Genomic DNA, 114,193 nt, shown 5'->3' with positions numbered 1-114,193 from the left:
GGGTCACCCCGTGGCGGCGCAGATGGCCCCATTTGGCGGGGCTCGCGGTCGCGAAGATTTCCGCTCCGGCCCGTTGCGCCACCTGGATCGCCGCCTGCCCGACGCCGCCCGCCGCCGCATGAATCAGCACCCGCTCGCCACGCTTCAGGCCGGCCAGGCGGTCGAGGGCGTAGTGGGCGGTGAGGAAGGCCAGCGGCAAGGTCGCGGCATCGCGGAACGACAGGCTCTCCGGCTTCGGCACCACGAACGCCGCCGGCACCCGCACCCGCCCGGCAAGGCTGCCGACGGTGAGGCCGGCCATGACCGGCATGTTCACGGCGAGACCCTCGACGCCGGGCCCCACGGCGGCGATGACGCCCGAGCATTCCAGCCCATAGGGCATGTTGTCGGCGCTGTCGGGCAGCAGGCCCATGCCGTGGAGCACGTCGCGGAAATTGAGACCGCTCGCCACCACGTCGATGATGACTTCGCCGTCGCCGGGCGGGCGGCCGTCGACTTGCGGGAGTTCAATGGGATGCTCCGGCTCGACCGGGCGATCGGCCACCAGCCGCGCCGCGAAGCACACGCCCCGGCGCAGGGCCAGGTCCTCACCCGGCGGCGCAGCGACGAGGCAGGCGGCGAGATCGGACAGGTCCGCCTCCCCCGCCTCGGGGTCGAGATCGATGCGGGTCTGGCCGAGGTCGGGATATTCCGCCGCCGCCACCCGCGACAGCCCCCACAGGCCTGCCTCTGCCACGCCGGTCACCGGCTCCCCCGCCACGCGCTGGGTGCCGCGCGTCACCACATCCAGCCGCAGCGTGGCGCGCTGGGCCGAGCGGCCCGCCGCCTGGATGAGCCGCAGCAGGCCAAGGTGGGAGGTCGGCACCTCAGCCGCGCCGGGATCGGCCGGCGTGGTAGCGAGGAAAACGAGATGGCAGCGGCCGTCGGGCGCCCTTGCCCGCAGGTCGGAAATCCAGCCGGCGAAGGCATCGGCGCCCGCGTCCCATGGGGGGGGACGATCCGCCACCATCTGCCCGCGCTCCGTCAACGCAGTCGCCAGTTTACGCACCAGCGCGGGATCGTCGCCCAGCAGCGCGAACAGGCGCGGCACGGGGGGAGCGGACAGGTTCCCCCGCTGCCAGCGCAGGCGCAGGAGCTCCGGCTGGGTGGCGAGGCCTTCGTCCTCCACCTCCGCGCCATGGGTGATCCGGGCGAAGGCCACGCCGTCGAGCTGCGCGACCCGCTGCCCGGCTGCGTCGCGCAGCATCAGATCCACGTGGCAAGTCCGCGCGGCGGGATCATCCCTGAGGCGGAGCGTCGAGGTGACGGCACCGCCGGCCGGAGCAAAGACCATCGCCCGTCCGATACCCCTCGGCATCCAGGTCACGCCCGGCCCGAGCTGCGGCAGGATCGCGCTTGAGGCGACGAGGCACGCATCCAGCAGCGCGGGGTGGAGGAGATAGTCGACGGCGCTTCCGCTTTCCTTCGGCAGCTCCGCATGGGCGATGACGCCCTCGGCGACCATTGCGAGGTCCTTGAGGCCGCGAAAGGCCGGACGGTAGTCGAATCCGAACTGGGTCAGCCCGCCATAGACGGCGGCACCCGGCGTGGGGTTGGCGGGAGCGGCGAGGCCGGCGTCCCACGCCGCTTCCGGCTCAGGCGCCAACACGAGCCGTGCGGTCGCATGAAGGGTCCAGCTTCCGTCAACGTCGCGTGCAAAGACTTGCCAGGCCCCGTCCGCGCCGACGACGGCCTGAAGCTCAACCCCGTCCCGGTCCGGCAGCACCAACGGGCGCAGGATCGCCAGATCCTCGATCCCGGTGCCGGCCCCCAGAGCCGCCCGCCCGTTCTGGAGCGCGACCTCGGCGAAGGCAGCCATCGGGAAGGTCGCCCGGCCGCCGAACCGGTGGTCGAGCAAGAAACGGTGGCGCTCGCCGCCGAGGATGAGGGTGAAGCGCACCTCATCGCGTCCGGCGAGGTCGACGCGGCTGCCGGCAAGGCCGCGCGGCCCATTCACCGAGACGGAATCGGGACGCGGGATGAAATAGCTGCCGTGCTCGAACGGATAGGTGGGCAGCGAAAGCCGCCGGCGCGGCGCGTCTACCGCGGCCCAGTCCGGATCGAGCCCCGCCAGATGCGCAGCCGCAAGACGCGAGGCGATGTCCTCCCAGACGGCGCCGGATGGCGCGATGGGGATCACCAACGTGTCCGGCGGTGCCTCCGCCGCCGGCGCTGGTGCGCCCGTCAGCTGGGCCCACCAGTAGGCGGGGCTGGTGACCTCGGCTGCGACTTCGCGGCCGAGCAGGCCCGAGACCAGCGGCACCGTGGGCGGCTTCAGGGCGAGGCCGCGCACGGCGGCGATGAAATCGAGCCGGCCCGCCTCCACGTCCGTGCGCACCAGCGCCGCCTGCCGGGCGCGCAACAGGGCGCCGGAATCCGCCAGCGAGAGGACGCCCGCGAGGCAGGCGGCGACCACCTCGCCGGCGCCCTGCCCGGCAATGCGATCGGGGGCGAGGCCCCAGCTTCGCCACAGGGCAGCCAGCGCATAGGCCATCACGAAGGCCGGCCCATCTTGCGCGGAGGGCAAACCCGCCTCGGCACAGGCCGCGACCGCGGCGGCAAAGGCCGGATCGCTCGCCATCAGGGCGCGTCCGCTATCGGCGGGCAGGTCCGTGCCATCGGCGCAGGTGAACAGCACCTGCGGCCGGCGCGCCGGAGCGACGGCCATGTCCGCCAGGTGATCCAGCCCGACGGCCAGCTCGCCCAGGTCCGCAAACGGCACGGCGGCCCGGACGGGGAAGCGGCCGCGCCCGGCATTCAGGGTCAGGGCCACCGCGCCGGGATCGGCCTCAGGCCGCGCCGCGAGGGCCTGCGCGTGGCGGGCCGCCAGCGCCCGCAGCGCGGTCTCGGTCTTGGCGGACAGGGCGGCGATGTAGCCGGACCGGCGCGGCGCGGGCGCCTCCGCCAGCGCCGGCGCGGCTTCGAGGATCACATGGGCATTGGTGCCGCTCATGCCGAAGGCGCTCACCGCGCCGCGCATCCGGCCATCGGCCGGGAAAGCCGCAGGCGCGGTGGGCACCGCGAGGCCGAGAGCGTCCCACGGCACATAGGGGTTGGGGGCCGAGAAATGCAGGTTGGGCGGCACTTCCCCATGTCGCAGCGCCAGCACCACCTTGAGGAAGCCCGCCACCCCGGCCGCCGCTTCCAGATGGCCGAAATTGGTCTTGGCCGACCCCACCAGCAGCGGCGCGGCGCGCTCCGCCCCGTAGACCGCGCCCAGCGCGCGCAGTTCGATGGGGTCGCCCAGCATGGTGCCGGTGCCGTGGGCTTCCACATAGCCCACCGAGCGGGCGGGGATGCCGGCATCGGCCAGCGCGGCGCGGATCACCGCCTGCTGCGCGGTACCGTTGGGCGCGGAAATGCCGTTGCTGCGCCCATCATGGTTCACCGCCGAGCCCCGGATCACCGCCAGCACCGGATCTCCGTCGCGCGCTGCGTCATCCAGGCGGCGCAGGGCCACCACGCCACAGCCCTCGCCCCGCACGAAACCGTCGGCATCGGCGCTAAAGGTGCGGCAGCGCCCGGTAGGCGAGAGCGCCTTCATCTGGCAGAGGCCCAGCGTGATCTCGCGCGACAGGATGAGATTGACCCCGCCCGCCAGCGCCCGGTCGCATTCCCCCGCGCGCAGGCTGCGGCAGGCGAGATGGATGGCGAGCAGGGACGAGGCGCAGGCCGCATCCAGCGCCATGGCCGGACCATGAAGATCCAGCGCATAGGCGATGCGGCCGGCAGCGAGGCTGCGCATCATGGCAAGGCCCGCATGGCCGTCGATCTGGTCCGCGGCGCGGCGATAGAGCCGCTCCTGGGTGTAATCGTCGGAATAGATGCCCACGAACACGCCGGTGCTCGATCCGGCCAAAGCCTGCGGCGACCAGGCGGCGCGCTCCACAGCCTCCCACGCCACTTCCAGCAGCAGGCGATGCTGCGGGTCCATGGACGCCGCCTCCCGCGGGGAGATGCCGAAGAAGCCGGCGTCGAACCCCGCGATGTCATCAAGGCTGGCCATGTCCCGCGCGTACGCCCGCGCGGCGCCGGGATCGTCCACGTCCCAGCGGTCGGCGGGCACGGGGCGCACCGCGTCTCGCCCTTCGCGCAGCAGGCGCCAGTAGGCGTCCAGATCGTCGGCACCCCCGGGAAAGCGGCAGCCGGCGGCGACAATGGCGATGGGCGCCCCGTGGAAGGAAGGGGAAGCCTCCGGGGGACCATCGCGCGATGTCAGGGGCTCCGCCATGGCCCGGCTATGTGGTCGCAGGGACGGGGCAGCAGGCCGCGTCCGGGGCGGTGGCGGTTCCGCGCAGGCGCGCCAGCAACCCGGCAAGGGTCGATGCCTCCCACACCACGGTCAGGTCCACGGGCCGCCCGAGCGGCGCGGCAAGCTCACGCGCCAGAGCGACACCCAGAACCGAATCCAGCCCGTATTCGGCGAAGGCGCGGTCGCGCTCGATGGCGCCGGGGGACAGGCTGAGATGGCGGCCGAGCCAGTCGCGCACCCAGGCTTCAAGGTCCGAACCCTCCTGATCCGTGCCGCGCACCCGGCGCCCTAGGTCTTGAGCCGCCGGCCGGGCGGCTGCAGCGCGCAACTCGCGCTTCAGGATCTTGCCCGTGGGGTTGCGCGGCAGGACGTCCACGAAGGTGATGGCCGTGGGCACCTTGTAGGCGGCAAGGCTCCGCCGGCAGACCGCCTCCAACTCCTGCGCGCCGATACTGACGCCGGGCTTCAGGACCACATTGGCCCAGACCTCCTCGCCGAGGAACGGGTCGGCGACGCCATAGACTGCCGCCTCGGCCACGGCGGGGTGGGAATACAGCGCATTCTCTACCTCGGCGGGATAGACGTTGCGGCCGCCAATGATGATGAGGTCCGTCAGCCGGTCCTCCACCGAGAGGTAGCCGTCGGCATCCAGACGGCCGATGTCGCCGGTGTGCAGCCACCCCTGACGGATGGCCTTCGCGGTATCCGCCGGCCGGTTCAGGTAGCCCAGCATGACGTTGGGGCCGCGCAGCACGATCTCCCCTGCCTCGCCCTTCGGCAGGTCGCGGCCATCGGCCGGATCGACGATGCGCAGGTCCACCCCGTCGATGGCGGTGCCGACCTTCCCGCGCCGCAGGCTGTGGGCGTGGTTGTAGGTGGCGAAGGGCGAGCACTCGGTCTGGCCGTAGCCCTGGTGGATGGGCAGGCCCATGTGCCGGTGCCAGCGCTCCTCCACCTCCAGTGGCAAAGGCGCTGCGGCGGAAAACCAGTAGCGCACGCGGGGGCCGTCGGCCGCAGTGATGCGGCCTTCCAGAGCAAGGAAAGTAGTGGGGACGCCGAACACCATGGTTACGCCATCCGCGCGCAGCGATTGCAGCACGGCCGCGCGGTCGAACCGCCGCTGGAGCACCACGCAGGCGCCGGCGGCGAGGGCGGGCCAGAGGATGGCGTTCTGGCCGAAGCAATGATGCAGCGGCAGGAACAGCAGCAGACGGTCGGCGCCGGTGACGCCCATGTAGCGCACCTTGGAGCGGGCGGTGAACGCCACGTTGCCGTGGGACAGCATCACCCCCTTGGGGCGGCCCGAGGTGCCGGAGGAATAGACGACGACGGCGGGATGGTTGTCCGCCACATCCTCCACCGCCCACGTCCCGGTGGCGGCGGTGCCGGCATCAAGCACGGGCAGACCGCTGAGGGACAACCGCGCGGCGACATCCCCCTCCGCGACAGCGATCCGGCACGCGCTGTCGGCAAGGATGAAGGCGGTTTCGGCTTCCGCGAGCATGGGGTTGATGCAGACCGCCACGGCCCCCAGGCTCAGCACGCCGAGGTAGCTGGCCACGAAGTCCGGCCCGTTTGGCAGCACCAGCGCCACGAAGTCCCCGCGCCCGATGCCTTCGGCCAGAAGCCGTGCGCGCACGCCGGCAGCCTGGGCCCGGACATGGGCATAGGACTGAGTCGCGCCGTCGAACAACAGGCAGGGCCTGTCGTCGGGCATATGGGCGAAAATGCTGGCGACGTTCAAGAAATCGCCCCCGATCTAGGCTTCCCATCCCAGGAAAATGTGTTTTAACTCAAGTCTTTATCGTCTTGCGGCAACGCTACAAACCGGCCACGCCGACGTCAAGCGACACATCTCATGCGCAGGCCGCATCGCGCCGCGCCCGTTCGATCCTTACCATGCGGCACTCCTGACGAACCGGCTCTGTCCACCCTGCCCGCGCCAGCCTTCATGAGGAGGACGAACGCCGTGGCGCGGGCGCCATCCACACGTCGCCAGGGATCAGGACAGGACTTCCCCATGCGTAATCCGGCACAAAGATTCCAGGGCCCGCAGCAGGGACATGCGATGGTCATTCAAATAAAAATGATCGCCCGCATACATCCTCAGGCTGAACCCGGAGGTCGAGTATCGCGACCAGGCCCGCAAATCCTCTTCATCGATCGAATCCCGCGCACCACCAAAGGCGTGAATGGGGAAATCGAACGCCTGCGCCTCCCGAAAACGGTAGGTTTCAACCGCCTTGAGATCGGCGCGGATCACAGGTAGCAGCAGGTCCAGCAGTTCGCGATCCGCCAGCACCACGTCGGGCGTCCCGTTCAGGGCGCGCAGTTCACCGACCAGCTCGGCGTCGGACAGAACGTGCAACGGCGGACGGGACGGCGGCAAGTGGGGCGCGCGTCGTGCCGAGACGAACAGCGCCGCCGGCATCAAGGCTCCCCGCTCCCTCAGCCGCCGCAAGGCTTCGAAGGCGAGCAGCGCGCCCATGCTGTGGCCGAACACGGCATAGGGCAGATCAAGCCGGCGCACCATCGCATCGGCCAGCCCCTGCGCCATGTCGTCCATGGCCTGGAGCGGCGCCTCGCGGATCCGCCCGCCATGGCCCGGCAGCTGAACCGGCACCACCTCGATGGCGGGATCGATGGCCGCCTGCCACTGCGTATAGGCGCTGGCATTGCCGCCCGCGAAGGGCAGGCAGAACAGGCGCAGGCGACGGCCTCCCCGCGTCGCGCCCCCCAGAAACCAGGGCGAAGGTTCGGCATTCATCTGGCGACAACGCAATGGAGGATGATGGCGGTATAATATTGCAACGCGAGCCCCTGGCATTCCGGACAGTCATCGCAAATCTTGCGGCTTGGACGGCCCTTCGGGGTCACCGTCGTTTTTCCGCAGCTGAACAGATATCCCCGCCATCCGCCACACTGCAACGCAATCTTGGCCCCGGCCGCCCGATGTCGCGTTTTCCCTTTCTGATTTTGAGCGCGATTCGCCGACCAAACTGGTTCAATTTGCCCGGATCGCGCTCTAGTCTCGCGCCCGAGGCCGTGCCGCATCGAGTGATTCAAGCGCATGAACGTTCATCGGACCCCTGTGATCCTCGTCGGTGCGCAGCGCCTTTCGCCGGCTGATGTCTGGGCGGTGGCCCAGGGCACGAGCCGCGTCGCGCTGGATGGCTCCGCTGCATTTCGCCAGCGCATCGAGGCCGGCTCCGGCCTGCTGGGTCAGCGCATCGCCGCGGGCGAGCGGATCTACGGCGTCACCACCGGATTTGGCGAATCGGTGGTCACCGAGGTGCCGGTGCACCTGACCGATGAGCTGTCTGCCAATCTCGTGCGCTTCCACGGCTGCGGCACCGGTGCGCTGTTCTCGCAAACCGAGGCGGCGGCGGTATTGCTGGCGCGCATCGCCTCCCTGTCCGCCGGCTGGTCCGGCGTGCGGTTCGAGGTGATCGAACGCCTCGCGGCGCTGCTGGACCTCCGCATCCTCCCGGCCATCCCGAGCGAAGGCTCGGTGGGGGCGAGCGGCGACCTGACCCCCCTGTCCTATGTGGCAGCCGTGGTCATGGGCGAGCGCGAGGTCTACAGCGGCGGCGAGGTTCTTCCGGCGGCCGAGGCCATGCGGGGGGCGGGCATCACCCCCATCGCTCTGGCGCCCAAGGAAAGCCTCGCCATAATGAACGGCACCAGCGTCTCGGTGGCGCTGACGGCCCTTGCCTTCGAGCGCGCCCGCTGGCTGGCGCGGCTGGCGGCGGCGCTTACCGCGCTCGCCAGCGACGTGACGCGCGGCAACCCCGCCCATTTCGATCCGCGCATCTTCGCAGCCAAGCCCCATCCCGGCCAGATGCTGTGCGCCTCCTGGATCGCCGAGGACATCGAATACCGGCAAGGCACCGTGCACCAGGGCCGGCTGCAGGATCGCTATTCCATCCGCTGCGCCCCCCATGTGGTGGGGGTGCTGATCGACGCGCTGGACTGGATGAAGCCCTGGATCGAGACCGAGCTGAACGGCGCCTCAGACAACCCGCTGATCGACCCGGAGACCGGCGACCCGCTGTTCGGCGGCAACTTCTATGGCGGCCACGCCTGCTTCGTGGCCGATGGCCTGAAGAACGCCACGGCCAACATCGCCGATCTCCTGGACCGCCAGCTCGCGCTTCTCTGCTCCGCCTCGACCAGCAACGGGCTGCCGGAAAACCTGGTGGGCACGGACGGCGACGGGCACCGGGCGCACCACGGCTTCAAGGCCATGCAGATCGCGGCTTCCGCATTGACCGCGGAAGCGTTGAAGGCAACCATGCCGGCCAGCGTCTTCAGCCGCAGCACCGAGAACCACAACCAGGACAAGGTCAGCATGAGCACGATCGCTGCCCGTGACAGCCTGCGCGTGCTGGAGCTGACCGAGACGGTGGCCGCCATCTGCCTGTTGGCGCTGGTGCAGGCGGTGGACCTGCGCCGGGGCGAGGGCTGCCATGTCCGCAGCCGGCTTCTGCGCGACGCGGTGCGAGCCAGGGTGCCCTTCAATGATCGCGACCGGCGCCAGGACGGCGACATCGCCATGGTCAAGGAAATGATCCAGCGGCGCACCCTGCCCCTGGACTTCAACTGATGCCCCAGGCGACGCAGTCCCCGGCGGCGCCCGCCCTGACCGACCAGCAGCGGGCCCGCGCGGTCCGGCGGCTGTTCCTGCGCATCGCGCTTCACATTTTCTTCTGGGACATCGTGATGACGCGCGGGCCGCTGAAGCGGCTTCGCCGCCCGCCCGCTCCGCGCTGGGCCGCCCTCGCCCGGCAATATCGCCGCGAGGCCGAGCGCCTGGGCGGCGTGCTCATCAAGCTCGGCCAGTATGTCAGCGCCCGCGTCGACCTCCTGCCCGAGGAGGTCACCCACGTGATGGCCGACCTGCGCGATGCGGTGCCCCCCGTGCCGGGCCCGCAGATCATCGCGCAGATCGAAGAGGATTTTCTCCTCCCCATCACTGGCCTCTACCGCAGCTTCGATGAGGAGCCCATCGGCGCGGCGTCGCTCGGGCAGGCACACCGGGCGGTATTGCCGGAGGGCCAGCCGGTGGTGGTGAAGGTGCTGCGGCCGGGCATCGATGCCATCGTCGCCAGCGACCTCGAAATCGTCGGCCAGTTCATCCGCCAGCTCAAGCGGCTGGAGAGCATCCGCCGCCGGGTGGACCTCGACCTTCTGGCCAGCGAGTTCACGGCGGTGACCTACCGTGAGCTGGACCTCGTCGCCGAGGCCCGCAATTGCGAACGCTTCGCCCGCGAGTTCGCCCACGAACCCGCCATCCACACGCCCACCATCTACTGGTCCCGCAGCGGCCGGCGCACCCTGACCATGGAGGATGTCTCCTACTTCCCCATACACGACGTGCTGGGCTTCGAGGCCGCCGGTATCGACCGCCGCCGCGTCGCCAGCAAGCTGATGGACTGCTACCTCGACCAGGTATTCCGGCACGGTTTCGTTCACGCCGATCCGCACCCCGGCAATCTGTTCGTGCGGCCGCTGGCGGCGGACGGTGAGAGCGCGGCGAGCTGGCCGCCCTTCAGCCTCGCCTCGGGGCGGGTGCACATTCCGCACGTGGCCAACCGGCCGTTCCAGGTGGTGTTCATCGATTTCGGCATGGCGGTGGAGATCCCCGAGCGGCTGCGCCATTCGCTCACCACCTACGCCACCGGCATGGTGGCCCGCGACGCCTACACCATCGTCCAGTCCTATGTGGAGGGCGACCTGCTCTTGCCCGACACCGACCTCGACGAACTGGAGCGCATGACCGCGGCGCTGATCAACAAGTTTCCCCACGCTCTGGTGGGTCAGGTGCGCAAGAAGGACCTGACGCCGTTCGCCGAGCTGTCGGAGGAATACCAGACCCTGCTCTACAACTCGCCCATGAAGATGAAGGCGGAGCTGTTGTTCGTGTTCCGCGCCATGGGCATCTGCTCGGGGACGGTGGCGGGCATCGATGCCGCCTTCGATCCCGCCGAGCGCTTCATGCCGCTGGCCCAGCGGCTGGTGGCGGACGAGTTGAAGCCGGATTCCGACCGTCTGAAGCGCCTCGTCTCGGCCACCGTCCGGCTGCCCATGCGGCTCGACAATCTGCTCACCACGCTGGAGCGCGGCAAGCTGCGCATCCGCACCGACGGTGCCGACCGCCGCCGCGACGACATCCGCCAGCTCACCCGCGCGGCCAACCGGCTGGGCGTCGCGGTGCTGGCCGGCAGCGCTATGATCTGCGCGGTGCTGCTGGGGCGGCAGGGGGAGATCGTCACCACCCCCACCGGCCTCGCGGTCCTGGCCATCGCCGTGGTGGCGGCCGGGGTGCTGATCAAACAGCGCTCCTAGAGCTTTTTCCGTTCGCCTCAGCTCAAGGGGGCCGCCGTGGGCTCTCGTGTTGATGCGTTTTCTGCGTGCGAACCGGTGTCCACTTCGCTTGAAAACGCTTTGAGGGGCGCCGCAAGGATCTCCCCGACGAAGGCGACGAAGTTCGCCTTGGCGTCGTAGCGGGCCAGATCCTGCTTCAGGCATTGGGCTGCCTCGCGGTATCCCGGCGACGCCAACATGCGCGCCACCGTCTCGCGCACGCGCTCGACGGTCACCTCGTCCTCCCGCAGGTTTTCCGCCGCGCCGGTCTTGGCCACCATGGTGCCGTAGGACAACTGGTCCGTGTTGCTGGCGATGCCGAGGAAGGGCGTTCCAGCCATCAGCGCCTGGCATCCGCTGGAGGCGCCGGCATTGCAGATGACAAGCGCCGCGCGGGCGGCCGCCGCATCCCCCGGCAGGTAATCGGCAACGAAGGCGTTGACAGGTACCTCCAGAACGGCACCGGGATGGGCGGTGGCCGCGATCACCGTGACCGGAAAGTCGGCAAGCCCGGCCAGGATCGCCTCCAGGAGAGCCGGCTCGCCCGAGCTGCCGAGATTGACATAGATGACCGGCTTGTCTCCGGGCACCGCGTCCCACCACGGTGGCGGCGCCATCTGCGGGCTGAAGTCGAGGGGGCCGATATAGCGGTGGTTCGGCGGCAGGGGACGGGTGGGGCTCAGCTCCGGAATGTCGGGATAGACCACATAGTCCCCGGCGCAGAAGGTCTCCCGAAGCCCCGCCCCGATTGGCGCGACCCCGTTGTTGAGGGCGGCAATGTTGATAGGCAGCGCCATCATCATGGAGCCCAGCGGCGTCAGCAGCGACAGCAGCCGGTCCCCGGTGTCGCGGCCCAGCACCTTGTGGAGCGGATGGTCGACCAGGGCGAACGGCTCGTCCGACCACGGGCTCCAGTGGGCGTTGATGATGTTCACATAGGGCACCTTGGTGAGCTGCGCGCTGATGGCGAGGGACTGGCGCATGTCGCCCACCACCAGTTGCGGCTGAACCAGCCGCATCAGGCGCACGTCCTCGCGCACATAGGCGTTGAAGGTCTCGACGCTGAACAGCGGCTGGTTCTGCTTCAAGAGCGCGGTGCTGGTGGCGGGATCGATGGAGGATTTCAGGGCGATGGTGCGGTAGGGGCGCGGGCCGATGAGGGCGTTGAAGCGCGGATCGCACGCCAAGGTCACCCCATAGCCGGCGGCATGGAGCGCATCGGCGAGCAGGGTGGGGCGGACCACATGGGTCAGGGTCACGGCCTCACCCATCAGCAGAATATGCGGCTTCATCTCCCCCTCCCCGCTTCGGAAGCTGTCCGCAGCGCGCGACGCGGCGGCATCCCCCGAACCCACCTTGAGAAAACGACCCAACTGGTGTGACTATAGCCCCCACCCTGGGCCCCGACATCATCGCTGCCGCCGAGATCCTGACAATGGCTGATTTTCTCCTCGTGCACGGCGCCTGGCACGGCGGATGGTGCTGGCGGCGCGTGGTCGCGATCCTTGCCGGCGAGGGCCACCGCGTGTTCGCGCCCTCCCTTACCGGCCTCGGCGACCGTGCCCACCTGCTCTCGCCCGACGTGGGCCTCGCCACCCATGTGGACGACGTGCTGGCGGTGATCGAGGCCGAGGAACTGGCCGACATCGTGCTGTGCGCCCACAGCTATGGCGGCGCGGTGGCGACGCAGGTCGCGGACCGCGTGCCGGAAAAGATCGGCGCCCTCGTCTTTCTCGACGCCCTGCTGCCGCAGGACGGCCGCTCGCTGCTCGATCTCGACAGCCCCGAGCGCCGCGAGGCCATCGTCTCCCGCGTGGTGGAGACGCCGCGCGGCCCGGTGCTGCCCCCCGCCCCCGCCGCCCTCTATGCGCTGGCCGCGCCCGAGGACGTGGCCTGGGTCGACCGGCGCTGCGTGCCCCAGGCGCTGCGCACCTATACCGATCCGGCGGTGCTGACCGGCGCCTGGATGGAGATCAAGGTTCTGGCCTATGCCTGCACCCTGCGCTTCCCCGCGCCCGACTTCCGGGACATCGCGGCGCAGCTCGCCAAGGATCCGCGCTTCACCATCCGGGAGCTGACAAGCGGGCACGATGCCATGATCGATGTTCCACAGGATGTGGCGGACCTGCTCCTCGCCTGCGCCGAGGCGGCGCGTACTGCCGAAGCGACATGCGCCGCGCCCACAGGATCCCGCTCGTGAGCGCACCCGCTCCCCTCCCGGCCGCGAGCGAAGACGCCGCCATCGCGCTACCTCCGGACAAATTCCACCGCGTGCTGGCCGGGCTGCTGCTGGTGCTGGCGCTGAGTTCGCTCGACGCCAACATCGTCGGCCCGGCCCTGCCGCTGATCTCCAGCGAGTTCGGCGCCCTCGACAGCCTGACCTGGGTGCTGACCATCTTCCTCCTCACCAGCACCGCCGCAACGCCGCTCTACGGCAAGCTCAGCGACATGTATGGCCGCCGGCCGCTGCTCACCATCGCGGTGCTGCTGTTCCTCGCCGGCTCGGCCTTCAGCGGCCTCGCCCAGAGCATGAACCAGCTCATCCTCGGCCGCGCCATCCAGGGCGTCGGCGCCGGCGGGCTGATGACGCTCACCCAGATCACCATGTCGGACCTGGTGTCGCCGCGGCGGCGCGGCAGCTACCAGGGGCTGTTCGGCGCGGTGTTCACCATCGCCAGCCTCGCCGGGCCGCCGCTGGGCGGCGTCATCGCCGAATTCTGGTCGTGGCGGTGGATCTTCTACGTGAACCTGCCGCTGGGCGCCGCCGCCCTGACCCTGCTGTGGATGGGCCTGCCGCCGGGCGTCCGCACCACCAGCCACCGCATCGATGTTCTCGGCTTCGTCGTCATCATGGCCGCCACCAGCTGCGTGCTGATGGCGCTGAACCAGGGCAGCCACGGCAGCTGGACCTCCCCCATCGTCATCAGCCTCGCCGTCGCCGCCGTGGTGCTGGCGCTGCTGCTGGGGCCGATCGAAGCGCGGGCGAAAGAGCCCCTCATTCCGCTCGCCATGGTGGGCAACTCAGTCTGGCTGATCGCCACCGGGGTCGCGACGCTCGTCACCATCGCGGTATTCGGCGCCCTCGCCTTCATGCCGCTCTACCTGCAACTCGCCGGCGGGCTCTCGCCCACCGCCTCCGGCATCGCCATGGTGCCCTCCGCGGCCGGGCTGATGCTGTCGCTGCTGTATGGCGGGCGGGCCATCACCCGCACCGGGCGCTACAAGGTGTTCGCGGTCACCGGCGTCGGCGTCGCGACGCTCGCCCTGTTCGCGCTGGCGCTTGCGGCCTATGCCCTGCCCTCCCCCTACCTCCTGGGCGCGCTGCTGTTTCCTCTCGGCGCCGGGCTGGGCCTGCTGATGCCCGGCCTGACGGTGGCCTACCAGAACGCGGTGGCCCACGAGGACATCGGCACCGCCACGTCCACGGCGGGCTTCTTCCGGTCCCTCGGCGGCGCCTTCGGCATCGCGGCGGCCGGCGCCATCCTCGCCATTCAGGCGGGCGGGCTGCTGCCGGCCGGCGGCGGCGCGCAGGACATGGACAATATCGGGCTCGGGCAATTGTCCCAGCTGAGCCCGGCTGCGCAAGCGATGGTGCTTGCCGACTACCAGTGGGCCATGGTCACCATCTTCGCCGCCGCCGGCGTGGTGGCGGCGCTGGCGTTCGCGCTCATCCGGCTGCTGCCGGAGCAGGAATTGTCCGACGTGGCCAACCGGCCCGAGTCCAACGCGCTTGAGTCCAACCCGCTTGGGTCCGACCCGCCTGGGGCAAACCCGCCCGGGACCAAGTCATGACCCGGACGCGCCGGTTCCCGGCGGCGCCGTTTCAATCGGCGCCTGAGCCGCAATCCAGCCGATCTCCTCCAGTTGCGCGATGGCGGCGCCGATATCGGCCTTCTCCGCCATATCCTCCTGCCGCTGGTTGAAGAGTTCGGGCGGGACGGCGGCCTCCGGCTCCAGGTCGGTAGCCAGGAACGGATCGAGGCGCACGAAGCGGTCTTCCAGGATCCGGCTGGCCTGATAGGTGGTGGCCTGCAGATTGGCTTCCATCACCAGCTTGATGAGGGCGAGCGGCCGCTCCAAGTTCAGCAGCCAGCCGCCGTATCCCACGTCGCCACCCGGCAGCGCCATGTAGCTGTTGGCCTGCCCCTGCCCGACCGAAAGGACCATGGTGGTGGCGATGTCGGCGGCCAGGAAATCCATGGCCATGGTGAGGGCGCACATGCTGGGATTGTTGGCATAAAGGCCGCCGTCCACCCGCCCCTGGAACACCGGGTGCAGCACCGGGATGGAACTGGAATGGAGCGCGATGTCGGCCAGCAGCGGCGAAACCGGCAGCTCCTGCACCCCGAGATTGTGATGAAACTCAATGGACCAGTGGTGATATTCCTTCAGTCCCACCTTGTTGTCGACGGCCACCGCCGGCATCAGCAGCCGGCGCCGGACATCGTGCAGGCGCACCTCGCCCAGAAGCTCCCGCAGGTGCTGGTAGAGCTTCTCGTGGGTCAGGAATGCGGACAGGCCGGACATGGCCGCCAATGTGCGCGGGCTGAACGGCCCCGCCCCCTCGAACGGGTGCCAGAGCTGCCAGAATGCGATGGAGCGCTCGACCCCTTCGCGCACCGTGTCGGACACGGCGATGATGGCGCAGGTAACGGCGCCGGCGGAGGTCCCGGCGAAGACATCCACGTCCTCCAGCAATCCGGGCTGCTGGTCCAGCAGCCGCCGCAGCAGGTGGCAGGTGATCAGCGGCCGGGTCCCGCCATCGAGGGAAAGGATCTTGAGAGGCGCCATGGAGCCGAAAAACCCCGTCTGTGCTAACAACCCCCGGAGGCTGGCCTGAACCTGCCGATTCCGTGTCGGTTCACGTTAGCATGTCATGGAGCGGGAGCGATTTGGGATGGGCCGTCCTGCGAGGTGTCATGGCTCCAAGGTGGCGCAAGGTGACAGGGACGAAATGAGGATGGGCTTGCGCAACGGTGTATCGCCACGGCCCACGCCCTCGCTTGGCTTGTATCCGGGTAAGGAGAGCGAGGCCTGATGCTCGACATCAAGCATGCCACCCTCGGCGACATCCTGACCGTGAACCTGACCGGCCAGCTGAACACCCTGGGCTGCGGCCAGCTGGGCGAGGTGCTCGACGGCTGGCTCGCGACCGGCGGAAGCAACACGCTGATCGACTTTGCCGGCGTCACCTACATCAACAGCTCCGGCCTCCGGCTGCTGTGGCGCCACCACAGCCTCGTCACCGGCAAGGATGGGCTGGTGGTATTTTCCTCCGTCCACTACACCATCTTCCAGGTCTTCGACATCAGCGGGTTGGCGCACCTGTTCCAGTTCGCCAACACCTTCGACGAAGCCCTCGGCCGCTTCCAGCCGCCCCGCACGGACGGTTCGGCCGAGACCGCATAAGGTCCGCACCGGGCGTTTCCCTCATCACGCGCTTTTACCGGTCGCGGGGAAATCCCCGACGAACAGCGGCCACCTGCGGCTGGAAAGCCCTGTGCGGAACCCTGCACCGCATCCAAGCAAAACGGAAGAGGTCGCGCAGTCAATTTTATGCGCCGGCAAAGTGACCGCCAACACCTATTCTTCCACCGCCGACAAGCTTCATCTTGGTCCTAGGACCAGTCCTAGGGTCTCAGTCCAACTTTACAAGCTTAACCCTGAATCTCATAGGCTCCGGCCGTGGCTCAGCGCGCATGGCGCCTGCGGACCATTCTTGTCTGCGTAAGCAATGGCCCTGGCCGTTGGTGGCATCTCGCCGTTTCGGTGGAGCCCGGCCCGGCATACAGGATAAGGGGGGGCAGCATGAGCGCGGCATCCATAGACCGGATCATCATCCGGCATCTGTCCGGCTCCAAGGCCAATCAGATCGAGCAGATTCCGGTCCAGGACCTCCAGGAGGTGACCATCGGGCGCGATCCTGCCTCGACCATCGCCTTCGACGCCAAGCGCGACGACGTGGTCAGCCGCCATCACGCCGCCATACGCATCCCGGCCAACGACGACAGCGCGTTCCGGCTGGTGGATCTCAACTCCAGCAACGGCACGCTCCTCAATGGCCAACCGGTGAAGGAGGATGCCGAACTGCTGCCCGAGGACACCATCGAGCTCGGCAAGAACGGGCCGAAATTCGTATTCGACGTGCAGCCCCGTCCGCCGGCCATGAGCGCGCGTACCCGCATCATCAGCGCCGTGGACACCACCGCGACGCGTGTGGTGAACGCCGTCGGCGCCACCGGGCAGATCGACGGCGACAAGACCGGGCAGGTTTCAGCAACCACGGCCTCCATGGCCGAACCGCCCAAGGCCGGGGTCGGCAAGGAAACGGTCATGCGCATGCTCGGCGAGGAGCGGCGCAGCACCAGCCGGGTCTGGGCGGCCTCGCTCGCCGGCGTGGTCGCCTTCGTGGCGCTGGTGGGCGGCGCCTTCTACTGGCGCCACCTCAACGAACTCGGCGAAATTCGCGAGGCCCAGGCCCGCGACAACGCCCGCGTCGCCACCGAGGCCTCTACCAACCTGTCCCAGCAGCTGGGCATGTCGGCGCAGCAGATCGTCAGTCGCTATGGCGATGCGGTGCTGAAGATCTACCTCCAATGGCGCGTCTTCGACCAGGAGACCGGCAAGCCCATCTTCCATAAGACCGTTGTCTACGACGGGCGCACCTATCCCGCCTATGTGCGGCTGCCCGGCGACCTCGGCGTGGTGCGCTGGCTGACGCTGGACGACGAGAACCGCAGCAATCCGAGCATCGGCGAGGCCGGCGAGGGCAGCGGCTTCGTGGTGAGCGAGCAGGGCTTCATCCTCACCAACAAGCACGTGGCCGCCGGCTGGATGGTTCCCTACGACGCCTCCGTCGGCCAGTACGGCATCGTGTTCGACCTCAAGCAGCCGGCCGCCTTCAAGAAGCGCGACAAGGCGACCATGATCAATCTCGAAGGGGCCTCGGACGAAGCCTCCCGGCTGCGGCGCTGGGTGCCGGAGGCGGGGGGCGTGGTGTTCCATCCCAACGTCGCCATCCCCATCGGCTCCATCGACGGCCTCGACAGCTCCATCGCCAAGCGCGTGTTCATCGGCCGCAACGAATATCTGGAGGCCCGCTTCGCCGGCAGCCGGCTGAGCATCAACGCCACACTGGTGCGGCCCTCGTCCGACGCCGACGCCGCGCTCATCAAGATCGATTCCCCCCAGCCCCTGAACAAGATCGACATCTCCGCCAACGATGAGCTTCGCGTCGGCCAGAAGGTGATCGACCTCGGCTATCCGGCGGTGTCGGTGGAGACCTACACCCAGTTCACCACCCGCGAGGCCGGCGGCCCCTCGCGTGTCCATGACGAGCTGGTGCCGCAGCCCAGCGTCAACGAGGGCATCATCTCCGCCCTTGGCAGCGCCTCGCGGCGGGAGGGCGACCAGACTACGCGCTCCAGCGGCGGCGACGTGTTCCAGATGAGCATCAACACCAGCGGCCCCGGCAACAGCGGCGGCCCGGTATTTAATGCCGAGGGCAAGGTGATCGGACTGCACACTTACGGCCGCAAGGTCGGCGATGCGCGGGTAACCCTCGGCGTCCCGATCCGCTACGGCCGCGACCTGCTCCAGCCGCAGCGCGCCGCGCAGTGACGGGAGGCGCGCCATGACTGCCCGCGTCGCCAACGCCCGCGTCGATGCTACCCTTGCCCTGCGCGCGCGCGGCGCCATGCTGACCCATGTGGGCCGGGTGCGCAGCAGCAACGAGGACAGCGTCGTCTTCGTCTCATCCCCGGAGGACGGGCGGCTGGAGGATCGCGGCACGCTGGCGCTGGTGGCCGACGGCATGGGCGGCCACGCCGCGGGCGAGGTGGCGAGCGCGCTCGCGGCCGAAGTGGTGCGGCGCATCTATTGCAGTAGCAGCCTGCCGGTGCCGGAAACCCTGCGCACGGCATTCGAGGCCGCCAATGCGGCGGTGATCCAGCACGCGGACGCCCATCCCGAATGCCGCGGCATGGGCACCACCTGCACCGCCGTGGCCATGGTGGGCGGCAAGCTCTATCTCGCCCATGCGGGGGACAGCCGCGCCTACCTCCTGCGCGGCGAAATACTGACCCAGCTGAGCGAGGACCATTCCCTCAACGCCCAGCTGGTGCGGGAGGGCGTGATGACGCAGGAAGAGGCTGAGACCAGCCCCAACGGCAATGTCATCGTCAAGGCCCTCGGCTCGCGGGCGGAACTCGATCCGGCGGTGTGGAGCGAGGGGCTGCCGCTGGCGGACGGCGACCGGGTGCTGCTGTGCTCGGACGGGCTGTCGAACCTCGTCCCGGATCGCGAGATCGCTGGCGTGCTGCAGCGCCTGCCCCCCACCGATGCCTGCGACGCATTGGTGGAACGGGCGCTCGCAGCAGGGGGCTACGACAACATCTCGGTTGGCGTGTTCGCCATCGAGGTCCCGACGGCGCCAGATCGCGCTGGTTCGGACCGCTCAAGCGCGGCCCGCACCACGCGGCGCATCGTGCCGCAGGAGATTCTGGCGGAAGGCAGCGACGCACGAGGAGCCACGCGGCGCATCAAGCTGTGAGGGCACCATGACCACGGCGACCACCGAACGCATCGGCCATTACGAAATCACAGCGCTGCTCGGATCGGGCGGTAATGGCCGCGTCCATGCCGCCCGCGACACCATGCTGGGCCGCGAGGTGGCCATCAAGTCGCTGCGCCCCGAGCTGATGAACGACGCGAGCTTCCTCGATCGCTTCCGCGCCGAGGCCAGCAGCCTCGCCCGGCTCAACCATCCCAATATCGCGACGCTCTACGCCCTCCAGCCGGAGGGCAGCAACCTCTACATGATCATGGAGCTGGTGCGCGGGCGCACGCTGGAGAGCGTGCTCCAGCAGCGCGGTGGTCCGCTTCCGGTTCAGGAATGCCTCGCCATCGTGGCACAGGTGGCGGACGGCCTCGCCTATGCCCATTCCATGGGCGTGATCCATCGCGACATCAAGCCGTCCAACCTCATGATCACCGACGACGGCCGGGTGAAGATCATGGATTTCGGCATCGCCCGGGTGGCCGGCAGCCAGCGGCTGACACGCGACGGCTCCATCATCGGCACCCTGGCCTATATCGCGCCGGAGCAATTGCGGGGCAGCCCCGGCGACGAGCGCTCCGACCTCTACAGCCTGGCCATCGTGGTCTACGAAATGCTCTCCGGCGCCCCGCCGTTCGCGGCGGACACCGACTACGACCTGATCCAGGCCCATGTGAACACCAAGCCGCAGCGCCTCATCCCCAAGGTCCCCGGCCTGTCGGTGAAGGCCGAAGGCGCCATCCTGCAGGCACTTGCCAAGAAGCCGGAACAGCGCTTCCCCACCGTCCGGGCGTTCAGCGACGCGCTCGGCGCGACCAGCCTGCGCGCCGAGGCCACCGGGGTGATCCAGAACTATACGCGCCTCATCTCCAACACCTCTGGCGGCACCTCGAACACCATCGCGCCCTATCCGCGTCCCACGCCCGGCCCCATCGGCCGCCTGCGGACGGCGCTCGACGCCGCATGGCGGCGCTTCAAGGCCATGCCGATCGAGCTGCGCGGGCTCGCGGTCGGCGGCGTGGCGGCGATCGCGGTGGCGGGCGTGGTGGTGGCGGACAGTTTCCGTGGCCCCACGCCGGTCCCCGCCCCCCGCACCGATACGGCGCGCGTGCCCGCCGAGCGGCGTGGCCCCACCGGCAACGCGGCCACGGGCAACGCGGCGACCGGCGCCACCGCCAGCAATGCCGCGCGGATCGAGAACATGTATTTCGATCGCAACACGCGACCTTCGGCCACCGCTGCGACCACCACCACGGAAGCCAGGGTCGCCACGGCGCCGCCGGCCATGACCTCCGCCGAACTGCGCACCGCCATGAGCGAGGCCATGGAGCGCCGCGACTACGGCCGGGCCTATGAGCTGGCCTCCCGCCTCGCCGAGACCGGCAATGCGGAGGCGCTGTACACCCTCGGCTTCCTGCTGGAGAAGGGCGAGGGCGTCGGCCAGAGCTTCGTTTCCGCCGCCTACAAGTATCGGCAGGCGGCGGAAAAGGACCTGGCGAAAGCCCAATGGCGCCTCGGCAATCTCTACTATACCGGAAAGGGCTTCGGCGCCCCCGACTACAAGGAGGCGCGGGCCTGGTATCTCAAGGCCGCGCAGCAGGGCATCGCGGAAGCGCAATACAATCTCGGCGTGATCTTCGAGAACGGCCAGGGCATCGATCCCGACCGCAATGCCGCCCGGTATTGGTACGATCTCGCCGCGGCCCAGGGCTATGCCCGCGCCCGGCAGGCGCTCGAAGCTTTGGGCGGTCCCGCCAAATGAGCCCGCGAAAGGGAGCCTGCCAAGTGGACGTGCCAAGGGAGGCCGCCAAACGAGCGCGTGTGGCCCATGTCGATGGGCGCGGAAAAGGTCATTCCCCCTGACGCCCAGCAGGCGCGCATTGAGTTCAATAGTCGCCGTCGGTGATCACCTGCCGGCCACCCGTCGCGGCAGCGGCGCCACCCGCGCCGGCAGCGGCCGGGACCCCGCCGCCAGCGATCTGCGGCGGACCAGAGGGAGGCGATCCTCCGCCGGAGGACGCAGGAACCCCGCCGGGGCCCGAAGGAGCCGACGCCGCGCTCGCGCCTCCGCTTGCCGCCGGTTCCGGGGTCCGGGACGCCGGCATCTTGGGATCGCGCGCCCCCGCGTCGGGCTCGCGGGAAGCCGTATCGCTGGGGGCGTCCTGGTCCTTCCTGTTCTTGCGCGAGCCCGAGCCCGATTTCTTCGACACGCTTCCCGATCCGCTGCTCGACCGGCTGCGCCCGGAACTCGATCCCCCCGACGGCGCGCGGCGCGAGGGCGCGGGAATATGCAGCATGCCCGGCACCATCAGCAGCCCGCGCGGAATGCGCAGGGCCTGCGCCTGCTCCGGGACAAGTGCCGCCAAGGCAAGGAGCACACCACCGCTCAGCAGGGCCCGCCGCGAGACCGGCAAGCTCTCGTGAAGCAGTTCTTCTTCAGCGGAAGAAGGCGATTGTGGCGCCGGGCTGGAAGTATGGTCGGTCATGTTCATCCTCGATGCGACCCTGCCTGTGGTGTGCGGCCCTGACTTGAGGAAGAGCACCCGGGAGCCGGCCCATGTATCCGGCTGATGAAAGGGGCGCGTTTGAAAGGGGCGCGTTCGAGATGACAGCCACGAAACCGGTCGCCATCCACTCAGGCTGGCTTCCGCCGACATCGGCGCCGGCGGCGGCGCTTCCTGCACCGTTGGCGCGCATAGAGTAGACCTTGACGCGCCAGCGGCAATCCGACCGATCGTCCTACGACCTGTCCTATGACCTTTCACACGGCCAGAATCGGCCCGTGCTTATGTGAAGTCGTATCTTATTATAATACCTATATTTTCTCGGATGCCTTTGTTCCAAGAACAGGGCTCACCCCGATCCGCCGCGATTATTCGTTGATGGCCCGCAGAGCCGACCCTTTACTTCACAGACGTGTGCTATAAGCGGCGACGTCTCAGCAGATCCGAGGCGACGGTGACGCTCCAGAGGTCGATATTGTCCCTGCCCCCCGGCGCGACACCGCTCCCGAGCGGGAAGCCGGACCTGCGCGAGCGCGCCCTCGAGCCCGTCGCCGCGCACGACCGCGTCCAGTCCGAGCAGCTCAAGGTCCTGTTCCGGAACACACCCGTCGGCGTGCTCGGCGCCATGATCGGCGGCCTCATCCTCGCGTATGTGCTGTTGCTGCACGACGGCGTCTCCTTCGACACCGTGGCCACATGGTCTGCCATACTTGTCGCCGTCGCCCTCAGCCACCTTGTCCTGTGCTGGATCTACTGGCGCGTGGCGCTGCCCGCGCGCCTGCCCATGCTGGCCCTGATCTTCACCGCGATCAGCCTCATGGAAGGCATCACCTGGGGCACGGGATCGGTGCTGCTGGTCTCGCCCAGCCGCATTGAGCTTCAGCTCTGGGTGATGATCGTCACCTCGGCGGTGGCATCGGGCGCCGCCTCGGCGTTCGGCAGCTACCTGCCGGCCTTCTATGCGCTGCTGTTTCCCGCCATGCTGCCCTATCCGGTCTGGGCGGTGCTGCATGGGGGCATCCTCTCCCATGCCCTGATGGTGCTGGATCTGCTCTATGTGGTCGCCATGGCCGCGCTGGGCTGGCGCTCCAACCGGGGCCTGGTGGAGGCCCTGCGCCTCAGGTTCGAGAACATCGACCTGTTGGTGGAGGTCCGGAACGAGAAGGAACGCGCCGAGCAGGCCAGCCGCGACAAGTCGCGCTTTCTCGCGGCAGCAAGCCACGACCTGCGCCAGCCCGTCCACGCGCTCACCATGTTCCTGGGCGCCATGCAGAATTGCAACCTGGACGCGCCGGCCCGCCAGATCCTGGGGCACATCGATGAATCCGTCTCCGCCCTCGACGGCCTCTTCACCTCGCTGCTCGACATCTCGCGCCTCGACGCCGGCGTGGTGCAATCGGATTCCCGCGCCTTCCACATCCAACCGCTGGTGGAGCGGATCGTGCGCGACTACGACGAGGAAGCCGCGCGCAAGGGGATCGCCCTCGTGGTCCAGCCCTGCTCACTGGCGGTGATGGCCGACCCGATCCTGCTGGAGCGCGTGTTGCGCAATCTGGTCTCCAACGCGGTGCGCTACACCGACAGGGGACGCGTGCTCATCGGCTGCCGCAGGGGCAGGCGCCTGTCCATCGAGGTCTGGGACACCGGCAAGGGCATCCCGGGCGAGGAACAGCAGCGGATTTTCCAGGAATACTACCAGCTCGGCAATGCGGAGCGGGACCGGGCCATGGGCCTCGGGCTGGGGCTTGCCATCGTGAAGCGGCTCGCCGAACTCATGGCCTGCCCGCTGGCGCTGCGCTCGCAGCCGGGCAAGGGCTCGGTGTTCGCCATTTCGGTGCCTATCGCGACCAGCGCGCCCGAACAGCCCGCCGCCAGCGCCGGGCCCGCCCGCGGAGCCATGGTTTCGGGCCTGATCCTCGTGGTGGACGACGAGGCCCCCATCCAGTCCGCCATGCAGAGCCTGCTCGCGAGCTGGGGACACGAGGTGATCGTCGCCGAATCCCTGGCGCAGATGCTGGACAAGGTCGCCACCTGCCCGCGCCAGCCGGACCTCATCATCTGCGATTATCGGCTGCGCCAGGGCGAGAACGGCATCGCGACCATCCAGCGGCTGCAGTCCGAATACAACGAGGACATTCCAGCCCTGTTGATCACCGGCGACACCGCGCCGGACCGGCTCAAGGAAGCCCGCGAAAGCGGCTTCCTGCTGCTCCACAAGCCGCTCCACAACAGCAAGCTCCGGGCCGCCATCACCAACCTGCTGGCCCAGGGCGCGCGCACCCCGCCCGTGGAGGAGGAGACCCGGCTCAGATAAGGTTGCCCTGGCGGGCCGCGCTCGCCGCCTGGGTGCGGTTGATCACATGCAGTGACCTGAAGATGCTGGTGATGTGCACCTTCACCGTCTTCTCGGACAGGTCGAGCGTGTTGCCGATCTCCTTGTTGGAGAGGCCGCGCGAGAGCAGCTTCAGCACCTCCAGCTGCCGGGTCGTGAGGTGGGGCGCGGGCTCCTCCGCCGCCTCGCTCGTGGCCACCGGCGCGGTGTCGGGCAAAAGGGTGAAGGGCGGCACATAGACATGGCCCTTCAGCACGAACTCCATGGCGTCCAGCAGGGTCTGGCGGCTGGCCGATTTGGGGACATAGCCGAGGGCGCCCAGCGCCAGCGCCTCCTTCACGTCATGGGCGTTTTCGGACGAGGACAGGACGATCACCGGCAGCGCCGGCCGGCGCCGGCCGAATTCGGGAATGGCGGACATGCCGCCCATGCCGGGCAGGCCGAGGTCCAGCACCACGATGTCGAGGTCCGCGTGCTCGTCCACGATGTCCAGGCCCCGGGCGCAATCGTGGGCTTCCAGCACACACGACCCCGCAAACCCGCTCAGCAGCAGGGCGGCGACGCCCTCCCGCACAACGGAGTGATCGTCAACGATGAGTATTTTCATGGCCGGCAACCACCGAACGCCCCGAACTTCGAGCGGCTGGCGCGAAAATCGCCGGTCCACAATCTATATCTTGACGGCAATGCCCGGCAAGATGGGCCAATGGGCCTAGGACGCCGCCGCAGGAGACGTGGCCATGGGGCTCGGGCGCCCGTCCCTGCAAGCGGTGCCGGCGCTTGCCCCCTCATTCGAAGCGCGTCGTGCGGTGCATCAGCCACAGCCGGCTGCACCCCATCACCGGTACCGGCCTGACCCGAGGCCGACACGACGAAATCCGCTCCCGGGCGCGCTGGCGATCAAGACCCCGCCGGGCGACGCGGGGCCTCATTCCATCCACCGCCGCCGGCGGTTATGGTGCCCCCCGACAGCGGCGGCACACCCGGCGCTCCCACCTTTCGAGGACATCTGCGTGAACAAGCGCGCGCTCGGCACCTCCGGCATCAGCATTGCGCCCCTTGCCCTCGGCGGGAACGTCTTCGGCTGGACCGCGGACGAGGCCACCTCCTTCTCCCTCATCGACGCCTTCGTGGCGCGCGGCTTTTCGCTGATCGACACCGCCGACGTCTATTCCACCTGGGTGCCGGGACACACCGGCGGGGAATCGGAGCGCATCATCGGCGCCTGGCTGAAGCGGGGCGGACGGCGCGAGGCGGTGCATGTTGCCACCAAGGTGGGCATGGACATGAAGGCCGCCGGCAAGGGCCTCTCCAAGGCCCACATCATCGCCGCGGCGGAGGCATCGTTGCGGCGGCTCGGCACCGACTACATCGACCTCTACCAGGCCCATATCGACGACAACACCGTGCCGCTGGACGAGACCATGGAGGCGTTCGCCGGCCTCGTGGAGGCCGGCAAGGTGCGCGCGGTGGGCGCGTCCAACTACACTGCTCCCCGGCTCGCCGAGGCCCTCGCAGCAAGCGACGCCAAGGGCTATCCCCGCTTCAGCGTGCTGCAGCCGCACTACAATCTCGCCAACCGCGCCCTGTTCGAGGGCGCGCTGCAGGAGCTTTGCCTGACGGAAAACATCGGCGTCATTCCCTATTACGCGCTCGCGGCAGGCTTCCTCACCGGCAAATACCGCAAGCCCGACGACCTCGATGGCAAGGCGAGGGCCGGCACCGTGGCCCATTATCTCGATCCACGCGGCCTCGACCTGCTCGCCGAGATGGACAAGATCGCCGCACGCCTCGGCGCGACACCGACGCAGGTGGCCCTCGCCTGGCTCATCGCCCAGCCGGGCGTCACCGCCCCCATCGTCAGCGCCTCCAGCCTCGCCCAGCTCGACGACATCATGGCGGCGCCCGGCCTTTCCCTCGATGCGGCGGCACTGAGCCGGCTGGACCGCGCCAGCATCTGAGGCGCGCGCTCCTGCTCGCCACCGCCATCGCGGTACGCGAACGGCGGGTCAGGATCCTGAAACCATGCCGTCCTCAGTCGCGGTGAGAAGATCAGACATGGCTTCAAAGATAGCTGGAGGGAGGCATGTGGACGCCGGTGATTTTGCGGATCTCGTCGGCGACGCGGGCCTGCCAGTTGCCGCTGTGCAGGAAGCTCACGGTTTCCTGCTGCGCGCCTCCCGGCGCCGGATCTCGCACGCCAAGCTCATCGGTGGAATAGTTGGCCTTGTAGAGCCGGGGCGCGTCAGGCGCGTCGTAGTCGAACCAGATGTTGCACCTGCCGCCGAAGCTCCAGTCGGCCACCAGACCACGCAGGCCCACCCGCAACAGAAGCACGGTGTGGCCCGTGGCGACCTGCTTCCTGCCGCCGTGCGAGAAGCGGCCGAAGCTGGCATTCTCGCCGAAGAGCCGCTTCGCCAGATCAACGCCCAACGGACCGAAGACCACCCACGCCTCGCTCACCAGGCCCGCGTCATAGACCGCTTCCCAGAACCGGCGCCGGGCCGGCCACATGGATCCGAAATCGTGCGCGCCAGCTGCCCGGTCCGCCACGTCGAGGAACTGGCGCAGCGACTGCTCCGTCAGCCAGCGACGGACCATCTCGCCCTCCTCCACCATCCGCGCCCAGGCGGCGGGGCGCAGGCGGGGATCGCCGAACAGCATCAGCAACAGGTCGAGATAGGCATCGCGAACCGCGCGTTCCGGCATGGCGTCCCGGAAGGGGCGAAGCAGAGCCCGGCAGGTCTGGGGTCCAAGTTCTTGAAACACCAGCCGACCGTCTGGCCGCACGGCCACATCCCGCACCAGCTTCAGCCGGTCCATGGCATCGCGCACCTGTCCCGTCTCGATCAGGCCGAGCAGCAGCGCGAGGCAGGCCTTGGCATAGCCGCTGGTCGCGTCGAGGCTGCCGATGCCGCTTTGCTTCAGAACCGCCACGGGGGTCACCCGTCCCGAGAGCGCGGCCTCCGCGACCCGGCGTGGCCCTTCGACCTCATGGAACAGGCCGTAGGTGGCCGCGAGCCGGTCCCACGGGCTGCCCATCAACGACGCGCTGTTGCGTAGCAGCCGGGCGGCCTCCGCCATGCCCGGCTGGCCCGGATCGAAGCTCATCATCCAGGCCGAGGCCAGGCTCCTGAGCGACCGGCGCCGCGGGCTGGCGGCAACCGCGCCCAGCACCGCCGCGAGGCAGGCCGAGTCCTGCGCCAGCGCCGGGCGGGTCTGCCACAGGCACCAGGGCGCGGCCCGCAGATCCGTGCGATCCAGCGGACGGCCGGCGCGACAGGCCGCCGCGATCGCCTCGGCGATCTGGTTGTAGTTCCGTCCCTTGGCCGGTGCGGAAAAGCCGAGCATGTCGACCGGGATCCGCGCGAGCGCCCTGGCGACCGCCGGTTCCCTGGGAAGGAGCGCCGTCGGCGCGGACCTGCGCCCCACCGCGCGCAGTGCGTCCTTAAGGCGGGTGGGGACCTCGTTCACTGCGCGCCCTCGCTCACGGCGCGCCCTTACCCGCCCGCGCGGCGCTGGCGGCGGTGAGGCGATCGATCTGCTGCTTCATCTCGTCGGTGAGCGTGCGGATCTCCTCCAGGCGCCGCCGGTTGTCCACCTCCATCACGAAGCGCAGGTCGATGCGGCGGTTGCGGGCCCAGGCCTCCCGGCTTTCGGTGGGGTCGATCGGGCGGGTCGAGGCATAGCCGGAGACCGACAGGATTTCCTCGCCGCGCAGGTTGCGAAGACCACGCAGGCGCGGCGCTCCCGCGACGATGGCGCGATAGGTGTTCACCGCCCGCTCGGTGGAAAGCTGCCAGTTCGTGCCGTCCTCGCCGGTGCTGTCGGTGTGGCCCTCGATAAAGACCGTCTCCAAGGAGGGACCCGCGCCCGGCTGGCACGCCGTGCCGCCCGCCGCACCTTCGGCCACGTGGCAGGCGGTGTAGGCAGGAAGCACCCGGTCGAGGACCCGGGCGATCTTGTCCACATTGGACCGCGCCCGCCCGGCGAGATCCGACCGGCTCGGCTCGAACCGCACCGCATCCTCGGTCAGGCGGAGCACGCCGTTCTGCTCGTCGATCTGCACGTTGAGGCCTTCCGCGCGGAGCTGGCTCTCGATGTCCTGCAAGAGTTGGCGACGCACCTGCTGGGAGGCATCCACCGTGGCGATGGCCGAGCGCACCTGCCCGCTCATGGCATCGAGCTTGCGGGCCACCTCGCGGGCCACCTCGATGGCATCCTCCTGCACGTCGGTCTTGGAGCGGAAGTCCAGGGCGAACACCATGAGCATGATGATGAAGATGAACAGCACCCCCACCATCATGTCGGTCATGGAGATGAAATAGTTCTCACCTTCCTCGGACCCTGCGTGCTCGGTGTCTTCAGTGATGGCCATGGCGCGCTCCGGTCATTCCGCGGCCTCGACGCGCAGCGCGCGTTTCAGGTCGTCCACCGCCTCCACCATCTCCTCGGTATTGTCCTTCAGGCCGCCGATGCAGCCGGCCAGCGTGTCCACCGCTTCCCTGAAGGTCACGTCCACGTCGCGAACGAAAGTGGCGATCCGGTCCTGCTGCTCGTCGGTTCCGCGCGTCAGGCGCTCGAACGCCTTGCCCAGCGCCTCGTCGACCGCCTCGAAACGGGCCGAATAGCTGCGCCAGACCTGATCGAGGTTGGAGACATGGCCGGTCAGTGCCTGGGCCAGCCGCCGCGCCTCCTCCTGGCTCTTGTCGAGCACCGCCACCGACCGGCCGGCGGCCTCGCCGAGCTTCTCGGTCGCCCCCGCGATGCGCTCGCCCGACTGGGCCAGCGGCACGCTCGCCGCGCGCACATCCTGCGCAGTGCGGCTGAAGGCATCGGCCACCTGGCGCGACTTGTCGGTGGCGTCCATCATCGCCTTGGCCTGCGCCGCCAGCGTCACCTCGCTGGCCCGCATGGCGACGATAAAACGCTCGATCTCGCCGTTGATGCGCGCGAGCGCATCCGCAAGCCCGTCCTGGAGCGCGCGCGCCGCCTGGGCCGAGGCCTGGGCGACGGCATCGGTCGCCTCCGCCTGGGCGGCGGAGACGCGGACCCGGGTCTCATCGAGCTGGCCGGCCATCTTCTCCTGGAAGCCGGACAGGCTCTCGCGAAAGCCGCCCACCTGGGCTTCGAGGCTGCCGAGCACCCGCCCCATGACCTCCTCCAGCCGCGCCGAAGCCCCGCCCGCCGCGGCACCGAGGCCCTCGTCCACCTTGCGATTGGCTTGCTCGAAGGTCTCCCGCATGGCGGTGACAGCATCCATGAGGACCGCACGGCTCTGGTCCGTGCCTTCACCCAGGCGTGCGCCGGCGTCGGTGACGAGGCGGTTGAGGTTTTCGGCTGCTTCCGACATGCGCCGGCCGAAATCCTCGCCGGACCCGGTCAGCCCCTGCTGCACGCCCACCATGGCACCCTGCATGCCCCGGAGCGTCTCGGCGAGCCCGCGCAACTCGGCCCCGGCCCCGTTCTGCACCGAATCGGTGAAGCGCGTCAGCATCTCGGACATGCCGCTCTGGCTGCTGTCGGCGAGCCTATGGACCGCCTGGTCGATGCTGGTGGTCACCGGCGACATGACCTTGTCGAGCGCCGTCTCGAACATGCGGGACATGCCCGGCGTCAGCTCCTGCCCCATGCGCGCGAAGAAGTCGGCGCTGTTGATGGACTTGAGCTGATCGGTCTGTTCGGCGGCGAAATCCCGGCTCTCGGCCGCGATCTGCTGTGCCGACAGATAGCGCACCCGGTCCTCCACCGTCTCGCAGAAGCTGATGAAGAAGCCTTCCATGAGGATGGTATAGATGCGGAACAGCAGCGAGAGCGCGATGGAGGCACCAAGGCCGGCGATGGAGGTGGCAAACTTGAAGGTCGCCACCTGAAGCAGTTCGCGCGTCGCGCCCTGCATTCCGGCGGCATCCGAGCTGTTGACGGCCATGGCCGCCTTGTTGAGCGCCAGCACGAGGCCGGCGAAGGTGAGCAGAAGACCGATGCCGACGAAATAGCCCGGCAGCGCGCCCATCATCTTCAGGCCGAAATATTTCTCCCGCGCCATGCCCAGATTGAAAAAGGCGTGGGCACGGGCGGTGCTGCGGATGATGCGTTCATCCGGCCGATGAACGAGCACGGTGTCGAACTGCTTCCACGCATGACTGATCAGTCGATCGCGCTCCATGAGCGCGCGCGTGGCGTCATAGGTTTTGGCGAAGCCTTCCATGTCCCCCGTGCCCGCGATACGCAATCGCAGGCGCCGCAGCCTCCACCCGATCGGACCCACATGCAGGATGAGGAAAGCGGAGGCGAAGCCAACCGCCGTGGCGAACAGGGCGAAGGCCAGGGCGAAAGCATAGGGCTGGGTGCCGACGGTGGAAAAATCACCGCTGAAGGCGCGCGCCGTCCCGCCCCAGAGCGCGCTCATGTCGACGACAGGAAGGAGCCAGTACAAGACGCCGAAGATGCCGAATACGATTGTCCAAAAAAGAACGCAGCGCCCCAAACCCTTCAAGACCGTCATTCCATCCCCGCTCCCGCCGGTCGCGCTTCCGCGCGCGACGCGGTCCCACCGCGACACTGCCCGGCACAATGGCGTGCGGGACGGCCGGGGAGCAAGTCCCGGATTGTACCTTGGGAAGACCCACCCGGGCGGGTTCAGGACACCCCGCAGGCTGATGCGATTCAGGCGTCCGCCACGCGGTGGGCAGCGCGGTCATGGGCAAAATCAGGCCGGCTGAAGATGCCGTCCCCGCGCCATGACAGGTCGAACCCCGGGATGTTCCGGCAACAACTGGCCGCCGGGCGATCTTGACGATCGTCCGACGGCCCATGGGTCGAGATGCCTTCGTGCGCCCGCTTACTCGGCAGCGCCCACGCCGCTGGCCAGGCCCGCCGGCGCGCGCGACCGGTCCAGAACCGAGACAAGCCAGGCCGTGAAGAAGGCGAGCGGCATGGAGACGATGGTCGGCGGGTCGATGGGGAAGATGGGCGCGGCATTGCCGAGCACCTTCACCCACACCGGCGGGCCGAGGATGGTGAGCGTCACCGCCGCGATGAGGCCGACCATGCCGCCGGTGATGGCGCCCCGCGTCGTCAGCCCGCCCCAGTAGAGGGTCAGCAGCAGCAGCGGCAGGGTCGAGCTGCAGGCGATGGCATAGGCGAGGCTGATCATGTAGGCGACGTTCTGCGTCTGGAACACGATGCCGAGCAGCACCGACAGTACGCCCAGCCCGATCGTCGCGAGGCGGGAGACCCGGATCTCGCTGGCTTCGCTCGCCCGGCCGCGGCGGAAGGTCCGGGCATAGAGATCGTGCGAGACGGACGAGGCGCCGGCGAGGGTCAGGCCCGAGACCACCGCGAGGATGGTGGCGAACGACACCGCCGAAACGAAACCCATCAGCGGGCTGCCGCCCAGGGCGTGGGCGAGGTGGATGGTCGCCATGTTGCCGCCGCCGCGCAGGGCGCCCTTCGCATCCACATAGGTCGGGTCGCCGCCGATGATGGCGAGGGCGCCGAAGCCGAGGATGAAGATGAGGGCAAAAAAGCCGCTCACGCCGAGCGTCCCCCAGAACACGGACACCCGCGCCGCCCTTGTGTCGGGAACGGTGAAGAAGCGCATGAGAACGTGCGGCAGGCCGGCCGTGCCGAGCATCAGGGTGAGACCGAGGGAGATGGTCTGCAGCGGGCTTCCGGAGAACACCTGCGGCAGCATGATCGCCTCGTGGCGGGGATGCACGGCGATGGCACGCGAGATGATGGCGTCATAGCTGAAGCCGAAATGGACCAGCACCGCCAGGGCCATGACGATGCCCGCGCCGATCAGCATGACGGCCTTGATGATCTGCACCCAGGTCGTCGCCATCATGCCGCCGAACACGACGTAGCAGATCATCAGGGCGCCCACGATGATCTGGGCATAGACATAGTCGAGCCCGAACAGGAGCCGGATCAGCTGCCCCGCCCCCACCATCTGCGCGATGAGGTAGAAGACCACGATCACCAGCGTCGCGAAGGCGGTGAACATGCGGATGGGCCGCTCGTCCAGCCGTGTGGCGAGCACGTCGGCAATGGTAAAGCGCCCGAGCTTCCTCAGCCGCTCCGCCACCAGGAACACCACCAGCGGCAGTCCCGTGGAGTAGCCCACGGCGAAGATCAGGCCGTCGAAGCCCGAAGCGTAGACCAGGCCCGCGAGGCCGAGCAGCGCGCCGGCCGAGATGAAATCGCCGGCCAGCGCGATGCCATTCTGGAACCCGGAGATGTGACCGCCGGCCGTGTAGAAGTCGGAGGCTGACCGGGTGCGTTTCGCGGCCCACGCCGTAATCCCCAGCGTGACCAGCACGATGGCGATAAACATGCCGATGGCAGTGGGATTGGCACCGCCGCCCGCCGGCTCGGCCGCCATGGCGGAGGTTCCGGCCATCAGCGCCGGGATGAGAACCCAGAGGGTCTTGGCAAATTTGCCCGCGGTCATGGCATCATTCTCCCCGGCCGGAAGCGGTGCGGTTGGCGATCAGGACGTAGAGGCCTGCGAGCGCGATGGTGGAGAACACCACACACAGGCCGAATACGAGCGCGACGGTCACGGACAGCCCAGGCGCCAGCGCCCGCGTCATCGTTGCCGGGTGGATGATGAAGGTGGCGACGAAAGAGCCGTAGATGAGCGCCTGGAGCGCCGCCAAGGCCCAGCCGAGCCGGGCCGCGGGCAGCGCCGCATCCTGTGCGGACGCGTCGAGGGAGGATGTGTCGATGGAGGACATGAGCTTCAATCCATGATTAAGATCGGAAGAAGGGATTTTGGGGCGGCATTTATTCCGCAGCCGCGGCGTCGGGCTCCGCGGCCCGTCCGGTGATGTGGCCGAAGCCGTCATTGACGCGGCTGCGCTGGTATTTGTTGAGCCAGGTGCTGAACTGGACCGGCAGCAGGTCGTAGGGGCGCTCCTGGCCCAGAACCATGGCCGCGTAGACCGGCCAGTGGGGATTGGCGAGCATGGGACGGCCGAGCATCACCACGTCCACCCGCGCCTCGCGGACGATGGCGTCGGCGAAGTGCGGGTCGGCCAGGTTCCAGTTCGCGGCAGTGAGGATGTCCGCCTCCCTGCGGATGCGCTCGGCGGCCGGCACCATGAAGCCCTCGGCCTCCCACGGCGTCTGGGCCTGGCCCGAATTGCCGCCGAACGACACGTCCACGAGATCGAGGCCCTTCGGCTTCAGCAGGCGGGCCAGCGCCACCGAATCCTCGATGGTCTGGCTGCCCGGCGCAAATTCGGTGACGCCGAAGCGCATGGAGAGCGGCAGCCGCTCCGGCCATTCGGCGCGCACCGCCTCGACCACCTCCACGAGGAAACGACTGCGCCCGGTAAAGTCACCGCCGTATTCATCGGTGCGATGATTGGAGAGCGGCGAGAAGAAGCTCGAGAGCAGGAAGCCGTGCGCGGCGTGGATTTCCAGCCATTCGAAGCCGGCCTCGCGCGCCCGCCGCGCCGCCGCGGCATAGGCGCCGGCCATGGCAGCGATGTCGTCCCGCGTCATTTCCCGCGGCGTGCGATGCATGACGCCGCCAAACGGAAGCGCGGAGGGGCCGATCATCTCCCACGCATCGGGATGATCGGCGGGAAGATGGCCGCCGCCCAGCCACGGCGGCTCCACGCAACCGCGCCGGCCCGAATGGCCGAGCTGGATGCCGGGGACGCAGCCGACCGACCGCACGAACCGCGCGATGCGCGCCAGCGCCTCACCCTGCTCATCGTTCCACAGGCCGGCGCAGGTGGTCGACATGCGGCCTTCCGGCGCCACCGCCACCTGCTCCACCATGACCATGCCGGCGCCGCCCGCCGCCTTGGACCCGAGATGGGCCAAGTGCCAGTCGGTGACGAGACCGTCCGGCGATGAAAACTGCGTCATCGGCGACACCGCTATGCGGTTCCGCAAGGTCACGTCCCGTACTTGCAATTCGCTGAAAAGAGAAGCCATGTCCAACCTCGTCCCACTGGATCGATCTGCGTCACATTCCGAATAATCGTCGTACCAAGACTTTCGTCCCGCCTCGAATGCCTACGACACAGGCAGGAATCCCACGAAATCGGCACGCGTTGCCGGGATTTAAGCCAGCGCTCGGCTTGACCCTCATCCATATTGGACATGAGATGGTGGGGCCTCTTTCACAAACTGGCCGCTGAAGAACAGATTTCGGTCAATCGACGACCAAAGGCTGTATCTGCCGCAGCCGGACGCAGGCGCAGGCGACCGGGAGCCCGAAATGCGCATGCACGACATCGGTTCATGGCCACGCAATGCGACGCTGGCGAGCAGCGACGGTCGCGGGTGGGCCAACATCCAGGCGGCCCTGCTCGCGGTGGATGCGTGGAGCGGCGAACTCGCCCCGATCGGGAATCCGTGCCTGGGCTATTGCGTCAACCAGCCGGCGCGGATCCGCCGCCGGGTCAGTGGCGGCGGCGCCATCGAGACCGCCACGCTGCGGCCCCGGCAGTTCCATCTCATTCCCGCGCTGGAAGCGAGCGAGTGGCATCGTCACGGTCGCTCGGAGATGCTGACCTTGTACCTGCGGCAGGAGATGCTGGACGCGGCCGCGGCCCGGGCGTGCAGCGCGCATGTGGGGCGGGTGGAGCTGGATGTGCCGCTCGGCGTGCACGATCCGCTGCTGGAACAGCTGGCCCTCGCCGTGCTGGATATCCTGCGGCATCCGGAAGACGCCGGATCGCGCTTCTATGCGGATGAACTTGCCCACGCCGCCTATGCCCACGTGGTTCGCGGCTATACGGCGGTGGGGCGCTCCTCGACGTTCGACGGCGAGCGGGACGGCGCCCCGGAGCGGGCGCTACGCCGCGTATGCGAGCTGATCGTCGACCGGATCGCTGAGGAATTGCCCCTCGACGCCCTCGCGCGGGAGGCGGGAGTGTCGCCGCGCTCGCTTTCGCGGGCCTTCAATCGACGCTTCGGCATGAGCGTCCACCAATACATCGTCTCGCGCCGGGTGTTGAAGGCCAAGGATCTGCTGGCCTCGACCGACCTGCCCATCGTTGAGGTGGCGCTGGAAGCGGGATTCTCCAGCCAGAGCCATCTGTCCGCGGTATTCCGCAAGCAGACCGGTGTGACCCCGAGCCTGTTCCGCTCGGCGCGGACCTGAGGCGCGGGGTCACGGCCGCTGAAATGGCCTGGTCCCGATCGTGGACCAGGGTGAAAAGTCACGCCCTCCGAAAGGAGGGCGCGATGGCTCGGATTACCTTCGGGCTGGCGGAGCGAGGTTTGCACAGGTCGCGCGCGAACCTGTTCGGACATGCCCGCAAGCCGATCGACCACGTGCTAAAGCGCGGAGTGGTCCCGCACCGCCTCGGCCAGCGCCGGCTTGAGATCGGCGAAGCGTCGGTCGAGGGCGGTGGGGTCGGAGCGATTGAGGGCGATCATCTGCGCCCGCGCCTCGCCGCCCCGCACCACCTCGAATCCATCCCCTTCGATGGCAGCGACCACCGCGTCCGCAACCGCATCCGCCGGTTCCTTGGTGAAGCCCACCTCGGCGCCGGCCCGGCTGGTGCGCATCATCGGGGTGTCCGTCGCACCGGGATAGATGGTCAGCACACGCACGCCCTCCCCCACCAATTCCCGCCGAAGCGCCTCGTCGAAGCGTGCGAGGCCCGCCTTTGTGGCGGCATAAGTGGCGTAGAACGGCATGCCGATGAGCGCGATGGCCGAGGTAACGTCGGCGATCAGCCCCTCGCCGCTTGCCCGGAGCGCCGGCAGGGCCGCGCGGGTGAGGAGGATGGGGGCGACAAGATCCACCTCCACCATGGCACGGATTTCAGCCTCGCTCGTGTCCTCCAGGCGGCCGGCCCGCACGCCGCCCGCATTGTTGACAAGGATGTCGAGCCCACCCAGGTGAACCAACGCGCCATCGAGGGTGGCCTTCCGCCCGGCCGTCTCGGTCACGTCCGCGCAGATGCCGTGGACATCGCCGCCGTTGGCTTTAAGGCTCGCGACCGCCGCGGCAAGCACATCCTGCCTTCGGCCGGTGATCACCACCCGCGCGCCCTTCTTGAGAAGTGCGACGGTGATGGCGCGGCCGATTCCGCTCGAGCCCCCGGTGACGAGGACCCGCTTTCCTTCGATCTTCATGGCTTCCTCCTTCAGGAGACCGGACGCGACTGCCACCTCACTCCGCGGCTGCGGGCGGATAGTTGGAGGGGAACAGGGCGCGGCGGCTTTCCTCGTCGCCGGACGCCTTGAAGCTGTGGTCCTTGCCCACCGCGCGGGCCCGCGACACCGCCTCGCGCGCATCGATCTGCGCGAACCAGCGCTTCAGGTTGGGGAAACCGGCGAGCGGATCGCTCTCCACCTTCAGCACCCGCGCGGCGCGGTCAAGCCAGCCCCAGGCCGACATGTCGGCGATGGTGTAGGTCTCGCCCACGATGAAGCGGCGGGTGGCAAGATGGTCGTCGAGCACCTTGTAGTGCCGCTCAACCTCGCGCCGGTAGCGGTTCACGGCATAGTCGAGGCCCTGCGGCGCCGCATGCTGGAAATGCACCGCCTGCCCCGAGAACGGGCCAAGCCCAGAGGCGATGAAGAGCAGCCAGGACAACAGATCCGGCCGGTCCTGCGGCGCGCCCAGGAACTGCCCCGTCTTCTCCGCGAGATAGAGCAGGATGGCGGTGGAATCGAACACCCGCGCCTCGCGGCCGCCGGGACCCTCGGTATCGACGATGGCCGGCACCTTGCCGTTGGGATTGATGGCGCGGAACGCCGGCAGATGCTGCTCGCCCTTCGCCGTGTCGACGGGCACCACCTCGTAGGGGAGGCCTGCCTCCTCCAGGAACAGGGCGACCTTGGCGGGATTGGGCGTGGGATGGAAGTAGAAGCGGATCAAGGGATCACCTTTGCCGGGCGGGCCGACCCCTGAGGGCCGACGCGCATTTGCATTTTAGATCGACTGATATAGAATGCACGGCAACGCGGGGACCGCAAGCTTCCTTCTGCGATTTTTGCGCGGTGCGAATGTTCTCGCGCGGCGCCCTGCGCATCAACGAGGCAGACGATGATCGATCTTTATTATTGGCCGACACCGAACGGCCACAAGATCACGCTTTTCCTGGAAGAGGCAGGGCTCGACTATCGGATCGTTCCGGTGGACATCAGCGCGGGCGACCAGTTCAAGCCGGCCTTTCTTGCGATTGCGCCGAACAACCGTATGCCGGCCATCGTCGATCACGCCCCGACTGACAAGGGCGCGCCGATCTCGGTGTTCGAATCCGGTGCCATCCTGCTTTATCTCGCCGAGAAGACGGGGCGTTTCATCCCGTCCGACCTGCGCGGCCGCACCAGCGTGACGGAATGGCTGTTCTGGCAGATGGGCGGGCTTGGCCCCATGGCCGGGCAGAACCACCATTTCAGCCAGTATGCACCGGAGAAGATCCCCTACGCCATCGAGCGCTACGTGAAGGAAACCAACCGCCTCTATGGCGTGCTCGACCGTCGGCTGGCAGCGAATGCCAAGACCGGGAGCGCGTTTGTCGGTGGCGCGGACTATTCCATCGCCGACATGGCCATCTATCCCTGGATCGTGCCCCACCAGCGCCAGAGCCAGGATCTTGCCGATTTCCCCCATCTCAAGCGCTGGTTCGAGGCGGTGGCGGCGCGACCGGCGACCATCGCCGCCTATGCCCGGGCCGAGCCTTATTCCAGCCGGCCGGCGGTGACCGAGGAAGGCAAGAAAATCCTCTTTGGCCAGACCGCTCGCCGCGCCGGGTGACGACAAGGTGGGCGGGCGTTAGGCTCGCCCACCAGTTCCAACCGCAACGAAAGTCCCCTTCACACATGGCACGGCCACGGGCGTTCGACGAAAACGAGGTTCTGGACGCGGCGATCCGCTGCTTCTGGACGCGCGGCTATGAGGCAACCTCGGTGCGCGACCTCGCGTCCAGCATGGGGCTGACCGGCGCCAGCCTGTACAACGCCTTCGGCGACAAGCACGCGCTCTATGAACGCGCGCTGGAGCGCTACGTGGACGAGAGCGTGGCCGACCGCATCCGGCGCCTCGAGGATCCCGCCATCGCCCCGCGTGCGGCCATCGGCGCCTTCTTCGATGAGATCGTGGAACGCTCGCTGAACGATCCGGACATGAAGGGCTGCATGGTGGTCAATGCCGCCGTGGAGCTTGGGCCCCATGATCCCGAGCTGCGGGCCGCCGCAGGCCGCACCCTCGGCGAGATCGAGGCCTTCTTTCGCCGCCGCGTGGCGGCAGGCCAGAAGGACGGCGCCATCAACCCCGACCAGACGGCGGAAGATCTCGCGCGCATGCTTCTCGGCGTGCTGCTGGGCATCCGGGTCCTGTCCCGTATCCGCCCCGAGCGGGCGCTGCTGGAAGGTGTGCTGCGCCCGGCTCTTGCAGCACTGGAGCCGCGCTGAGCTTACCGGGCGTGGGCAGCAGGGCAGGACATCCAGGACCGATCGGGAGGGAGACACGCCTATGATCAAGGCTTTCGTATTCGACGCCTACGGCACGCTCTTCGACGTGCAGTCCGTCGCCGACGTGACGGAACAGGCGTTTCCCGGTCATGGCGAGATCATCACCCAGATCTGGCGTATGAAGCAGCTGGAATACAGCTGGCTGCGCTCGCTCATGGACGACTACCGCGACTTCTGGACGGTGACGCGGGAAGCGCTGACCTACACGCTCGGCGTGCTCGGCCTCTCCCCCACCGCGACCCTCTTCGACGATATCGCCGAAGCCTATAACCGCCTTGCGCCCTATCCGGACGCGGTGGCGGCCCTTGGCGGCCTGTCCGGCGTGCACCGCGCCATCCTGTCTAACGGCAGCCCGCAGATGCTTGATGCGCTGGTGGGCGGCTCTGCCCTGCGCGACCTGATCGAGACCACCATCAGCGTGGACGAAAAACGCGCATTCAAGCCCGATCCGCGTGCCTACGAACTGGTGGAGGAGCGGCTTGGGGTGAAGCCGCACGAGGTGATCTTCGTCTCCTCGAACGGTTTCGACATCGCCGGAGCCAAGCGCTTCGGCTTCCGCGTCGCCCGCATCGCGCGCCTGCCCCAGGCTGCTTTGGCCCAGGAGGTCGCCGAAGAGATGACCGGCGCGCTGCGGCCGGTGACCTTTTACAAGGCGCTGCGGACGCAGGAGGAAGCTCTGGGCTATGCGCCCGATTTCTCGGTCTCCTCGCTCGCCGACCTGTCGCGCCTCGCCGTCGCCGCCTAAGTCCTATTTCGGCAGCGCCTCCAGGAAATCCTCCTGGAACTCCTTCAGTTCCACGGTATTGAGATCGGAAATGGCCCAGTAGGTCAGGCCGGCCTCGGTCCAGTTGAGAAGCGTGTAGCCCTCATGGGCGCGCGCCATGAACGCCCTGTCCAGGTGCGCGTCAGACCCGGCGGGCCAGACGAAGACATTGATGACATGCCCGTTGCGGCGATAGACGATGGCCGCCACCACCCGCCCGCCGATATAGTCGAGCCGCCCGCCCGCCAGCGGAAAGCCGCGCGCCGCGAGATCCACCACCGGGGGCGAGAAGTCGATCTTGCCGCCGAACCAGGGCTTCACCGTGTGCTGGTTCGAGCTCGCCACGTCGGTCAGATGCTCCGCCAGCAGGGAGCGGACATGGCCGGCGACCAGTTCCTCCTCCAGCGAGGACCCACCCCTCGGCGGCGGCACCACCAGGAGGAGCGCCGCTGCGACCACCGCCAGCGAGGGAATGATGCTCCACTGCCGGAGCGCAGGCAGCATGGCGCGCAGCCGGCCGACCAAAGCGGCCATCCCGGAAGGCCGGGCCAAACGCTGGGCCACCGCAGCGCTGCGCTCCCGCGCCAGGACGGCAACCACGCTGTCGCGCAGGACCGGCGGCGCGCGCCAGCGCACGTCGTCCTGGCTCACGACCCGCCGCACCAGCGTCATGCGTTGGAGGGCACCCGCACAGGCGGGACAATCGGCGAGGTGGCGTTCCACGTCCATCACATGGGCGGCATCCAGCTCGCCATCGAGGTAGCCGTTCAGCAGCCCCTCCCATGCGGCGCAGGGCCCGGCTTCCGGAACAGTCGTGCTCATGGGACCGCCTCCCCGTCAGGCGCGGCGCGCGACCAGAGGTCGGCGAACAGCCGGCGCGCGCGGGACAGGCGCGACATCACCGTGCCGACCGGAACCCCCGCCACCTCCGCGATCTCGCGGTAGGACAATTCGTCCAGCTCACGCAGCACCAGCACCTCGCGCAGCGGCTCGGGAAGGTGTTCCAGCAGCGCGCGCACGGCTTCCGCCTCGGTGCGGCGCAGCAGAAGGCTCTCGGGCGTGTCCCCGTCAACAAGGAGACTGGCCGCATCCTCCGGCGCCTCTCCGTCGCCATGCGGCAGGGGGGCGGACTGCGGCGCCCGCCGATGCTGCATCCGCCATGTCGCATGGCAATTGCGCACGATGGCGAGCAGCCACGCCCGCGGGCTCAGGCCGCGGAAGTCGGCGAAGCTGCGATAGGCGCGCAGAAACGCGTCCTGCACGATGTCCTGCGCCGCATCCGGATCCCGGCTCAGATAGCGCGCGAGGTTATAAGCTGCGTCGAGGTGCGGCAGGATCAGCGCGTCGAACCGCGCCGCCGTGGCCCCATCGCGCCCGTGATCGGCGGCAGGCGCAGTGTGCCCATGGCGGGCCGAGAGTTCCGCCATGGGATGCGCCTGACCGGAGCGGATGCGGGCGACGCGGGACACCAGGGCGGCGAGGCTAAGGGCGAAAGCCCGCCATCCGCCGGGCCGGACGAAAAATACGCCCGCCCCTCCCGCCTCCCCGGCCGGACACCACGGCGCGTATCCCGGACCTGTTGCCAGCATCGACCTGCCCCGCTTGCTCAAGCTCTCTCGCAGCGGAACCCCGTGTTCCGCTGCGAGTCTTATTCGTTGAAATCAGCCCGCAGGTTTCACCACCACCTTGCCGGTCATGTGGGGATGCAAAGAACAGAAATACGTGAAGTCGCCGGCCGTGTTGAAGGTGAAGGAGTACTTTCCTTCCGTATCGAGAACCTTGGACCGGAAGGCCTGCTTCTTGTCGACCACCGTGTGCGGAATGTCGTCGTTGTTCACCCAGGTGACGGTGGTACCGGGCGCAACCGTCACCTCGGCGGGGGTGAAGGTGAAATTGTCGATTGAGACCGTCACCTCCTCGCCGGCCGCGGCGGGCCGGCCCGCAAGGCCGAGGGCTAGTGCGAGAAGGGTTGCGGCGAAGAGGGCCGCGGCGGGACTGGACCGCAAGGCGGGGACGCGCATGAAGGACTGACTCACGGAAATCTCCTTTCAGGACAGCGGGAAGGGGCGCAGGTGCGCTCAGCCTTCCAGGGGCTGGTCGATGATGGCGAGGGGCTGCGAGCCCCGGACGAAGTTCACCGTGGCGATGCCTAGGTTCTTGCGCAGCTCGCCTGCCGGCAGCTTCAGCGGGCCGGGGGACGGCGCGCTACCCGGCGCCGGCTGGGGGAAGGCGGTGGAGCGTGCGGTGTGGAAGGTCACGTTGCCCTCCACCTTCTGCATCACCTGGTGGATGTGGCCGTTCAGCACCGTCACCGAGCCGAAGCGCTTGAGATAGGCCAGCGCCTGCAGCCCGTCCGACGTGCCCCATCCCCATTCGGGATAGACGGTCCAGAGCGGGATGTGGGCGAACACCACGATGGGCGTGGAGGACGGCAGCCCCGCCACGTCGCTCTCCAGCCATTCGAGCTGCTCGGTGCCGAGATTGCCGAGGCCGCCGCCCTTCAACTCCACCACGTTCACCAGGGCGATGAAATGCACCCCATCGTGGTCGTAGCTGTACCAGCCAGCGCCCTTGGAGCCCTTGCCGTAGCGCTCCAGATAGGCCTTGCCCTGTCCGTCATCGAGCAGGTCATGCTCGCCCGGCACGTAGAACACCGGGATGCCGGCTTCCTTGATGATCTGGTCGGCGTCGTCGAATTCCTTCTCCCGCGACAGGTGGCTGATGTCGCCGGTGTGGATCATGAAGGCCGGCTTCTCCTTCAGCGTCCTGATGCGTGCCACCGCCTCGCGCAGAGTCGAGAGGGCATCCGGATTGGCCGGCTTGTCGAAGCCCACATGGCTGTCGCTGATCTGGAGGAAGGTGAAGGCTTTGACTGGTTCCGCCGCGAGGGCGGAGCCAAGCCCGAGGCCGCTCGGCAGGCCGCCGGACAAGGTCCACAGGATGCCGGTGCCCGCCCAGGTCATGCATTCCAGGAAGCCGCGGCGGTGGATGCCGTCCGCGTCGGGGGCGGGCGTGGTGGTGTCGGATTTGCTCATGGGTCTCTCCGGATGGGCCGGACACGTCCGGCGCGGGAGAGCGGCGCCCCCGGGGGAGCGGCCGCTTCAGCTGGCGTGGGCGGACCCACACCAGCCAAGACCGCGGAGCATTCGGTTTTATTCGCGCATCCGACGATTTTTCGCCGGAAACTTTCAGGCGGCGAGAGACGGCAGGTTTTCGATGGCTTTCAGTGCGGCATCGAGCGCAGCCGCAGCTGCGCCTTCCTCGCCACTGGTGCCTTCCACGCCCACCACCTCGATGTCGCGAAAGCCAATGAAGCCGAGCACGTGGGTAAGATAGGGCTTGGCATAGTCGAAGGGGGCCAGCGCCCCGCCCGGCTCGTAGCTCCCCGCGCCATAGGCGAGCGCCACATAGGCCGCCTTGCCGGTGACGAGGCCCTGGAAGGTGGTGCCGTCATAGGCGACGGTGCGGTGGATGCGCACCACATGGTCGATCCACGCCTTCAACGTGGAGGGCAGGCCGAAATTATACATTGGCGCGGTGATGAGCAGGGCATCCGCCGCCTCCACCTCGCCGATGAGCCGGTCGGAGAGCACGGTCGCGGCCCGCATCGCATCGGTGACCTGGTCCGCCGGAGTGAAGAAGCCGGCGATGGTGGTGGCCTCGATGTGCGGGACGGGATCGGCCGCGAGGTCCCGCCGGACCACCGCGCCGTCGGGGCTGCCGGCGCGCCAGCGTGCCTCCAGCGCATCGCCGAGCCGCCGCGACCGCGAGCCCTCGATACGTGCGCTGGAATCGATGCGAAGCAATGTCTTCATGCCAAGATACCTCCAAAAGCAGAGGCAAGATGGCGCGCGCCCACGGCGGGGAAAAATGGGGACTGCGACAGTACATTCGTGCATAAGCTGCACGAATGGACACGGCCCAGCTGCGCATTTTTGTCCATGTGGCGAGACGGGGCAGCTTCGCCGCTGCCGCCCGCGACCTCGACATGGACGCTTCCGCCGTCTCCCGTGCCGTGGCGGCGCTGGAGGCGGAGCTTGATGCCCGGCTGATGCACCGGACCACGCGCGCCATGTCGCTCACCGAGGCGGGGCAGGCGTACCTTGCCCGCGTGGAGCCCATCCTCGACGAGCTCGACCGCGCCCGCGACGAGGTGGCGTCCGCACGCGCGGAGCCGGTTGGCACACTCCGGCTGACAGCCTCCGTCGCCTTCGGGGAGGCCTGCCTGATGCCGCTGCTGGCGGAGATGCGCACGCGCTTTCCCCGCCTCAAGCTCGATCTGATCCTCACCGACACCAACCTCGACCTTGCCACCGAGCGGATCGACATGGCGCTCCGGCTGGCGCCGGACGTGCGGGCGGACGTGATTGGCATAAGGCTGTTCGCCACCCGGTACCGGGTGGTGGCGAGCCCGGATTATTGCGCGCGGGAGGGCGCCCCGCGCACCCCGCAGGAGGTCGGGAAGCATTGCGCCATCGTGTTCGGCCTGCCGGACTTCCGCCTGCGCTGGATGTTTCGCCGCGACGGCCAGGTGGAGGAGGTCGCGGTGCGCGGCGATATCGCCATTTCGAGCGGCCTCGCCATCCGCCGCGCGGCCCGCGACGGGCTCGGGCTCGCGCTGCTACCGGACTGGCTGGTGGGGCCGGACCTTGCCACCGGCACGCTCATCGACCTCTTTCCCGACTACGACATCACCGCCACCTCGTTCGATACCGCCGCCTGGCTCATCTATGCCAGCCGGCGCTATACGCCGAAGAAGGTGCGGCTCATGACGAAGTTCCTGCGCGAGCGCCTCGGCAGGCCCGGCTGAGCGCAGACCGTTCAGGCCCGGCCCGAGGAGACCGGCAGGGCGGCGAGCCGTGCCCTCAGGCGGGGCACCACGAAATCCACGAAGGCGCGCAGTTTCGCCGCCTGCAGGCGCACGCCCGGATAGACCACGTGCACGGGCAGCGGCTCTCCCTCGAAAGCCTCCAGCAGGATGCGCAGGCGTCCGTCGGCCACAGCCTCCTCCACCTGATAGGACAGCACGCGGGTGATACCACGCCCCCGCGCCGCGGCCGCGATGGCCGCATCGGCGGTGTTGACGGTGAAGCAGGCCGCCACGCTCACCTGCTTGCGCGCCCCGCCCGAGGGACCGGCAGAAAACGTCCAGACCGCATTCTCGGTGACCTGCGAGAATGAGATGATCCGATGCGTCGACAGGTCCGCCGGGACGGTGGGGGTGCCGCGGGTGGCAAGATAATCCGGGCTCGCGCACACCACGCGCCGGACCTCCCCGACCCGCGTGGCGACCAGGCTCGAATCCGGCAGATGACCAATGCGCACTGCCGCGTCATGGCCTTCGTCGATCAGGTGGACCACCCGGTCCACCAGCAGCAGCCGCGCCTCCAGGGCCGGATAAGCCTCGATGAGATCCTCGATCGCGGGCGCCACGTGCAGGCGGCCGAACATGACCGGCGCGGTGACAGAAAGAACGCCCCGGGGATCGGTGCGCTCACCGGCGGCGAGCAGGTCCGCCTCGGCGAGATCGGCAAGGATGGCCCGGCAGGAGGCAAGATAAAGCTCGCCGGCCTGGGTCAGGTGCAGGGCGCGCGTGGTGCGGTGGAGGAGGCGCGTGCCGAGATGCTCCTCCAATTGAGCCACCGCGCGCGTGATCGCCGCCGGCGAGCGGCCGAGCCGTCGCGCGGCACGGGCAAGGCTGCCTTCGTCGAGGGCCGTGACGAAGGCGGTCATGGCGTCGATCCGGTCCATGCCTTGATTTCACTTTTCGAAATAATGGGTTTCAAACTCTACCCATTCTGATCAACGGCTGGAAGACCTAGCTTTCCACCACGGCGCCCCACGAAGAGCCGGACCCGACGCAGCCGCAGCGGCTTCGTCACCGCCTCAGCCCCCCGCCCGGGGACGCCGAAGGAAGGATCAATCCCATGAGCCGCATTCCCGCCCTCGATCCCGCCACCGCTACCGGCAAGGCCAAGGATCTTCTCGCCGCCGTCGCCGCCAAGTTCGGCTCGACCCCCAACCTGTTCAAGGTTGCGGCCCGCTCGCCGGCGTCCCTCGAAGCCCTCATCGGCCTGTCCGGCGCCCTCGGCGGCGGCGCGCTGCCGGCGAAGATCCGCGAGAGCCTCGCCATTGCCGTGGCCGAGGTAAACGGCTGCGACTATTGCCTCTCCGCCCATTCGCTCATCGGCAAGGGCGCCGGCCTCAGCGACGCCGACATCAGCCAGGCCCGTTCCGGCCGCGCCACCGACGGCAAGGCCGAAGCCGCCCTCGCCTTCGCCCGCGCGGTGGTCGCGAGCCGCGGCAAGGTGAGCGATGGGGACCTCTCCCAGGCCCGCCAGGCCGGGCTCGGCGACGGCGATATCGTGGAGATCGTGGCGCATGTCGCCATGAACATCTTCACCAACTACCTCAACAACGTCGCGGAAACCGAGATCGACTTCCCGGTGGTGCGCTCCGGCGCTCCGCGCGCGGCCTGACATTCCATCGACCGGGACCGTCATGCGGTCCCGGCCTCCCTCTGGAGGACTTGCCATGTCTGATCCGTCAGATCCGCTCAATTCGGCGCCTGCCAGCGACATCGCCTTCACGCCCGCGGTCAAGGCGGCGCAGGCCAAGCGCGGTTCACGCGCCATGTATGCCCGCGTCGAGGCGCGGGGCGGCTTCCGCACCCGGATCACGCCGGATCTCGTCGCCTTTCTCGGCGAGCTGGACACGGCCTATCTCGCCACCGCCAACGCGTCGGGCCAGCCCTATGTCCAGCACCGCGGTGGCCCGAAGGGCTTCATCCGCGTCGTCGACGAAGAGACGCTGGGTTTCGCCGACTACAGCGGCAACCGCCAGTATGTGACGCTGGGAAACGTAAGCGAGAACCCCAAGGCCTTCCTGTTCCTCATGGATTACGCCCATCGCCGCCGCATCAAGATCTGGGGCGAGCTGCGCGCGGTGGAGAACGACCCGGATCTTGTCGCCCGCCTGATGCCGGAAGACTACGGCGCCCTGCCGGAGCGCGCGCTGCTGTTTCGGGTGCGCGCCTGGGACATCAACTGCCCGCAGCATATCCCCCAGAAGATCGACGCGCCCCTCGTCGCCGCAGCGCTGGAGGAGCGCGACGACCGCATCGCCGCTCTGGAGGCGGAGGTGGCAGAGCTGCGCGCGCAACTCGACGCGCGCGGATAGCGCTGGGACGGGCGGCGGCCACGGCTCCTGAAGACTGCTCGTTCACTCCTTCGTGAGGCGTGTAACGCACGGCCCCCGGCGAGCGAACTCCTCACCAACAACACACCAGAGCGGGGGCTTGCGATGACTGAAGGACCGGCCGGTATTTCCCATCCCGACGTGTCCACGTCCGGCGTAATCACGTCCGAGCGACCCACGTCCGGCGTGTCGACGTCCGGCATTGGCTCCTGCGCCATCGCCGTCATGGCAAAGGCCTCGGCGGCGGGGCGGACCAAGACGCGCCTTTGCCCACCGCTTTCGCCCCACGAGGCCGCCGCCTTCAACACCGCCTTCGTGCAGGACATCGTCGGCAACATTTTCGCCGCCGGCGCGCTGTCGCGGATCACGCCCTATGTGGCCTATGGACCGGCGGGCGCGGGGCACTTCTTCGATGCCCTGCTGCCGCCCGGCGTGGGCCGCATCGAGGCCGCGCTGCCCGGCTTCGGCGCCTGCCTGCGAGCCACCATGGGTCACCTCTTCGCTCTCGGGCACCCGGCGGCGGCGGTGCTCAATTCCGACAGCCCCACCCTGCCCCCTGCCCTTCTCGCCGAACTGGCCGACGCACTGGCGCGACCCGGAGAGCGGGCCGTGCTCGGCCCCTCCACCGACGGCGGCTATTACGTGCTGGGCCTCAAGACACCGCGCTGGCGGCTGTTCGAGGACATCGACTGGAGCACCGAGCGGGTCTGCCAGCAGACGCTGGACCGGGCATCCGAAATCGGCCTCGACGTTCACCTGCTGCCACCCTGGTACGACGTGGACGATGCCGCCGCGCTGCGGCTGCTGCATGGAGAGGTCATCCAGGCCGTGCCCTTCGGTACCTCGGGCCTTCAGCGCGGCGCCGCCCGTCATACCGAACGGCTGATGCGCCGCCTGCTCGCCACGCAGGACCTCGCTGAACGCCTCGGCCTGCCCACTGAGCGGCCCGGCGACATCCCGCAACGCCGCGCCTCGTGAGCGCCCCCATCCCCTTGACGGACAAAGCCCCATGAACGTGATCACCCCCGGCAGCGCCCTCGATACCCGTCGCTATTTCGAGCGGGCGGAGACGAACCGCACCAGCGTTCCGGTGAAGAAGCCGGTGTGCCTCTATCTGGAGACCACCAACCGCTGCAACCTGTTGTGCACCACCTGCCCGCGCACCTATGAGGAGCTGGAGCCCCCGGCCGACATGAGCTGGGAGCTGTTCACCTCCATCGTGGACCAGATCCCGGACCTGGAGCGCTGCGTGCTGCACGGGATCGGCGAGCCCATGCTGGTGCCGAACCTCGACAGGATGGTCCGGTATCTCAAGGATCGCGGCACCTATGTGCTGTTCAACACCAACGGCACGGTGCTGAACGAGAAGAACGGCCGCGCCATGATCGAGGCCGGGCTGGACGAATTGCGGGTCTCCCTGGACGCGTCCAATGCAGCCTCCTATCGCGCCATCCGCGGCAAGAATTATTTCGACCGCATACTGAAGAACGTGCGCGCCTTTCGTGAATTGCAGGAGCGCGAGGGCCACACCAACCCGCGCGTCTCCGCATGGCTCACCGGGCTGAAGGAGACCATTTCCGAACTGCCAGCCTTCGTGAAGGTGGCCGCCGAGCTGGGCGTCAAGGAAGTCTATCTCCAGCGCCTCGTCTTCTTCGAACAGGAGGCCATTGGCCTCGCCCGGCCTGATCAGGCGCTCTACGAGCAGATCAATTCCGACGAAGCCCGCTATATCGCCGAGGCGACCGAGATCGCCCATAAGCTGGGCATGGTCTTCTCAGCGTCCGGCGCCGCCGCCGAGCCGGGCATGAGCCTGAAGCGGGCGGAGAATGGTTCGCCCTGGTCCATGTGCCGGCGCCCGTGGACGGTCATGTACTTCACCGCCAACGGCCGCGCCCTGCCCTGCTGCATCGCGCCCTTCTCCCAGCGCGGCTACGAGAATTACACGCTCGGTGACGCCACCCGCCAGAGCCTGTCCGAGATCTGGGAGGGCGAGGCCTATCGCTGCTTCCGCGACGGGCTCCTGTCCGAGGCGCCGCCCGCCGCCTGCGCCAATTGCGGCCTGCGATGGAGCCTGTGATGGCCGAGGCTGGAACCCAACGCGTCGCCCTTGTCATCCCCGCGCTGAACGAGGCGGACGCCATCGGCGCGACCCTCGCCGAGATCCCGGTGGGGGTGGTGGACGAGATCATCGTGGCCGATGGCGGCTCGACCGACGCGACCCGCGAGATCGCCATCGCCGCCGGCGCTACCGTTCTCGCCTCCGGCCGCGGCTTCGGCCGCGCCTGCCTTGAGGGCGTGTGCGAGGCGCGCGGCGCCGACATCATCGCCTTCATGGATGCCGATGGCGCCGACGACCCGGCCTTCCTGCCCGCGCTTCTGGCGCCGCTGAAGACGGGCACGGCGGACTTCGCCATCGCCTCGCGCACCCGCGGCGTGCGGGAGGCGGGCAGCATGGCCTGGCACCAGGTGGCGGCGGGACGCGCCGCCGGCCTCGGCATGCGGACGCTCTACGGCGTCGCCTATTCCGACATGTGCACCTTCCGCGCCATCCGCCGCGATGCCCTCGTCGGCCTCGGGATGCGGGAGCTGACCTACGGCTGGAACATCGAGATGCAGATGCGAGCGGCTCGTGCCGGCCTCGCCATCGTGGAAATCCCTGTCGCCTACCGCCGCCGGCGGGGCGGCGTCTCCAAGGTCGCCGGCAACCTGCGCACCACGCTCACCGCCGGTACCCGCATCGCCGCCACCTTCCTGCGGGTGGCCACTCAGCTTTCCGGACCCGCTGCCGCGCCGAACAAGATGTGAGAACGTCCATGCTGCTACAGCCTTTGCACGAGCCCGACGACACCAAATGGCCGGTGCGCTCGCCGCTTCCGTCCGGCTTCCTGCCGCTGATCGAGCGGGCCGACCATCGCGCCCCATCGGTCTTCCGGCCCGAGAACATGATGCGCGAGGCGCGCCGCCAGAAGGGCCTGGCGGCAGGGCCGGTGCCGCGCATCGTCCTGCTCGATCCCGACGGCGACATGGTGGATTATGTGCGCGCCCATCGCGCCGCGCGCCGCTCGCCGGTCTGGGCCTGCTACCACACCGACATGTGGGAGTGGGAGGAAGAGGGCCTTGCCTTCGGCATCGTCGGCTATGCGGTTGGCTCGTCCTTTTCCGTGCTGGTGGCCGAGCAGGCCTTCGTCTGCGGCTGCGAGCTTCTGATTTCCATCGCCTCCGCCGGCCAGATCGCCGATCACGCGCCGCCCTCCTACCACATCCTTATCGACCGGGCGCTGCGCGACGAGGGCACGAGCTATCACTACCTGCCGGCCTCGCCGTTCGTGGCGGCGGATCCCGATCTCATCGCCATGGCCCGGCGGGCCTTTGCCCCTGCCGAAGGCCCGGTGCTGACCGGCGCCACCTGGACCACCGATGCGCCGTTCCGCGAGACCGAAGCCGCCATCGCCCGCCGCAAGGCCGAGGGGCTGCTGGCGGTGGAGATGGAGGCGGCCGCCCTCTACGCCTTTGCCCGCGCCCAGGGCCGGCCGGTGCTGTGCCTCGCCCATGTCACCAACCAGCTCGGCTGCGTGGATGGCGATTTCGAGAAGGGCGACCACAACGGCGCCAGCCGCTCCATCGCGCTGGCCGCCGCCTTCGCCCTGGCGTGGGACGCCCACGCGCTCGTCGAAGCACCCGCCAGCCGCTGACACAGGGAGACACCCCATGCTCGAGCGCATCTCCTACCGCCCCCTTGATTGTGACAGCCTGCCCTTGCGCCTCGGCGACCGCGCGGAACTCGTCGCGGCACTCGGCCCGGCGACGGAATGGCGGGTGCGCGAGGTGGGCGACGGCAACCTCAACCTCGTCTTCATCGTGGAGAGTGATGAAGGCTCGCTGGTGGTGAAGCAGGCCCTGCCCTATGCCCGCGTGGTGGGCGAAAGCTGGCCCATGTCGCTCGACCGCGCCTTCTTCGAGCATGAAGCCCTGAAGCGTCTCGGCGCGCGCGATTCCGGCCGGGTTCCGGACCTCAAGCTGTTCGACCCCGCCCAGGCGCTCCTGGTGATGGAGCACCTGACGCCCCACAAGGTGGTGCGCCGCGCCCTGATCGAAGGCGAGGAACTGCCGCACCTCGGTGAGCATCTCGGCCTTTATCTCGCCCGCACCCTGTTTCGCGGCTCCGACTGGTCCATGCCGACCGCCGCGCGCAAGGCGGACCTCGCGCTGTTTGCCGGCAACGTGGAGCTGGCCGGCATCACCGAAGAGCTGGTGTTCTCGGACCCGTTCAAGGACGCTCCGCTGAACCGCTACACGCCGGGACTCGAGGCGACCGCACAAGCCGTGCGTGCCGACCGCGCCCTGAAGATGGCCGCGCAGGAGATGAAGGTCCGCTTCGCCACCTGCGCCGAGACCCTGCTGCACGGCGACCTGCACACCGGATCGGTGATGGCGACGGCCGACGACACCCGCGTCATCGACGCCGAGTTCGCCCTCTACGGCCCCATGGGGTTCGATGTGGGCGTGTTGCTGGCGCACCTTTGGATGGCCTATTTCACCCGCAAGGCCCACCGTCCCGACGCGCGCGCGGCAGCCCGTGCCGGCGATCAGCTGCTCGCCACGGCGGGGACCTGCTGGCGGGTGTTTGCAGCGGAATTCTCCCGCCTGTGGCGAACCGAGCGCACCGGCATTCTCGGCGGGCGCGACCTGTTCGAGGACCAGGGCGATGCGGTGGGCAGCGAAGCCGCCCTCGCGCGGCATCTCGACACCGTGTGGCGCGATGCGCTGGGCTTTGCCGGCATCGAGATTCACCGCCGCATCCTCGGCCTCGCCCATGTGGCGGAGTTCGAGGCCATCACCGATCTCGGCCTGCGCGCGGCGTTGGAGCGCACCGCGCTTGCCTTCGGCCGGCACCTGGCGGTGAACCGGCACGACATGGACACGGTGAATGCGGTGAACCGCATCGCCCGCAGCATGGAGGGGCGGTGATGGGCCGCCCTCTCCCCGCCCCGGCCTCACCTGCGGGTGATGGCGATGCGGATGATCTCGTCGCCGGCGATGGGCGCACCATCCTTCGGCACCCAGGTGGCTCGCTGGGGCAGCTCGGCACGGGGGATATCCAGCAGGGCGATCTGGCGGCCGAGGATGGCCACCGTCTCGAGGGGCACCGCCACCGGCCGGCCGCCATAGCCGAACCAGCCGCCCACCGGCACCACCAGCACGATGCCGCCCTCGGGCGTGCGCGCCACTTCCCGCACATAGCCCAGGGTACGGTCATCGAAATCGAGCAGCGGCAATCCGACGAGATCACCCACCCGCACCTTCTGCGGGAAGCGCTCGGCCATGCGCTCGGCAGGCGAGAGGTCGTCGTCCGCCGGGCCGGTTTGCGTGTTTGCGTGGGGCGGCCCGCCCGCGACAGCGGAAGCAACGGGCGCCGCGCCGACAAGGGCCAGGGCGAGAAGCAAGGGAGCTGCGCGCATGGCTACGATCCTCCAAACAATTTAATTGTCGAAAGCACAATACACAAAAAATCCGATAGTTAAATTATAAAATACGAACCTATCGAAAATAAATACATGATTTATAGTTGGAGGCGACCATGATGACTGTCTCATCCCGCACAAGGCGCATGCATCCGCTTCCAATCCGGATCATGCATTGGACCAATGCCCTGTCCATGATCATCATGATCGGCAGCGGCTGGAAGATCTACAATGACGAAGTGATCTTCGGGTTCCTGCATTTCCCACAGGAGATCGTGCTCGGCATCTGGGCGCAGCATGCCCTGCAATGGCACTTCTTCGGCATGTGGATCCTGGTCTTCAACGGCTTGTTCTACCTCGCCTACGGGATCGCCACCGGGCGCTTTGCCCGGCTGTTCTTCCCCATCCGCCCGCGCGAGGTGGTGGCCGAAATGGTGGCGGCGCTGACCTTCCGCCTGAAGCATGCGGACCTGACGCACTACAATGCGGTGCAGAAGGTGCTTTATGTGGGCGTCATCGCCATCATCATCGTGCAGGTCGTCTCGGGCCTCGCGATCTGGAAGCCGGTGCAGTTTTCCTTTCTCGTCAGCCTGTTCGGGGGCTTCCAGGGCGCGCGGCTGGCGCATTTCCTGGGCATGGCGGCCATCGTGGGCTTCATGGTGGTGCATGTGGCGCTGGCGCTGCTCGTGCCCCGCACCATCCTCGCCATGCTTACCGGCGGGCCGGCCGTACCGGCCGAAGATCCGCATCCCGAAGGCGCCCCCGCGCCCACCACTCCCCATTGACCGGAGGCGAAAATGGCATTCCGCAATCCCTTCGCCGCACGGCGTCCCTCGGTCACCACGCCCGACAAGAGCCTGCTGGTGGAGAACCGCAAGCTGGTTGAGACCATCGACCGCCGCAAGGTGCTGCGCGGCACCTTCAGCCTCGGCGCCCTCTCACTGCTCGCCGGCTGCGACATCTCCGATCGCGGCGCGGTGCAGAGCGTGCTGAAGACCGTCTCGGACTTCAACGACGGCGTGCAGGCGGCCCTGTTCAACCCGAACAAGCTCGCCCCCACCTTTTCCCCCGACCTCGTGGTGAAGCCGCCGCGCTTCAATGCCTATTACGAGATCGACGAGGTGAAGCCGGTGGATGTCTCCACCTGGAAGCTGGAACTCTCCGGCCTCATCAAGGACAAGCGCCCCTGGACGCTGGACCAGATCTACGCCCTGCCCGAGCAGGAGGAGATCATCCGCCACATCTGCGTGGAAGGCTGGGACTATATCGGCCAATGGTCCGGGCCGAACCTGAAGGATTTCCTGACCCGCATCGGCGCCGACCTCTCGGCGAAATACATCGCCTTCTACGGCAACGACGACTACATGGAGAGCATCGACATGGCATCGGCGCTCCATCCCCAGACCATCCTTGCCACCAAATACGCCGGCGAGCCCATCACCGACCCGTTCGGCGCGCCCCTGCGCCTGCGCACGGCGGTGAAGCTGGGCTTCAAGAATCCCAAGTGGATCCGCGCCATCGAGGTCACCAACACTTATCCGCTCGGCTTTTGGGAGAAACAGGGTTTCAACTGGTTCGCCGGCCTGTGAGGGCTTCTGACGAGGCCGGGCTCTGGAGCTGACCAGCATGGCCTCGTCCGCGCATATCCTGTTTTCGGTCCTCATCGGGCTCGTGCTCTGGTGCGGCCCGGGCTGGCTTGTCGCCCGTGCGGTGATGAGCCACCGCGCCCCAGCCGTTGCGCTGGCGCCCGCCCTCGGCTGGGCGGTGCAGAACATGACCGTGCTCGCGCTCGCCCCGGTCACGGGGCTATCGCGAAGCACCATCCTGCTGGTCACCGCTCTGGTGTGCGTCGGTGCGCCGCTCCTGCGCTTCGGACGGGGGGCGCTTCCCACCACACACACCGGTTTCCGCATTCTCCTGCCCGCCTTGGCGATCGCCGCGCTGCTCGCGTGCATTCCCGCAGCCGCCGTCCTGCCCAAGGTGGGCGCGGACGGCGCTATCGCGCTGGCAACCCCCATCTACGATCACGCCAAGATCGCGCTCATCGACGAGATCGCGCTCCACGGGGTGGTGCCACCAGCCAATCCCGTGTTCGGCGCCGGCGGCGCACCAGGGGTGATATCCTATTATTATCTCTGGCATTTCGGCGCGGCCCAGCTCTCCATCCTCACCGGCGCGATGGGATGGGAGGCGGATGCCGCCGCAACCTTCCTCTCCGCCTTCGCGGCGTTGGCGCTGGTGGCCGGCATCGCCTTCCGGCTCCGCCCTTCTGTCATGGCGCCGCTGCTGGGGCTGGCGGCTGCTGCCTCCGGTTCCCTGAGGCCGCTCCTGGCCTCCCTGTTCGGTTCGGCGCGGGTCGAGCAGCTCATAGAGCCGGCGACCGGGCTCGCGGGCGTGCTCTATCAGGCGAGCTGGAGCCCGCACCATGTGGCGTCCGCCTCAAGCGTGGTGCTTGCCGTCTGGCTGCTGGCGCAGATGCGGGCGCGGCCTTCGCCCGGCGCGGCAGTGGTGCTCGCGCTCCTGATCGCGGCGGGGTTCGACAGTTCCCTGTGGGTGGGTGGCGTCACCTTCGCGCTCTCGGGCGGGGCTGCCGCGCTGGTGCTTGCCATCCGCCGCCCCGCCGAGGGACGCGGGCGCTTTGTGGCGCTGGCCACGGCGGCGGGCCTTGGTGCCGGTGCGCTGGTGGCGCCCATTCTGCTGGCGCAGCTTCATGTCGCGGCGATGCGCGGGGGCGGACCACCGATCCGCATCGAGCCGTTCGCCGTGCTCGGGCCAGCGTTTCCGGCGGGGCTGCGGATGATCCTCGATATCCCGGCCTATTGGCTGCTCCTGCTGCCCATTGAGTTTCCCGCCATCGCCCTCGCCGGAGCCGCCGGCTTCCTCATGATGCGCCGCCGACGCCATGGCTGGGACACCGACAGGTTCCGCCTCGTCTCCGCGCTCGGCGCCCTGTCCCTTGGCGCTTTTGCCGTCAGCGCCTTCCTTGTGAGCACGGCGGGCGAGAACAACGACCTCGGCTGGCGCGCCGTCTTGCCGGCGGTGCTGGCGCTTTCCGGGTTCGCGGGCGCGGCGATCGCGGCGGTCCTGCAGCGCCGGCGATGGCTTGCGACGGCGGCGGCGGCCCTGCTCATCGCCGCGGGTCTACCGGATAGCATGGGGCTCGCGACCGGCAACCTGAATGGGGTGCGCAGCATCGATGGTCGGACATTCGCCGGCGATCCCGCCTTGTGGGCGGCGGTGCGCCGTGAGGTGGCGGCGGACGTGCGCGTCGCCAGCAATCCGGGGCGGCTGGAAAAGCTCACGCCATGGCCCATCAACCTGTCCTGGGCCCTGCTGGCACAGCGGCGCTCCTGTTTCGCCGGCCCCGAAATGGCCCTCGCCTTCGCACCGCTGACGCCGCAGCAACGCACCCAGGCGACCGACCTGTTCGCCCGCGTCTTCGACGGAGCCGGAACGCCCGCCGACCTCGCGCTCTTGCACCAGAGCTTCGGTTGCGGGGCGGCGGTGGTGACGGCGCAGGATGGAGCGTGGCGAAACGATCCATTCGCGGCAAGCCCCCTGTTCCGTCTGGCGCAGGAGGAAGAGGGCCGCTGGCGGATTTATGTGGCGGCCGTGCAGCCCGGAACGGCGCCATAGCCGCCCGGCAATCAGATCCATCCAACGAAGAAAGCCGGTTCCGTTCAGGTTTCACCAACCTGAACGGAACCGGCCTCGTATGGAAGCCCCGGCCGTGGCAGCCTGTCCTTGCGGACGGGCCGCCGCGGCCGGGCTGCGGTCAGTTGTGGCCGAGACCGCGATCACCCAGTTCGAACAGGAAGGCGTCATTGGCGGAGATGCCGGCCGTTTCGTGCTCGGCGCCGGCGAACCCGCCGGTGTGCGCCTGGTTGCCATAGCCGAGAACGTGCTGGGCACCGCCATCGCGATCGGCGGTGATGCCCCGCGCCACACGGATGCTCTCGCGGTTGGCTTCGGTCACGCTGTCGTCGGCGCGGGCTGCGGCAGTGAAAGTGAGAGCCCCGGCGAGGATGGCGAGGGAAAGGATCGACTTACGCATGATGTAATCTCCATGTTCAAAGCGTTGACATGGAGGTTTCCGCAAATCACGCCCTTCAAGTTACAGATCATCGTTTTTCATCTGGTCAACTGTTTTTGACCACGACCCCTGAAAATCAGTTCAGAGGCAGGGAATAAAACGAGCCGCGGGGAAGTCTTCCCCCTCGTCTGATGCCCTCGGCCAGCGCGCTCGCAGTCTCGTGATGGGACGCGACGTAACACACCACGGCCCGGAGGCGAAGACATCCGCATGAGGGGGAACTTCATGACCAGTCCTGAACCTGATCTCGAGGCGCTGATGCGGGCGAGCCAGTCCGGCGACGCCGCGGCGCACCGGGCGCTGCTGCACCACCTGTCCGGCCGCCTGCGCAGCTATTTCCGCAACAGGCTTCGCCGCTCCGGCACGGGCACGGACGAGGCCGAGGACCTGGTGCAGGACACACTTCTCGTCCTGCACACCAAGCGTCACACCTATGACGGCTCGTCGCCGGTGCTGGCCTGGACCTACGGCATCGCGCGCTACAAGCTCATCGATTATCTGAGGGCCAACGCCCGGGCCCTGCGCCATGTCCAGATCGACGAGGTGGATGATCTCGCCGACGCGCACGACGGGTTCTCCGCCGTGGATACAGCACGCGAGCTTCATCGGGCGCTGGCGACACTGCCACGGCATTTCCGCCTGCCCATCGAATACGTGAAGATCGAGGGCCTCAGCATCGCGGAAGCGGCCGCCCGCATCGGCATGTCCGATGCGGCGGTGAAGATCGGAATACATCGCGGCATGAAGCGGCTCGCCGCCGTGCTGTCGGAGGCACGCCCATGAATACCGATGACCTCATCGACTTCCTCTCGACCCGCGTCGAGGCCGTGGACCCCCGCCGGCAGGATCGCATCGTGGCGCTGGCCGTGTTCGGATCGCTGGCGGCGGCGGCGCTGGTGTGCATGCTCACCCTCGGCCTGCGCCCCGACATCGTGGAGGCGCTCCGCACGCCCGGCTTTTTCCTGAAGATCGGCTTTCTCGGCACCGTGGTGGCCATCGCGATCTACGGGCTGCGCCGCGCCGCGCGCGCCGGCAACGCCCGGTCACGCACGCTGCTGTTCGTGCTGGTGCCTCTGGGGCTGGTCTGGTTCGCGGCGGGGGTTCAGCTCGCGTCACTGTCGCCGTCGCAGTGGTACGAGGTGGTCATGTTCCGCGAGTGGCGCCTGTGCGTGGTCGCCATTCCACTGCTCTCGGCCATCCCGCTGGTGCTGCTCACCCTGGTGCTGCGCGAGGCGGTGCCGACGGAACTCCCGTATTGCGGAGCGCTGCTGGGACTGGTTGCGGGCGGCATCGGCGCCCTTGCCTATGCCTCCTACTGCCTGAACGACACGCCGGTCTATGTGGGCGTGTGGTACGCGACGGGCATTGCCCTCGTCACCGTGTTCGGCTGGGCCATGGGGCCGCGACTGCTGCGCTGGTGACACCGGCCCGGCAACTCCGGCGACGCGAGGCCGCCCGCACAAGCCATGCGGGCGGCCCACTCGGGTGGCTCAGTGTGCGGTCGGCCTGTCACCTTTCACCGGCAGGGAACGGGACAGGAAATCGCGCATCAGCGCCGCGATTTCGGAGCCCTTGTCCTCCAGCGCGAAATGCCCACTGTCCAGCAGATGAAGTTCGGCCCTGGGCAGGTCTTTCAGATAAGCCTTCGCGCCGGCGGAGGGAAAGATCTCGTCCCTGGCACCCCACACGATGAGAGTGGGCGGGTGACGCTCGCGGAAGAAGGCGTGGAAGGCGGGATAGAGCGCGACGTTGCTCGCATAGTCCTTGAACAGGTCGAGCATGATCTCGTCCACCCCCGGCCGGTCGAGCAGGGCCTGGTCCACCAGCCAGGTGTCGGGATCGATCCGCGAGATGTCGGCGACGCCGTTGACGTATTGCGCGCGGGTGGCCTCCGCCGTCAGCCCGGCCCGCAGGGCATCGCGGTTCGCCTGTGCCCCGTCCGCCCAATAGGCCTTCAGCGGGGTCCAGAAGGGGCTCAGGCCCTCCTCATAGGCATTGCCGTTCTGCACCACCAGCGCGGTCACCCGCTCGGGATGCATGAGGGCCAGCCGGTAGCCGACAGGCGCGCCATAATCCATCACATAGAGGGCATAGGAACTGGCATGCAGTTCGCCCATGAGGCGGTCGACGAGGCCGGCATAGGCGGCAAATCCATATGAAAACCGGGCGCGATCGGGCACGGCGCTATGGCCGAAGCCGGGATAGTCGGGCGCGATCACCCGGTAGCGGTCGGCCAGCAGCGGGATGAGGTTGCGGAACATGTGGGAGGACGAGGGAAAACCGTGCAGCAGCAGGAGCACCGGCGCGTCGGCGGGACCCGCCTCGCGATAGAAGACATCGACGCCGTCGATGGTCTTCGACCGGTAATGGACCGTCGGCGAAAGGACGGTCTGCGAGGCTCCCGGCGCGGGAGCCGGCGGGGCGGATCGGGCGGCGGGAAGCGGCAGGCCGAGACAAAGCGCCGTCGCCCCGATGGCGATCAGCGTACGGGACAGGGAAGGCATCGGAAAACTCCGCAAGGGGCAGCAAGGTCGCCACGCCGGGATCGGCCGGCGCGGCGACCGGTGATGCGCGAGCGCGCGCGAGACCGGCGTCAGGCGGCCGGAGCCACGCGGGCGAGGAAGGCGCGGATGGCGGCGGCGATCTCCGGCCCGTGGGTCTCCAGAGCGAAATGGCCGGCGTCGTAGGCGTGCACCTCGGTGGCCGGCACCAGCGCCTTGAACAGGTCGCGGCCGGCGGCGGTGAAGAAGGGGTCGTTGTCGCCCCAGGTCACCAGGATGTTCGGCTGGTGCGCGCGCAGATAGGCCTGCCACTGCGGATAGGCGCCCACATTGTCCTGGTAGCGGTAGAGCAGCTCCAGCTGGATCCGGTCGTTGCCGGGGCGGTCCAGCAGCCACTGGTCGTGCTGCCAGGCATCCGGGCTGACGCGATCCGCGCGGGCCGAGGCGCCGTGCTCATACTGGAAGCGCGTGGTCTCGGCGGTGAGGAAGCCGCGGAGGGGCTTTTCCGTCTCGGCATTGCGGTCGGCCCAATAGGGCCCGAAGGTGCCCACCGCGCTGGCGGCGAAGCCTTCCAGGTTCGCCACCGCATTCTGCACGATGAGGCCAGTGACCCGCTCCGGATGACGGGCCGCGATGCGCATGCCCACGGGTCCACCGAAATCCTGCAAGTAGAGCGCGTAGCGGGGCACGCCGAGGTCTGCGAGCAACGTCTCCACCACGTCGGCGAGGGCATCGAAGCTGTAGGCGAAATCCTCGGGCGCCGGGGCGCTGGAATAGCCGAAGCCCGGATAGTCCGGCGCGATCACGCGGTAGCGGTCGGCCAGCGCGGGAATGAGATTCCGGAACATGTGGGAGGAGGAGGGAAAGCCGTGCAGCAGCACGATCACCGGCGCGTCGGCCGGTCCCGCATCCCGATAGAAAATGTCGAGGCCGCCGACCGCCGCCCGGCGATAAGCCACCGTGGCTACCGGAGTGGAGCCGGCCGCAGCCGGACGGACGGCCTGGAGAAACGCATTCAGCATGGGGCACCTTTCGTAACTGGCTTAATGCCACGAGTGGAGTTACATACCCAATGTAACCTGTCAAATTATTTTTAATGGTTTCACGGCTTCGCCCCGGCCTTGCGCCAAACCTGTGACGAACTATGTTCCCGGTTACAGCGCCCGCTGAGGCGTCGGATCAAGAAAGGGACGCGGGCCTTGGCCACACCGCAGGACAGCGACTTCCGGGATGGCATGCCGTTTCTGGGCAGCCGCCTCTGGATCGATTTCGCGAACTCCGCGCCGGTGGCCCTTGGGGACTTTCTGGCGACGCCTGAGGGATGGGCGAGATGGCTCGCCGCCGCCGGCCTCAAGGTGGGGTCGGGGCTCAAAGGCGCGGCTGACGCCAACCTCGCGGACGTGCATGCCCTGCGCGCGGCCCTCCAGCGCCTGTTTGACGCGCTGGAGACCGGCAGCCGCCCCGCTGCCCCGGACCTTGATCTCGTCAATCGGCATCTGGTCGCCGGCGCCGCGCCACCGCAGTTCGCCTGGCGTGACGGCAGGCTTCTGGTGGAGCGGCAAGAGGCCGGCGACATGGATCCCCTGGTCGCCATCGCCACGGATTTCGCCGACTTCGCGACCCACTACGAGCGTGCGCGACTGCGGCACTGCGCCAATCCGGAGTGCAGCCTGATCTTCTACGACACGGCGCGGAACGGGACCCGGCGTTGGTGCTCCATGTCCGCCTGCGGCAACCGGCACAAGGTGCGCAGCCATCGCATGCGCGCCGCAAAGCTGGAATGCTCCTGATCTTGTCAGAGCACTTTGCCGGGCGGCTCCTTGCTTTCGCCGCACCCCGGATGGATGATTTGACATGATTTTCGCTTTGGCGCGTGGCGTGTGGGGCTCATGGATGAGCGCTCTTCCCCAGCCGCGGGCCTGAACTGGAAGGCGGGTTCACGATGCGCGACGGCGTGCGCTTCGCTGGAGGGCAAGAAGGCATCTCGACGGATGCGCTGATCGATGCTCTCTCGGGGGATCTTTCGGCCACGCCGGTCCCATCCGTGCGCCGCACGCTCGCCCTGGCGTTCGCCTTCGGAAGTGCGGCGTCCGCAGCAACCATGCTGGCGCTGCTCGGCCTGCGCCCGGACATGGCTTCGGCCCTCGCCACCGCGTCGTTCTGGATCAAACTCATCTTCCCGTCCGGCCTCGCAGTTGCCGGGCTGATGGCCGTCGACCGGCTGGGCCGGCCGGGCGCTGAAGCTGGTCGCGGCTATACGGTGGGGATCGCCGTGGCTGGCACCATGGCCCTGCTCGCGAGCGTCCAGCTCGCCTCCGCGCCGCGGGACGCGATGCGCCCGCTCCTCCTCGGCCACACGCTGGACCACTGCACGGCCCTCATCATGCTGCTCGCGCTGCCCATCCTGGCCGCCGGCATGTATGCCATGCGCCAGATGGCTCCCACACGGCTGCGCCTTGCGGGCGCCGCCGTGGGCGTAACGGCCGGGGCGCTTTCGGCCGCCATCTACGCCATCGCCTGCGACGAGACGGCCCTTCCCTTCGTGACCTTGTGGTACGGCGCCGGCATTGCCCTCACAGGTGTGCTGGGCGCACTTCTTGGGCCGCGCCTGCTGCGATGGTAGGGACCCTGCCGCTGTGGTCATCGGCCATCATCCGCTTGCGTTTTAGGGCGATCGATCTAGAATGGGTTTGGTCACTGGGCCATTGGATCGTTGGGCCGGGCGCGACGGTCTCCGGCGGCCCATTGGCGGCAGCGGTATTGGTCGCGCGCGGATCTGAATGCGGAGATGGACGTGTCGGCGCCAAACCCGCCACTGGACGCCCTGATGATCGCCGCCCAGGCTGGCGACGAGGCAGCCTATCGCGCCCTCTTGAAAGCCTTGGCGGCAACTCTCCGCAGCTATTTCGCGCGCCGGCTCGGCCGCGATGCCTCGGTGGAAGATCTGGTTCAGGACACGCTGATCGCCATCCACGAACGCCGCGCCACCTATGATCCGCAGCGGCCGTTCGCGGCCTGGTTCTTCGCCATCGCCCGCTACAAGCTCATCGACCACCTCAGGGCGACGCGCCGGAACGCGTCGAGCGTTGTGGACGAGATCGACGATATCGCCGGAGCGGACGAGGAGGCGCCTGCCAGCGCGCGGCTCGACCTGGAGCGTCTCTTGGACGGCCTGCCCCAGCGCTCCCGCGACATCGTGCGCACGGTGAAGATCGAAGGACAGTCCGTGGCCGAAGTCTCGCTGCGCTCCGGCCTGTCGCCCACCGCGATCCGCGTGCTCCTGCACCGCGCGGTCAAGACCATGTCGGCCAAGGTGGGCAATTCCCGTCAATGATCGGATGCTGGCCGGCTGCGGCGCGAATGCGACCGGCGGCACCGCCTGTCATTCCACCTGTCCTGCGGCACTCCCCTGCTCCACCAGCCAGTGCTCGAGCGCATCCATGTGCCGCGGGTTGCGTGCCCCCTTGCGGCGGATGAAATAGTTTCCGGTGTCCAGTTCCACCGCCGGTCCCAACACGTGCAGGCGTCCGGATGCCACATGAGCCCCGATGTAGCGCGCATCGGTGAGCAAGACGCCCCCGCCAGCCAAGGCCGCTTCGAGGGCCTGCGCCCTGTTCTCGACCACAATGCTGCTCCCTGGCACCGCCCCGCCTTGTCCCGTCCCCTGCCACCACAGCGTCCAGTCGCGATATCGGGCGCGGGCGCGGATCACCGGCCACGAGGCCGCAGGCCCGAGCACAAGGCCCGGCGCCGCAACGGGCACCAGCGTCTCGCGGAACAGCAGCGTCGCCGCGACATCCGGCCAGGCGCCCGACCCGTTGCGGATGGCGCAGTCGATATCTTCCTCAACGAGGTCCGCCACCCTCTGCGTCGTGAGCACGGCGATCTCGATGCCGGGATGGGCGCGCTGGAATTCCGGCAGGCGCGGCAGCAGCCAATTGGCGGCCAACGTGTTCACCGTGGAGAGCCGGATCTGCCGGCGCCGCCGCTGCAACGGCGCAACCGCCGCCTCGATCCGCTCGATCGCGTCGCCCATGGCGGCGAGGAGGGCGGTGCCGTCATCGGTCAGCACCGAGACCCGACCCTCGGTGCGGATCAGCCGGGCGCCGAGTTCCGCCTCCAGGTCGGCAATGCGGTGGGAAAGCGCGGACCGCGAGATGCCGAGGGCCTCCGCCGCGGCCTCCTGCCGCCTGTGGCGGGCCAGGGCATCAAGGGCGGCAAGGCCGCGCAGCGAAGGCAGGCTGAAGGACATGGCGGCTCCGTTCAGCGCGACCGGACCGGCGACCGGCAACAGGTGAGAACTTCTCACTCATTTGAGCGCAGACATCCGCTAGTTTCCAGCCCTTGACGTTCAGCGACGGAGCCCTTCATGACCACCCCTGTGCGGACGCCGCTCGCAGCGATGGATGTGCCGCCGCGCCGCAAGCCCTCGAACTACCCCGCGCCGTTCGCGGCGCGCATGTCCGGGCGCGAAAAGCGCCAGCTCGGCGACGCCTTCGGCCTTTCCCGCTTCGGGGTGAACCTCACCGCCCTCGCGCCCGGCGCGCAGTCCGCGCTGCTCCACCGGCATACGCGGCAGGAGGAGTTCGTCTACATCCTCGCCGGCACGCCGACCCTGCGCACGGACGAGGGCGAGTTTACGCTCGGCCCCGGCATGTGCGTCGGCTTCCCGGCGAACGGGCTGGCGCACCACCTCGTCAACCGGACAAGCGAGGAGGTGCGTTACCTGGAGATCGGCGACCGGGACCCTGAGGATGCAGGCGAATATCCCGACGACGATCTGGTGGCCCGGTTCTCCGACCAGGGCTGGTCCTTCACCCGCAAGGACGGGACGCCATGGTGAGGCGGCGATGATCTCCCGCCTCCATATCGATGCCAACGACCGGGTGGCGGCGACGCCACGAGCGTCCGCGCCTCAGGCGAACTGGAGGCCGTGCCCGACGGACCAATTCTCCTTCGGGGCATCGGCGATGACGACGAACACGTCTTCGGGCCGGATACCTGGGCTTTCGCCGAGCAGGTCCGCGATGCGCCGGAACAGCGCCTTCTTCTGCTCCGGCGTGCGGGTGTTGAACACGGTAATGGTGATGTAGACGAGATCATCGCCCCGCTGCACGCCATAGGCCGTGCCATGGCGGAAGTTGCCGGGCGCGTGCTCGCTGATGGTCATGAACTGGTCGTCCTCGGGGACGTTGAGCGCCTCCCGAAGCGCCCGGTAGAGGCTGTCCAGAATGGCCTCCCGGTAGGCTTCAGGCTTGCCGGCGCGCAGGGCGACATGAATGAGCGGCATGTGCGGGTCCTTTCCTCGTATGGCCCGCTGCAACGTTAGACGCCGCACCATCATTTTGATAAGATATGATTGTTGATATCAGTGATAATCAATCGAAATGATGGAACATCCCCTCGACCTTGACGCGGTGCGGGCCTTCGTCCGCACCGCCGAGTTGGGCAGCTTCACGCGCGCAGCGGAAGTCCTGCAGACCACGCAGGCGGCGGTCAGCCTGAAGCTGAAGCGGCTGGAGGAGCGGCTCGGCTGCAGGCTCCTTGAGCGCACGCCCCGCTATGTGGAGCTGTCGGCCCGCGGCGAGGTCTTCCTGAAGGACGCTCGGGACCTCCTGGAGATGCACGACCGCGCCCTGGCCGCCTTCGCGCGCGCGCGCCAGCGCCTCGCCATCGGCATCAGCGACCATGTGGCGGGGCCGGAGCTGCCGGCCCTGATTGCCCGCATGAACGCTCAGGACCCGCAACTGCTCATCGAGATCCGGATCGGATCGTCCGGCGACCTGCTGCAGAGCTTCGACCGGCGGGAGCTCGATACGGTGATCGTCCGCCTCCATGCCGGGCGCAACGATGGGGAACTGGTGACCGAGGAGAAGTTCGGATGGTTCGCCGCCCCGCACTGGCAGCACCGCGCGGGTGAGCCCTTGCCGCTCGCCACCATGGCCGAGCCCTGCGGCGTGCGCGCATTAGCCGGGCAGATCCTCGATGCGGCCGGCGTGCCGTGGACGGAAATCTTCGTCGGTGGCGGCGTGACGGCGGTGGCGGCGGCGGTGACGGCCGGACTCGGCGTCGCCGCATTGGCACCGCGCATGCTGCCCTTCGGCGCCGTCGACGTCGGCCGCAGGCTCAACCTGCCCGAGTTGCCGCGCCTGCCGGTGCTGCTTCACACGCGGATCAAGGATGGACGCCCGCGCGATGCGCTCGCCGCGCTTTCCGCCGCGTTCAGGGGCGCCGTGCGCGGCTAGAGCACTTTCCGCTCGCCCTGGATCACGGCTCTGGGCTGTTGTTTCGATGGGTGTTCGTGACGCGAACCGAAACGCAACCCGCGTCCTTTGCCGCCACCTCAACAGACGGCACCGGGAGAGATGCGCGGGGGACGGTCCGACCACCCCTTGCCTGCAACCACCCGCTCCGGACCTACCACCAACGCAAAGGCCAGCTGCCCCGCCGCGCCAGATTGTGCCAGCCGAACGCATACAGCGACAAAAGCACGGCACCGAGGCCCACCGGCACCAGCAGGAAGCCCGGTTTCATGGCCTCCATCACCACGATGATCGGATTGATCGCGGCCGGGGGATGCATGGTTCCGCTGGCCCGCATGGCCACCATGGCGAGCCCCACCGCCGCCGCGGCGGCAGGCTCGGAAGGCCCAAAGGCGGCAAGCATGGCCAGGCCCACCAGCGTCGAGACCAGATGACCACCCACCAGCGCCCGCGGCTGGGCGGCCGCGGCTTCGGGCATGCCCAGGACCAGGACGATGGAGGTGACGAATGGAATGAGAGCCAGAGGCGTCTCGCCGAAATAGGCGGCAACTTCCATCGCCGCGACTGCCAGCGTTCCGCCCAGCCCCTGCCAGCACCACAGCAGCAGCGTGCGCAAGTCCTTGCCAAAGACGGTACGCGTTGGAGCGGAGGTATCGGATGAGGCGCTGGGGCGTGGCGCGGAAGTGGGCATGCCTTAATTTACATCAGCGCGTGCGCCGTTCGCAAATACCAATCCGACGGCTTGGCCCCCCGGCATCGCGCACCTACAGGACCGGCCCGAGCATGGCGATGGCATTGTTCCAGAGCCGCCGCCCCACGCTGTAGGCGTCCACTTGCGCCCGCGTCACCGGCGTTGCGGCATCGAGGAACACCTGCTGGCGGGCCCGGACCGCGCGGGTGAAGGCTTCGTCGTGCAGGAGCATGTTGTTCTCCGCGTTCAACTCGAAGCTGCGGCGATCGATATTGGCGGAGCCGATCAGGGTCACCTCGCCGTCGAGGGTGAGCGTCTTGGCGTGCAGCAGGCCGCCGACATATTCGCGGATTTCCACGCCCGCCTCCAGCAGGTCGCGATAATAGCTGCGGCTGGCGGCTGCCACGATCCAGGAATCGTTGCGCCGGGGAAAGACGATGGTGGTCGCGACGCCACGCCGGGCGCTGGCGCACAGAGCGGCCTGGAGCGGCTCATCCGGGACGTAATAGGGCGTAGTGATCACCAGTTCGCGCCGGGCCGCATTCATCAGCGCGACGAACGTCTCCGGCATGGCCGAATAGCGCACGCCGGCGCCCGAGCCGATCACCTGCGCGACGAAGCCCGGGACCTGGGCAGGCAACGGCTCGGCAAACAGGGACGCAAGATCCTCGTCGGTCTGCGCCATCCAGTTGCTGGCGAACAGATACTGGTTCTGCCGCACCACCGGCCCCTCAAAGCGGGCCATCACATCGACCCAGGGCGCGAACCGGGCCTTCACCGCGAAGGCGGCGTCGGCGCAATTCTGGCTGCCGCAATAGGTGATGGTATTGTCGATCACCACGATCTTGCGGTGATTGCGCATGTCGATCCGGCCCTTGAACAGCCGCAGCAGGGGATTGCCCACCGGCAGCGCCGCCGCCAGCCTCACCCCGCTCGTCGCCATGTCGCGCCAATGGGCGGAGCGGATCAGCGCCCGGGAGCCGAGGTCATCGGCCATGGCCCGGCAGACGACGCCGCGCGCGGCGGCGCGCTTCAGCGCCTCCATCACCTTCAGGCCGCTCCCGTCGGCGAGCCAGATATAGAACAGCACATGCACGCTGTGCCGCGCGGCATCGATGTCCGCGACCATGGCGGCGATGGCCGCCGCGGAATCGGGCAGCAGCACCGCCCGGTTGCCGGCCACCGGCACGAAGTGGTTCACCGAATAGCCGACCCGGAACAGCGGCACGCAGCGTTCGGGGACCATCGCCTCGGCGGACGCTCCGGCCACGTCCGGAGCGGGCGGCAGGGCCTTCAGCGCCGCGCGCAGCCGCTCGATGGGCTTGCGCCCCAGATTGACCTCGCCGAACAGGATATAGGCCAGGACGCCGACCACGGGCGCGAGCAGGATCACCAGCACCCAGGCAAACCGCGAAGAGGGCTCCCGGTGGGGGCGCAGCAATGCGCGGACGATGAAGACAAGCTGGAGGCTCGCGTGGGCCGCAAACAGCATCCAGGCGAGGACGGCGGAATCATGCATGTCGCGGCACACGCTTGAGCAAAGCAGCCCGCATTAAACCATGTTCGGCGCCTGCGCGAACGCCGCGCGCGCTGCGGCGCATTGCGACGCGGCCGGATGAGCGGGCAAACCGGAGCCCCGTGATCGCAACGGCGCCGGCCATGGCAACAAACGTCCGGCCCACCCGCCCATTGCCCAGGCCCGCGCCTGCGCCATGATGGAGGCCACCGGTCATCTGACCGCCCTCCCCCGTCCCGGGCTTCCCATGCAGCACATCCTCACGGCCTTTTCCGCCCTCGACCCGCTCATCGCGCTCGGCGTGTTCGTCGCCACGGCGGCGACCGATGCCTGCTATGTGGCCTTCACTTCGGCCGTGGTGGCGCGCAAGCGGCTCTCGGCCGCCAACTGGTCCAGCGTCTGGTACATGCTCTCGTCCTTCGCCGTGATCAGCTACACGGAGAACTGGGTGTATGTGGTGTTCGCGGCGGCGGGGTCATGGGTCGGCGCATTCCTGTCGCTGACCCTCCTCCATCGACCCGGAACGGCACCGGCGCCCATCGGCTCCTCCCCGCCGGAGTGATGCGCGTTCAGGGGCGGACATCTGCAGCCGTATGGCGGTGGGATTATTTTATCCGGGTAATATTGACGGGATAAATTTACCCGGGTATTAAATGCGCCATCCCTTGCTTGATGAGCGTGCCATGATCAATCCCCCAACCAAGCCCTGCACGGCCTTCGAAGGCCATCGACTGCTGCTCTCGGGCCCGTTGGCCGAAGTCGCCCTCGCCGTTCGACGATCGGCCGAGACCAAGGCGGCGGAGACAATCCTCGTCTTCGACGATGGCACCGGTCGCATCGTCGATCTCGATCTGCGCGGGACAGATGCGGAGATCGTGGAGCGCCTGTCGCGGCCTGCGCCAACCGTCGTCGGCCGCCATCGCCCACGGGCCGACGCGCCCTCCGAAGCGGTCCCGGACGAGGCTGAAGGCCCGAAGGGGCGTGGACGGCCGAAGCTGGGGGTGATCGCCCGCGAAGTGACCTTGCTGCCGCGCCAGTGGGACTGGCTGTCTGCCCAGCCGGGCGGCGCCTCCGCCACCTTGAGGCGCTTGGTGGACGACGCCCGCCGGACCACAAACCCACGGCAGCAAAAGCGCGCCGCCCAGGAGACCGCCTATCACTTCATGCAGGCCATCGCAGGCGATCTGCCCGGCTATGAAGAGGCAACACGCGCCCTTTTCGCGGACGATCGCCCGGTGTTGGAAGAGCGGATCGCCGACTGGCCCAAGGATGTTCGGGCCTATGTGCTGCGCCTGGCGTTCGGCCCGGCCGATCACGCGAACTCAAACTGACAGACGGTGGGCAGATGCCATGAACGCGTCCGACACCATCGGCTATCTCGAGCCGACGCAAGAGGCCGGCCGGCTCTTCCTGCAACGCGGGTTCGTGGGCAACGTCGTCATGTTGAACCTGCTGCGCTTCCGGGATGTCGCAGACTATTCGGACCATCCAGGCCTTGCGCCCGCCGGGCCGATCAGTGGCTCGGAGGCCTTCGACCGCTATATCCGGCATACGCTGCCCCATCTGCGCGCGAGCGGCGGCGACGTGCTGTTTCTCGGCTCGGGAGGCCCGTTCCTGATCGGCCCCGACAATGAGAGATGGGACAGGGCGATGCTGGTACGCCAGACGAGCGTCGCCTCCTTTCTCGCCTTTGCCAGTCACGATGCGTATCTCGCCGGCCTTGGTCATCGCACGGCGGCCTTGGAAGATTCCCGCCTTCTTCCCCTGTCGGAAATGCCGCTCCAACCAGACGGCCGATAGCTGTTTCGGCTTCATTCGCGCCGGCTCCGTGCGGCCATGGGCAAGGGTCTGGGTCCGCGGCTCCGGGCATGGTGAGTTGAATTCGCCGGGGTGGAGCCTTATGCGTGGACGCCATGGACACCCACGCCGACGCCGCAAAACCCTTGAGTTCCTTGTCCCGCCACCGGCCGCAGTCCCACACGGCGGCGCCGTTCCTGCCCATGAGCCGCGCCGAGATGGCCGCGCTCGGCTGGGACGCCTGCGATATCGTGCTGGTCACCGGCGACGCCTATGTGGATCATCCAAGCTTCGGCATGGCCATCATCGGCAGGCTGCTGGAAGCCCAGGGCTTCCGCGTCGGCATCATCGCGCAGCCCGACTGGCAGTCGGCGGAGCCGTTCAAGGCGCTGGGCAAGCCGACCCTGTTCTTCGGCGTCACCGGCGGCAACCTGGACTCGATGGTCAACCGCTACACGTCCGACCGCCGGCTGCGCCACGACGACGCCTATACGGCCGGCGGCGAGGGCGGAAAGAGGCCGGACCGCTGCACCATCGTCTACACCCAGCGCTGCCGCGAGGCGTACAAGGACGTGCCCATCGTGCTCGGCGGCATCGAGGCCTCGCTGCGCCGCATCGCCCACTACGACTACTGGTCCGACAAGGTGCGCCGCTCGATCCTGGCGGACGCCAAGGCGGATCTGCTCCTCTACGGCAATGCCGAGCGTGCCGTCGTGGAGGTGGCGAACCGCCTCGCCGCCGGCGAGGCGCCGCGCGATCTGAATTCCATAAGGGGCGTCGCCCTGTTCCGCCGCGTGCCGGAAAATTACACTGAGTTGCATGCCGACGATCTCGACTCCTCCGATGACGGGGCTGCCCGCCGCCCCGGCGACGTGGTGATCCGGCTGCCGGCGTATGAGCAGGTCGAGCAGGACAAGGAAGCCTATGCCCGCGCCTCCCGCGTGCTGCACCGGGAGAGCAATCCCGGTAATGCGCGCCCGCTCGTGCAGCGCCACGGCGATCGCGACCTGTGGCTGAACCCGCCGCCGATCCCGCTGACCTCCGCCGAGATGGACGCGGTCTACGACCTGCCCTACGCCCGCGCGCCGCATCCCTCCTACGGCGATGCGAAGATCCCGGCCTGGGACATGATCAAGTTCTCGGTGACCATCATGCGCGGCTGCTTCGGCGGCTGCACGTTCTGCTCCATCACCGAGCACGAGGGCCGCATCATCCAGAACCGCTCGGAGGGCTCGATCCTGCGCGAGATCGAGCTGATCCGGGACAAGACCCCGGGGTTCACGGGCGTGATCTCGGACATCGGCGGGCCCACCGCCAACATGTACCGGATGGCGTGCAAGGACCCCAAGATCGAGGCGGCGTGCCGGCGGCCGTCCTGCGTCTTTCCCGACATCTGCCCGAACCTGAACACCTCCCACGACGACCTGATCCGGCTCTACCGGAAGGTGCGCGAGGTGGAGGGCGTCAAGAAGGTGATGGTCGCCTCCGGCGTGCGCTATGACCTGGCGGTGAAGAGCCCCGAATATATCAAGGAGCTGGTGACCCATCACGTCGGCGGCTACCTGAAGATCGCGCCCGAGCACACCGAGCGCGGCCCGCTCGACAAGATGATGAAGCCGGGCATCGGCACCTATGACCGCTTCAAGGAGATGTTCGACGCCGCGGTGAAGCAGGCCGGCAAGAAATACTATCTCATCCCGTATTTCATTGCCGCCCATCCGGGCACGACCGACGAGGACATGATGAACCTCGCGCTCTGGCTCAAGAAGAACCGCTATCGCGCAGATCAGGTGCAGACGTTCCTGCCCTCTCCCATGGCCACGGCCACCGCCATGTACCATACCGGCGTCAATCCGCTGCGGGGCGTGCGGCGGGGGGCGAGCGACAAGGTGGTGACGGTGACGGGGCTGCGCCAGCGCCGCCTGCACAAGGCGTTCCTGCGCTACCACGATCCCGAGAACTGGCCGCTGCTGCGCGAGGCGCTGAAGCAGATGGGCCGCGCCGATCTGATCGGCTCGCGCCCCGACCAATTGGTGCCGGCCCACCAGCCGCCCGGCACCGGCAAGGCCGCCGGCACGCGGCGCCCCGTGCGCAGCACCGCCGGGACGCAGCGTTTCACCACCAAGGGCGTTCCCATCCGCAAGTAAAGGTCCGGTGGGCAGGCGGGGTTTCCCGCATTGCCGGGCGACGATTTTTACTCGGGCGCTGCCGCGGGCTCACGCTGCAGGACGGCGGCGAAAAAGCCGTCCGTATCGTGGCGCGCCGGCGTCAACGACAGGTGATCCGGATGCGCCGAACCGGTCAATTGTGGAGCAGCCTCGCGCACCGGCATGACATGAAAGACGGGATAGGCCGCAAGGAATGCCGCCACCTGGGCCTCGTTCTCCTCCGGCAGCATGGAGCATGTGGCGTAGACGAGCCGCCCGCCGGGCTTCACCAGCCGCGCGGCGCTGGCAAGGATACGAGCCTGCAGCGGCAGGAGATGATCGAGCCCCGCCTCCTGCTGCCGCCAGCGGGCATCGGGATTGCGCCGCCACGTGCCGGTGCCGCTGCATGGCGCATCGACCAGCACGCGATCGAAGCCGCCCTTGTGGCGCTTCACCCAGCGATCGGTTTCGCTGGCCAGGGGCCGGGTCTCGATGTTGTGGAGGCCTGCACGCCGGAACCGCTCGGCGGCGCGCTTCAGGCGGCCATCCGAGACATCACAGGCAATCACGTGGCCCTTGTTCGCCATCTGCGCGGCAATGGCCAGCGTCTTGCCGCCGGCCCCGGCACAGAAATCCACCACCCGTTCGCCCGGCCGCGCATCGACCAGCATGGCAACGAGCTGCGAGCCCTCATCCTGGATCTCCACCTCGCCGCTCTTCAGCATGGGCAGGCTGGCCAGCGAGGGGCGCTCCTTCACGCGGATGCCAAAAGGCGCCAGGCGGGACGGCTCGGCCTTCAGGCCAAGATCGCGCAGCGCGCGCAGCATCGCCTCGCGCGTGGACTTGACCGGATTGACGCGCAGATCGAGCGGAGGCGGCGTCAGAAGCGCGGCCATCTCGCGCTCGAACGTGTCATCGAAACGCCGCCGCAAGGGCTCGACCGCCCAGGACGGACATTCAAAGCGCACCTCGTCCGGCATGGCCGGGTGGTCGATCGTGCACCCCTGCAGTTTGAGCAGCAGCGCGCGCTCATGATCGGTCAAAACGGCAGGCGCGAATTTTCCACCGCTGAACAAGCCATGGATCTGGTCCGGCGTCTTGCTTCCGGAGGTCTTATTCCCCGAGGTCTTACCCCCCAAGGCCGTGCCCCCATCAAGCGCAAGCCATGCCAAAAGCCGGTTGCGCGGCACGTCCGGACGCCCGTGCTTTGCCAACCACCAGACTATTCGCGCGTGATGCCGCAGTAGCGCATAGAGCAGATCGTAGATCTGGCCGCGATCCCTGTCTCCGATTTGGCGTCGGGCTCGAAACCACGCCGAGACGACAGCATCGGCGGGGCGCGCGACACTGTCGACTTCATGCATCAGTTCGAGAGTAGCTTGCAGACGGGCGGCGGGAGTCACAGGAGAGACGATCAGGCTGGAAAACGGCGGCACCATAGATGAAGGCACTGCCGCTGACTATGGATTCGCACGTCTCCCAGACTGTGCCTGTGGGGGCAACATGAGGAGCCTCCCCAGCGTCCGCGCGACCGGCCCCGAGCTTCCAGCGATGGCGAGCGCGGCGCCAGGGCCGAGGACCGGAATGGCACGTGTTGCCCCGCCTGTGTATTTTCTTCTTCAAGTCTCAAACAGGCATCAAGCCCAGGCCCGCACCCGTTGCCTCTGGGTTCCGAGCTTCTCGATGCCCAGTTCCATCACGTCGCCGGCCTTCAGGTAGATCGGCTCCGGCTTCTGCCCCATACCCACGCCCGGCGGCGTGCCGGTCGTAATCACATCGCCCGGAAACAGGGTCATGATGCGGCTGATGTAGCTCACCAGCGTCGCGACATCGAAGATCATGGTGCGGGTGTTGCCGCTCTGCATGCGCCGTCCGTTGACGTCGAGCCACAGGTCCAGCGCCTGCGGATCCTGAACCTCATCGGCAGTGACGAGATAGGGCCCGATCGGCCCGAAGGTGTCGAAGCCCTTGCCCTTGTCCCACGTGCCGCCGCGCTCCAGCTGGTATTCGCGTTCGGACACGTCGTTCACCAGGCAATATCCCGCCACATGGCCCAGCGCCGCGTCGGGCGTGACGTAGCGTGCGGTCTGTCCGATGACGATGCCCAATTCGACTTCCCAGTCGCCCTTGGCGGACGCCGGCGGAAGGACCACGTCGTCGTTGGGACCGACGATGCAGCTCGTGGCCTTGGAGAAAATGACGGGCTCGCTGGGAAGAGCCATGTTGGCCTCGGCGGCATGGTCTGCATAGTTCAGGCCGACGGCGATGAACTTGCCGACGTTCCCCACCGGGCACCCCAGGCGCGGTTCGCCCTCCACCACCGGCAGCGTGGACAGATCGAGAGCGGACAGGCGCGCAATGCTGCCCGGCGAAAGCACATCCCCCGAGAGGTCGGCGATCACGCCGGAGAGGTCGCGGATGCGGCCGGCATCATCGAGGACGCCCGGCTTTTCGGTGCCGGCGGGTCCAAATCGCAAGAGCTTCATTTCATGTTCCTTCCCTGGAGGTTTCGAGCATCCCGCCCGCGCTTGCGGCCCCCCGGCTGCGCCAGGGGGCGAGGCGTGGATCAGGCTAGGGCGGGGCGAAACCGCCGGGCCACCAGGGCGAGGGTGCCCAGCCCGCACGCCAGGATGATGGGCACCAGGACCAGCATCACGTCGGCCGGCGTGCTGCCCTGCGCCACCAGCACACCCGCCAGCAGCGGACCGGCCATGGAGCCGAGACGCCCGACGGCGACCACGACGCCCACACCGGTGCCCCGGATCTCCGATGGGTAGCATTGCGGGGCGATGCCGTAGAGGATCGACTGCACGCACAGCACGCCCACGCCCACCAGGGTCACGGTGACGAGCATGGTCGCGAGCGCTGGCGGAAGCAGGCCCAGCATCGCAAGGGCGGCGGCCACGAAGGCGAAGCTGGCGCCGATGGCCACGACGCGCTGGCTGCCGTCGAGGACCCGCCCGCCGATGAGGCTGCCCACGGTGCCGCCGAGGCTGTAGAGGATCAGCGCCAGCGAGGCCTCGCTACGCGAAAAGCCCTGCCCCACCAGGAGCTGCGGCAGCCAGTTCATCAGCAGATAGACCACCATCAGGCCGAGGAAGAAGGCACTCCACAACAGCACCGTGGTGACCATGGCGTCGGGACGGAACACCTCGGTCCACGGCGTCTTCCGCTCCGAAGTGCTCGCCACCGTCTTCAACGGCGGCAGGCCGGCATAGATGAAGGGGACAAGGAGCAGCGGCAGGATGCCACCCACGAGGAAGATGGAACGCCAGTCGCCGCCATGCAGATCGAGCAGGGCGACAAGGCTCGCCACCGCGGCCCCCAACGGCATCCCGGCATACATGATGGCCACCGCGCGCCCCTTGCGCTCCGGGCCGACGGCTTCCGAAGCGATGGACACGAGGTTCGGCAACGCGCCGCCGAGCCCGACGCCGGTGAGGAAACGCAGCGCGATCAGCATCTCCACCGAAGTCGAGAAGATGGTGGCGATGGAGGCGACACCGAAGGCCGCCAAAGCAATGACGAGCCCGGCGCGCCGCCCCCAGCGATCGGCCGTATAGCCGCCCACGAGCGCGCCGAACATCAGCCCGAAGGTAGCGGCGGAAAAGAACAGCCCCATCTGCTGGGGCGTCATGTGGAACGCCGGCCCGATCTTGGGGGCGGCGATGCCGGCCGCTTGCAGATCGAAGCCTTCGATCACGGCGGCAAGCGAGACGTAGACAAGCGCCCTGCTTCCCGCAGAGGCCGATTTCAATGCAATCGTCATGTTCATTTTCCTCCCGTCTGGTGCGACCCGTTGCGGCCAGCGTTCATGGGTCCGCCGATGATCCCCGGCGGTTTCAGGTTGTGTCGCGGACACGGCAGGGCGCATCCCGCACGGGGTGCGCCCTGCCGGACTTGCGATGCGGTTGTCAGGCGACGGCGGCCTTCGCCTCGGCGAGGTCTAGGGCAACGTCGACGATCATGTCCTCCTGTCCGCCCACCATGCGGCGGCGGCCGAGTTCGGAGAGGATTTCCCGGGTGTCCACGCCGTAGGTCTGCGCGGCGTTCTCCGCGTGGCGCAGGAAGCTCGAATAGACCCCGGCATAGCCCAGCGAGAGGCTCTCCCGGTCCACCCGCACCGGGCGGTCCTGCAGCGGGCGCACCAGATCATCGGCGGCGTCCATCAGCGCGTAGAGGTCACAGCCGGTGTCGATGCCCTTGCGGTTGAGCACCGCGATGAGTGCCTCCAGCGGCGCATTGCCCGCCCCGGCGCCCATGCCGGCCAGCGAGGCATCCACGCGCACGGCGCCGGCCTCGATCCCCGCCACCGCATTGGCGATGCCGAGCGTGAGGTTGTGATGGGTGTGAACGCCGATCTCGGTTTCGGGCCTGAGCGCGTCGCGCAGGGTCTTCACCCGCGCCGTATAGTCTTCCGGCAGCAGGGCACCGGCGGAATCCGTCACATAGACGCATTCCGCGCCGTAGCTCTCCATGAGCCTGGCCTGCTCCGCGAGGGCCTCGGGCGGGATCATGTGGGCCATCATCAGGAAGGTCGCCGTGTCCATGCCCAGCTCACGGGCTGCCTCGATGTGCTGGCGCGACACGTCAGCCTCGGTGCAATGGGTGCACACGCGCACCGAGCGCGCGCCGGCCTCATAGGCATGCTTGAGATCATGCACCGTGCCGATGCCCGGAATGAGCAGCACGGTGACCACGGCATGGCTGCATTCCTCCGCCACCGCGGCGATCCACTCGGCGTCGTCATGGGCGCCGAAGCCGTAGTTGAAGGTGGAGCCGGTGAGGCCGTCGCCGTGGCTGATCTCGATGGCGTCCACCCTGGCCCGGTCGAGGGCCCGGGCGATGGCTCGCGTCGCCGCAAGGTCGTACTGGTGCCTGAGCGCGTGCATGCCGTCGCGCAGGGTCACATCCTGGATGTAGAGCTTGTCTTTGTTGGGACGGGCCATCACGCGGCCTCCTTCGCAAGCCTGCGCGCGGCCCAGCGATCAGCGGTCACCAGCGCGGCAGAGGTCATGATGTCGAGGTTGCCGGCATAGGCCGGCAGATAGTGGGCGGCGCCCTCCACCTCGAGCAGGATGGTGGTCTTGAGGCCCGAAGCAGTGCCGATGCCGGGGATGCGCACCGGCGCGTTGTCGCCGATGACCTCGAACTGCACCTTCTGCTTCAGCCGATAGCCGGGAACGTATGTCTTCACCGTCTCGGCCATCTCAAGGATGGAGGCCTCGATGGCCTCCCGGTCGCCGCCCTGGCTGAGGGTGAAGACCGTGTCGCGCATAATCAGGGGCGGCTCGGCGGGATTGAGGATGATCAACGCCTTGCCGCGCTCGGCCCCGCCCAGCACCTCGATGGCCTTCGAGGTGGTCTCGGTGAACTCGTCGATGTTCGCCCGCGTGCCCGGGCCGGCGGACTTCGAGGAGATGGAGGCGACGATCTCCCCGTAGACCAGGCGCTTCACCGCCCGCTTCACGGCATAGACCATCGGGATGGTGGCCTGGCCGCCGCACGTGACCATATTCACGTTGGGCTCTTCGAGATTGGCATCGCCATTGATGGCCGGGATGGTGAAGGGTCCGACCGCCGCGGGAGTGAGGTCGATCACCTTCTTGCCGTCCTTCTGGAGCAGCGCATTGTTGGTGAGGTGGGCCTTGGCGGAGGTGGCGTCGAATACCACGCCGATCTCGGCGTAATTGGGCAGGCGGCGCAGCCCCTCGATGCCCTCGTGGGTCACCGGCACGTTGAGGCGCGCGGCGCGGGCGAGGCCGTCCGACTTGGGATCGATGCCCACCATGGCCCCCATCTCCAGGTGCCGCGACGTGCGCATGATCTTGATCATCAGGTCGGTGCCGATGTTGCCCGAGCCGATGATGGCGGCTTTGATCCTGGGCGTGCTCATGCCTGCTTCTCCGAGGTGCTGAGGGTCCCGATGGAGACCTTGACCGAGCCGAGACCGGCGATCCGCGCTTCGAGAACATCGCCCGGCGCGACCGGAACCATGGGGCCGAGGGCGCCGCTGAGCACCACATCCCCGGCCGTGAGGGGCGTGCCGAGGCGGGCGCAAGTGCGGGCGAGCCACAGCACCGCGGTAAGCGGATTGCCAAGGCAGGCCGCCCCGCCGCCGAAGGAGGCGGCGACGGCGTTGCGCTCCAGCACCATGCCGACGCCGGCAAGGTCCATGTCATCCAGCCGGCGGATGGGTCCGCCCACCACATAGACGCCGCTGGAGGCGTTGTCGGCGATGGTATCCGAGATGCGGATGTCCCAGTTCTTCACCCGGCTGCCTACGATCTCGATGGCCGGAGCCACGTAATCGATGGCCCGGCAGACCTCGGTGGGGGTGACATCCGGCGCGGCGAGGTCCGACTTCAGGACGAAGGCGACTTCCGCCTCCGCCTTCGGCTGGAGCAGGCGGGCGAAGGGCACTTCCTCTCCGTCGCCATACTCCATGTCGGCGAACAGGACGCCGAAGTCCGGCTGATCGACGCCGAGCTGCTGCTGGACCGCCCGCGAGGTCAGGCCGATCTTGCGCCCGACCAGGCGCCGGCCGCCCTCGACGGCACGCCGAGTATTGAGAAACTGGACCTCATAGGCGGCCTTGAGGTCGAGGCCGATCAGGTCCCGCACCGGGTCGCAGGGCGCGCCCGTGAGCGTCGCGTCGGACAGCCGGTCCGCCGCCTCGATGATCTGCTGTGCGCTCATCTGAAATCACCTTGAAAGAAATTCGAGCACGAGCGCGTTGAACGCCTTCCAGTGCTCCCACTGGGCCCAGTGCCCGCAATTGTTGAAGACGTGCAGTTCCGACTTCGGGATGCCGGCGATGAGGCGCAGGCCCACATCCATGGGCACGAAGCGGTCGTTGCGGCCCCAGATGACCAGCGTCGGCGCCTCGATCTCGCCGAGGCGGGGGCCGAAATCGGGATATTGCTTGGGATTGGCCGCAAAGCTCGCGACGAAGTTGTCCAGATGATCCCGGCGCTTCAGCATGTTGTCGAGCCGCGCCTGGAACAGTTCTTCGGTAAGGTCGCCGGGATCGAAGACGAAGACATTCATCATCGCCTTCAGGTTTTCGATCGTCGGCGAGCGGTAGAGCCCATTGAGCAGCTTGATGCCTTCGGTGGGCATGGGGGTGAACGGGCTGACGCCGCCCGTGCCGCCACCCATGAGCACCAGCTTGCCCACCCGCTCGGGATGGTCGAGGGCGAAGGCCACCGCGCTGTGGCCGCCCATGGAATTGCCCAGGATATGGATGCGCGAGAGGCCGAGCGCATCCACCACGCCGGCGAGCACCCGTGCATTCAGGTTCGAGCGCGAGCCAGTGTTGACGATGGTGTCGCTCTTGCTCCAGCCGGGGCAATCCACGAGGAGCACCCGGAATCCGGCCTCCACCAGCGGCGTGATGTTGCGGTTGAAGTTGGCCCAGCCCGAAGCGCCGGGGCCGGAGCCGTGCAGCATCACCACGGTCTCACGGGCATCGCCCGGATCGCAGTCGTTATAGTGGATATTGAGTTCGCCCTCGCCTTCGCGGACGCGGACGAAGCGGCTGGTTTCGGATTCGGTGAAGGACTGGCTCATCTCACGCTTCCAGGGGGCTGACGCGACAGAAAGCGCCGTTCACATAGATCAGCGGCTCGCCGCCCGGCGGCTCGGAGGCATGAAGCACCTCGCACAGCAGGGCGTGATGGGTGCTCTCGTCGAATACCTTGACCACGCGGCAGTCGAACGTGGCGAGCGCACCCTCAAGCACGGGCGCGCCGGAGACGCGGCTGTGCCAGTTGCCATGCTCGAAGCGGGCGGGGCCGAACACCCCCTCCACCATGCCGGCGAACACCTTGGCGAGATGCGCCTGGCTGGCGGCGAGCACGTTGATGCACAAGGCGCCGCTGGCCAGAATGGTGTCCGCGGCGGCCACCTTCTTGTTGACCAGAACCACCATGCGGGGCGGATCGACAGTGACCGAGCACACCGCCGTGGCGGTGAGCCCCACCACGGTCTCGCCGTCGCGGCTGGTGATGATGGACACACCCGATGCCAGGTGGCGCATGCCGGAGCGGTGGTCATCCGCGCTGACGGTGGGCAGCTCGCGCAGGGCTTCGTTCGACGCCCAGTCAAGGCGCTGGTTGATGTTCTGTGTCATTGAAGGAGCCCCCCTGCTCACGGCCGAACGCCGAACGGGTTCGCCGCCGGCATGGGATTGCCGAGCATCTGTCCGCCGAGGAGATCGCCGATATTGTCCTGGTTCTGGGTGATGTGGTTCGCCCCCACGAGGATGTCGCGCAACTGGCGCTGCATGGGGTTGTTCAGCCAGACGCCGCGCGTCGATGTCTTCTTGAAGATCATGTGCGCGGCGTCGAAGCATTCGCCGCCGGTGAACTGGTTGGTGGCGAAGTGGCGCACGCGCACGTCGATGGGCACCAGTTCGCCGCGCTCGGCAAAGCTCCAGGCCTCGTCGGTGTTGTGCAGGATACGGGCGGCCGCGCCCAGGATCTTGGCGGAGGCCTCGCCCAGCCGGCCCTTGATGAAGGGGTCGTTCACCGCCGCGCCGACGGCCTGGTTCAGGTTCTGCCGGGGCTTCATGTGCTCGACGTAGAGGTCCACCATGCCGCGGGCCATGCCGACGATGACCGAAGACACCGCCGCATAGAACACATAGAAGAACGGCATTTTGTAGAGATTATCCACGTGGCCGTGGGTCTCCTCGCCGTAGGCGGCGATGACGTGGCTGCGATAGGACGGAACGAACGCTTCCTTCACCACCAGCTTCTTGCTGCCGGTGCCGGCGAGGCCCACCACGAACCAGTCATCGACGATCTCGAAATCGGACTTCTGCACCCAGAAGGAGCGGAACACCTGCTCGCCATTCTCCGCCACGCGACCGCCGAGGAAGGCGCCGCCCTCCGCATGGTCGCAGCCGCTGGAGGTGAGCCACTCGCCCTTCAGGACATAGCCGCCATCCACCGCCGTCACGGTTCCGAACGGGGCGTAGGAAGACGAGACCAGCCGGCTCGTGTCCTCGCCCCACAATTCGTCGCCGCAGCGCTGGTCGAGCAGGCCCACCTCGAACGGATGGACACCGAGGACCATCACGTTCCAGGCGCTGGACGGGCAGCCGCGGGCGAGCTCCATCAGCACCTTGTTGAGCACGTTGGGGCTCATTTCGTAGCCGCCCCAGCGGCGCGGCTGGAGGATGCGGAAGAAGCCCGCATCCTGGAACGCCTGGATGGTCGCGGCCGGCACCATCCGTGCCTTCTCGACCGCGTCGGCCTGCTCCCGCAGCCAGGGCACCATGGCCTCCGCGCGGGCGACAATCTCGGCCTCGGTGGGCGTGCAGCTTGATCTGTCCAACATCCTGATTCTCCTGGCGTTCCTCGCTGGGCTTCGCATGCACGCTGTCAGCGTGGCTCGGCGCTCATGACGCCGTAGCCGGCGATCCATTCATTGATCGGGCGGTAGTAGTCGCGGTGCGCGCTGTAGCCGCCCCGGGCCGCCGCAAGCGCCGCGAACGCCGCCACCCAGGTGCGGACCTCATGGGTGGAGCGGCCGGCTTCCTTCGAGATTTCCTCGATGCTGAAGTCGTCCACGGCGTCGAGCCGGGCATCCAGCAGAAGGTCGATGAAGGCCTGATCCCACTCGGCATTGAGAGGGGTCTGCGCGGACAGCTCGGTGCCGTAGATCTTGCCGGCGGCGATGGTGCGCTCCTGCCGGGCCGCACGCGCTTCGGGGGTGGGATTGCGCCCGCAGATCAGGAATTCGCCGATGGCTTCGGGCGCGCCCTCCAGAAGCGGCACCGGAGGCTCGTGGGACAGCCCGCCGGTGCCCAGCACCAGCACCCGCTTGTCGAGGGTGGCGATGAATTGTCCGACCACTTCGCCGAGGCGGCGGATCCGCCGATAGGGCGCAAAGGGGGGCGCCACCGAATTGATGATGATGGGGATCACCGGATAGCGCGTGAGACTGCCGGTCAGCTCTTCCAGGGTCTGGGTGCAGCCGTGATCCACCTGCAGGCGATGGGACAGGGAGATGTCCACGTCGTGATCGAGGATGAAGCGCGCCAGCTCGAGCGCCAGATCGCGCTCCACCGAGAGCGGACCCGGCAATGTCATGTAATCGCCGACCGACTCCGCCGCCGTTGCAATGACGAATGGCGGCATCAGATCGTAGAAGAGGCCGTTATAGTGATCCGGCGCGAAAATCACGATCAGCTCGGGGTCGAATGCTTCCACATCGGCGCGGGCGCGGGCCAGCACCGCATCGACTTCGGCGATCACCTCCGGCGCGGGATCGTTCAGGCCACGCAGAGGCGTGTGCGAAAGGCACTTGAGCTTGATGGTCATGATGGCTCCCTCGACCGTGGAAGCTGCTGGCCCACGGCAATGCCTGGCCCGCTCCTCCCTTCCCGGTCGCGTTCTTCGTTTTGAGCGGGGTCACCTTATGAGCGCCGGTGCCGAAGAAGGAACACCAAACCATGACACTGTGCACTGAGTGCACAGGACTGTTTCTAAACGGCTTTTTTAGCGATCAGGGTAACGCGGCGCCCCGCCGGCCAGTGCCGGAATTCAGCAATTGCGCGCGTTTCCCGCGCATGCAGTGACCTCAGCGGGCACCACGCACCGGTGCAAGCCGCTGGGATTTTTGCGTTATGCTGGCGAAAAAGGAGCGAAGCATCATGGCGAGGGAGAGCCCCTACAAGAACGTGCGGGGGCTGAGCCGGGGGCTCGCGCTCCTCAACGTCCTCAACCGCATCGACGGCGGCGCCAACGTGGCGCGCCTTGCGGAGCAGACAAAGTTGCATCGCACCACGGTGCAACGTCTTCTGGAGACCTTGCAGGCGGAAGGCTATGTCCGGCGCAGCGAGTCCGACGACCGATACTGCCTGAACCTTCGCGTGCGGGAACTCAGCGAAGGTTTTCGCGACGAGCACTGGATTTCCGCGCTCGCCTCGCCCCTTTTGGGGCAATTGCTCAAGGAGGTGGTCTGGCCGACGGACCTTTGCACCTTCGACGTGGACGCCATGGTGGTCCGCGAGACCACGCATCGCTTCAGCAAGCTCTCGTTTCACCGCTCCATGATCGGCCGGCGCCTCCCCATGCTCCAGACGGCGAGCGGCACGGCCTATCTGGCATTCTGCCCGCAGGAGGAGCGCGAGAGCATCATCGACTTCCTGGCACGGCAACCAAGAATGGAGTGCCGGCTGGCCCGTGACCGGCCGGCCCTGGACGACATGCTGGCGCGCGTGGTGCAGCGGGGCTATGGCACCAACCACATGAACTGGACGGACGAGCCGAAGATGGCCGGGATCGCGCTTCCCATCCGCGGCAGGCAGGGGCTCCTCGGCTGCCTGAGCGTGGTCTATGTCGCCTCGGCCATGACCACGGCGATGGCCGCCTCGCGCTATCTGGAGTCTCTTCGCCGGACGGTGAAATCAATCGAGCGCGACGCGGCAGACAGTTTATTTCTGCAGCCATGATATTTTACGGTAACTCGACGAAGTTCAGGTTCACGTTTAAAGCAAAAGCATCCCAGATGATCTGGAGCGTCACCTTCTTCCCGCCCGATGCGCGGGTGACGTTCCCGCTGATGTCGCCCCCCGGCGTCTGGTGGTGTCCGGGCTGGTCTCACCCCGTTTGGGCCGGCTGATCATCACCACCGCTACCTCGCTCTGTCTGCTCCACGCGTTCACTTCACGACCCCTATCGGCGAAAACGGGGTCGTGCGGAACATGCCGTTCGTCAACACGAACCGCCGTCCGGAAGGGAGCCTACAAACGTCGCCATGACGCGGCATGTCCGTCACGCGGACATTCGGGATAATCCGCTGTTGCAAGGCCATCCATCGTCCTAACCCAAGAGAAGAAAAATAGAGCGGGAGGATGACATGATCGATGGCACCGGCGACCTGCCATTGGCCGAAGAGCCGCGCACGCTCCGAACCTAGGGGCGGCCCGCGCTTAAAGCGCCTTCTGTCGAGACTGAAAAAGATCACGCCCTGGCCTGGTCCAGACCGTGCCCGTTTTGCCTTGCGCTGAAGCGGAGGGGACCTACGGCGCGGCGTGCGTCTTGTTGCGCGAACACAGCCAATAAATAATATGGAGGCCCCGAGGATCAATGACGCACGCCACCTATCTCATTTCAGGACACACAGCGCCCGGCCTCAACAAAGGACAATGGCGCATCATCTTCCTTGCGAGCCTCGGCGGCTCCCTTGAGTTCTACGACTTCATTATCTACGGCATCTTTGTCCAGTACATCTCCGCGCAGTTCTTTCCGGCCGACGACCCCTATGTCTCCCTGATCCTGTCCTTCTCGGTGCTGGCCCTCGGCTTCCTGGCACGGCCGTTCGGTGGCGCGCTGCTCGGCACGCTGGGGGATCGGTATGGACGCAGGCCGGTCTTCATCGCCTCCCTTGGCCTGACCACGCTTGCAACCATCGCCATCGGCCTCCTTCCCAACTACCAGTCATGGGGCATCGCCGCGCCGGTGCTGCTGGTGGCCTTTCGTCTCGTGCAGGGCATCTGCCTCGGCGGCGAGCTGCCGGGCGCGGTCACCTATGCGGTGGAGGCAGCGCCACGGCGCGCCGGCCTCGCGTGCGGTTTCATCATCTTCTGCGTCAATGTCGGCGTGCTCATCGCCACCCTCGTCAACCTCGGCATCCAGCATGCGCTTCCGCCTCAGGACGTTGCCGAATACGGCTGGCGCGTCGCCTTCCTGCTCGGCGGCGTCATCGGCCTGATCAGCTTCGCCCTGCGCCGCAAGCTGGAGGAATCGCCCGAGTTCGTGAACCTCCACGGCAAGGCGGCGAGGCATCCGCTGGGAGAACTGATGCGCAATCACGGCCGTTCGGTGCTGGTCGCGGCCGGTGTCGCCGCCATCATCGCCGGATTCAACGGCATGCTCTACGGCTTCGTGCCCGCCTTCCTGGTGAAGACGCTGCACTATCCGGCCCCCGATGTGGCGCTGGCCATGACGGTCGCGTTGGTGGTCAGCTCCGCCGGCCTCATCATTGCGGGATGGGCCGGCGATTTCGTGCCCGGACGCCTCATCCTGCGCACCGGTTCGCTGACCATGCTCATCGTGGTGGTTCCGCTGTTCGCGCTCATGGCGAACCACGCGATCAGCATCGTGCTGGTGCTGAGCCTGCTGTCGCTGGTGTTCTCTCTGGCAAGCGGCATCTGGCCCAGCGTCCTTGCCGGCCTGTTCCCGACCCAGGTCCGCTTCACCGGCCTTGCCCTGTCATACAACATGAGCGTCACCCTCCTCTCGGGCTTCGCACCGCTCGCCGCGACGATACTCATCGAGCAGACCCGGATGGACGCAGCGCCGGCGCTCTACATCGCCCTGTGCGCGGCCCTGAGCTTCTGGTGCAGCTTCCTCGTGCCCGGACGGGCACGCGCGGCGGCGGTTCCGGAAGCCACGCGGGCAAGCCTCGATGCCTCGGACATGCCACCGGCCTGAGACCGTCCACGAGACGATTGCGGGCGGCCGGCGTACACGGCCTCCCCCACCGCCCCTGACACAGCGCTCACCCCCAATACAGAGGAACAACGCCATGGGCGTCATAGCGCTCGGTTATCTCGGCATCCGTTCGGACAAGATGGATGACTGGCAGGACTTCGCCTCGGGACTGCTGGCCATGCAGGCGGTGGACGCGACGCGCTCCCACGTCACGTTCCGCATGGACGACCAGCGGCAGCGCCTGTTCGTGGTGAACGAGCCCGGTCCGGTGGTGGCCGCCATCGGCTGGGAGGTCGAGGAAAAGGGCGACCTGGACCGCTTCGCCGCGCGGCTCGAAGCGGCCGGTGTCACGGTGAGGCGGGGTGCGCGCGCGCTCGCCGACCAGCGCTTCGTGGAGGATCTCATCACCTTCGCCGACCCGGATGGCAACAGTGTCGAACTGTTCTTCAATCCCATGCGGGCCAGCGAGCCGTTCGTGCCGGGTCGCCCCATTTCCGGCTTTCGCACCGGCCCCTTCGGCATGGGCCACGCGGTGCTGCATGCCGTGCGCATCGATGCGCTCCTGCCCTTTTACCGCGACCTTCTGGACTTCCACATCAGCGACTACGGGCTCACGCCCTATCCGCTGTATTTCTTCCATGTGAATGGTCGCCACCACAGCCTCGCCATGGTCGGCTCGGGACAGACTGGGTTTCACCACTTCATGGTGGAGTTCAACAACCTCGATGACGTGGGCCAAGGCTACGACATTGCAGGGCTGCAGGAGGGGCGGCTCGCCTATACGCTAGGCCGGCACACCAACGATTACATGACATCTTTCTACGCCAACTCACCCTCTGGCTTCTTCGTGGAGAACGGCTGGGGCGGGCGGGTGATCGATCCGGCCACCTGGGAGCCGCACGAGACCTTCGCCGGGCCGAGCTTCTGGGGCCATGAGCGCCTCTACCTGCCCGAGGAGCCTCGCGCACGCCTGCGCAACATGCGCCTCGCGGCGGCCGCGCGCGGCCTTCGGGCGCCGGAGGTGGTGGACTGCCCCTGGCTCTATGGCCAGTTGGTCGGCTGATCGCGCCGGCTCAATGCATCGGGCGGGGACCGTCGAGAGCTGCGGCAACGAACAGGCGCCGCATGAAACCCTCCCGACTGATTGCTCTATCCTTCTGACGACCGGGACCAAAGCCGGCCGTGCTCCGGCGGCATCTGTCCGCCAGGCGGACGCTTGTGCCGGCTGCATTGCTGGCAAGTGCCGGCTCTGGGATCAGTCACTTCCACAAACAGCTGAACAACACGGGGGAAGCCATGCCCGAGGCAACCGGCACAGCCGAGGATCAGTTCGACGTCGTCATCGTTGGCCTCGGCCCCGTCGGGGCCACGCTCGCCAACCTGCTTGGCCTCCAGGGCGTCTCCACCCTCGTCCTCGAACGCGAGACCGAGGCCTATCACCTGCCGCGCGCGGTGCACTTCGATGACGAAGTGATGCGTGTGTTCCAGACCATCGGCCTTGCTGACGAGATCACGCCGTGCACCCGCATCAATCCGGGCATGCGCTTCGTCGACGCCAACGGCGCCCTGCTGATGGACTGGCCGCGCGCCCCGGACGTGGGCGAGCTCGGCTGGCACGCCAGCTATCGCTTCCACCAGCCGGACCTCGAGCGGATCCTGCGCGAGGGCCTGAAGCGCTTCGCCTGCGTGCGGGTGCAGACCCGCTGCGATGCCTTCGCCTTCGAGGACGACGGCGACGCGGTCACCGTGCGCTACGAGGACCTCGACACCGGCCGCCTGCGACAGGCCGGCGCCCGCTATGTGGTGGGCTGCGACGGCGCGCGGTCTCTCGTGCGCCGGTTCATCGGCTCGTCCATGGATGACCTTGGCTTTCATGAGCGCTGGCTGGTGGTGGATGCGGTTCTCCGTCGGCCGAAGCCGGAGCTGGGGGACCACACCATCCAGTATTGCGACCCGGCACGCCCGGCCACCTATGTGCGCGGGCCGGGGGACCGCCGGCGCTGGGAAATCACCGTCCTGGCCGAGGAAGACAGCCGCGCCATGGTGCACCCGCAGAAGGTCTGGGCACTGCTCGCACCGTGGCTCGCACCCGATGAGGCGGAGCTGGAGCGGGCCGCGGTCTACACCTTTCATTCCGCGGTCGCCCGTCTCTGGCGCTCCGGCCGGCTGCTGCTGGCGGGAGACGCGGCCCACCAGACCCCGCCATTCATGGGCCAGGGCATGTGCTCCGGCATCCGCGACGTGGCCAACCTCGCCTGGAAGCTCGAAGCGGTGGTGAAGGGGCGCGCCGGCGACGGCCTGCTGGACACCTACCAGAGCGAGCGCGCACCCGATGCCCATGCCTATATCGAGACCGCGGTGCGGCTCGGTGGCCTCATCAACACCTGCGGCACCGAAGCGGCACTCAACGCCGCCTTCCGCGACGCCGACGGCGTGGTACGCCTGCGCAGTCGGGTGCCGCAACTGGGACCCGGCCTCGTCATCGGCCGTGCCGATCGGGTCGGAAGCCGCGTCGCCCAGCCACGCCTCGGCGACGGCCGCCCGCTCGACGACGCGGTGGGCTACGGCTTTGCGCTGCTGTGCCGTGACCAGCTCTGGCACGGCGCCGCCGAAGCCGCGCGACTGCGCTTCGAACAGGCCGGGATTGCCATCGTCACCGTGGCGGACTGTCCCGGCCTCGCCCCGCTGCTCGACGAAGCCGGCGTGCCGGCACTCCTCGTCCGCCCGGATCGTTACGTGGCCGGAGCTGCCGCAGATGAGGCCGACCTCGCCGCCATGGCGGATCGGCTGACGCCCCAGCGGCCGCAACACGCTTCCGCCGCCTGATCCGCACCCGCGAACCGCGCGACCGCGCCAATCCCCCTCCTCACCAAGATGATGCTCAAGGAAAAGGTTTGCCCCGATGAAGTTTGCTTCCTTCACCCATGCCGGCCGTGCCGGTTACGGCCTCGTGACGGACGGAGGGATCATCGATCTCACCCGCCGCTTCCCCGAAGCGCCGACCTTGCGGACCTTCATCGCCGGCGGGCTGGATCGTGCCGCCGCCTTCGCCGGCGCGCCGGCGGATTTCGCCTTGTCCGAGGTGACGCTCGCTCCGGTCATTCCAGACCCGGACAAGATCGTCTGCGTGGGCCTCAACTACCATGACCATGTGAACGAGACGGGACGCACGGTCACCCCCAATCCCATGCTGTTCGCGCGGTACGCTGGAAGCCAGGTCGGCGCTGGCACGGCCCTGGTGAAGCCGCTGGAATCCGACGAGTTCGACTATGAAGGCGAACTTGCCGTCATCATCGGCAAGGCCGGCCGGCGCATCTCCGAGGCCGACGCCCTCTCCCATGTGGCGGGCTATGCCTGCTACAATGATGCTAGTGTGCGCGACTGGCAGCGCCACACCTCGCAGTTCATGCCCGGCAAGACCTTTGCCGCCACCGGCGCCTTCGGCCCCTGGATGGTGAGCGCCGACGAGATCCCCGATCCCACGCGCCTCACCCTCGCCACCCGCCTCAACGGCGCGCAGGTGCAGCACACGAGCGTGGATCTGATGATCACCCCCATCCCCACGTTGATCGCCTACACCTCCACCATTCTGCCCCTGCTGCCTGGCGATGTGATCGTCTCCGGCACGCCTGGAGGCGTGGGGGCGCGTCGCACGCCCAAGCTGTTCATGAAGGACGGCGATGTGGTGGAAGTCGAGGTCAGCGGCATCGGCGTGTTGCGCAACCCCATCGTCGCCGAGCTTGCCTGAGGCTCGCCCGCAGGTCATTCCATCAGGGAGTGTTGAAGCATGCCGGCCCGGGCAAGTCTGGGCACGGCATGTTCAACACGTATACCATGTGAACCAAAAGACCGGATCGTCCGGCTGGGTGGGGAACGCCGAGGATTGGGTCGGACCATGGGCCAGCGACTGGCTGACGAGCGCGCGACCACGCCGGACCGCAGCGACAGCGTGCGCGCCTTGCGCCGGGGGCTCGCGGTGCTGCGCTACATCAACGCGGTGGGCAGCACCAATGTCGCCTCCATCGCCCGCGCCCTCGATATCCCGCGCCCCACCGTCTACCGCCTGCTGCAAACCCTGGAGGAGGAAGGCTACGTGGCGTTTTCCGCCTCCTCGACGCAGGTCCGGGTCACGCGCCTCTCCGCCAGTCTTGGCGACGGCTATGCAGCGCATTCCCGGGTGTGCCAGGTCGCGGCCCCGGTGTTCGGCGAATACGGTCCGCGTCTGGTGTGGCCGCTCGACCTGACGGTGTATGAGAACGCCGCCATGGTGATCCACGAGACCACGCACACGCGCAGCCCACTCTCCATCGACCGTGGCATGATCGGCTATCGCTTGCCCATGCTCCGTACCTCGGCCGGCCGGGCCTACTTGGCCTTCTGCAGGGAGGAGGAGCGGGCAATGATCCTGGATCACCTGCGCCGCATCCATGATCCCGAGGACCGCCCTTTCCTCGACGAGGCATGGCTTGGACGCATGATCGAGGAGACCCGGCGGCGCGCCGTTGCTGTGCGCGACGGGGGTGAGTTCAGACCGAAGACATCGAGCATTGCCGTTCCCGTCTTGATCGGCGACCGCGTCGAGGCGGTGGTATCGATGATCTGGATCCGCTCCGCGCTGTCCCTGGATGATGCCCTTTCGGCCCATTCCGAGGCGCTGGCATCTATCGCGACCGCCATTGCGCGTGACGTCTCCGCCCAGCAGAAATAGGTGCTGCACGATAGCCCTGCCGACCGGTGCAGGCGTGCAAGCGCGGGGCAGATGCACGTCCGCAGCATGCTCAATCTGCGCCAGCGCGGCGATCTTGAGGTCGTGCTGGCTTACCCCGACCGCCCGACTGCCGTGCAGTCCCCGCGGAACAACTCATCGCCACCGGTTCAGGAGCCATAGCGCGCCCCACGATCCCAGCAGCGAGATGACCATTTGACCGGCAAGCGCGATCGCCATCTGGGGCCCTCCCGCCGCGGCTAGCGAAGACGACCCATCCATAAAGGGGAAAAGAAGCGTCACCATCACCGCTCCTCCGACAGGAGCGATGAGAAGCATGCCGACAATTGAGACGACGATGTTCACGATCCAGCCAAGCACACCGCGCTTTCGCGTCCAGGCCTCGTGGATCGCGACGGCCAGCGCGGCGACAAGAACAGCCGCCGCGATCACCATCGGACCTCCCACGCTGCCCAGCGGAATGGCGCCGGTCCATTGCAGTAGCAGAATGCCGATGACGGAGATCAACAGGATGTACTTCATGAGGTCCGTCCCTGCTGTACAGATCGACGTCATAAAGGTTGCTGGCGCAACCCCAGTGTATGACAACCGTGCCAGCGTCCGCGACCCTCATGATTTCACGCTTCGCGGCGGTCCGAACCGGCCTCGGGTTCCAGGTTAAGGTTCTCCGCTCCCCCAACAGCTTCTTCTACCGCGCCCCGATGGACTGCATGACGTGTTTGACCAGCGCCCGCTCGGAGCCCACGCCCGCTTTGCGGTACATGCGCAACCGGCAATTCTTGATAGTGCCCTTGCTAAGGCTCAGCTTCTGCGCGATCTCCCCGGTGGTCTGCCCGTTCATGAGCAGAAGCAGGATCTCCTTCTCGCGCGGCGTGAAGATGCTGAGCGCTTCCTCCAGCAGTTGATCGGGATCACCTTCCTCCTCCCGCTCCGGCGCATCGAGCACATACATCCGCCCGCCCGGAGCGAGCGGGAAGTCGCGGTCGAACACCTCCACCTTGACGGTGAGCGCGCCGGCGGCGCGGGTCTGCCCTGCCTCCGCGACACGGAGCGCGGCTACCGCATCGGCGAGGGCCGGGGCGCGGCGCGCCGCCTCCCGCCACGCGTCGTTGGCGAAGACATCGACGCCGAACCGGTCCTCGATGAGCGTCGGGCGGGTGATGAAGCCCTCCACCTGTGGTCCGCGCGGATTGCGCAGGTCGTTGAACAGCGCGCCAAGATGCGAGCGGTGGAAGCCCTCCAGCATGGGGAAGATGAGCCGTGCGCGCTCGATGTCGCTCGCGGAGAAGCGCCCCCTCTCGCGCTCCAGGAACAGGCCGAAGCAGCAGTGGCCGACGGTGGAGAAGAACATGCCCAGCTCGTCGGAGATGCTGGCCAGCGTCTGGAACACCTTGTGGTACAAGTCCCACGATTGGCCCGGGGATCGCACGTCATTGAGCATCACGACGCCGGGACTGCCGTTGTTCCGCCAGTATTCGAAGAAGGGGTCCACCGAGGAGTAGAGATTGGCGTAATACGCCACCACGTCGCTCGCCACGTCCTTGGTGTAGAGCACGTCCGGCGGGGCCACACGCGAATAGCGGATGATCCAGCAGGCATCGTGGTTGATGGCCGCGCCAGCGAGTTCCACCAGTTCGCGGTGGAAGCGGTCCGAACCGATCACGCGGGCCACCTCGCCCACCCGCGCGAACCATTCCGGGCTGTTCAGGCGCACGGCGCTGTAGCGGGCAGGAAGGGGAACGGACCGGGGTTGCTCCGGATCTGCCATCGCAGCTTGCCCCAACGGTATCGCCACATCTGGAATTCGTATTGGGGCGAATAAAGCCGAAGCACCGGCACTTGGCAATTGCGGGCGGGACGTGCGGGCGGCATGGCAGGCGCTCTTTCTCCCGGCGGGGCGCAGGGCATTGCCCCACTGGGGGCATGCATTGGCAGAACCTTCGAAAAAGACCGGAGAGCGCGACGGCGACGATCGCGCTCTCCGGCCAGCACCCAGGAGGAAGCCCTGGGGGCCGCAACAGCCTGAGGGGCTAAGAGAGGGCTCAGGCCGTGCGTTCTTCAAGCGGATGGGTGCGCAGGCGCAGCGGATCGTAGAAGGGCGTCTTCACCACCCGCGCCGCGAAGGTGCCGTCGGCTCCCCGCAGCTCCAGCTCCGTGCCGCAGGCGGACAGCTCCGGCGCCACATGGGCGAGCGCCAGCGAGCGCATGAGGTAGCGGCTGTAGGCGGTGGAGTTTACAAGGCCCACCTCCTTGCCGTCCCTGAACAGCCTGGCGCCCGGCTCGACGGCGGCATGGTGGTCGATCTCCACCCCCACCTGCGCCACCCGCTCCTGCCCCTTGCGGCGCTCCAGGGCGTCCCGGCCGCGGAAGGCCGGCTTGGACAGGTCCACGGTCCAGCCGAGGCCCACTTCCCACGGCGAGGTATCGCCCTGGGGCATGTCATAGGGGAAGAACAGCAGGCCGCCTTCAACCCGCACCTCGTCGAGGCACGACCAGGAGGCAGGCAGGACCCCCAGCGGCTTGCCGGCCGTGAGGATGCTGTCCCAGAGGAACACCGCATCGACCGAGGCGCAGAACACCTCGTAGCCACGCTCACCGGAATAGCCGCCGCGGGCGATGGAGACCGGGCGGCCGAACAGCGTCGTCTTCTGGTGCCCGAAATAGGGCAGGCCCTCCAGCGCGAACGCCGAGTGGGGGCTGAGGATATCAAGCGCCTTCGGCCCCTGCAGGGAGAGGATGTGAACGTCGTTGTCCTTGGTGAAGGTCACGTCGCGCCCTTGGGCAATGCCGGGCAGGATGTCCTCCAGCGACCCGCCGCCATGGGAGATGCGGTAGGCGTCCGGACCGTCGCAATAGACGAGCACGTCGTCGATGAGCGCGCCCTCCTCGTCCACCACGCTGGTGAGGGAGGAGGCGCCGGGGGCGATCCTCGAAATGTCCGAGGTGCACATCTCGTTGAGCACGGCGAGCGCCTCGCGCCCCGACACGTCGATCATCCTGAGCGCCGACACGTCGAACAGGCCGGCGGCGGTGCGCACCGCGACCACCTCGTCATAGGGATCGGTGGCGTAGTTCTGCGGCACCGGCATGTCGTTCCACGACGCCTCGAATCCGGTGCCGAGCGCACGATGCCGGTCCGACAGTACCGACAGGCGGGAATAGGCGGGAGTAGCCTGGGTCATCTTGGGAAATCCTTCAACAGATCAGAGGTGGAACAGCCAGTTGGAGACGAGCACCACGACGATGCCGGCGATGAGCGCGAGATAGGGCAGGATGCCGGCGCGCTTCTGCGTCTTCGTCCCGTCGCCGACCTGCAGGTCCTCGAAGGTCTCGTGCGGGAACTTGCCACCGTCCTGCACGTAGTGCCGGTAGATGAAGACCGGGATGATGAGCGCGGCGGTGATGAGCCCCGCCCATAGGGCCACCGGGTTCCACACCTTCGCGCCGGCGCCCATGAAGACGGCATTGGCAAAGGCAAAGACGGTGCCCAGCACCAGCAGGATGGTGGGCGCCTTGTAGGGCCGCGCCACATGGCCGGAATCGATGCGGTGGATCCAGCCCGAATTGAGGTTCAGGAAGTTGAAGATGATGTAGCCCACATTGGCCACCGCCAGCACGAAGAAGAAGCTGGTGGCGTCCGCGCAGGCGATGGCGAGCAGCACGAGGTTGAACCACAGGTCGGTCCACATGGCCCGCGTCGGCGCACCATGCTCGTTCACATGGTCGAGGAAGCGCGGCAGCCAGCCGTCCACGGCGCCCTGGTAGAGGGTGCGCGAGGAGCCCGCCATGGCCGTCATGATGGACAGCACGAGGGCGAGGATCATCAACATCACGAGGGCGCTCTCGATGATCTTGCCGCCGCCCACCATGTGGGCCAGCGCCTGCGCCACCCCGGAGCCATCGACGATGGCGGGGTCGAGCATGCCCGAGAGCCCGAGCGCCCCCTGGAAGGTGAAGGGCACGAGGATGAACAGCGCAAGGCACAGCAGGCCCGAATAGAAGATGGCCTTGAAGGTGTCCTTCTCGGGATTGCGGAACTCGCTGGTGTAGCAGACCGCCGTCTCGAAGCCGTAGGTGGACCAGGCGGCGATGAACAGGCCGCCGAGCACCAGCGTCCAGCCGGGGATGTCCCAGCTGCCGGGATCGGCCGCGCCGGCGGCGGCGAGCGGCACCAGTGGCGAGAAGTTCGCCCAGTCCACCTTGCCGGTGAGGATCGGGACCAGGCCGACGATCACCATGGGCACGATGACCGACAGGCCGATCCACTTCTGCACGCTGGCGGTGCCGAGGATGCCCCGGTGCTGGATGGCGAACACCACCAGCATCAGCGTCGCGCCCACGAAGAAGGCCGCGTTCAGCGAGAAGGAGACGGGACCGATGGCGTGGGAGAACAGGGTCCAGTCCCGCACGGCGGGGGTCAGCGCCGCCACCGCGGCGGCGGCCTTCTCCACGTCGGTGCCGGCAAGGCTCGCGCCATGGGCGGCGAGCCATTGTGCCACCTCGGGGCTGTTGAGCGCCGGGACGGGGGCGAACGCATTCAGGATGTAGGCCGCCGCGATGGAGCAGCCGAGCGAGAGCACCGGGCTCCAGGCGAACCAGTTGCACCACACGGAGAGCGGTGCCACCAGCTTCACGTAGCGGACCCAGGCCGCCGCGCCATAGATGGAGGCGCCGCCCGACTTGTTCGGGAACAGGCCGGCGATCTCCGCATAGATGAAGGACTGGATGAAGCCCATGCCGATGGACAGGGCCCAAATGAGAAAGGAGAGCGAGCCGGTGGTGCCGGCAATGCCGCCGATGGAGAAGAGCACGAGCGCCGGAACGCCGCTCGCCACCCAGAAGGCGCCGGTCCAGCTGATGGAGCGATGAAGCTTCCCATCGCTCTCCGCTGTTGCGTGGATATTGGTAATGGTCGTCACGTTGTCCTCCCTTGTCCGGCGTTGCGGGTGAAGCGGACTGCGCCGTCGTCCCGTCCGGACGCTTTTGTTTGGTGAGACCGCTTGTTTCGTGAAACTGTTGCGGCCGGGATCGACTTGGCGATCGATGGCCCCGGCCGCTGTCCTTGCGCTTTACTGGATACCCTGCTGCTTGCGCAGTTCTTCGGCGATCTCAAGCATGTCGCCGACGATGCCGTAGCGAGCGATGGTGAAGATCGAGGCCTCCGGATCCTTGTTGATCGCGACGATGTTCTCCACGTGCTTCATGCCCCACTGGTGCTGCACCGAGCCGGAGATGCCCATGGCGATGTAGAGGTTGCACTTGGCCGCCAGCTGGCCGGACTGTCCCACCTGCCGGGCCTTGGGCAGCCAGCCGCTGTCGGCGATGGGCCGCGAGCAGCCGAGCGTGGCACCGAGCCCCTCGGCCAGCTCCAGGAACTGGGCCACGTTGGCCTCGTCCCCGACCCCGCGGCCGATGGACAGGATGAAGGGCGAGCCGGGAATGTCGATGCCGCCGCTGGCCGGCGGATCGCGCCACTCCAGGTGCCGGCTGCGCGGCCTGCCCTCGCCCGCATCCAGCGCCGAGACGGTGGGGCTCGCCGGCACGGTGGCTGGCGCGAATGCGCCGCCGCGCAGGGTGACAAGCACGCCGGACCGGCCGGGAAAGTCGATCTCCACGAAGACCTTCTCGTTGTAGCCCGCCCGCGTCGCCACCACCTCGCCGTCCTCGACGGCAAGGCCGAACACGTCGGTGGCAAAGCCGAGGCCGAGGCCCACCGCGATGGCGGGAGCGAGCGCAAAGCTGTCCACGCTGTGCGGCATCAGCACGAGGGAGGGCGCGCGCGCGGAGATGACGGCCTTCAGCACCGCCTCATAGACGTGCGGCTCGAAGGTCTCCGCATCGGGGCGGGCGACGGTGATCACCTCGTCCACCGCGCCGACGCTGACGGCGCCGACGAAGGGTGAAGGATCGGCGGCAATGACCAGCACGGTGACGGGGCCGCCGAGGGCGCCCTTCAGCTCGCCGGCGGCGCCGATGGCCTCCAGCGTGGCGTCCCGCAGCACGCCGCGCCTGTGCTCGGCCAGAATGAGAATTCCGGACATCAGCCCTTCACCTCCGTGATGATTTCCAGAAGACGGGCCGCCTGCTGCGCGGGCGTGCCCTCGATGATCTCGCCCCGGCCCCGCTCGGGCACGAAGACGCGCCGCACCCGGCTCAGCGACCCGGCCGACCCGATCTCAGCGTCCGCAAGACCGATATCGCGCGGGGACACGCACTCGATGGCCTTGGCGTTGGCCTGCTTGATAGAGCGCAGCGAGGCGTAGCGCGGCGTGTTGATGCCGAGTTGGATGGTGAGCACTGCAGGCGTCTCCACCTCGAGGCGCTCCACGAGGCCGCCTTCCAGCTCCCGCTCCACCTGGGCAAAAGATGCACCCGGCTTGAAATCGAGCCTGGAGACCACCGCCGTGCGCGCCCAGCCGAGCAGCGCGCCCACGGACATGCCCGTCTGCGCATGCCCCTGGTCGGCGGACTGGGCGCCACACAGCACGAGGCCGGGTTCCTCGTTCTCCGCCACCTTGGCGATGACGCGGGCGATGGCGACCCGGTCGGCGTCGCCAAGGTCGGCGTCATCCACGCGGATCGCGCGGTCGGCGCCCTTGGCGAGCGCCTTGCGCAACACGTCGTCGGCATCCTCCGGCCCGACGGTGAGCACCACCACCTCAACCGCGCCCTCGGGTGCGGCTTCCTTGATCTGGACCGCCGCCTCCAGCGCATATTCGTCGAATTCGTTGAGGTCGTGCTCGCAGAAGTCGGGATCGACATCGCGGCCGTCGTCGCGAAGCTCGAACTCGTCGTCGAGCGAAGCGACACGTTTCACCGGCACGAGTATTTTCATGGGTGTCCTCACGGCTGTTGGAAGGGTTCGGGAGTGCGCGCCGCGCGCGATGCGGCGGCGCAGGAGAAGACGGCACGCTTGCCCACCGCGAAGCGCACCTGCGGCTCACCATCGTCGGCGCACCGCCAGGCGTCCGCGAACGACAGGTTGGGGTGGCGGACGGCGAAGGCCCGGTTGAGCCCGTAGGCGTCGTCCAGCAGCAGCCGCAGCGCCGAGGCCGGCGCTTCTGGATTGAGCGCCACGGCACGGCGTACGTCCGCCTCAGAATGCACGGCGAGGCGGCGCAACACCTCCTCCCGCGCCATTGGATTGCGGGCGACGGCCGAGGCCACATCCACCGTCCCCTCCGCCTCCAGCCGGCGCAGGGCGTCGGACGGCAGATCGGGACGGCAGGCAACGGCGGCGCGTACCCAGTCGTCGGCATCGCGAGCGAGGCGGGCGAGCGCATCGGCGGGGCAATGGAGGTTGCGGCCGGCGGCATGGCGCACGCCCGGGTGAGCATCCTGGCAGAGACCACGGATCACCGCTGCCGGAAGACCGGGATTACGGGCAAGCCAGGTGCGCACCCACACGTCCCCATCGCGGGAGAGGGCTTCCGCCAGATCCTGCGGCAGCGCCGCATGCCGCGCCTGAGCCCGGCGGACCCGCACGTCGCCATCATCCGCCAGCGTCACGTCATGCCGCTCCACAAGACGGCGCAAGGCCTCGGCCCGCACCGCCGGGTCGGGATCGCGCAGCAGCGCCTGCCGCAGGGTGGGCGGCAGAGCCGGATTGGCCGCCGCGCGCCGCCGGATGGCGGCATCACTATCCACGCAGGCGTCTGCCACGCGGGTGAGCGGGCAATGGGGATGAGCCACCACCTCCGCGCGGACGGCGGCTTCGCCGCCGGCGAGAAGGGCGCGCAGCAGGTCCCCATCCGCACGCGGATGCCGGGCAAGTCCGGCGCGCTCCACTCCGGTCGCACCGTCGAGCACCGCATGGAGTGCCGGAGCGGGCGTCGCGGGATTGCGCAGCAGCGCGGCGCGCACGGTGCTATCCGCATCGGCGGCGAGGCCCGCCAGCACCGTCTCCGGCGTATGGACATGGGCCGCCACCGCCGCTCGCATGGGTGCGCCCTCCATGTGGCGGGCGAGGCGCAGCAGCGTCTCTCCGGAGGTGGCCGGATTGCGCACGATGCGCTGGCGGATGGCGGGCCGCTCCTCCCCGGCCAGAAGGTCGAGAAAGGCAGGCGGCGTAAAGGACAGCCCGGCGAACACCAGCTTGAGGCGCGCATTGGCCAGCAGCAGCCGCGCCAGCGCCGTCCGGTCGCCCCGCGCGCCGTCGGCGCCGTAGGCCGGCAGCGCCAGATAGGCATCCCCACGGGCGAGAAGCGCACCCGTCAGCTCGGCCATGTCGGCGGGCGCGTCCATCGCTCAGACGACCGCTGCGGGGGCGGCGAGCGCGACGGGTTCCGCCGGTTCGAGCGCCTCGGCGAGCAGCTCGGTCAGCTCCAGCACACGGAAGTTGCGCTCATTGCCGGTGGTCTTCACCGCGTCTTCCAGCATGGTCATGCACTTTGGGCAGTTGACCACCAGGGCGTCGAGGCCGGAGATCTCCGCCGCCTCCCGCGCGCGGATCTCGCCCACCTTGGTGGTGCCAGGCGGATCGGGCACCCACACGCGCCCGCCACCGCCGCCGCAGCAGAAGGAATTGTCGCGGCTCTTGCCCAGTTCCACGAGCTTCACCCCGGTCGCGGCCAGCACTTCGCGCGGGGCGTCATAGCCCTTGTTCAGGCGACCGAGATGGCAGGGGTCGTGATAGGTGACGGTGAAGTCCAGCTTGCGGGCCGGGGCGATGCGGCCCTCCTCGATCAGCTCCTTCAGGAAGGCGCTGGCGTGGCTCACAGTGTAGGCGCCGCCGAGGTCCGGATACTCGTTCTTGAGCGTGTTGAAGGAGTGCGGGTCCGTGGTGACGATGCGGGCGAAGGCGCAACCTTCCAGCGTCGCGATATTGCCCTCGGCGAGTTGCTGGAACAGCCCCTCCTCGCCCACGCGGCGCACATCGTTGCCGGCGGTGGTCTCGCCCTCGTAGAGGATGCCGAAGTCGATGCCGGCGGCATGGAGGATGCGGGCGAAGGCGCGGCTGACCTTCTGGTTGCGCGGATCGAAGCTCGCGTAGTCGCCCACGAACCAGAGCACGTCCACCGGCTCCTTGCGTGCATCCTTGATCTTGAAGGGCAGGTCCTTGGTCCAGTTGGGCCGCTTGCGGCGACTTTCATTGAAGCAATTGCCGGTTTTGTTCACCGCGCCGAGAGTGCGCTGGAGCGCCGGGTCCATCTCGCCTTCGTCCACCAGCGTGCGGCGGAGCATGTTGATGAGCGGCACATGCTCCACCCCCACCGGGCAGATTTCCGTGCAGGCGCCGCACTGGCGACACGACCAGAGCGTCTCCGGCCGGATCTCGCCGCTGGCGAGGCCGATGAGCGGGCTGGCGCAGCCGGCGGCGCGCGGCTTCGGCAGCACCTCGCCGAGATGGGCGTTGGCCTGTTCACGCAGGGTCAGGACCACGTCGCGCGGGGAGAGCGGATAGCCGGCCGCCCGCGCCGGGCAGGCTTCGTGGCAGCGGCCGCACTTGGTGCAGGCATCGGCCTGGACCAGATAGCGGCTCGCCACATCGCCCAGCTCGCGATAGCCGATGCGGTCGGCGTCGAGGTCGCCCAGCGGCAGCCGGCGCGCGGCATCGGAATCGCGCAGCAGCCAGGAGGTGGCGGCAGTGAAGATGTGCTTGGCCTTGGTATAGGGAATGAGGGCGATGAAGGTGAGCGCCAGCACTCCGTGCACCCACCAAAGGCCCATGCGCAACGCCCCGGCGCCGGCGCTGGTGAAGCCCACGGCCTTCAGCCCGGCGGCGATGCTGGCGCCCACCGGCGCCCACCACCGTGTGTCCCATACCGCCGGATCGCCCTGGAGCCACACCATGCGCGCGCCGGAGAGCAGGAAGCCGGTAATGCCGATGAGCAGCAGCGTCCACAGGAAGGCCCAGTCCTCCATGCGGTAGCGCTCGCGGGAGAAGTCGGCATCCTGCGAGGTGCGGTCGGGGCGGGTGTAGTCGAGTTTCGGCGGGCGCAGCCAGCCCCGCCGCCACATCATGTAGGCGAGGCCGCAGATAAATCCGGTGCCGGCAATGGTCATGGCCAGCTTGAACAGCAGATAGAAATGCCCGTGCCAGAAGTTCAGGCCGACAAGCGGGCCGAGAATGTCTTCCTGCAAGGTAATGGTGGCGGTGCCGATGAAGAGCAGTGTGAAGCCGTAGAAGATGAAGGCATGCAGCCGCCCGGCCGCCGCATCCCGCCGCCGCAGCGTGCGGTGGGAGGCGATCACTTTTGCCGTGTCGGCGAGGCGCCGGCCAAGGTTCGCCCAGCTCAGCCGCGCGCCGGTGCGACCGCTGCGATACTTGCGGACCTGCACATAGACGCCCCAGCAGAACGCGAAGATGGCGCCGATGGCATAGACATAGAAGAGCGCCAGCATCCAGGGCGAAAAGTCCTGGAACAGGATGCGCGTGATCTGGGACGGTTCGATGCCGTTCGGAATCATGGGGTGCTCGCCCTCTGGATCTTCTTCTTGGCTGTGCCTGCGCGTGCGGGATCGTGCCCGCCACGACGCGCCGCGCCGTTCCACCGGCGGCATTGGGGCCCGGCCGCAGCCGGGCATGCGGGGCGCGTGCCCTGACGCGCCCCGCCCGCTTCGCCCAGGGCGAGGGGAACTAGCCCTGGTAGCGGATCTCGTAGGAGCCGCCCGGCTGGTACGGCGTGCCATAGACGGCGGCCTCCCGGCGGTAGGGCTTGGGCTCCTGCGGGTTCGCCTCCTCGATCTCGCGGGCGAGGCGCTGCCCGTCGAAGGTGGCGTCGGCGATGAGCTTGGGCGCCCAGGCGTCGCCGATCACATACACGCCCTTGATGCCACGGGCGTCCCACTCGCCGGAGCGCGCCTTCAGCGCCCGGTAGAGGGCGTCGTCGGAGCGGCGGGCGGTGACGAGGACGAGGGTGTCGTAGTCGTGCCAGGCGTGGGTGGTGTTGGCGGTGCGTGGTGACTTTCCAGGGCCGGTATAGAGCCGCTTATGGCCGTCGCCCCAGAGATTGTAGAGCTCGATCCGCCCATCCTCCACGCGGCTCGCCCAGGTGCTGGACAGCACGTTGATGTGCAACTCGTGCAGCATGCGGTGCATGTTCGGCGCTTCGAGGGTGAAGTGCATGTAGCGGCCCAGCTCGACGCCGGACGCGACCGTCACCTCGTGCCCCGCCTCGGCCAGCTTCTGGGCGAGGCTCGGCGCCATGTAGTAGGGATCGGCGTTGAGGATGACGACGCGCTTGCCGATGGGCTTGTCGCCGCGGATCACGTCTTCCGGGGTCAGCACGTTGGCCCGCGGCGTCTCCAGGCCCGGAATGGGCGCGTGGGTGAGGCAGTTGGTGCCGTCCGCCACCCAGTGGGCGCCGGTGGCGATCACCACCTTGTCGGCGCCGTAGGAGAGCACGTCCTCCACCGTCAGCTTCTTGCCGCCGAGGGCGATCTGGCTGTCGCGATTGCGCTTCACCAGCTTGGCGAGCTGCACCTCGCGATAATCGCGGTGGTAGCTCCACTCGCCGAGGCCGGGCAGGCTTGCCACCTCGTTCACATAGCCGCCGACTTTCTCGGCGCTGTCCACCAGATGCACCACATAGCCGCGCTCCATGAGCACGCGGGCGCATTCCGAGCCGGAGGGGCCGGCGCCCACCACCAGGATGGCGTCGTCCGAACCCTTCTTGGGGAAGCGTTCGGGGTGCCATCCGCGGCGGAATTCCTCGCCGGCAGTGGCGTTCTGGGTGCAGATCATGGGCGGGCCGCCGATCTCCCAGCGGGAGATGCACACGTTGCAGCCGATGCAGGTGCGGATGTCGTCGAGACGCGCGTCCCGGATCTTCTCCGGCAGGAAGGGATCGGCGATGGAGGGCCGGGCGGCACCGATCACGTCGAGCTCGCCGTTGCGGATGACCTCCACCATCTTCTCCGGATCGGTGAAGCGGCCGACGCCGAGCACAACCTTCTTGGACGCCTGCTTCACGAACTTCTGCCAGGAGAGCTGGTGGCCCTGGCGGTAGAAGCGCGAGGGGCCGGCATCCTCGCCCCATTCGGCGATGTCGCCCACGTTCACGTCCCACAGGTCCACGAGATCGTCGGCCAGCTCGACGAACTTGAGCCCGTCGCGCTCCACCTCGATGCCTTCCTCGCCGATCAGCGTATCGACGGCGAAGCGGGTGGCGATGGCGCATTCGGAGCCCACCGCCGCCTTCATCTGCTCCAGCGTCTCGATCCAGAACCGGGCGCGGTTCTCGAAGCTGCCACCGTATTTGTCGGTGCGCTTGTTGTAGTATTTGGAGAGGAACTGCAGCGGCAGATAGGAATGCGCGCCGTAGCAGTAGATGATGTCGAAGCCGGCATCGCGGGCGCGGCGCGCCGCCTCCACATAGAAGCCCTGCACGCGACGGATGTCGTCGTGGTCCATCTCGTGGCAATAGGTGAGGGATTCGAACTCCGACGCGTACTGGCTCGGCCCGCGCGCGGTCTGGCGCGTCTCCATGCAGGGGGCGTGGGCGCCGCCGTACCACAGCTCAACGCCCGCGAGCGCACCGTATTTATGGATTTCCGAGGTCATGGCGGCGAGGTTGCGCACGTCGCCCTCGTCCCAGATGCGGGCGGACACGCGATGGGTGTCGTCGGATTCGGGATGGATGGAACAGTATTCGGTGTTGAGCGCCGCCCAGCCGCCTTCGGCCTTGAGCGAGCGGTGCGCGGCCTGGAAGCCGGGCTTGTCGGAACCGGCGCCGATGCAATGGGGCACCTGGTAGAAGCGGTTCCGAAGGGTTTTCGGGCCGATCTTGATCGGCTCGAACAGAATATCGTATTTGCTGACACCCAGCGTTTCGTGCGTCATCTCGACTCCCCGTGAAAAATCCGGAAGGCAGGTGTGCGACGACCGGATTTATTTGCCGATAAGGACAAGCGGCAGGCTCAGCGCGCACGGGTGCGCACTCGAAAACATGCGTTTAGCGAGGATGAGCGTGCTGTGTTGTTCCCGGTCGTTTTCTTATTGGGGGAATTCTAACTCGGTCGACTACCGAGCCGGCAATAGTGCCAAATGGCACTATCGGCAGGTGAGGCTGCGGCCGGCTGCAGGCCCACGGCGCCCTGCGGGTGGGCTTCCTGTCCACGGGGGCATGGCGGATCGCGGCCCGAACGGCGCCCGATGCGAACGAGATCGCGGTGGCGCGTGGTTCCGATCACACCCGCATGGCAGAACAGCGGCGCGCGCGGCGTGATCGGAAACCTTGAAGTCTTCCTACGCACGAAAGGGCATCCAAAGCCCTGGCCCGAGCTTCAGGGATTGCCGGTCAGCGCCGACGGGATGCGGAAACGATCCCCCACCGGGCTATCCTCTCGTCCGCGGTGAACTGGCCGGCAGGGCGGGACCACCTCATCCCGCTGGACAGCCGGCAGGTCGGGGGCATCCTTCTGCTTGAGCTTTACGTCCCAGGTCGCGTCGGCCTGCGTCCCACGTCGTCAAATCCGCTCCAGCAACAGCGCGGCGCCCTGGCCCACGCCCACGCACATGGTCGCCAGCGCATGGCGGCCCGCGCCACGCGCCAGCTCCAGCGCTGCCGATCCCGCGATGCGCGCCCCGCTCATGCCGAGGGGATGGCCGAGCGCGATGGCGCCGCCATTTGGGTTCACCCGCGGATCGTCGTCGCTGAGGCGAAGCGCGCGCAGCACCGCGAGGGATTGGGCGGCGAAGGCCTCGTTCAGCTCGATGATGTCGATGGCCTCCAGCCCGACCCCGGTCTTTGCGCAGAGCTTCCCCACCGCCGGCACGGGACCAATGCCCATGATGCGCGGCGCGACACCCGCCGAGGCCCCGGCCACCACACGGGCAAGGGGGGTGAGCCCGAAGCGCTTCGCCGCCGCCTGCGAAGCCACGATCAGCGCCGCCGCCCCGTCATTGACGCCGCTGGCATTGCCGGCGGTCACCGAGCCATCGGGCCGGGTGATGGGCTTGAGCTTAGCGAGATCGGCGAGGGTCGTTGCGCGCGGATGCTCGTCCTTCGCCACCTCTTCCGTCTTGCCACGGCCGAGCGCCACGCTGACGGGCAGGATCTCGGCGGCAAGCCGGCCGCTCGCCTGGGCCGCCGCCGCCTTCTCCTGGGACCTGAGGGCGAAGGCGTCCTGGTCGGCGCGGCTGATGGCGTGTTCGTCGGCCAGATTCTGCGCCGTCTCGGGCATGGAATCGGTGCCGTAGTCCTGCGCCATGCGGGGATTGACGAAGCGCCAGCCGATGGTGGTGTCGTGGATCTCCGACGCGCGAGACCACGCCGACGATCCCTTGGGCATCACGAAGGGCGCACGGGTCATGCTTTCAACCCCACCGGCGATGGCGAGCTCCATGTCGCCGGACCTTATGGCGCGGGCCGCCGCCGCCACTGCTTCCAGCCCGGAGCCGCACAAGCGGTTGACCGTGACGCCGGGCACGCTCTGCGGCAGGCCGGCGAGCAGCAGCGCCATGCGCGCCACGTTGCGATTGTCCTCGCCCGCCTGGTTGGCGCAGCCCATCCACACCTCCTCCACGGCGGCGGGATCGAGGCCGGGATTGCGGGCAAGGAGGGCGCCGAGTGGCAGCGCGGCGAGGTCGTCGGCGCGCACCGGCGCGAGCGCGCCGCCATAGCGGCCAATGGGGGTGCGGATGAAATCGCAGATGAAGGCGTCGGTCATTGGGAAGCTTTCAGGTCGTCGGGGCTCAGGCCCACCTGCGCCGCACGGCGCAGGAGCTCGGGAACGCCCCAGGACAGCGGATCCTCGGCGGCGAAGGCCTCGATCCGGCGGACGATTTCGGAAAGACCGACGCGGCCGGCATGGTGCATCGGCCCGCCACGCAAGCGCGGGAAGGCGTAGCCGTGGATCATCACGAGATCGATGTCGGCGGCGCGCGCGGCGATGCCCTCCTCGAGGATGCGGAAGCCTTCCTCGACCATGGAGCTGATGGCGCGGGCGACGATCTCCTCGTCGGAGAAGGCGCGGCGCGCGATGCCGGCGCGGGCGGCTTCCTCCACCACGATCCGGTCGATCACTGTGGAGGGAGAGGCCTTGCCGCCGTCGTAGTCATACCACCCGGCGCCCGTCTTGCGCCCGAGCCGACCGGTCTCCTCGACGATGCGGTCGGCGATGGGGATGTAGCGGAAGCCGTCCTTCGTGCGCCAGCCGAGCCTTTTACGGTTGGCATAGGCGATGTCGAGGCCGGAGAGGTCCTGCACCTCATAGGGGCCCATGGCCATGCCGAAGCCGCGCAGCGCCGTGTCCACCTGCGCGGGAAGAGCGCCTTCCATCAGCATGATGTCGCAGGTCTGGCGATAGCGGGTGAGGATGCGGTTGCCGATGAAGCCGTCGCACACCCCGGCGAGGATCGGGATCTTCTTCAGCCGCGCGGCGAGGCGCAGCGCCGTCGCCAGCGTCTCGGCGGAGGTGGTCCGAGCCCGGATCACCTCCAGGAGCTTCATCACGTGGGCCGGGCTGAAGAAATGCAGCCCGAGGAAGCGCTCCGGACGGCGCACGGCCTCGGCGATACGGTTTACGTCGAGATAGGAGGTGTTGGTGGCAAGGATGGTGCTTTCCGGCAGCGCCGCGTCGAGGGCGGTGAAGACCTCCCGCTTGACCCCCATGTCCTCGAACACCGCCTCTATGGCCAGGTCGGCCGGCGGCAGCGCGCCATAGCCCTCATGGAAGCTGAAGCGCGTGGCCTGCTCCGCCTCGGCGGCCCCGGCGGTGGTCTTGCCCCGCTTCACCGCGTCCGCATAGAGCCGCGCCACATTGGCCCGCGCCCGCCCGACGCCGGCGGCGTCGCTTTCCACCAGCGCCACGGCGATACCGAGTCCGGCGAGGGCGTAAGCAATGCCGGCGCCCATGGTGCCGCCGCCCACCACCACGGCAGATCCGATGTCCGTCCCACCGCCTTTCCCCTGCGCCATGGCGGCACGCTCGGCGAAGAAGACATGGCGCAGGGCCGCCGCCTGATCCGAGGTCTTCAGGGTAAGGAAGGTCTCGCGCTCCAGCGCCAGGCCCGCGTCGAGCGACTGGCGGGTCGAAGCATCAACGAGATCGATGGCTTTCAGGGGCGCGATCTGGCCCGGGCTGCGCTTGCCTGCCTGCTTGCGCGCCGCCTCCACCCCAGCGGGATCGGGCGGCGGGGCTGGCAAGGCGCCGGTGGCGGGGCGGTCCGGAATTGGAAAGGTGCGGGCGACGGTCACCGGATCGGCGGCGATGGCGTCCATCAACCCGATGTCCTCGGCTTCATGCGCGTTGATGATCCTTCCCTCGCCGATCAATGAAAGCGCCGCCTCCAGGCCGACGAGGCGCGGCAGCCGCTGGGTGCCGCCGGCTCCCGGCACGATGCCGAGCGTCACTTCCGGCAGGCCGAGTGTTGCTCCGGGCGCGGCGATGCGGGCCCGGCACGCCAGCGCCACCTCCAGCCCGCCGCCGAGAGCCGCGCCGTTGATGGCCGCGACCACCGGAACCGGAAAGGCCTCGATCCGGCGGATGATGTCCGGCAGGTGAGGTTCGACAGGCGCGGCGGCGAACTCCCTGGCGTCGGCGCCGGCGATGAAGGTCTTGCCGGCGCCCGTCAGCACCACCCGGCCCGCCCCCGCGGCCTCGGCTTGGTCGAGCGCGCGTTGAAGGCCCTGCCGCACGGCTTGGGATGTGACGTTGACCGGGGGATTGTCGATGGTGACGAGAGCGACGCCGTCGTCGACAACGCAATGGACAGGTCCGGACATGGCCGCCTCACCTGCAGGCATAAGGGGAGCCCACCGCATCGGCATCGGGCGCACTCGGGGTGGCGGGCCGCATTGACGCGGTCACGCCCGTGACTTCTCGTAGGCCTCGCGCAGCATGGTGCGCAAAGCGAACTTCTGGATCTTGCCGGAGGCGGTGGACGGCAGCTGGTCACAGACCTCCAGCCGCTCGGGATAATATTGCTTGGCCAGGTGCTGGCTATCGAGGAAGCGAACCATCTCCTCGAAGGAGAACGTCTTGCCCTGCTTCGGCACCACGAAGGCACAGGCGCGCTCGCCCAGGCGCTCGTCGGGATAGGCGACGATGGCCACCTGCTGGATGTCGGGGTGCTTGTAGAGCACCGCCTCGATCTCCACCACGGGCAGGTTCTCCGCCCCGCGGATGATCACGTCCTTGGTCCGCCCGCAGATGCGGATATAGCCGGCATCGTCTATCCGCGCGATGTCGCCGGTGTCGAACCAGCCCTCGGCATCGGTGGCGTTCCACTGGGGCCGCTTCAGATAGCCACCGAAATTGGAGCAGCCGCGCACATAGAGCGCGCCCTCCTGGCCAGCCGGCAGCACCGTGCCGTCGGCGGCGCGGATCTGGATTTCCATGCCGGGCAGGACAAAACCGTCCGTATTGACGGAGCGTTCATCGGGGTCGGAAGGCGAGACGAGGGTCACCGCGCCGTTCTCGGTCATGCCCCAGGCCGAGACGATCTTGGTGCCGAGCACCCTGCGCGCCCGCTCCACCAGCGCGCCGGGGATGGCGGTGCCGGCGCACAGGAAGATGCGCAGCGTGGAGGAATTGGTGCCGAGCTCCTCCACCGCATTGGTGAGATCCATCAGGAAGGGCGTCGAGGCCATGGTGAAGGTGACGCCTTCCTGCGCGATCACCTTGGCGGCCAACGCCTTGTCCCAGCTGTCCAGCAGCACCATGCGGGCCTTGAGCATGACCGGCATGAGCAGGCCGTACATGAAGCCCGTCTGGTGGGCCATGGGCGAGGCCATCAGAACCACGTCGGACGCACCGAGGCCCAGGCGGGCGGCATAGGGGACGAGGTTGGAATACATAGTGTTGGCGGTGTGCATCACGCCCTTGGGCTCGCCAGTGGTGCCCGAGGTGTAGATGAGCTGACACACGTCGTTGGCGTCGCCCCGGTCGCGGGCGCTGATCTGCCGGATGCCGGACACCTCGGCGTCGAACGCCGGGTCAAGCAGCAGCGCTTCGAACCCGTTCGGCCCCGCTCCTCCCACGACGATGAGGTTCGAGAGGTCTGGCAGCTCGGGCTTGAGCGTCTCCGCCATGGCCTCGTGGTCGAAGCCGCGGAACACCCTGGGGATGGCGAAGGCCTTGGCCTCGCCGTGGCGCAGCATGAAGCGCAGCTCGTGCTCGCGGAAGATGGGCATCACCGGGTTGAAGACGATGCCCAGGCGCCGGCAGGCGATGTACAGGACGACGAACTCCCAGCCATTGGGCAGCTGGCTTGCAAGAACGTCGTCCTTTCCAAGGCCGAGACGGCGGAGCCCGACCGCGGCACGCCAGGCCAGATGGTCGATCTCGGAATAGGTCAGGTCTCGCCGTGCCCCGGTGCCGACCACGATGCTCACCACGGCGGTGGCATCGGGCTTTTCGGTGCGGCAGGCGTCGAAGTAATCGAGCAGCGTCTTGCCCGGCCAGAGGCCTTCAGCCTCCATTTTGGCGCGGCGCGGCTCGATGAGAAGGGCATCGAATTCCATGGGTTCCTCCCCTTATTCTTGGATCAGCCGCCGACTGCTGCCCGGCCCGCCCGTTCACGGGCGATGATGTTTTTCATGATGTGCGCGGTGCCGTCGCCGATCTGCAGACCCAGCACGTCGCGCAACCGCTGCTCGAAGGGCAGTTCGTTGGAATAGGCGGCGTGGCCATGCACCAGCAGGCAGGCGTGGATCGCCTCGTAGGCGAGGAGCGGCGGCCACCATTTGGCCATGGCCGCCTCGGCCACGTGCGGCAGGCCGTTGTCCTTGAGCCACAGCGCGTTGTAACTCAGCAGCCGCGCGCCTTCGATGCGGGTGTCGAAATCCGCCAGTTGGTGGGTGATGCCCTGAAATGCGGCGAGCGGCTTGCCGAAAGCGCGCCGCTCGCCAATATAGGCCCAGGCCTCGGTGAGGGACTGGCGGGCGGTTCCAAGGCATTGCAGGCCGATGAGCGAGCGCGAGAAGTCAAAGCCCTGCATCACCTGCACGAAACCTTTGTTCTCCTCTCCCAGCAAGTGATCGGCCGGCACCTTTACATTGTCGAAGAAGATGGAGCCGCGGCCGATGGCATGCTGGCCCACGTCTGTGAAGCGGGTGGTCGAGATGCCCGGAGTGTCCATGGGCACGAAGATGGCGGAGATGCCATGCGCCTTGTCCTCGGGCCTGCCCGTGCGGGCAAAGACAATGGCGGCGGCGGCCTGGTCGGCGGCGGAGATGGAGGTCTTCTCGCCGTTGAGGACATAGTGGTCGCCGGAGCGCTCCATCCTGAGGCCGAGATTGGCCGCGTCCGAACCGCCGCGCGGCTCCGTGAGCGCGATGGCCAGCATGATCTCGCCGGCGGTGAGCCTGGGCAGCCAGTGGCCCTTGATCTCGGGATTGGCGAAATTGGCGACGATCTGGCCGTTCAGGGAGGCGAGGATATTCACATAGCCGAAGTTGAAGTCGCCCTTGGCGATCTCTTCGATGATGACGCCTGAATACATGCTGCCGGAGCCGATCCCGCCGAATTCCTCGGGCAGCTCGGGGGCGATCAGGCCGAGACTGCCCATCTCGCGCACCAGATCCTTGCCGAAGCTGCCGGTGCGCTCGCGGTCCCGATAACCCGGCGCGAGGCGCTCGGCGGCAAACTTGGCGGCGAGGTCGCGCAAGGCGGTCAGGTCTTCATTGTCGAAAACCGTTGGATATGCCGTCGGATTCATGGAGTTTCCTACCCTGGCTTTTCCTGCCGGATTGAGCTGTGGCCGCCTTCACGCAGCCTTTGAGTGTCGCGGGCCGGCGCCGGCGCGGCGCGCCGGCCATGGCGGCAAGAGGACCTGATGCGCACGTCTTGCGCCTGCATCGATCCAGCCGCCGCGATCCTGCCCCGCAGCGTTGCGGGCCGTTACCGCCATGCCGGCGCCCTGACACCGGCATGGCGGCGCCGTGTCGCCGCTGGCGCCCATGGCGGGACGGGATCGCCTCACGGCACACCCCCGTTCGGGGGACTGAAGCCACCGGACAGGACGGCGGGCCCACCTGCCCGGTGGCGGTCCGGCCTACTTTCCGAACTTGCGGAAATCGGGCTTGCGCTTCTCGCGGAAGGCGACACCGCCCTCCTTGCTCTCGTCGGTGTCGTAGTAGAGGCTGAGCGCGCGCATGCCGAGGGCGGAGATGCCCCGGATGTTCTCGCTGTCGGCGTTGAACGACACCTTGGCGAGGGCAAGCGCCGTGGGCGAGCGGTCCATCAGCTCGGCCACCCAGCGGTCCACCTCGGCGTCCAGCTCCTCGTGGGGCACGACCGCATTGGCAAGGCCCATGGCAAGAGCCTCGGCGGCGCTATAGCGTTTGTTGAGATACCAGATCTCGCGAGCCTTCTTCTCGCCGACCACGCGGGCGAGATAGGCGGTGCCGAAGCCCGGATCCACCGAGCCCACCTTGGGACCCACCTGGCCGAACTGGGCCTTGTCGGAAGCGATGGTCAGGTCACAGATGGTGGCGAGCACGTTGCCGCCGCCGATGGCGAAGCCATTGACGCGGGCGATGACAGGCTTCGGCACGTCGCGGATCAGGCTCTGCAATTCATCGATGGGCAGGCCGATGACGCCGCGCCCGTCATACTGGCCGTCGTGGGCCGACTGGTCGCCGCCGGTGCAGAATGCCTTGTCGCCCGCGCCGGTCAGCACGATCACGCCGACCTTGCGGTCCCAGCCTGCGGTCTGGAAGGCGTGGATCAGCTCGTCCACGGTGTGGCCGCGGAAGGCGTTGTATTTGTCCGGCCGGTTGATGGTAATCCAGGCGGCGCCGCCGCGCACCTCATAGAGAATGTCAGTATAGCTCATGATTTCCCCCTCAACCGTGCATGGTGAGGCCGCCGGAGACCGATATCACCTGGCCGGTGATGAAGGCGGCGTCGTCACTGGACAGGAACACGATGGCGCCCGGCAGGTCGTCGGGCTTGCCGAGACGGCCGAGGGGCACCGCGCGGGTGAAGGCGACGCGCAGCTTCTCCTTGTCGCCGGCCGCATCCATGAAGCTTTCCAGCATGGCCGTCTCGGTGACGCCCGGGCACACGGTGTTGAAGGTGATGCCGTTGCGCGCATGCTCGCGGGCGAGCGTCTTCATGAAGGCGATGACCCCGGCCTTGCAGGCGGCATAGACCGCTTCGCCGGAGGAGCCGCCGCGCCCGGCATCGGACCCGATGGAGACCACGCGTCCGGAAACGCCGCGCGCGACCATGGAGGCAAGCACTGGCTTGGTGATGTTCAGCACCGAGCGCAGGTTGATGTCGATGATCCTGGTCCAGAAATCGGGCTCCGACTTCAGGAACGGCACGAACAGGTCCCAGCCGGCATTATTGACCAGGATGTCGATGGGACCGAAGGCGCTCTCTACTTCGGCCACCTTGGCCGCGGTCGCTGCAAAATCTGTGAGGTCGACGACCGCGATGGTGGCATCGCCACCGGCGGCCCTGATTTCCTTGGCTACCCGCTCCGCCGCGGCAGCGCTGATGTCGGCGACCACGACGCGGGCGCCTTCCTCGGCAAAGCGCCGGCAGGTTGCCGATCCGATGCCGCCGCCACCGCCGGTTACAACAACTATTTTACCCTTCAAGCCTCGCACGGTGGTCGTCCTCCACAGTCATGGGCAGGGGCGAAGGCGCCGATATTTCGGTGTGTTATCGCCTATTCCGGCGGGGGCTTCTCGTTGAGGCACCCGCCGCCACCCGTATGACATAGCTCTATTGGCTCACGCTTTTTATGTCAATATCTTTCCATATCTAAGCCTGCCCGGGATCCCTTGACCGAGCGCTGCGGCGCGGTCAAAGTGCTGATATGAAAAAGAATGGCGGCACTTCACGCGGGATTTCGTCGGGACTGAGCAACAGGCTCTTCTTCCGGCTCTACCAATGCGCCAACATGTTGCATAAGACCGGCACGCGGGCGCTGGACGACTACAAGATCACGACCCAGCAATGGGCGGTGCTCGGCGCCCTCACGCGCCCCGCCTTCGCCGAAGGGGTCGCCGTGGGCGACCTCGCCGCCTTCCTGCTGGTCACGCGGCAGAACCTCGCCGGAGTGCTGCAGCGGCTCGAGGCTATGGACTATGTGGAGCGCGCGGTGGATGCCAACGACAATCGCTCCCGCCTCATCTGCCTGACACCCAAGGGACGCAGCCTTTGGGATGCCAATATGCGCCCCGTGATTGCCGACTATTACGACGAGGCACTGGCCGGCTTCTCCACCGAGGATAAGATCCACATGATCCACTACCTCGATAAGATGCTGACGAACTTCAAGATTCTCGATCCGGAAGCTGCCGCCCGTCACGCGGATGAACGGGAGGCCGCGCCGGTCGCCGCGCCGGAACCTAAAGTCCGGCGCGCGCCCTCGCCTCGGCGGTGAGCGCCTTGGCGATGATGATCTGCTGGATCTGGGTGGTACCCTCATAGATCCGGAACAGGCGGGCGTCGCGATAGAGCTGCTCGGCCCGGTATTCGCGGATATAGCCGTTGCCGCCGTGGACCTGCACATTGCGGTCGGCGATCCGGCCCACCGCCTCGGAGGCGAACATCTTGGCGCAGGAGGCTTCCACGCTCACGTCCTGCCCGGCATCGCGCCTGCGGGCGGCATCGAGCACCATGCAGCGCGCCGCGTAGGCGTCGGCCTTCGAATCGGCAAACATGGCCTGGAGGAGCTGGAAATCAGCCAAGGGCCGGCCGAACTGCCGGCGCCCCACCGCATAGGCCAGCATGTCATCAAGGATGCGCTCCGACAGCCCCACGCAGGCGGCCGCGATGTGCAGCCGGCCCTTGTCCAGCACCTTCATGGCAGTCTTGAAGCCCTGCCCCTCGACGCCGCCGATAAGTGCAGACGCCGGGACCCGGCAGTCATCGAAGATCACATCGCACACATGGGCTCCCTGCTGGCCCATCTTCTTTTCCGGCTTGCCGGTGAAGAGCCCGGGCGTTCCGCGCTCCACGGCGAAGGCAGAGACGCCAGAGGCGCCCTTCTGGCTGGGATCGGTGCGCGCCATCACGGTGAACAGGCCGGCGTGCGGCGCGTTGGTGATGAACCGCTTGGTCCCGTTCAGCACATAGACATCACCGTCGCGCCGCGCCGTGGTCTTCACCGATCCGGCGTCGGAGCCCACGTCCGGCTCGGTGAGGGCAAACGAGCCGACGATCTCGCCGGAGGCGAGGCCAGGCAGATATTTCGCCTTCTGCTCCGGCGTGCCGTCGATGGCGATGCCCTGCATGCCGATGCCGACGTTGGTGGCGAACATGGAACGGAATGCCGGCGCCGCACGGCCGAGCTCGAACATCGCGAGCACCTCCTCCTCCATGGTGAGGCCGAGACCGCCAAAGTCCTCCGGGGCGGTCAGCCCGAACAGCCCCAGATCGCGCATCTCCGCGACAATGGCGGCCGGGATGGCATCCGCCTCGGCGACCTCGGCCTCTGCGGGGATCAACCGCTCGTCGACGAAACGGCGGATCGCATCAAGCAGCTGGGACAGCGTCCCCGGATCCAAGGCCATGACATCCTCCCCGTTTTATGCAAATATCTTTGCATATATACGCAAGACAGCCGAACAGGCAAGGAGGCTCAGTTTCCCTTATATAAGGCTCCAGTCGGCACATTCGCGACGCGCTACGGCTGCGATATTAAGGAAATATATTATTATGATTGAAATGGAAAAAGCGCATGAAAGCCGTCCCCTTGAGGGAACACGGCGTCAATGGCTTCTCCCTTCGCGACCTGCCGGAACCCGCTGCGGCAGAGCCATCGGCAAGGATTCGGATGCCGGCGGAATCGGTCGACCGGGTCGCTCTCTGCCTGCGCGGCGCCGGCGCCGTCATGCCCCAGCAGCAGCCGTGCGTCATGGACGCGAACCGCGTGGGCGTCGTGCACGAGGCGTCCGACGGATCGGGCGCTGCCCCCGGCGACTGCGCGATGCTTTGTCCTTACGAATTTTTCGTCAGCCTGCCCCGCGGCGGCTTTCCAGCCCGCATGGACAGCACCTTCTCGCTGGCAGAGGCGGCATCCACGTTGGCCCGCTTCCAAGGCCCGGCCCCGTAGGCGAGATCCTCATTCGCATTTCCTGACCAGAACCGAGGGCCACAGACATGACGTATGAAACCATCCTCGTCGCGATCGACGGACCGGTCGGCATCATCACCCTCAACCGGCCGGACGTCCTCAACGCGCTGAACCGCCAGATCACCTCGGAGCTGTCTCATGCCGCGGCCGCCCTCGACGCTGACGGCTCCATCGGCGCCATCGTTGTGACCGGCTCGGACAAGGCCTTCGCTGCAGGCGCCGACATCAAGGAGATCAAGGACAAGACCTTTGCCGAAGTCTATGAAGCGCAGCTCATCACCGCCACATGGGAGGGCTTGGCACGGGTGCGCAAGCCGACCGTCGCGGCGGTGTCGGGGCATGCGATCGGGGGCGGTTGCGAGCTGGCCCTGATGTGCGACATCATCGTGGCGTCGCAGACCGCCCGCTTCGCGCTGCCGGAAACCACGATTGGCATCATCCCCGGCGCCGGCGGCACCCAGCGCCTCACGCGCATCGTCGGCAAGGCGACCGCCATGGACATGATCCTCACCGGCCGGGCCTTGTCCGCGGTGGAGGCGCAGGCCATGGGGCTCGTCAGCCGGGTGGCGGCAGAAGGGCAACATCTGGCGGAGGCCGTCGCCATCGCCGCACGCATCGCCTCGTCCTCCCGCCCCGTCGTGGCGCTGGCGAAGGAAGCGGTGAACCAGGCCTACGAGACCCATCTCCAGGAGGGCCTGTATGTCGAGCGCCGACTGCTCTACGCCACCTTCGCGCTAGAGGACCGGCGCGAGGGGATGAACGCCTTTGCGGAAAAGCGAAAGCCGGTTTTCCGAAATCGGTGAGCTGGTTGCCGGTGACCTGGCTGCTCGCGAATTGAGCGGTGCAGCTCTGCTCCGGTCTCGGTGCATCGAGATCGCGGAGCGGACCGAGCTCCGACGCTCTGCTTTCAGCACGGATGGCCTGGACTTCTGCAGGCGCTGGGGGCTTCGGCCGCTCCCAGTGGCAGCGGAGCAGCGGCGTACGGCGCAATCGGCTTATGCGGGGGGCTGCTCGCGCGTTGCGTTGCGGCCGTGAGCATTGGCGCCTCGGCAGCGCCTGAACGCACAAAACCCCCGTCGCTGTGCGACGGGGGTTTTGA

Annotated in this window: 100 protein-coding genes (1 of these 100 cut by a window edge); 45 read left to right on the top strand and 55 right to left on the bottom strand. The window is 67.9% G+C overall.

The window, feature by feature from the left end; all coding sequences use genetic code 11:
- The 3 genes from V5F66_RS00500 to V5F66_RS00490 form a co-directional block, all read right to left on the bottom strand.
- Window positions 1-4,270, bottom strand: the 5' portion of a protein-coding gene (locus V5F66_RS00500) for an SDR family NAD(P)-dependent oxidoreductase (RefSeq protein WP_394092964.1). The gene continues 1,568 nt to the left of window position 1, outside the view; only the first 4,270 of its 5,838 coding nucleotides appear in the window; it begins with the start codon at window positions 4,268-4,270; its stop codon lies off the left edge, out of view.
- A 7-nt stretch (window positions 4,271-4,277) separates the two neighbouring features.
- Window positions 4,278-6,035, bottom strand: coding sequence for an AMP-binding protein (locus V5F66_RS00495; protein ID WP_394092963.1), 1,758 nt, complete (start codon window positions 6,033-6,035; stop codon window positions 4,278-4,280).
- 258 nt (window positions 6,036-6,293) lie between these two features.
- A complete protein-coding gene (locus tag V5F66_RS00490; RefSeq protein ID WP_394006260.1) occupies window positions 6,294-7,058 on the bottom strand; it encodes a thioesterase II family protein in 765 nt (254 codons plus the stop codon).
- A gap of 303 nt (window positions 7,059-7,361) precedes the next feature.
- Here V5F66_RS00490 and V5F66_RS00485 point away from each other — a divergent pair, with 303 nt between their 5' ends.
- A complete protein-coding gene (locus tag V5F66_RS00485) occupies window positions 7,362-8,897 on the top strand; it encodes an HAL/PAL/TAL family ammonia-lyase (protein ID WP_394092962.1) in 1,536 nt (511 codons plus the stop codon).
- Complete coding sequence (locus V5F66_RS00480; RefSeq protein WP_394002441.1) at window positions 8,897-10,639, top strand: ABC1 kinase family protein; 1,743 nt, start codon at window positions 8,897-8,899, stop codon at window positions 10,637-10,639. The genes V5F66_RS00485 and V5F66_RS00480 overlap by 1 nt, the downstream gene beginning before the upstream one ends.
- A 17-nt stretch (window positions 10,640-10,656) precedes the next feature.
- On the opposite strand, the gene V5F66_RS00475 is transcribed toward V5F66_RS00480, so the two are convergent.
- Entirely contained in the window at window positions 10,657-11,949 is a 1,293-nt protein-coding gene (locus V5F66_RS00475) for a glycosyltransferase (RefSeq protein ID WP_394002439.1), read from the bottom strand.
- Between the two features lie 143 nt (window positions 11,950-12,092).
- On the opposite strand from V5F66_RS00475, the gene V5F66_RS00470 reads away from it, so the two are divergent.
- Both V5F66_RS00470 and V5F66_RS00465 read left to right on the top strand, forming a co-directional pair.
- Window positions 12,093-12,857 (top strand): alpha/beta fold hydrolase, encoded by a 765-nt coding sequence (locus V5F66_RS00470; protein WP_394002437.1) that lies wholly within the window; start codon window positions 12,093-12,095, stop codon window positions 12,855-12,857.
- Window positions 12,854-14,449, top strand: a complete 1,596-nt coding sequence (locus V5F66_RS00465) for an MDR family MFS transporter (protein WP_394092961.1) — start codon at window positions 12,854-12,856, stop codon at window positions 14,447-14,449. Before V5F66_RS00470 ends, V5F66_RS00465 begins: the two co-directional genes overlap by 4 nt.
- Here V5F66_RS00465 and V5F66_RS00460 read toward each other — a convergent pair.
- A complete protein-coding gene (locus V5F66_RS00460; protein ID WP_012113019.1) occupies window positions 14,444-15,448 on the bottom strand; it encodes a patatin-like phospholipase family protein in 1,005 nt (334 codons plus the stop codon). The genes V5F66_RS00465 and V5F66_RS00460 overlap by 6 nt on opposite strands.
- Window positions 15,449-15,694: 246 nt before the next feature.
- Between V5F66_RS00460 and V5F66_RS00455 the strand changes: the two genes are divergently transcribed.
- From V5F66_RS00455 to V5F66_RS00440, 4 genes are all read left to right on the top strand, one after another.
- Window positions 15,695-16,066 (top strand): STAS domain-containing protein, encoded by a 372-nt coding sequence (locus tag V5F66_RS00455; RefSeq protein WP_012113018.1) that lies wholly within the window; start codon window positions 15,695-15,697, stop codon window positions 16,064-16,066.
- A 399-nt stretch (window positions 16,067-16,465) separates the two neighbouring features.
- Entirely contained in the window at window positions 16,466-18,277 is a 1,812-nt protein-coding gene (locus tag V5F66_RS00450; protein WP_394092960.1) for a trypsin-like peptidase domain-containing protein, read from the top strand.
- A 13-nt stretch (window positions 18,278-18,290) separates the two neighbouring features.
- On the top strand, window positions 18,291-19,208 hold the full coding sequence (locus V5F66_RS00445; RefSeq protein ID WP_394092959.1) for a protein phosphatase 2C domain-containing protein: 918 nt from the start codon (window positions 18,291-18,293) through the stop codon (window positions 19,206-19,208).
- 7 nt (window positions 19,209-19,215) lie between these two features.
- Window positions 19,216-20,976, top strand: a complete 1,761-nt coding sequence (locus tag V5F66_RS00440; protein ID WP_394092958.1) for a serine/threonine-protein kinase — start codon at window positions 19,216-19,218, stop codon at window positions 20,974-20,976.
- A gap of 124 nt (window positions 20,977-21,100) precedes the next feature.
- On the opposite strand, the gene V5F66_RS00435 is transcribed toward V5F66_RS00440, so the two are convergent.
- On the bottom strand, window positions 21,101-21,700 hold the full coding sequence (locus V5F66_RS00435) for a hypothetical protein (protein WP_394092957.1): 600 nt from the start codon (window positions 21,698-21,700) through the stop codon (window positions 21,101-21,103).
- Window positions 21,701-22,193: 493 nt separating this feature from the next.
- On the opposite strand from V5F66_RS00435, the gene V5F66_RS00430 reads away from it, so the two are divergent.
- The gene (locus tag V5F66_RS00430; protein ID WP_394092956.1) at window positions 22,194-24,032 is read left to right on the top strand and encodes an ATP-binding response regulator; all 1,839 of its coding nucleotides are present in this window, start codon (window positions 22,194-22,196) and stop codon (window positions 24,030-24,032) included.
- Here V5F66_RS00430 and V5F66_RS00425 read toward each other — a convergent pair.
- Complete coding sequence (locus V5F66_RS00425; RefSeq protein ID WP_394002421.1) at window positions 24,025-24,657, bottom strand: response regulator; 633 nt, start codon at window positions 24,655-24,657, stop codon at window positions 24,025-24,027. The two genes, V5F66_RS00430 and V5F66_RS00425, sit on opposite strands and share 8 nt — an antisense overlap.
- A 406-nt stretch (window positions 24,658-25,063) precedes the next feature.
- On the opposite strand from V5F66_RS00425, the gene V5F66_RS00420 reads away from it, so the two are divergent.
- Window positions 25,064-26,011, top strand: coding sequence for an aldo/keto reductase (locus tag V5F66_RS00420; RefSeq protein WP_394092955.1), 948 nt, complete (start codon window positions 25,064-25,066; stop codon window positions 26,009-26,011).
- 103 nt (window positions 26,012-26,114) lie between these two features.
- On the opposite strand, the gene V5F66_RS00415 is transcribed toward V5F66_RS00420, so the two are convergent.
- From V5F66_RS00415 to V5F66_RS00390, 6 genes are all read right to left on the bottom strand, one after another.
- Entirely contained in the window at window positions 26,115-27,524 is a 1,410-nt protein-coding gene (locus V5F66_RS00415) for an EH signature domain-containing protein (RefSeq protein ID WP_394092954.1), read from the bottom strand.
- Window positions 27,525-27,537: 13 nt separating this feature from the next.
- Window positions 27,538-28,428 (bottom strand): OmpA/MotB family protein, encoded by an 891-nt coding sequence (locus V5F66_RS00410; RefSeq protein ID WP_012113008.1) that lies wholly within the window; start codon window positions 28,426-28,428, stop codon window positions 27,538-27,540.
- 12 nt (window positions 28,429-28,440) lie between these two features.
- A complete protein-coding gene (gene zorA, locus V5F66_RS00405; RefSeq protein ID WP_394092953.1) occupies window positions 28,441-30,459 on the bottom strand; it encodes an anti-phage ZorAB system protein ZorA in 2,019 nt (672 codons plus the stop codon).
- A 432-nt stretch (window positions 30,460-30,891) separates the two neighbouring features.
- A complete protein-coding gene (locus V5F66_RS00400; RefSeq protein ID WP_394002413.1) occupies window positions 30,892-32,505 on the bottom strand; it encodes a sodium:solute symporter family transporter in 1,614 nt (537 codons plus the stop codon).
- A gap of 4 nt (window positions 32,506-32,509) precedes the next feature.
- On the bottom strand, window positions 32,510-32,791 hold the full coding sequence (locus V5F66_RS00395; protein ID WP_394092952.1) for a DUF485 domain-containing protein: 282 nt from the start codon (window positions 32,789-32,791) through the stop codon (window positions 32,510-32,512).
- A gap of 49 nt (window positions 32,792-32,840) precedes the next feature.
- Window positions 32,841-34,004 (bottom strand): NADH:flavin oxidoreductase/NADH oxidase, encoded by a 1,164-nt coding sequence (locus tag V5F66_RS00390; RefSeq protein WP_012113004.1) that lies wholly within the window; start codon window positions 34,002-34,004, stop codon window positions 32,841-32,843.
- 286 nt (window positions 34,005-34,290) lie between these two features.
- Here V5F66_RS00390 and V5F66_RS00385 point away from each other — a divergent pair, with 286 nt between their 5' ends.
- The gene (locus V5F66_RS00385; protein WP_012113003.1) at window positions 34,291-35,178 is read left to right on the top strand and encodes a helix-turn-helix domain-containing protein; all 888 of its coding nucleotides are present in this window, start codon (window positions 34,291-34,293) and stop codon (window positions 35,176-35,178) included.
- Between the two features lie 176 nt (window positions 35,179-35,354).
- On the opposite strand, the gene V5F66_RS00380 is transcribed toward V5F66_RS00385, so the two are convergent.
- Window positions 35,355-36,161, bottom strand: coding sequence for an SDR family NAD(P)-dependent oxidoreductase (locus tag V5F66_RS00380; protein ID WP_012113002.1), 807 nt, complete (start codon window positions 36,159-36,161; stop codon window positions 35,355-35,357).
- 37 nt (window positions 36,162-36,198) lie between these two features.
- The gene (locus V5F66_RS00375) at window positions 36,199-36,909 is read right to left on the bottom strand and encodes a glutathione S-transferase family protein (protein WP_394002407.1); all 711 of its coding nucleotides are present in this window, start codon (window positions 36,907-36,909) and stop codon (window positions 36,199-36,201) included.
- Window positions 36,910-37,077: 168 nt separating this feature from the next.
- Here V5F66_RS00375 and V5F66_RS00370 point away from each other — a divergent pair, with 168 nt between their 5' ends.
- From V5F66_RS00370 to V5F66_RS00360, 3 genes are all read left to right on the top strand, one after another.
- Window positions 37,078-37,791 (top strand): glutathione binding-like protein, encoded by a 714-nt coding sequence (locus tag V5F66_RS00370; RefSeq protein WP_394092951.1) that lies wholly within the window; start codon window positions 37,078-37,080, stop codon window positions 37,789-37,791.
- A gap of 65 nt (window positions 37,792-37,856) precedes the next feature.
- The gene (locus tag V5F66_RS00365; protein ID WP_394006236.1) at window positions 37,857-38,447 is read left to right on the top strand and encodes a TetR/AcrR family transcriptional regulator; all 591 of its coding nucleotides are present in this window, start codon (window positions 37,857-37,859) and stop codon (window positions 38,445-38,447) included.
- A 61-nt stretch (window positions 38,448-38,508) separates the two neighbouring features.
- The gene (locus V5F66_RS00360) at window positions 38,509-39,252 is read left to right on the top strand and encodes a haloacid dehalogenase type II (protein WP_394092950.1); all 744 of its coding nucleotides are present in this window, start codon (window positions 38,509-38,511) and stop codon (window positions 39,250-39,252) included.
- A 3-nt stretch (window positions 39,253-39,255) separates the two neighbouring features.
- On the opposite strand, the gene V5F66_RS00355 is transcribed toward V5F66_RS00360, so the two are convergent.
- The 5 genes from V5F66_RS00355 to V5F66_RS00335 form a co-directional block, all read right to left on the bottom strand.
- Entirely contained in the window at window positions 39,256-40,092 is an 837-nt protein-coding gene (locus tag V5F66_RS00355; protein WP_394092949.1) for an anti-sigma factor family protein, read from the bottom strand.
- The gene (locus V5F66_RS00350) at window positions 40,089-40,697 is read right to left on the bottom strand and encodes a sigma-70 family RNA polymerase sigma factor (protein WP_394092948.1); all 609 of its coding nucleotides are present in this window, start codon (window positions 40,695-40,697) and stop codon (window positions 40,089-40,091) included. The genes V5F66_RS00355 and V5F66_RS00350 overlap by 4 nt, the downstream gene beginning before the upstream one ends.
- A 234-nt stretch (window positions 40,698-40,931) precedes the next feature.
- Window positions 40,932-41,291: a cupredoxin domain-containing protein gene (locus V5F66_RS00345; RefSeq protein ID WP_394093282.1), complete on the bottom strand. Its 360-nt coding sequence runs from the start codon at window positions 41,289-41,291 to the stop codon at window positions 40,932-40,934.
- Window positions 41,292-41,348: 57 nt separating this feature from the next.
- On the bottom strand, window positions 41,349-42,305 hold the full coding sequence (locus V5F66_RS00340) for a metallophosphoesterase family protein (RefSeq protein ID WP_394092947.1): 957 nt from the start codon (window positions 42,303-42,305) through the stop codon (window positions 41,349-41,351).
- Between the two features lie 153 nt (window positions 42,306-42,458).
- Window positions 42,459-43,085 carry an FMN-dependent NADH-azoreductase gene (locus V5F66_RS00335; RefSeq protein ID WP_394006228.1) on the bottom strand — a complete coding sequence of 209 codons (627 nt, stop codon included), beginning with the start codon at window positions 43,083-43,085 and terminating at the stop codon, window positions 42,459-42,461.
- Between the two features lie 95 nt (window positions 43,086-43,180).
- On the opposite strand from V5F66_RS00335, the gene V5F66_RS00330 reads away from it, so the two are divergent.
- Entirely contained in the window at window positions 43,181-44,080 is a 900-nt protein-coding gene (locus V5F66_RS00330; RefSeq protein ID WP_012112992.1) for a LysR family transcriptional regulator, read from the top strand.
- 11 nt (window positions 44,081-44,091) lie between these two features.
- Here V5F66_RS00330 and V5F66_RS00325 read toward each other — a convergent pair whose 3' ends face one another.
- On the bottom strand, window positions 44,092-45,021 hold the full coding sequence (locus V5F66_RS00325; protein WP_394006225.1) for a LysR family transcriptional regulator: 930 nt from the start codon (window positions 45,019-45,021) through the stop codon (window positions 44,092-44,094).
- Between the two features lie 176 nt (window positions 45,022-45,197).
- Between V5F66_RS00325 and V5F66_RS00320 the strand changes: the two genes are divergently transcribed.
- The 7 genes from V5F66_RS00320 (at window position 45,198) to mtnK (ending at window position 51,435) form a co-directional block, all read left to right on the top strand.
- Window positions 45,198-45,749, top strand: coding sequence for a carboxymuconolactone decarboxylase family protein (locus V5F66_RS00320; protein ID WP_394092946.1), 552 nt, complete (start codon window positions 45,198-45,200; stop codon window positions 45,747-45,749).
- A 55-nt stretch (window positions 45,750-45,804) separates the two neighbouring features.
- Entirely contained in the window at window positions 45,805-46,449 is a 645-nt protein-coding gene (locus V5F66_RS00315; protein WP_394092945.1) for a pyridoxamine 5'-phosphate oxidase family protein, read from the top strand.
- A 123-nt stretch (window positions 46,450-46,572) separates the two neighbouring features.
- On the top strand, window positions 46,573-47,445 hold the full coding sequence (locus tag V5F66_RS00310) for a TIGR04282 family arsenosugar biosynthesis glycosyltransferase (protein WP_012112988.1): 873 nt from the start codon (window positions 46,573-46,575) through the stop codon (window positions 47,443-47,445).
- 31 nt (window positions 47,446-47,476) lie between these two features.
- Window positions 47,477-48,544: a radical SAM protein gene (locus V5F66_RS00305; RefSeq protein ID WP_012112987.1), complete on the top strand. Its 1,068-nt coding sequence runs from the start codon at window positions 47,477-47,479 to the stop codon at window positions 48,542-48,544.
- Complete coding sequence (locus V5F66_RS00300; protein WP_394006224.1) at window positions 48,544-49,272, top strand: glycosyltransferase family 2 protein; 729 nt, start codon at window positions 48,544-48,546, stop codon at window positions 49,270-49,272. Before V5F66_RS00305 ends, V5F66_RS00300 begins: the two co-directional genes overlap by 1 nt.
- A gap of 8 nt (window positions 49,273-49,280) precedes the next feature.
- Window positions 49,281-50,159 carry a nucleoside phosphorylase gene (locus V5F66_RS00295; protein ID WP_012112985.1) on the top strand — a complete coding sequence of 293 codons (879 nt, stop codon included), beginning with the start codon at window positions 49,281-49,283 and terminating at the stop codon, window positions 50,157-50,159.
- Window positions 50,160-50,175: 16 nt separating this feature from the next.
- Complete coding sequence (mtnK, locus tag V5F66_RS00290) at window positions 50,176-51,435, top strand: S-methyl-5-thioribose kinase (protein ID WP_394050487.1); 1,260 nt, start codon at window positions 50,176-50,178, stop codon at window positions 51,433-51,435.
- Between the two features lie 26 nt (window positions 51,436-51,461).
- Here mtnK and V5F66_RS00285 read toward each other — a convergent pair whose 3' ends face one another.
- Window positions 51,462-51,926, bottom strand: a complete 465-nt coding sequence (locus V5F66_RS00285) for a PRC-barrel domain-containing protein (protein WP_394050489.1) — start codon at window positions 51,924-51,926, stop codon at window positions 51,462-51,464.
- Window positions 51,927-52,045: 119 nt separating this feature from the next.
- Between V5F66_RS00285 and V5F66_RS00280 the strand changes: the two genes are divergently transcribed.
- From V5F66_RS00280 to V5F66_RS00270, 3 genes are read left to right on the top strand one after another with little or no spacing between them, the layout of a single operon-like run.
- Window positions 52,046-52,714 (top strand): cytochrome b/b6 domain-containing protein, encoded by a 669-nt coding sequence (locus tag V5F66_RS00280; RefSeq protein WP_394050491.1) that lies wholly within the window; start codon window positions 52,046-52,048, stop codon window positions 52,712-52,714.
- Between the two features lie 12 nt (window positions 52,715-52,726).
- Window positions 52,727-53,518, top strand: a complete 792-nt coding sequence (locus tag V5F66_RS00275; protein ID WP_394006218.1) for a molybdopterin-dependent oxidoreductase — start codon at window positions 52,727-52,729, stop codon at window positions 53,516-53,518.
- A gap of 37 nt (window positions 53,519-53,555) precedes the next feature.
- On the top strand, window positions 53,556-55,565 hold the full coding sequence (locus V5F66_RS00270) for a hypothetical protein (RefSeq protein WP_394092944.1): 2,010 nt from the start codon (window positions 53,556-53,558) through the stop codon (window positions 55,563-55,565).
- 139 nt (window positions 55,566-55,704) lie between these two features.
- Here the strand turns inward: V5F66_RS00270 and V5F66_RS00265 are convergent, their stop codons facing one another.
- Window positions 55,705-55,983 carry a hypothetical protein gene (locus V5F66_RS00265; RefSeq protein WP_394092943.1) on the bottom strand — a complete coding sequence of 93 codons (279 nt, stop codon included), beginning with the start codon at window positions 55,981-55,983 and terminating at the stop codon, window positions 55,705-55,707.
- A 264-nt stretch (window positions 55,984-56,247) separates the two neighbouring features.
- Between V5F66_RS00265 and V5F66_RS00260 the strand changes: the two genes are divergently transcribed.
- Window positions 56,248-56,805, top strand: coding sequence for a sigma-70 family RNA polymerase sigma factor (locus tag V5F66_RS00260; protein ID WP_012112978.1), 558 nt, complete (start codon window positions 56,248-56,250; stop codon window positions 56,803-56,805).
- Window positions 56,802-57,443 (top strand): NrsF family protein, encoded by a 642-nt coding sequence (locus tag V5F66_RS00255; RefSeq protein WP_394002374.1) that lies wholly within the window; start codon window positions 56,802-56,804, stop codon window positions 57,441-57,443. Before V5F66_RS00260 ends, V5F66_RS00255 begins: the two co-directional genes overlap by 4 nt.
- A gap of 69 nt (window positions 57,444-57,512) precedes the next feature.
- Here the strand turns inward: V5F66_RS00255 and V5F66_RS00250 are convergent, their stop codons facing one another.
- On the bottom strand, window positions 57,513-58,526 hold the full coding sequence (locus V5F66_RS00250) for an alpha/beta fold hydrolase (protein ID WP_012112976.1): 1,014 nt from the start codon (window positions 58,524-58,526) through the stop codon (window positions 57,513-57,515).
- A gap of 89 nt (window positions 58,527-58,615) precedes the next feature.
- Window positions 58,616-59,545: an alpha/beta fold hydrolase gene (locus V5F66_RS00245; protein ID WP_394002370.1), complete on the bottom strand. Its 930-nt coding sequence runs from the start codon at window positions 59,543-59,545 to the stop codon at window positions 58,616-58,618.
- 177 nt (window positions 59,546-59,722) lie between these two features.
- On the opposite strand from V5F66_RS00245, the gene V5F66_RS00240 reads away from it, so the two are divergent.
- From V5F66_RS00240 to V5F66_RS00230, 3 genes are all read left to right on the top strand, one after another.
- Window positions 59,723-60,313: a CGNR zinc finger domain-containing protein gene (locus V5F66_RS00240; protein WP_041575182.1), complete on the top strand. Its 591-nt coding sequence runs from the start codon at window positions 59,723-59,725 to the stop codon at window positions 60,311-60,313.
- Between the two features lie 152 nt (window positions 60,314-60,465).
- Window positions 60,466-61,146 carry an NrsF family protein gene (locus V5F66_RS00235; RefSeq protein ID WP_394092942.1) on the top strand — a complete coding sequence of 227 codons (681 nt, stop codon included), beginning with the start codon at window positions 60,466-60,468 and terminating at the stop codon, window positions 61,144-61,146.
- A 165-nt stretch (window positions 61,147-61,311) separates the two neighbouring features.
- Window positions 61,312-61,857 carry a sigma-70 family RNA polymerase sigma factor gene (locus V5F66_RS00230; protein ID WP_394092941.1) on the top strand — a complete coding sequence of 182 codons (546 nt, stop codon included), beginning with the start codon at window positions 61,312-61,314 and terminating at the stop codon, window positions 61,855-61,857.
- Between the two features lie 48 nt (window positions 61,858-61,905).
- On the opposite strand, the gene V5F66_RS00225 is transcribed toward V5F66_RS00230, so the two are convergent.
- Window positions 61,906-62,775 carry a LysR substrate-binding domain-containing protein gene (locus V5F66_RS00225; RefSeq protein WP_394092940.1) on the bottom strand — a complete coding sequence of 290 codons (870 nt, stop codon included), beginning with the start codon at window positions 62,773-62,775 and terminating at the stop codon, window positions 61,906-61,908.
- A gap of 117 nt (window positions 62,776-62,892) precedes the next feature.
- Here V5F66_RS00225 and V5F66_RS00220 point away from each other — a divergent pair, with 117 nt between their 5' ends.
- Window positions 62,893-63,366, top strand: coding sequence for a cupin domain-containing protein (locus tag V5F66_RS00220; protein WP_394092939.1), 474 nt, complete (start codon window positions 62,893-62,895; stop codon window positions 63,364-63,366).
- 72 nt (window positions 63,367-63,438) lie between these two features.
- Here V5F66_RS00220 and V5F66_RS00215 read toward each other — a convergent pair whose 3' ends face one another.
- Window positions 63,439-63,813 carry a tautomerase family protein gene (locus V5F66_RS00215; RefSeq protein ID WP_394092938.1) on the bottom strand — a complete coding sequence of 125 codons (375 nt, stop codon included), beginning with the start codon at window positions 63,811-63,813 and terminating at the stop codon, window positions 63,439-63,441.
- Between the two features lie 97 nt (window positions 63,814-63,910).
- On the opposite strand from V5F66_RS00215, the gene V5F66_RS00210 reads away from it, so the two are divergent.
- Window positions 63,911-64,768: a LysR family transcriptional regulator gene (locus tag V5F66_RS00210; RefSeq protein WP_394092937.1), complete on the top strand. Its 858-nt coding sequence runs from the start codon at window positions 63,911-63,913 to the stop codon at window positions 64,766-64,768.
- Between the two features lie 172 nt (window positions 64,769-64,940).
- Here V5F66_RS00210 and V5F66_RS00205 read toward each other — a convergent pair whose 3' ends face one another.
- Window positions 64,941-65,402 (bottom strand): HPP family protein, encoded by a 462-nt coding sequence (locus tag V5F66_RS00205; protein ID WP_041575179.1) that lies wholly within the window; start codon window positions 65,400-65,402, stop codon window positions 64,941-64,943.
- Window positions 65,403-65,550: 148 nt separating this feature from the next.
- Window positions 65,551-66,996, bottom strand: a complete 1,446-nt coding sequence (gene cls, locus V5F66_RS00200; RefSeq protein ID WP_394092936.1) for a cardiolipin synthase — start codon at window positions 66,994-66,996, stop codon at window positions 65,551-65,553.
- A 244-nt stretch (window positions 66,997-67,240) separates the two neighbouring features.
- Between cls and V5F66_RS00195 the strand changes: the two genes are divergently transcribed.
- The 4 genes from V5F66_RS00195 to V5F66_RS00180 all read left to right on the top strand — a co-directional run bounded on the left by V5F66_RS00195 (window position 67,241) and on the right by V5F66_RS00180 (window position 70,937).
- A complete protein-coding gene (locus tag V5F66_RS00195; RefSeq protein ID WP_041576389.1) occupies window positions 67,241-67,555 on the top strand; it encodes a hypothetical protein in 315 nt (104 codons plus the stop codon).
- Window positions 67,556-67,676: 121 nt separating this feature from the next.
- Complete coding sequence (locus V5F66_RS00190) at window positions 67,677-68,324, top strand: DUF2239 family protein (protein WP_394092935.1); 648 nt, start codon at window positions 67,677-67,679, stop codon at window positions 68,322-68,324.
- A gap of 19 nt (window positions 68,325-68,343) precedes the next feature.
- On the top strand, window positions 68,344-68,793 hold the full coding sequence (locus tag V5F66_RS00185; protein WP_394006195.1) for a DUF1330 domain-containing protein: 450 nt from the start codon (window positions 68,344-68,346) through the stop codon (window positions 68,791-68,793).
- Window positions 68,794-68,906: 113 nt separating this feature from the next.
- Window positions 68,907-70,937 (top strand): YgiQ family radical SAM protein, encoded by a 2,031-nt coding sequence (locus V5F66_RS00180; protein WP_394002471.1) that lies wholly within the window; start codon window positions 68,907-68,909, stop codon window positions 70,935-70,937.
- A 47-nt stretch (window positions 70,938-70,984) separates the two neighbouring features.
- Here the strand turns inward: V5F66_RS00180 and V5F66_RS00175 are convergent, their stop codons facing one another.
- The 10 genes from V5F66_RS00175 to V5F66_RS00130 all read right to left on the bottom strand — a co-directional run bounded on the left by V5F66_RS00175 (window position 70,985) and on the right by V5F66_RS00130 (window position 81,268).
- Complete coding sequence (locus tag V5F66_RS00175) at window positions 70,985-72,376, bottom strand: RsmB/NOP family class I SAM-dependent RNA methyltransferase (RefSeq protein ID WP_394092934.1); 1,392 nt, start codon at window positions 72,374-72,376, stop codon at window positions 70,985-70,987.
- Between the two features lie 198 nt (window positions 72,377-72,574).
- Window positions 72,575-73,423, bottom strand: a complete 849-nt coding sequence (locus V5F66_RS00170; protein WP_394092933.1) for a fumarylacetoacetate hydrolase family protein — start codon at window positions 73,421-73,423, stop codon at window positions 72,575-72,577.
- Between the two features lie 80 nt (window positions 73,424-73,503).
- Complete coding sequence (locus V5F66_RS00165; protein ID WP_041576385.1) at window positions 73,504-74,706, bottom strand: MFS transporter; 1,203 nt, start codon at window positions 74,704-74,706, stop codon at window positions 73,504-73,506.
- Between the two features lie 145 nt (window positions 74,707-74,851).
- Window positions 74,852-75,886 carry a 4-hydroxy-2-oxovalerate aldolase gene (gene dmpG / locus V5F66_RS00160; RefSeq protein WP_012112958.1) on the bottom strand — a complete coding sequence of 345 codons (1,035 nt, stop codon included), beginning with the start codon at window positions 75,884-75,886 and terminating at the stop codon, window positions 74,852-74,854.
- Complete coding sequence (locus V5F66_RS00155; protein ID WP_394092932.1) at window positions 75,886-76,833, bottom strand: acetaldehyde dehydrogenase (acetylating); 948 nt, start codon at window positions 76,831-76,833, stop codon at window positions 75,886-75,888. The genes dmpG and V5F66_RS00155 overlap by 1 nt, the downstream gene beginning before the upstream one ends.
- On the bottom strand, window positions 76,830-77,636 hold the full coding sequence (locus V5F66_RS00150) for a 2-keto-4-pentenoate hydratase (protein ID WP_394092931.1): 807 nt from the start codon (window positions 77,634-77,636) through the stop codon (window positions 76,830-76,832). Before V5F66_RS00150 ends, V5F66_RS00155 begins: the two co-directional genes overlap by 4 nt.
- A 6-nt stretch (window positions 77,637-77,642) precedes the next feature.
- Window positions 77,643-78,509, bottom strand: coding sequence for an alpha/beta fold hydrolase (locus V5F66_RS00145; protein ID WP_394092930.1), 867 nt, complete (start codon window positions 78,507-78,509; stop codon window positions 77,643-77,645).
- A 1-nt stretch (window position 78,510) separates the two neighbouring features.
- Complete coding sequence (locus tag V5F66_RS00140) at window positions 78,511-79,071, bottom strand: flavin reductase family protein (protein ID WP_012112954.1); 561 nt, start codon at window positions 79,069-79,071, stop codon at window positions 78,511-78,513.
- Window positions 79,072-79,088: 17 nt separating this feature from the next.
- Window positions 79,089-80,282 carry an acyl-CoA dehydrogenase family protein gene (locus V5F66_RS00135; RefSeq protein WP_012112953.1) on the bottom strand — a complete coding sequence of 398 codons (1,194 nt, stop codon included), beginning with the start codon at window positions 80,280-80,282 and terminating at the stop codon, window positions 79,089-79,091.
- 44 nt (window positions 80,283-80,326) lie between these two features.
- The gene (locus V5F66_RS00130; protein WP_394092929.1) at window positions 80,327-81,268 is read right to left on the bottom strand and encodes a 3-carboxyethylcatechol 2,3-dioxygenase; all 942 of its coding nucleotides are present in this window, start codon (window positions 81,266-81,268) and stop codon (window positions 80,327-80,329) included.
- Window positions 81,269-81,600: 332 nt separating this feature from the next.
- On the opposite strand from V5F66_RS00130, the gene V5F66_RS00125 reads away from it, so the two are divergent.
- The 6 genes from V5F66_RS00125 to V5F66_RS00100 all read left to right on the top strand — a co-directional run bounded on the left by V5F66_RS00125 (window position 81,601) and on the right by V5F66_RS00100 (window position 89,093).
- Window positions 81,601-82,401 (top strand): DNA-binding transcriptional regulator, encoded by an 801-nt coding sequence (locus tag V5F66_RS00125; RefSeq protein WP_394092928.1) that lies wholly within the window; start codon window positions 81,601-81,603, stop codon window positions 82,399-82,401.
- A 637-nt stretch (window positions 82,402-83,038) separates the two neighbouring features.
- On the top strand, window positions 83,039-84,385 hold the full coding sequence (locus V5F66_RS00120; protein ID WP_394092927.1) for an MFS transporter: 1,347 nt from the start codon (window positions 83,039-83,041) through the stop codon (window positions 84,383-84,385).
- Between the two features lie 94 nt (window positions 84,386-84,479).
- Window positions 84,480-85,448 (top strand): VOC family protein, encoded by a 969-nt coding sequence (locus V5F66_RS00115; protein ID WP_394002331.1) that lies wholly within the window; start codon window positions 84,480-84,482, stop codon window positions 85,446-85,448.
- A 233-nt stretch (window positions 85,449-85,681) separates the two neighbouring features.
- Complete coding sequence (gene mhpA / locus V5F66_RS00110) at window positions 85,682-87,211, top strand: bifunctional 3-(3-hydroxy-phenyl)propionate/3-hydroxycinnamic acid hydroxylase MhpA (protein ID WP_394002329.1); 1,530 nt, start codon at window positions 85,682-85,684, stop codon at window positions 87,209-87,211.
- Window positions 87,212-87,287: 76 nt separating this feature from the next.
- Window positions 87,288-88,133, top strand: coding sequence for a fumarylacetoacetate hydrolase family protein (locus V5F66_RS00105; protein WP_394002327.1), 846 nt, complete (start codon window positions 87,288-87,290; stop codon window positions 88,131-88,133).
- 147 nt (window positions 88,134-88,280) lie between these two features.
- Entirely contained in the window at window positions 88,281-89,093 is an 813-nt protein-coding gene (locus V5F66_RS00100; protein ID WP_394002325.1) for a DNA-binding transcriptional regulator, read from the top strand.
- Window positions 89,094-89,246: 153 nt separating this feature from the next.
- On the opposite strand, the gene V5F66_RS00095 is transcribed toward V5F66_RS00100, so the two are convergent.
- The 15 genes from V5F66_RS00095 to V5F66_RS00025 form a co-directional block, all read right to left on the bottom strand.
- Complete coding sequence (locus tag V5F66_RS00095; RefSeq protein ID WP_012112945.1) at window positions 89,247-89,633, bottom strand: hypothetical protein; 387 nt, start codon at window positions 89,631-89,633, stop codon at window positions 89,247-89,249.
- A 166-nt stretch (window positions 89,634-89,799) separates the two neighbouring features.
- Entirely contained in the window at window positions 89,800-90,879 is a 1,080-nt protein-coding gene (locus V5F66_RS00090; RefSeq protein ID WP_394092926.1) for a helix-turn-helix transcriptional regulator, read from the bottom strand.
- A gap of 274 nt (window positions 90,880-91,153) precedes the next feature.
- A complete protein-coding gene (locus V5F66_RS00085; protein WP_394092925.1) occupies window positions 91,154-92,293 on the bottom strand; it encodes an aminomethyltransferase family protein in 1,140 nt (379 codons plus the stop codon).
- A 21-nt stretch (window positions 92,294-92,314) separates the two neighbouring features.
- Window positions 92,315-94,030: an APC family permease gene (locus V5F66_RS00080; protein WP_394002319.1), complete on the bottom strand. Its 1,716-nt coding sequence runs from the start codon at window positions 94,028-94,030 to the stop codon at window positions 92,315-92,317.
- A 150-nt stretch (window positions 94,031-94,180) separates the two neighbouring features.
- Window positions 94,181-95,152, bottom strand: coding sequence for an electron transfer flavoprotein subunit alpha/FixB family protein (locus tag V5F66_RS00075; protein ID WP_394092924.1), 972 nt, complete (start codon window positions 95,150-95,152; stop codon window positions 94,181-94,183).
- Complete coding sequence (locus tag V5F66_RS00070) at window positions 95,152-95,946, bottom strand: electron transfer flavoprotein subunit beta/FixA family protein (protein WP_394002315.1); 795 nt, start codon at window positions 95,944-95,946, stop codon at window positions 95,152-95,154. The genes V5F66_RS00075 and V5F66_RS00070 overlap by 1 nt, the downstream gene beginning before the upstream one ends.
- An 8-nt stretch (window positions 95,947-95,954) precedes the next feature.
- Window positions 95,955-97,355 (bottom strand): hypothetical protein, encoded by a 1,401-nt coding sequence (locus V5F66_RS00065; RefSeq protein ID WP_394092923.1) that lies wholly within the window; start codon window positions 97,353-97,355, stop codon window positions 95,955-95,957.
- A 3-nt stretch (window positions 97,356-97,358) separates the two neighbouring features.
- Window positions 97,359-99,521: a heterodisulfide reductase-related iron-sulfur binding cluster gene (locus V5F66_RS00060; RefSeq protein WP_394092922.1), complete on the bottom strand. Its 2,163-nt coding sequence runs from the start codon at window positions 99,519-99,521 to the stop codon at window positions 97,359-97,361.
- Window positions 99,522-99,690: 169 nt separating this feature from the next.
- Entirely contained in the window at window positions 99,691-101,895 is a 2,205-nt protein-coding gene (locus tag V5F66_RS00055; RefSeq protein ID WP_394092921.1) for an oxidoreductase, read from the bottom strand.
- Between the two features lie 626 nt (window positions 101,896-102,521).
- Window positions 102,522-103,724: a 3-oxoadipyl-CoA thiolase gene (gene pcaF, locus V5F66_RS00050; RefSeq protein ID WP_394092920.1), complete on the bottom strand. Its 1,203-nt coding sequence runs from the start codon at window positions 103,722-103,724 to the stop codon at window positions 102,522-102,524.
- Window positions 103,721-105,781, bottom strand: coding sequence for an FAD-dependent oxidoreductase (locus V5F66_RS00045; RefSeq protein ID WP_394092919.1), 2,061 nt, complete (start codon window positions 105,779-105,781; stop codon window positions 103,721-103,723). Before V5F66_RS00045 ends, pcaF begins: the two co-directional genes overlap by 4 nt.
- Before the next feature lie 81 nt (window positions 105,782-105,862).
- Complete coding sequence (gene aliA, locus V5F66_RS00040; protein WP_394092918.1) at window positions 105,863-107,521, bottom strand: cyclohexanecarboxylate-CoA ligase; 1,659 nt, start codon at window positions 107,519-107,521, stop codon at window positions 105,863-105,865.
- 23 nt (window positions 107,522-107,544) lie between these two features.
- Window positions 107,545-108,717 carry a cyclohexanecarboxyl-CoA dehydrogenase gene (gene aliB, locus V5F66_RS00035; RefSeq protein WP_012112932.1) on the bottom strand — a complete coding sequence of 391 codons (1,173 nt, stop codon included), beginning with the start codon at window positions 108,715-108,717 and terminating at the stop codon, window positions 107,545-107,547.
- Between the two features lie 336 nt (window positions 108,718-109,053).
- The gene (gene badI, locus V5F66_RS00030) at window positions 109,054-109,836 is read right to left on the bottom strand and encodes a 2-ketocyclohexanecarboxyl-CoA hydrolase (protein ID WP_012112931.1); all 783 of its coding nucleotides are present in this window, start codon (window positions 109,834-109,836) and stop codon (window positions 109,054-109,056) included.
- A 10-nt stretch (window positions 109,837-109,846) separates the two neighbouring features.
- Entirely contained in the window at window positions 109,847-110,617 is a 771-nt protein-coding gene (locus V5F66_RS00025) for an SDR family NAD(P)-dependent oxidoreductase (RefSeq protein WP_394092917.1), read from the bottom strand.
- A 212-nt stretch (window positions 110,618-110,829) separates the two neighbouring features.
- Here V5F66_RS00025 and V5F66_RS00020 point away from each other — a divergent pair, with 212 nt between their 5' ends.
- On the top strand, window positions 110,830-111,399 hold the full coding sequence (locus V5F66_RS00020) for a MarR family winged helix-turn-helix transcriptional regulator (protein ID WP_394006153.1): 570 nt from the start codon (window positions 110,830-110,832) through the stop codon (window positions 111,397-111,399).
- On the opposite strand, the gene V5F66_RS00015 is transcribed toward V5F66_RS00020, so the two are convergent.
- On the bottom strand, window positions 111,365-112,531 hold the full coding sequence (locus V5F66_RS00015) for an acyl-CoA dehydrogenase family protein (RefSeq protein WP_394092916.1): 1,167 nt from the start codon (window positions 112,529-112,531) through the stop codon (window positions 111,365-111,367). The two genes, V5F66_RS00020 and V5F66_RS00015, sit on opposite strands and share 35 nt — an antisense overlap.
- A 167-nt stretch (window positions 112,532-112,698) precedes the next feature.
- Here V5F66_RS00015 and V5F66_RS00010 point away from each other — a divergent pair, with 167 nt between their 5' ends.
- Window positions 112,699-113,073 carry an MDR/zinc-dependent alcohol dehydrogenase-like family protein gene (locus tag V5F66_RS00010; protein WP_394092915.1) on the top strand — a complete coding sequence of 125 codons (375 nt, stop codon included), beginning with the start codon at window positions 112,699-112,701 and terminating at the stop codon, window positions 113,071-113,073.
- 47 nt (window positions 113,074-113,120) lie between these two features.
- A complete protein-coding gene (locus tag V5F66_RS00005) occupies window positions 113,121-113,897 on the top strand; it encodes an enoyl-CoA hydratase-related protein (RefSeq protein WP_394092914.1) in 777 nt (258 codons plus the stop codon).
- The last annotated feature ends 296 nt before the right edge of the window (window positions 113,898-114,193 follow it).

It is taken from the genome of Xanthobacter versatilis (assembly GCF_043193975.1).
In the GTDB taxonomy this organism is placed as follows: Bacteria; Pseudomonadota; Alphaproteobacteria; order Rhizobiales; family Xanthobacteraceae; genus Xanthobacter; species Xanthobacter autotrophicus_E.
The sequence above is the reverse complement of the archived record's forward strand: the minus strand, read 5'-3'. Positions and strand labels throughout refer to the sequence as shown.

Coding starts and splice junctions, on each gene's coding strand:
- V5F66_RS00125 (WP_394092928.1), top strand. CDS start 81,601: ATGGCGAGGGAGAGCCCCTACAAGAACGTGCGGGGGCTGAGCCGGGGG.
- V5F66_RS00175 (WP_394092934.1), bottom strand. CDS start 72,376: ATGGTGCCGCCGTTTTCCAGCCTGATCGTCTCTCCTGTGACTCCCGCC.
- V5F66_RS00165 (WP_041576385.1), bottom strand. CDS start 74,706: ATGACGATTGCATTGAAATCGGCCTCTGCGGGAAGCAGGGCGCTTGTC.
- V5F66_RS00280 (WP_394050491.1), top strand. CDS start 52,046: ATGATGACTGTCTCATCCCGCACAAGGCGCATGCATCCGCTTCCAATC.
- V5F66_RS00115 (WP_394002331.1), top strand. CDS start 84,480: ATGGGCGTCATAGCGCTCGGTTATCTCGGCATCCGTTCGGACAAGATG.
- aliB (WP_012112932.1), bottom strand. CDS start 108,717: ATGAATCCGACGGCATATCCAACGGTTTTCGACAATGAAGACCTGACC.
- V5F66_RS00360 (WP_394092950.1), top strand. CDS start 38,509: ATGATCAAGGCTTTCGTATTCGACGCCTACGGCACGCTCTTCGACGTG.
- V5F66_RS00350 (WP_394092948.1), bottom strand. CDS start 40,697: ATGGCGGAACTCTCGGCCCGCCATGGGCACACTGCGCCTGCCGCCGAT.
- V5F66_RS00315 (WP_394092945.1), top strand. CDS start 45,805: ATGTCTGATCCGTCAGATCCGCTCAATTCGGCGCCTGCCAGCGACATC.
- cls (WP_394092936.1), bottom strand. CDS start 66,996: ATGCATGATTCCGCCGTCCTCGCCTGGATGCTGTTTGCGGCCCACGCG.
- V5F66_RS00270 (WP_394092944.1), top strand. CDS start 53,556: ATGGCCTCGTCCGCGCATATCCTGTTTTCGGTCCTCATCGGGCTCGTG.
- V5F66_RS00300 (WP_394006224.1), top strand. CDS start 48,544: ATGGCCGAGGCTGGAACCCAACGCGTCGCCCTTGTCATCCCCGCGCTG.
- V5F66_RS00145 (WP_394092930.1), bottom strand. CDS start 78,509: ATGAGCCAGTCCTTCACCGAATCCGAAACCAGCCGCTTCGTCCGCGTC.
- V5F66_RS00190 (WP_394092935.1), top strand. CDS start 67,677: ATGATCAATCCCCCAACCAAGCCCTGCACGGCCTTCGAAGGCCATCGA.
- mhpA (WP_394002329.1), top strand. CDS start 85,682: ATGCCCGAGGCAACCGGCACAGCCGAGGATCAGTTCGACGTCGTCATC.
- aliA (WP_394092918.1), bottom strand. CDS start 107,521: ATGGAATTCGATGCCCTTCTCATCGAGCCGCGCCGCGCCAAAATGGAG.
- dmpG (WP_012112958.1), bottom strand. CDS start 75,886: ATGGCCCGTCCCAACAAAGACAAGCTCTACATCCAGGATGTGACCCTG.
- V5F66_RS00225 (WP_394092940.1), bottom strand. CDS start 62,775: ATGTCCTTCAGCCTGCCTTCGCTGCGCGGCCTTGCCGCCCTTGATGCC.
- V5F66_RS00480 (WP_394002441.1), top strand. CDS start 8,897: ATGCCCCAGGCGACGCAGTCCCCGGCGGCGCCCGCCCTGACCGACCAG.
- V5F66_RS00265 (WP_394092943.1), bottom strand. CDS start 55,983: ATGCGTAAGTCGATCCTTTCCCTCGCCATCCTCGCCGGGGCTCTCACT.
- V5F66_RS00485 (WP_394092962.1), top strand. CDS start 7,362: ATGAACGTTCATCGGACCCCTGTGATCCTCGTCGGTGCGCAGCGCCTT.
- V5F66_RS00140 (WP_012112954.1), bottom strand. CDS start 79,071: ATGACACAGAACATCAACCAGCGCCTTGACTGGGCGTCGAACGAAGCC.
- V5F66_RS00155 (WP_394092932.1), bottom strand. CDS start 76,833: ATGAGCACGCCCAGGATCAAAGCCGCCATCATCGGCTCGGGCAACATC.
- V5F66_RS00185 (WP_394006195.1), top strand. CDS start 68,344: ATGAACGCGTCCGACACCATCGGCTATCTCGAGCCGACGCAAGAGGCC.
- V5F66_RS00230 (WP_394092941.1), top strand. CDS start 61,312: ATGGACGTGTCGGCGCCAAACCCGCCACTGGACGCCCTGATGATCGCC.
- V5F66_RS00070 (WP_394002315.1), bottom strand. CDS start 95,946: ATGAAAATACTCGTGCCGGTGAAACGTGTCGCTTCGCTCGACGACGAG.
- V5F66_RS00390 (WP_012113004.1), bottom strand. CDS start 34,004: ATGGCTTCTCTTTTCAGCGAATTGCAAGTACGGGACGTGACCTTGCGG.
- V5F66_RS00490 (WP_394006260.1), bottom strand. CDS start 7,058: ATGAATGCCGAACCTTCGCCCTGGTTTCTGGGGGGCGCGACGCGGGGA.
- badI (WP_012112931.1), bottom strand. CDS start 109,836: ATGAGCTATACTGACATTCTCTATGAGGTGCGCGGCGGCGCCGCCTGG.
- V5F66_RS00180 (WP_394002471.1), top strand. CDS start 68,907: ATGGACACCCACGCCGACGCCGCAAAACCCTTGAGTTCCTTGTCCCGC.
- V5F66_RS00255 (WP_394002374.1), top strand. CDS start 56,802: ATGAATACCGATGACCTCATCGACTTCCTCTCGACCCGCGTCGAGGCC.
- V5F66_RS00010 (WP_394092915.1), top strand. CDS start 112,699: ATGAAAGCCGTCCCCTTGAGGGAACACGGCGTCAATGGCTTCTCCCTT.
- V5F66_RS00425 (WP_394002421.1), bottom strand. CDS start 24,657: ATGAAAATACTCATCGTTGACGATCACTCCGTTGTGCGGGAGGGCGTC.
- V5F66_RS00345 (WP_394093282.1), bottom strand. CDS start 41,291: ATGCGCGTCCCCGCCTTGCGGTCCAGTCCCGCCGCGGCCCTCTTCGCC.
- V5F66_RS00210 (WP_394092937.1), top strand. CDS start 63,911: ATGATGGAACATCCCCTCGACCTTGACGCGGTGCGGGCCTTCGTCCGC.
- V5F66_RS00195 (WP_041576389.1), top strand. CDS start 67,241: ATGCAGCACATCCTCACGGCCTTTTCCGCCCTCGACCCGCTCATCGCG.
- V5F66_RS00065 (WP_394092923.1), bottom strand. CDS start 97,355: ATGGACGCGCCCGCCGACATGGCCGAGCTGACGGGTGCGCTTCTCGCC.
- V5F66_RS00250 (WP_012112976.1), bottom strand. CDS start 58,526: ATGCCTTCCCTGTCCCGTACGCTGATCGCCATCGGGGCGACGGCGCTT.
- mtnK (WP_394050487.1), top strand. CDS start 50,176: ATGCTCGAGCGCATCTCCTACCGCCCCCTTGATTGTGACAGCCTGCCC.
- V5F66_RS00170 (WP_394092933.1), bottom strand. CDS start 73,423: ATGAAGCTCTTGCGATTTGGACCCGCCGGCACCGAAAAGCCGGGCGTC.
- V5F66_RS00295 (WP_012112985.1), top strand. CDS start 49,281: ATGCTGCTACAGCCTTTGCACGAGCCCGACGACACCAAATGGCCGGTG.
- V5F66_RS00460 (WP_012113019.1), bottom strand. CDS start 15,448: ATGGCGCCTCTCAAGATCCTTTCCCTCGATGGCGGGACCCGGCCGCTG.
- V5F66_RS00355 (WP_394092949.1), bottom strand. CDS start 40,092: ATGAGCACGACTGTTCCGGAAGCCGGGCCCTGCGCCGCATGGGAGGGG.
- V5F66_RS00235 (WP_394092942.1), top strand. CDS start 60,466: ATGCGCGACGGCGTGCGCTTCGCTGGAGGGCAAGAAGGCATCTCGACG.
- V5F66_RS00005 (WP_394092914.1), top strand. CDS start 113,121: ATGACGTATGAAACCATCCTCGTCGCGATCGACGGACCGGTCGGCATC.
- V5F66_RS00095 (WP_012112945.1), bottom strand. CDS start 89,633: ATGAAGTACATCCTGTTGATCTCCGTCATCGGCATTCTGCTACTGCAA.
- V5F66_RS00020 (WP_394006153.1), top strand. CDS start 110,830: ATGAAAAAGAATGGCGGCACTTCACGCGGGATTTCGTCGGGACTGAGC.
- V5F66_RS00105 (WP_394002327.1), top strand. CDS start 87,288: ATGAAGTTTGCTTCCTTCACCCATGCCGGCCGTGCCGGTTACGGCCTC.
- V5F66_RS00470 (WP_394002437.1), top strand. CDS start 12,093: ATGGCTGATTTTCTCCTCGTGCACGGCGCCTGGCACGGCGGATGGTGC.
- V5F66_RS00395 (WP_394092952.1), bottom strand. CDS start 32,791: ATGTCCTCCATCGACACATCCTCCCTCGACGCGTCCGCACAGGATGCG.
- V5F66_RS00450 (WP_394092960.1), top strand. CDS start 16,466: ATGAGCGCGGCATCCATAGACCGGATCATCATCCGGCATCTGTCCGGC.
- pcaF (WP_394092920.1), bottom strand. CDS start 103,724: ATGACCGACGCCTTCATCTGCGATTTCATCCGCACCCCCATTGGCCGC.
- zorA (WP_394092953.1), bottom strand. CDS start 30,459: ATGAGCGCGCTCTGGGGCGGGACGGCGCGCGCCTTCAGCGGTGATTTT.
- V5F66_RS00130 (WP_394092929.1), bottom strand. CDS start 81,268: ATGACCATCAAGCTCAAGTGCCTTTCGCACACGCCTCTGCGTGGCCTG.
- V5F66_RS00075 (WP_394092924.1), bottom strand. CDS start 95,152: ATGTCCGGAATTCTCATTCTGGCCGAGCACAGGCGCGGCGTGCTGCGG.
- V5F66_RS00365 (WP_394006236.1), top strand. CDS start 37,857: ATGGCACGGCCACGGGCGTTCGACGAAAACGAGGTTCTGGACGCGGCG.
- V5F66_RS00015 (WP_394092916.1), bottom strand. CDS start 112,531: ATGGCCTTGGATCCGGGGACGCTGTCCCAGCTGCTTGATGCGATCCGC.
- V5F66_RS00325 (WP_394006225.1), bottom strand. CDS start 45,021: ATGGACCGGATCGACGCCATGACCGCCTTCGTCACGGCCCTCGACGAA.
- V5F66_RS00090 (WP_394092926.1), bottom strand. CDS start 90,879: ATGGCAGATCCGGAGCAACCCCGGTCCGTTCCCCTTCCTGCCCGCTAC.
- V5F66_RS00400 (WP_394002413.1), bottom strand. CDS start 32,505: ATGACCGCGGGCAAATTTGCCAAGACCCTCTGGGTTCTCATCCCGGCG.
- V5F66_RS00305 (WP_012112987.1), top strand. CDS start 47,477: ATGAACGTGATCACCCCCGGCAGCGCCCTCGATACCCGTCGCTATTTC.
- V5F66_RS00135 (WP_012112953.1), bottom strand. CDS start 80,282: ATGTTGGACAGATCAAGCTGCACGCCCACCGAGGCCGAGATTGTCGCC.
- V5F66_RS00120 (WP_394092927.1), top strand. CDS start 83,039: ATGACGCACGCCACCTATCTCATTTCAGGACACACAGCGCCCGGCCTC.
- V5F66_RS00385 (WP_012113003.1), top strand. CDS start 34,291: ATGCGCATGCACGACATCGGTTCATGGCCACGCAATGCGACGCTGGCG.
- V5F66_RS00260 (WP_012112978.1), top strand. CDS start 56,248: ATGACCAGTCCTGAACCTGATCTCGAGGCGCTGATGCGGGCGAGCCAG.
- V5F66_RS00055 (WP_394092921.1), bottom strand. CDS start 101,895: ATGACGCACGAAACGCTGGGTGTCAGCAAATACGATATTCTGTTCGAG.
- V5F66_RS00285 (WP_394050489.1), bottom strand. CDS start 51,926: ATGCGCGCAGCTCCCTTGCTTCTCGCCCTGGCCCTTGTCGGCGCGGCG.
- V5F66_RS00045 (WP_394092919.1), bottom strand. CDS start 105,781: ATGTCCGGACCTGTCCATTGCGTTGTCGACGACGGCGTCGCTCTCGTC.
- V5F66_RS00330 (WP_012112992.1), top strand. CDS start 43,181: ATGGACACGGCCCAGCTGCGCATTTTTGTCCATGTGGCGAGACGGGGC.
- V5F66_RS00475 (WP_394002439.1), bottom strand. CDS start 11,949: ATGAAGCCGCATATTCTGCTGATGGGTGAGGCCGTGACCCTGACCCAT.
- V5F66_RS00150 (WP_394092931.1), bottom strand. CDS start 77,636: ATGAGCGCACAGCAGATCATCGAGGCGGCGGACCGGCTGTCCGACGCG.
- V5F66_RS00220 (WP_394092939.1), top strand. CDS start 62,893: ATGACCACCCCTGTGCGGACGCCGCTCGCAGCGATGGATGTGCCGCCG.
- V5F66_RS00440 (WP_394092958.1), top strand. CDS start 19,216: ATGACCACGGCGACCACCGAACGCATCGGCCATTACGAAATCACAGCG.
- V5F66_RS00060 (WP_394092922.1), bottom strand. CDS start 99,521: ATGATTCCGAACGGCATCGAACCGTCCCAGATCACGCGCATCCTGTTC.
- V5F66_RS00455 (WP_012113018.1), top strand. CDS start 15,695: ATGCTCGACATCAAGCATGCCACCCTCGGCGACATCCTGACCGTGAAC.
- V5F66_RS00380 (WP_012113002.1), bottom strand. CDS start 36,161: ATGAAGATCGAAGGAAAGCGGGTCCTCGTCACCGGGGGCTCGAGCGGA.
- V5F66_RS00445 (WP_394092959.1), top strand. CDS start 18,291: ATGACTGCCCGCGTCGCCAACGCCCGCGTCGATGCTACCCTTGCCCTG.
- V5F66_RS00100 (WP_394002325.1), top strand. CDS start 88,281: ATGGGCCAGCGACTGGCTGACGAGCGCGCGACCACGCCGGACCGCAGC.
- V5F66_RS00370 (WP_394092951.1), top strand. CDS start 37,078: ATGATCGATCTTTATTATTGGCCGACACCGAACGGCCACAAGATCACG.
- V5F66_RS00410 (WP_012113008.1), bottom strand. CDS start 28,428: ATGGCCATCACTGAAGACACCGAGCACGCAGGGTCCGAGGAAGGTGAG.
- V5F66_RS00335 (WP_394006228.1), bottom strand. CDS start 43,085: ATGAAGACATTGCTTCGCATCGATTCCAGCGCACGTATCGAGGGCTCG.
- V5F66_RS00310 (WP_012112988.1), top strand. CDS start 46,573: ATGACTGAAGGACCGGCCGGTATTTCCCATCCCGACGTGTCCACGTCC.
- V5F66_RS00435 (WP_394092957.1), bottom strand. CDS start 21,700: ATGACCGACCATACTTCCAGCCCGGCGCCACAATCGCCTTCTTCCGCT.
- V5F66_RS00085 (WP_394092925.1), bottom strand. CDS start 92,293: ATGACCCAGGCTACTCCCGCCTATTCCCGCCTGTCGGTACTGTCGGAC.
- V5F66_RS00275 (WP_394006218.1), top strand. CDS start 52,727: ATGGCATTCCGCAATCCCTTCGCCGCACGGCGTCCCTCGGTCACCACG.
- V5F66_RS00340 (WP_394092947.1), bottom strand. CDS start 42,305: ATGAGCAAATCCGACACCACCACGCCCGCCCCCGACGCGGACGGCATC.
- V5F66_RS00215 (WP_394092938.1), bottom strand. CDS start 63,813: ATGCCGCTCATTCATGTCGCCCTGCGCGCCGGCAAGCCTGAAGCCTAC.
- V5F66_RS00245 (WP_394002370.1), bottom strand. CDS start 59,545: ATGCTGAATGCGTTTCTCCAGGCCGTCCGTCCGGCTGCGGCCGGCTCC.
- V5F66_RS00320 (WP_394092946.1), top strand. CDS start 45,198: ATGAGCCGCATTCCCGCCCTCGATCCCGCCACCGCTACCGGCAAGGCC.